Here is a 112,650-nt window from a genome sequence, read left to right as displayed (position 1 = left end):
ATGTATCTGCATCTGGGCCAGAGCGTGGTGGTCCCCTACCGGGATGTGGTGGGGATCTTCGATCTGGACAACACCAGCTCCTCCCACCTGACCCGCGCCTTTCTGGAGCGGGCGGAGAAGGAGGGACGGGTGGTCAACGTGTCCGACGATCTGCCCCGGTCCTTTGTCCTGTGCACCCAGGAGCGGGGAAACAGCACCGTTTATCTGTCTCAGCTCTCGGCGGCCACTCTGCTGCGGCGGGCGGAGAGCAACAGTTTCGAATAAATTTAGAGGACGGGCCGCCGGAGGCGGCTCCTGCAAGAGCTGCAGGATCGGCCCCTGGCTGCCCGAAGGATCCCAATGGAGGTTTTCAAATGTCTGAAGAACTGAACAGCACCACCCAGGTGGAGCACGAATACGGCGGCTCCGAAATCCAGGTCCTGGAGGGCCTGGAGGCTGTCCGGAAGCGCCCGGGCATGTATATCGGCTCCACCAGTGAGTCCGGTCTCCACCATCTGGTCTATGAGATCGTGGACAACTCCATCGACGAGGCCCTGGCGGGCTACTGCGACGAGATCACCGTCCGCATCGACGAGGGGGATACTATCACCGTCATCGACAACGGCCGCGGCATCCCGGTGGATATCCAGCCCCAGACCGGCCTGCCCGCCCTGGAAGTGGTCTTTACCATCCTCCACGCCGGCGGCAAGTTCGGCGGCGGCGGCTACAAGGTGTCCGGCGGCCTCCACGGCGTGGGCGCTTCGGTAGTTAACGCCCTCAGTGAGTGGCTCACGGTTCGTGTCCATAAAGAGGGCAAGATCTACGAGATGAAGTTCTCCCGGGGCAAGGTGACCCAGCCCATGCAGATCGTGGGCGATACCGACCGCCACGGCACCGAGGTCACCTTCAAGCCAGACCCCGAGATGTTCGAGGTCACGGAGTATAACTACGACACCCTCCACACCCGCATGCGGGAGGAGGCCTTCCTCAATGCCGGCCTGCGCATCCACACCATCGATGCCCGGCCCGGCAGGGAGCAGGAAGACACCATGCACTACGCCGGCGGCATCCGGGAGTTCGTGTCCTACATCAACCGCTCCAAGGATGTGATCCATACCGACGTGGTGTACATGTCCGGCATGAAGGACGACTCCATGGCGGAGGTGGCCTTCCAGTACAACGACGGATATAACGAGACCATCGTCTCCTTTGCCAACAACGTCCACACCCCTGAGGGCGGCATGCATGAGGAGGGCTTCAAGCGGGCTCTCACCACCGTGCTCAACAACTACGGCAAGAAGATGAAGATCCTCAAGGACGAGGACAAGGTGTCCGGCGAGGACTGCCGGGAGGGCATCGCCTGCGTTATCTCCGTCAAGCTCACCGAGGCCCAGTTCGAGGGCCAGACCAAGGCCAAGCTGGGCAACGCCTCCATCCGCACCCTGGTGAACAACATCGTCACCGAAAAGCTCACCGAATACCTGGAGGAGAACCCCGCCGTGGGCAAGGCCATCCTGGACAAGGCCCTCATGGCCAACCGGGCCCGTGAGGCTGCCCGGAAAGCCCGGGAATCCATCCGCCGCAAGACCGCTCTGGGCGGCGCCGCCATGCCCGACAAGCTGCGGGACTGCAACGAGGTCAACCCCGAGCTCACCGAGCTCTACATCGTGGAGGGCGACTCCGCAGGCGGCTCCGCCACCCAGGGCCGGGACAGCCGGTTCCAGGCCATCCTGCCGCTGTGGGGCAAGATGCTCAACGTGGAGAAGGCCCGTGCCGACAAGGTATACGGCAACGACAAGCTGACCCCCGTCATCACCGCCCTGGGCGCCGGCATCGGTGACGACTTCGACCTGGAAAAGCTGCGCTATCACAAAATCATCATCATGGCCGATGCCGATGTGGACGGCTCCCACATCCGTACTCTGCTGCTGACCTTCTTTTTCCGGTTTATGCGGCCCCTCATTGAACACGGCTACGTCTACGCCGCCGTGCCTCCCCTGTACAAGCTGACCCGGGGCAAGACCACCCGGGTGGCCTTTGACGATATTGAGCGTGAGAAGATCGCCGCCGAGCTCCGGGGAGACAACCCCAACGCCAAGGTGGATATCTCCCGGTATAAGGGCCTGGGCGAGATGAACCCCCACGAGCTGTGGGAGACCACCATGGACCCGGAGCGGCGCACCCTCAAGCGCATCGAGCTGGACGACGCGGTGGCTGCCGACCAGACCTTCACCGTCCTCATGGGCGAGAAGGTGGAGCCCCGGAAGGAGTTCATCGAGCGCAACGCCAAGTACGCGGTGAATCTGGATTACTAAGGGGGCGGCGTCTCCGACGCCCCGCCTTTGACCCTATCATAAAGATTGAGAGGCATCAGCATGAGCAAAAAGCCACAGTATGATCCGGAGGAGATCCGGTACCCGGACCAGACCATCGTCACCGCGCCCCTGGTGCATGAGATGGAGCAGTCCTATATCGAGTACGCCATGAGCGTCATCAAGGGCCGCGCCCTGCCCGACGTGCGGGACGGCCTGAAGCCCGTACACCGCCGCATCCTGTACGCCATGTACGAGGATAACCTGACGGCGGACAAGCCCTTCAAGAAATCGGCCACCTGCGTGGGCGACGTGCTGGGCCGGTATCACCCCCACGGCGACGCCAGCGTGTACGACGCCCTGGTCCGTCTGGCCCAGGACTTCTCCATGCGCTATCCCCTGGTGGACGGCCACGGCAACTTCGGCTCCATCGACGGCGATCCCCCGGCCGCCTACCGTTACACCGAGGCCCGCATGTCCCGCATTTCCGACGAGATGCTCCGGGACATCGAAAAGGACACGGTGGACTGGGACCCCAACTTTGACGAGACCCGGAAGGAGCCCCGTGTGCTCCCCAGCCGGTTCCCCAACCTGCTGGTGAACGGCTCGGCGGGTATCGCCGTAGGCATGGCCACCAACATCCCGCCCCACAACCTGCGGGAGGTCATTGACGCCGCCATCTGCGTGCTGGACGATCCCAACGCCACCCTGGGCGACCTGATGGAGCATGTGAAGGGCCCCGATTTCCCAACCAAGGGCATCATCATGGGCCGCTCCGGCATTAGGGCCGCCTACGCCACCGGCCGCGGCCGTGTGTGCGTCCGGGCCCGCACCGAGTTTGAGGAGTTCGGCCAGAACCGCACCCGCATCATTGTGACCGAGATCCCCTACCAGGTCAACAAGCGCATGCTCATTAAGAACATGGCCGACCAGGTGGAGGACAAGCGTCTGGAGGGTATCTCCGACATCCGGGACGAATCCGACCGCAACGGCATGCGGGTGGTCATTGAGCTGAAGCGGGACGCCAATCCCCAGGTGGTGCTCAACCGCCTGTTTGCCCAGACCCAGCTCCAGACCACCTTCGCCATCAATATGCTGGCTCTGGTGGACGACCAGTCCCAGCCCAAGATCCTCTCCCTGCGGCACATTCTGGACGAGTACATCGCCTTCCAGGAGGAGATCATCGTCCGCCGTACCAAGTACGACCTGAAGAAGGCTCAGGAGCGGGCCCACCTGCTGGAAGGCCTGCTCATCGCCGAGGAGAATATCGACGCGGTCATCAAGACCATCCGGGAGAGCTACGACAACGCCAAGGAAAACCTGATGGCCCGGTTCGGGCTGGACGACGTCCAGGCCCAGGCCATTCTGGACATGCAGCTCAAGCGCCTCCAGGGCCTGGAAAAGGAGAAGCTGGAGAACGAGTACAAGGAGCTGGAGGAGCGCATCGCCTACTACAATGAGCTGCTTGCCAGCGAAGAGATGATCCGTGGCGTGCTGAAGGACGAGCTCACCGCCATCCGGGACAAGTACGGCGACGACCGGGTCACCGAGATCCAGGACGTGGAGGACGAGATCGACATCGAGGACCTCATTGAGGAGGAGGAGTGCGTCTTTACCCTCACCGACGGAGGCTACATCAAGCGCACCGCCGCCAGCGAGTATGCCGCCCAGGGCAAGGGCGGCCAGGGCAGAAAGGGTATGGCCACCAAGGAGGAGGACTACGTGAACACCGTGTTCACCGCCTCCACCCACGACTATATCCTCTTCTTCACCGACCGGGGCCGTGTGTTCCGCAAGAAGGGCTATCAGATCCCCGAGTCCGGCCGCACCGCCCGGGGCACCAACCTGATCAATATCCTCCAGGTGGAGCAGGGCGAGAAGGTGTCCGCCATGATCCACACCCGGGATATCGAGAGCGAGGACCGCTATCTGGTGATGGTGACCCGCAACGGCACGGTAAAGCGCCTGTCCGTGTCGGCGCTGAAGAACCTGCGCAACAACGGCCTGCGGGTGCTCACCCTGGAGGAGGGCGACGAGCTCATTACCGTCCGGGAGACCGACGGCACCAAGAAAATTCTGATTGCCACCCACGACGGCCAGGCCGTCTGCTTTGACGAGAACGACGTGCGGCCCATGGGCCGTACCGCCGTGGGCGTCCGGGGCATCCGCCTGCGGGACGGCGACTATGTGGTGGGCGCCGCCCGTGCCACCGCCGGCCGCTGCGTGCTGTCCATTACGGAGAACGGTTACGGCAAGCGCACCCCGGTGGAGGACTACCGTATCACCAACCGCGGCGGCCTGGGTATCCGCAACTACATGGTCACCGAGAAGACCGGTGCCGTGGTAGGCATCAAGGTGGTGGACGGCAGCGAGGACCTGCTGCTGGTCACCCAGAGCGGTACGCTGATCCGCACCCATGTGGACAACATCCGCATTGCGGGCCGCTCCACCCAGGGCGTTATCGTCATGCGCTTCAAGGAGGAGGGTGACCGGGTGATCTCCCTGGCCCTCACCGATCGGGACGACGAGGAGGAATCCACACCGGAGACGGTTGATGTGGAAAACAAGGAGGGATAAGCCATGCGGAAAAGACGGGTGACTTACCGCCCCAGCAAGCCCGCCGCTATTTTGGGCGGCGTGATGGGCTGTATCTTTGTTGGTATCGGTGTTTTTGTAGTGATCCCGACCTTCGGGCCCTTCGGCATCCTGTGGACCCTTATTGCCGTGGGCATCACCGGCGTCAATCTCTACCAGGCCTTCGGCAAGGGCTATGTGGGCCCCGAAATCCACATTGAGGACGAGAATGGGGAAAACCCTTCCGCTGCCGGGGCCAGTCCCGAGGAGCGCCTGCGCCAGCTCCAGTCCCTGTACGACCAGCGGCTGATCACCACTGAGGAGTATGAGCAGAAGCGGCAGGAGATCCTGAAGGAGCTGTAAGAGGAGAAGCATGAAAACAGTCACCATTTATACCGACGGGGCCTGTTCCGGCAATCCCGGCCCCGGCGGGTGGGGGGCCATTTTGCAATACGGGGAGTTCAAAAAGGAGCTCTCCGGCGGGGAGGCCCACACCACCAACAACCGCATGGAACTGACCGGAGTGATCACCGCCCTGTCGGCGCTGAAGGAGCCTTGCATCGTGGAGCTCTACTCCGACTCCAAGTACGTCATTGACGCCCTGGAGAAGGGCTGGGCCAAGGGCTGGAAAGCCCGTGGCTGGGTGAAGGGGGACAAGAAGCCTGCCCTGAACCCCGACCTGTGGGACAAGCTGCTGACCCTGTGCGAGTATCACACCGTCCGCCTCCACTGGGTCAAGGGCCACGCGGATAATCCGTATAATAACCGCTGTGACGAGCTGGCGGTGGCGGAGAGCCGCAAATACAAATGAGGAGAATCCTATGAGAATCGCAATTGTTTTTTCCAGCGCTACCGGTAACACCGCCCAGGTGGCTGAGGCCATCAAGGAAGCCTGCGGGGGACACGAGATCGTAGCATACGGCCAGCCGCCCCAGAACGTGGACAAGGCGGAGCTGGTGTTTGCCGGGTCCTGGACGGACAAGGGCACCTGCACGGCGGAGATGAAGGAGTTTTTACAGGGGCTCCACGGCAAGCGGGTGGCTCTGTTCGGCACCGCCGGCTTCGGCATCTCTGAGCTGTACTTCGCCTCCCTGGCGGAGCGGTTCAAGGCGGAGGTGCCCCAGGGCAACCAGGTGGTGAGCACCTTCTTCTGCACCGGCAAGATGCCCCAGGCTGTCCGTACCCGGTATGAGGCACAGCTGAAGGAGAAGCCCGGCGACGGAAAGCTGGAATCCATGATTAAGGCCTTTGACCTGGCCCTGACCCACCCGGACCAGGCCGACCTGGCCCAGGCGGCGGACTTCGCCCGGGAGGCCATGAGCGTATAAAGCAAAAGAAAAAGCGGTCTGTTCTCATAGAACAGACCGCTTTTTTTGATACACACGGTAGGCAATGATACACAGGATGATCTGCACCACTGAGGAGGTGGGGGTGGCGAGACCAATCTGAAACAAGGTGGCTCCCTCCAGATGGCTGATCAGCCACACCACCGGGATACGGACACAGAAGGCACCCACAATGCCCTGGAACATGACGAACATGGTCCGGCCGCAGCCGTTAAAGTAGCCCAGAAAGCAGAAGAGCACGGCGGTAAGGATGCAGTCGATGCCGTAGGCCTTCAGGTACTGGTGGGCGGCTTGGATAACGGCTGGGTCGCTGGAGAAAACAGCGGACAGGGCGGAGCCGCCGAAGAAGGCCAGGGCGCTCATGGCCAGACCGGCCATCAGGGCGGTGCGGATGCCGTAAAACAGGGCCTTGCGGGAGCGGTCCGCCCGTCCCGCGCCGTTGTTCTGTGCCACAAAGGCGGAGATGGACTGCATGTAGGCCGAGGAGACCAGCATCAGAAAGACACAGACCTTTTCCGCCACCCCCACGGCGGCGGACTCGGTCACGCCCATGCCGTTGACGATGACCTGGATGAAGAGAAAGGAGAACTGTACCAGCAGCTCCTGGAGGGCGATGGGAGTGCCCACCCGCAGGATGCCTTTGACGCAGACGCCGTCAGGCCGGAGGCAGGACAGGGAGAAGGAAAAGGGGAGGGGCCTCCTGCGGATGAGGAGCAGGGAGCATAAAACGCTGACGGCCTGAGCTCCCACAGTGGCAATGGCGGCGCCCGCTGCCCCCATATCGAAGCCGGCTACCAGAACCAGATCTCCCACGATGTTGATGACGCAGGCAATAGCCACAGTGAGCAGAGGCGTGCGGGAGTCCCCGATGCCCCGGAAAACCGCGCCGATGACGTTGTAGGCCACGATGAATACGGTACCCATGCCGCAGATGCGGATGTAGTCGCTGGTTTGAGAAAAGGCCTCCTCCGGCGCGTGGAGCATGGACGCCAGGACCCGGCTGCTGGGTGCGGTAAAGGCGGTGACCAGTATCGCCACCACGGCAAAGATCACGATGCCGGTGCCGATGGCCTTTCCCGCCAGGGTCCGCTTGCCCGCGCCGATGGCGTTGCCCACAAAGACGGTGACGCCCATGGTGAGGCCGGTGATGACCATGGTGACGGTATTGAACAGCTGGCTGCCTGAGGCCACGCCCGACTGCTCCAGGGTACCGGCGAACCGTCCTACGATGATCAGGTCGGCGGCGCCGTAGGCGGCCTGAAGAAGGAGGGCCAGCAGTACAGGGACAGCGAAGGAGATCAGAGCGGTCAGAATGTTGCCTCGGGTGAGGCTTTGGGTCCTCATAGGCTCACTTCCGCTCCTCTGCCGGCTTGATGGGCCGGCAGGGATTGCCCACCGCCACCATGCCGGCGGGGATGTCCCGGGTCACCACGCTGCCCGCGCCGATGACACAGCCGTCCCTGATGGTCACACCCGGCAGCACCGTCACGCTGCCGCCGAACCACACATCGTTTCCCACGGTGATGGGCTTGGCAAACTCCAGGCCGCTGCTGCGGGTGGCGGCGTCCAGGGGATGTCCGGCGGCATAGAAGCTGCAGTTGGGCCCGATCAGCACATTATCCCCAAAAGTCACCGGGGCGCAGTCCAGTATGACGCAGTTGTAGTTGGCGTAAAAGTTGTCGCCTACGGTGATGTTGCTGCCGTAGTCGCAGCGGAAGCCGGGATTGACGGTGAGGGAACCCTTCACAGACCCCAGCAGCTCCCGCAGCAGGGCGATCCGCGTCTCCTCCTCAGCGGGGGAGAGCTGTTCCAGCTGATGGCACAGCAGAGCCGCCCGCAGGCGCAGCTCCCGCAGCTGGGGCACCTCGGCGTTGTATAGTTGCCCGGAGATCATTTTTTCAAATTCTGACATGAAAATACTCCTTCTCGCCTCTGGGGCGAAGCACATTCTCATTGTATTTTAATTGAAAATGCGGTAAGATACAATCCGAATCTTTAGAAGGAAAGGTGGATGGACTGTGGCGCTCTATCCGATGCTCTGGCTGTTCTTCTGCTACGGCCTGCTGGGCTGGGTGCTGGAGACCGCCTTTGCCGCCCTGCGGCAGAGGCGGTACGTGGACCGCAGCGTACTGTTCGGCCCCCTGTGTATCTCCTACGGCCTGACAGGAGCGGTACTTACCTGGGGCCTGTGGGAACTGCGGGGCCAATATTTCTTCCTCTTCCTGGGCTGCGCCGTGGGCGCCACCGTGGTGGAGTGGGTGGCCGGACACCTGCTGGAGCGGGCTACTCATACCCGCTGGTGGGATTACAGCCGTTACCGCTTTAATCTGGACGGATACATCTGTGCCGGGGCCTCCGCCGTGTGGGGCCTGCTGGGCCTGGTGGCCGTGGAGTGGATCAGTCCGCTGCTGGTCTCCTTGTACCGGCTGCTGCCGCCGCTGCTGAGCCATATCCTGCTGCTGGTGCTGGTGGTGGTGCTGCTGGTGGACGGCCTGGGTACCATCCTCACCCTGATGGGCATCCGGGACGCCCTGCCTCAGGTGGAGGCGGTGAATAACCGCCTGGCTGCTCTGTCTGTCCGCATGGGAGAGTGGATCCTCCGCCGCACCGAGGGCCGGATCCAGCGGTCCTACCCCAAGGCACAGTTTATTCGCCGGCGGGAAAAGGACAGAACCAGCCCCTTCCTCCGGGGCAATAGCTTTTACAGCATCATGCTCCTCTTCCTGGTGGGCGGCGTGTGCGGCGATTTGGCCGAGACCATTTTCTGCCGGGTGCGGCTGGGCTGGTGGATGAGCCGCAGCAGTGTGGTGTGGGGCCCCTTCAGCATCGTGTGGGGCCTGGCTCTGGCGGCGGCCACCCTAATGCTCTACCGCTACCGGGACCGGACAGCCAGCTTCTTTTTCGTGGCGGGCACCCTGCTGGGCGGCCTATATGAGTACCTGTGCAGCGTATTTACCGAGCTGGTGTTCGGCACCGTGTTCTGGGACTACAGCGCCATTCCCTTCAACCTGGGTGGCCGCATCAACCTGCTGTACTGCTTCTTCTGGGGCTTTGCCGCTGTGGCCTGGTTCAAGGGGCTCTATCCCGTCCTGGCCCGGTGGATGGCAAAGATCCCGCCCAGGGCGGGAAAGATCGCCGTATGGGTCCTGATTCTCTTCATGGCAGTGAATATGTCGGTCAGCGCCCTGGCCCTGGCCCGGTACAGCAGCCGGGCCGCCGGAGAGCCCGCCGACCAGGCCTGGGAGGTCTATATGGATACACACTACGACGACAGCGTGATGCACCGCATCTACCCCTATGCCAAAATGACAGACTGAATAGAAAAAACGGGCGGCCGAATGGCCGCCCGTTTGCTTATGCTTCGGGTGTCTGGGGCTTGTCTCCCCGGGGCTTGCGGTGATACCGCCGGCGGGGACGCTTCTTTTCTCCAGCAGGCGCGGCCTGCTGCTGCTCCCCCTGGGGTGCGGGAGTGGGCTTGGCCTGCTGCTCAGGTGCGGGCTTGGGCTTGTCCGCCTTAGGGGCCTTCTGCCTGGGCTGGGGCGCGGGCTGCTGTTTGGCCGGCTCCTGCTTGGGCTGACCCTCACCGCCCGCGGGCTTGCTGCCGCCCCGGCGGCCCCGGCTGCGCCGGCGCTTGGGGGCGGTTTCGCCGCCGGTCTCCTCAGGTACTTCAGGAGCGGCGGCAACACCTATGTCAGTGAGGGCATTGTCCAGGCTGCCCAGCAGGCTCTTGGGCTCCTCTGCCGGGGTGACCTTCCGCAGCTTGGCCAGCTCCTCCGGCGGCGGGGCTACGTAGCCCTCCGGACGTTTGCCCTTGCCGTTGCGCACCACGCAGATCTCGCAGTTGTGGAAGCACTTGGGGGTCTCGGGCTGGTCCTCCAGCCGGACGGTCACCGTCTCCTTCAGCAGGTTCACCTGGGACACGGTGCCCACACCCTCCGGGGTCTCCACAAAGGACTCGTTCTTGGGCATCCGCTTGACCGCGTCCTCATAGGCGTCCTGCTCATATTTCAGGCAGCACATCAGCCGCCCGCAGGTGCCCGAGATCTTGGTGGGGTTGAGGGAGAGGTTCTGAGTCTTGGCCATCTTGATGGACACCGGCTGGAACTCGTCCAGAAAACCGGAGCAGCAGAAGGGCCGGCCGCAGATGCCCAGGCCGCCCAGCATTTTCGCCTCGTCTCGGACGCCGATCTGCCGCAGCTCGATACGGGCGTGGAACACGCTGGCCAGATCCTTCACCAGAGCACGGAAGTCCACCCGGCCTTCGCTGGTGAAGAAGAAGAGGATCTTGTTCCCCTCAAAATTGTACTCCACCTCCACCAGCTTCATGTCCAGCCCGTGGGCGGCGATCTTGTCCTGGCAGATGGTGAAGGCTTTCTTTTCCTTCTCCCGGTTCTTGGCTACCGTATCCAGGTCCTTCTGGGTGGCGATGCGCACCAGGGGGCGCAGGGGCTGCACCACCGCCTCGTCCTCCACCATGGTGTTGCTCTGGACGCACTCGCCGTACTCCAGGCCCCGGGAGGTCTCGATGATGACGCCCTGGCCCTCAGCCACCTGCTGGCCCTGGGGGTCAAAATAATACTGTTTGCCTCCGCTCTTGAAGCGGACGCCGATGATCTCGGTCATGTTGTCCTCCAAATCTAATGGTAGGGTGCTCACTTCAGCTCCGCCAGACCTGCCGCCAGCCAGCCAGCCAGGTGGCCGGCGCCCAGATTGAAGTCCAGGGCCTCCCGCAGCCTGCGGGTCAGCTCCATGGCGGACATAAGCTGCCTGGGCTTGAGGATGGACGCGGCGCGCTCCGCCGCAGCCCAGCGCTGGGGATCGGTCTCCAGGCAGGCGCCGCAGGAGGCGGTAAGTGCGTCCCGCAGCAGCAGGGCAAACTCCTCCAGCAGCTTGTCCAGCCCGTCCCGGTCCCATTTGTCCCGCTCCAGACCGGTGCAGAACTCCACAAGGGCGGTCTCATTTCCGGCAGAGAACTTCTCCAGCAGCTCGCCTGCCGCCTGGACCTCCCGCCGGTCCTCTCCGGCGGTCCCTTCCAGCTCAGCGACCGCCCGGCCCAGCAGACCCTCACAGTGCTCCGCGGCGGCCTGACGCTGTCCGTGGGTACACTGGGGATAATGGGCGTCTATCCAGGCCCGTGCCTCCTGCGGGGTCACCGGAGACAGGGTGAGCACCTGGCACCGGGAGCGGACAGTGGGCAGCAGGGAGGCGGCGTTCTCCGCCAGCAGCAGAAAGGCGGCGTAGGGAGGTCCCTCCTCCAGCAGCTTGAGCATGGCGTTCTGGGCGCTCTGGTTCATGCTCTGGGCCCGGTGGATCACATAGACCTTCCGCCCGGCCTCGTTGGGCTTGATATAGGCGTCGGAGCGCAGGGCGCGGACCTGGGCCACGGTGACGTCCTTCCCGTCGGTGCCGATGGCGGAGATATCGGGATGGATGCCCGCCATGGCCTTTTTGCAGCCGGAGCACTTGCCGCAGGGTACGTCTCCATTACCGGAGCACACCAGGGCAGCGGACAGCAGGCCCGCCAGGGTCCGCTTGCCGGAGCCCGCCGGGCCGCTGATGATGTATGCGTGGGACAGGCCCCGGCGGGCGCACTCGCCCTCCAGCTGCCGCTTCAGCGGGCCGTTGCCCGCCAGTGGGGTCAGATTCATCTGGCCTTACACCCGCTCAAACCGCTCGATGTCCACCACGAAGATGGTGGCACCGCCCACGACCACTTCCACCGGCATAGAGGGGTAATACCCATAGCTCATTTCGGTGGTGGTGGGGATCATCTGCTTGCGGGAATGGGAGTGCTCCTTGATGATGTCAATGACGGTCTGCACCTTCTCCTCATCCACGCCTACCAGAATGGTCACGTTGCCTGCCATCAGGAAGCCGCCAGTGGTGGCCAGCTTGGTGGAAGAGAAACCTTTCTTGGTCAGAGCCTGGGTGACGGTGTTGGCGTCGTCATGATTGATGATCGCAAGGATCAGTTTCATATCTATCCCTCCTGCCTTGGGTTCACACACAGTTGTCAAACACAAATTCGACAGTCACTATTATAACCTATTTCACCCAAATATGCGATAGTTTTTTTCCCAATCCGCTCTCCCGGAGCCACTACCGGCACGCCGGGGGGATAGGGGGCGATGGGGGAAGCGGCGATCTCCCCCTCCGACCGGTCCAGAGGCCAGTCTTTTCCCGGGGAAAAGAGGGCCTGACGGGGGGTGAGGACCCCCTCCGGCAGCTCCGGCGGCCGGGGGAAGAAGGGGCAGGGACCCAGCGCCACCTGGCTGAGGGCCTGCCGCAGCCGGGCAAAGTCCTCCGCCGTGTCGGCGCAGGTGGGGATAAGCACCACATGGCCCCGGTCGGCCATCTCGGGCCACACTCCCAGCCCTTCCAGCCTCTCCTGAGCGGAAAAGCCGTCGGGGGAGAGGAGGGTGAGCCGGGTGGGGTCCAGAGGAGCGTCCTGGTCGGTGAGGGCGGGGAAATCCCGCCGCAGGGCGGCTACCTCCTCCGCTGTTTTTTGGTAGGCTGCCGCCCCCTCCTCCAGCATATGCGCCCGACAGAGGTCCAGCGCCGCCATCATGGGGTAGGAGGGGCTGGAGGAGCCGTAGATGGAGCCCGCCCGCCGCAGCGCGTCGTGGGAGAAGGACCCGCAGGAGAAGAGCAGGGCGGATTGTCCCGGGGCGGGGAGGGTCTTGTGGGCGGACACCACCACCAGATCGGCGGCGGAATAGTGGTCCATCCTCAGGAAGGGGAGATGGGCACCATGGGCACCGTCCACCACCAGAATGCCGCCGTGCTGGTGCATAACTTCCGCCAGGGCGGGAATATCCGACAACACACCGTAATATGTAGGGGAAGTAATACAGAACGCTTTTATATTTGGGTGGGTTTTCAGCAAGTTTTCCACATCCGTGGGGGAAATGGGGCCGGTGACGGCGCCCTCGTCCAGCCAGGGCCGTGGGACGTACACCGGCCTCAGGTCCAGCAGAGCCATGGCGTGGAAGGCGGAGCGGTGGCACCCCCGGTCCAGCAGCAGCTCCGAGCCGGGCGGACAGGCCAGGGTGAGGGCGGTCAGCACCCCCTGGGTGGACCCGCCGGTGAGGAACAGGCAGTGCTCCATGCCGAAGAGGGACGCCCACAGCTTCTCCGCCTCTCCAATGGCGCCGCCGCCGTCAAACAGGTTGCCGGTAGGGGGCAGCTCGGTGAAGTCAATGGAGGAGTACCCGGCCAGCTCGGGGCCGGGGAGGGCTTTGCCCTTGTGACCGGGCATGTGCATACGCAGGGGATTTTGGGCGGCAAAATCCCGCAGAGCGGTATAGAGCGGGGTGTTTTCCACAAAACGCGCCTCCCTTGGGGAAAGTTTCTATGAGTATAGCAGAACGGTGTAAAAGAAACAAGAGCCCCGGCCATTGGCCGGGGCTCTTTTGCACAGAGGATCAGAACTTCACGCGCTCGGCGATATAGTTCTTGACCTGATCCATGGGGATGCGCACCTGCTCCATGGTGTCGCGCTCCCGGATGGTGACGCAGTTATCGGCGGGAGTGTTCTCGTCGCCCACGGTCTGGAAGTCCAGGGTGATGCAGAAGGGGGTGCCGATCTCGTCCTGACGGCGGTAACGCTTGCCGATGGAGCCGGCGTCGTCGTAGTCCACCATGAACTCCTTGGCCAGCTCGTCACGCAGCTGCTGAGCGGGGCCGGAGAGGACCTCCTTCTTGCTCAGGGGCAGCACGGCGCACTTGAAGGGAGCCAGCGCGGGGTGGAAGCGCATGACGGTGCGCACATCGTCGTTGCCCTTCTTGTCCTGGCCCACAACCTCCTGGTCGAAGGCGTCCACCAGGAAGGCCAGGGTGACGCGGTCGGCGCCCAGGGAGGGCTCCACCACGTAGGGGATATAGTGCTCGCCGGTCTCCTGGTCGAAGTAGGTCATGTCCTTGCCGGAGACGGTCTGGTGCTGGGTCAGGTCGTAGTCGGTACGGTCGGCCACGCCCCACAGCTCGCCCCAGCCGAAGGGGAAGAGGAACTCGAAGTCAGTGGTGCCCTTGGAGTAGAAGCACAGCTCCTCGGGGCTGTGGTCCCGGAGCCGCAGGTGCTCCTCCTTCATGCCCAGGCTCAGCAGCCACTCCTTGCAGAAGGAACGCCAGTACTGGAACCACTCCAGGTCGGTGCCCGGCTTGCAGAAGAACTCCAGCTCCATCTGCTCGAACTCGCGGGTGCGGAAGGTGAAGTTGCCGGGGGTGATCTCGTTGCGGAAGCTCTTGCCGATCTGGCACACGCCGAAGGGCAGCTTCTTGCGGGTGGTACGCTGGACGTTCTGGAAGTTGACAAAGATGCCCTGGGCGGTCTCAGGCCGCAGGTACACGGTGTTCTTGGCGTCCTCGGTCACGCCCTGAAAGGTCTTAAACATCAGGTTGAACTGCCGGATGTCGGTAAAGTTGTGCTTGCCGCAGGTGGGGCAGGGGATGTTGTGATCCTCGATGAAGGCCTTCATCTCGTCCTGGGAGAAGGCGTCGATGGGCTTCTCCAGCTCCACGCCGTTCTCGCCGCACCAGTCCTCAATGAGCTTGTCGGCGCGGAAGCGCTCCTTGCACTCCTTGCAGTCCATCAGAGGATCGGAGAAGCCGCCCAGATGGCCGGAGGCCACCCAGGTCTGGGGGTTCATCAGGATGGCGGCGTCCAGACCCACGTTGTAGGGGTTCTCCTGGACGAACTTCTTCCACCAGGCCTTCTTGACGTTGTTTTTCAGCTCCACGCCCAGAGGGCCGTAGTCCCAGGTGTTGGCCAGGCCGCCGTAGATCTCGCTGCCGGAGAAGATGAAGCCCCGGCCTTTGCACAGGGTAACGATCTGGTCCATGGTCTTGTCGGTGTTCTTCATGGTTTCATGCTCCTTTTCTGTCAATTTGGCTTGGCCCAGAGCAAAAAAACGCCCTGAGCCGTTTATCGGCTCAGGGCGAACAAAATGTCCGTGGTTCCACCTGAATTCGTACCTGGCTGGTACGCACTTCATTCCCGGTAACGGCGGGGACCGGCGGGGCATTTCCTCCCCACGGCTCACGGGCGCCTTCCCCACCCCTCCGCCGAAGCCTTGCACCGACCGGCTCCTCTCTGCATGCGGAAAACAGGGGGTACTGTTCCCATTCATTGCCTTATCGTGGGCCATTCTATCATCTTTTTCCCACCCCGTCAAGGTGAAATGGGGAAAAGTCAGGACAAAAACAGGTCGATATCCGCGATAGTCAGGCCGGGCTGGAGGGCCAGATTGATGCCATACCCAATGACCTTGGCCAGGTCGGCCACCCGGGCGTCGATGTCCCGGGGGGTGACCAGCAGGCCGTCTCCCGCTCCCCGGAGGGCCTCCGGGTCCAGATCGTCCCGTCCAGCCTGGGCCAGCACGTCGGCGGCCAGGGTGGCGGCGTCCACCACCGTGGGCACGCCCACCGCGATGACGGGTACCCCCAATGTCTCCTGATTGAGAGCGAAGCGGGCGTTGCCCACCCCGGAGCCGGGGACGATGCCGGTGTCGGCCAGCTGGACGGTGGTACACACCCGGCTCAGGCTGCGGGAGGCCAGGGCATCCACCACCACCACGCAGGCGGGCTGGATCTTCTCCACCACCGCCCGCACCAGCTCGCCGCTCTCCACGCCGGTGGTGCCCAGCACCCCGGCGGCCAGTGCGGCTACCGGCCGGAAGGAGCCGAAATGCTCCGGCACCTGCTCCACCAGGTGGCGGGTGACCATGGTGTGGTCGGCGGCCTTGGGTCCGATGTCATCGGGGGTGATGGCCCGGTTGCCCAGGCCTACTACCAGGGCGGGAGCCCCCTTGGACAGCTTCAGCAAGGGAGTGAGCTCCGCCGCCACCGCCCGGGCTGCCCGGCCAAAGGCGTCGCTTTCCCGCCGGGCCAGCCCCTCCAGGGTCAGGGTGACGTAGGTGCCCGCCGGCTTGCCCAGGGCCTCCTCGCCCCGGCAGTCCAGGATCTTTACCGTGGTCACCGGGTAGCCCTCCCGCTTGGTCTCCTTGCTCTCCACACCGGGCAGCTTGCCCGCGCCCCCACGCTCCCGCCAGAGCTGGGCGGCCTCCACCGCCAGATCCGTCCGCCGCTTTTCCATCCTTCTGCCTCCTGTGATACCCCAAGATATGGTGCTGCTTTTTATTTGTGGAACTATTTTTTGCGGATGGGCCCCTCCTATGCAAAAAAAACAAAAAAATTTGAAAAAAACAGTTGCAATTTCCGGCGACGGCTGTTAAAATAGGATTCTGCACGGGCAAACTGTGTAAAAAATGATATCGTCATCGGAGGAGGTGTTTGGTTTGCCGAATATTAAGTCTGCCAAGAAGCGTGTCCTGGTGAACAAGACCAAGGCCATGCAGAACAAGGCCGCTAAGTCCGAGCTCAAGACCGACATCAAGAAGTTCGAGGCCGCGGTGGTCGAAGGCAACCGCAGCGAGGCCGAGGGCGCTTACAAGGTGGCCGTCAAGGCGGTCGACAAGGCTGTGGTCAAGGGTCTGCTGCACAAGAACAATGCCGCTCACAAGAAGAGCGCCATGACCATCAAGCTGAACAAGCTGGCCTGAGCGTAGGCAACGTAAGGACCGTCTGCTCCATGCAGACGGTCTTTTTGTTTTTTCGCAAGGAAAACGGGGTATGCTGTAAGGCGGAAAGGGGGGCGGCAGATGGAGCGGCTGTGGAACAGCGCGGGCGTGCGCTTCGTGCGGGAGATGGTGCGCATCTACTTTGCCAAGCGGGTGTCCCGGTCAGCGGCTGAGCTGGCCTACTTCCTGGTGCTCACCTTTTTCCCGGTACTGATCTGCATCAACGCCTTTGTGGGCCTGCTGGATCTGAACATCCAGGAGGTGCTGGACGCGGCGGCTCCCTTCTTTCCAAAGGAGACCCTGGGTATCCTGGGGGACTATGTGGGTTACATCACCACCAATCAGTCCACCGCCCTGCTGATTGCCGGGGCGGGCATGACCCTGTTCTCCGCCTCCGCCGCTTTCCGGGCCCTGATGAACATTATGGAGGAGCTATACGGCCGCAAGAGCTATCACGGTGTGCGGCGGATCATTGCCAGTTTGGTGTTTTCGGTGCTCTTCCTGCTGACCATCTACCTGTCCTTCGTGGTGCTCCTCACCGGGGACTGGTTGTTTAAGCTGCTGGAAAACTTCTTCCATCTGGAGACTGCCACTTTGCCCTGGGATTGGCAGTGGTTCCGGTTCCTGCTGCTCTTTTTGCTGGTGCTCCTCTTCGTGCTGCTGGTCTACCGCATGGCGGCACCCAGGGGCAGACCCAGGCCCCCCATCCTAACCGGCGCTTTCCTGGCGGCGGCGGCCCTGGTGGCGGCCTCGGCGCTGTTCTCCTGGTTCATCGGTCTGTCCTCCCGGTATTCCCTGGTGTACGGGTCCCTGGCCTCGGTCATCATCCTGCTGGTGTGGCTCTACCTGTGCGGCAACATCCTGATTCTGGGCAATGTATTTAACTGCGTGTGGTACCGGAAGAAAAAGATACGGGTCCTGCGGCAGAAGCGGGAATGGAAATAATGAAATACGCCTTTGACCAACAGGTCAAAGGCGTTTTTTTCAAAAGTTCTGCCGCAGCCACAACTCCCGCAGGCCCAGGAAGGTGAGGTTGGGCTCCCAGGCGGTGGGGATGCGGAGCAGGGGACGCACGTAGGCGCTGTTGCCTCCGGTGAGTACCACCGTCAGGGGCCCCAGCTGTTCCTCCAGCCGGGCCACAATGCCCTCGATGGCTCCGGCGGCCCCGTACAGGGCACCGTAGCGCATGCAGGTCTCGGTATTGGTCCCGATCAGCCCCTCCGGCGGGGAGAGGGTGATGGGGGGCAGCTGAGCGGCTTTGGCGCTGAGGGCGTTTACCGACAGGGACAGGCCGGGGAGGATCATGCCGCCCTGGAAAATACCGTCGGCTCCCACCACCGAAAGGGTGGTGGCGGTACCCATATCAAATACCGCCACAGGGGGTGCGAAACGGCTCAGGGCGGCCACGCAGTCCACGATCCGGTCCATGCCCAGGTTGCTGGCGTCATAGGTTCCAAGTGGAAGGCCGGTGGGGGTGCTTTTATCCACCGTCAGCACCGGCTTTCCCGTCAGGGCGGCCAGGGCGTCGGCCACTTTGCCGGTCAGGTCGGGCACCACCGAGGCCAGGACGGAGCCCTCTGCCGGCAGCTCCCGGGCCAGCAGCTCCTCCAGGGCTTTCCGCCAGCCGGGGCCGTCCAGGTCCCGGTCGCTGGGCAGGCGGCGGAGAAACCGCAGATGCTCCCCCTCAAAGCCCGCCGCGGCAACGGTGGTGTTGCCGATGTCAACGGTGAACAGCATGGCTCAGGCGGGCTGCCCGGCGGCAGCAGCGGCGGGGGCTTTCTTCTCCAGCTTGAGGGCGTGGATCAGGGGGACGCACACAGCGGGGGTGACCACGGCGGCCACAATGGCCTCGGGAATGCCGTTGGCGGCCACGATGCCCAGGATAAAGCCGGTGATGGCGTCGGCGGGGATGCCCTGGGCGGCGGCATAGGCCTCGGTGAAGATGACACCGATGGAGCCCATCACCAGGGCGGTATTGGTGAGGGCGCCCACCACGGCGGCGATCACCAGGGAGACGGTCTGAACGCCGGCGTTGCGCTTACCGGGCAGGTGCTTGAACAGGGCATACACCAGCCAGGGGGAGACGCCCACCAGGATGCGGGGCACAAAGCAAATAAACAGCGCCCAGGGGCTGCCCCGGTCCAGACCAGGGACGGGGATAAAGGGAGAAAAAACAAAGGAGGACAGACCGGGGACCAGCGTGTTTTTGATCATGCTGGACAGGCCGAACATGCCTCCAAGGAAGGCGCCCTTCTTGGGACCCAGCAGGATAGAGCCAATGATCACCGGCACGTGGAGCACGGTGGCCTTGATGACAGGCAGATCGATCAGCCCCAGGGGGGTGAAGGTGAGCAGGAAAATGATAGCGGTGAACATGGCCAGAATGGCCAGGCTCTGCACCTGCTTGGTGCGCTGAGCGCGGGTCTGGGCGGTTTTCATATTCAATTACCTCCTGCTGCCGTTCCCGTTCTTCGGGATACAGCGCAAAATATGATGGGCGGTCGGGGACAGAAGGCGGACCTGCCGTCTCCCTGGGGAGTACAGCGGCCCATCGTCCAAGACAGCCGAAGCCATTATACTGGGTTTATGCTCAAATTGCAATCCCATTGTGGAAAACAGAATCGGGGTTTGGTATAATTGGGTGACAACCTGCAAAGGAGAGAACCATATGCTGAAGGGAAAAACCGTGCTGCTGTGTGTTACCGGCGGCATCGCCTGCTATAAATCCGCCTCTCTGGCCTCCGCCCTGGTGAAGAAGGGGGCCAACGTTCAGGTGCTGATGACCAAAAACGCCACGGAATTCATCGGCCCTCACACCTTTGAATCCCTGACGGGCAACCGGGTGAGTGTGGACACCTTTGACCGAAACTACCAGTTCCAGGTGGAGCACATCGCCCTGGCCGACCAGGCCGACGTGGTGCTGGTGGCTCCCGCCACCGCAAACGTGCTGGCCAAGCTGGCCCACGGCCTGGCGGACGACATGCTCACCACCACTGTGCTGGCCTGCAACTGCCCCAAGCTGGCCGCCCCGGCCATGAACACCAAGATGTACGAAAACCCGGTGACTCAGGACAACCTGGACATTCTGCGCAAGTATGGCTGGGAGATCATTGAGCCCGCCAGCGGCCGCCTGGCCTGCGGCGCGGTGGGGAAGGGGAAGATGCCCGAGCCGGAGGACCTGCTGGAGTACGTGGAGCACGCCGTGGGCCATGAAAAGGACATGACCGGTCTGCGGGTGCTGGTCACCGCCGGGCCCACCCAGGAGGCCCTGGACCCGGTGCGCTACCTGACCAACCACTCCACCGGCAAGATGGGCTACGCCATCGCCAGGGCCGCCGCCGCCCGGGGGGCTCAGGTTACCCTGGTGTCCGGCCCCACCGACCTGAAAAAACCCCTGTGTGTGGATACGGTGGATATTGTGTCTGCCCAGGACATGTTTGAGGCAGTCACCGGCCGGGCTCCCGAGCAGGACATCATCATCAAAGCCGCCGCCGTGGCCGACTACCGGCCTGCCGCTGTGGCGGAGGACAAGATCAAAAAGAGCGGTACCGACGCCGACCTGTCTCTCCCTCTGGCCCGCACCAGGGATATCCTGGCCTGGCTGGGCGAGCACAAAGTTTCAGGCCAGTTCCTGTGCGGCTTTTCCATGGAGACCCGGGACATGGTGGAAAACTCCCGCAAAAAGCTGGAGAAAAAGCACCTGGATCTGATTGCCGCCAACAACCTGAAGGACCCGGGAGCGGGCTTTGGGGTGTCTACCAACCTGCTCACCCTGATCAGTCCCGACGACATGGTGGAGCTCCCCCTTATGAGCAAGGAGGAGGCCGCCCACGCCCTGCTGGACCACATCCTGTCCCGCCGGGGATAAGGCGAAAAAAACCGCGGAAGCGATTGCTTCCGCGGTTTTTGTTTTTGTTCAGCTCAGGTAAGACCGGGGATTGACCGGGGTACCGTTGATCTGCATCTCGAAGTGGCAGTGGTTGCCGCTGGACCGGCCGGTGGAGCCCACCTTGGCAATGGCCTGTCCCTGATACACATGGTCGCCGGTGGAGACCAGCACGCTGGAGCAGTGGGCGTAGATGGTGCGCACGCCGTTGCCGTGGTCGATCATTACGTAGTTGCCAAAGCTCCAGTAGCCGCCGGTGCCGGTGCCCGCAAACACCACGGTGCCGCCGTCAGAGGCCTTAATGGTGGTGCCGTAGGGAGCGGCGATATCCAGACCGTCATGGTAGCTGTAAGAGCCAAAGACGGAGCGGTAGCCGAAGGAAGAAGTGATAGTACCGTATACCGGCCAGATATAGGTGCCGGTGGGGTACCAGCTGGGCCGCACCTTGGTGCCCACGGCGATGACCTTGTTGGTGGCCTCCCGGGTCACTTCGGTGGAAAGAATGGTACGCTCCTGCTCCACGCCGTTGAGGTAGGCGATGTCGGCGTTGACCACCTGCTCGCCGGGGGTACCGGCGTCCAGCACCTTGGTCTGGCCCTGGAACATGGTGTCGTCCTCCACCTCTACCACCGGGCAGTCAATGGACTCGGTGTAGGTCACGTTGTCCACGGTCTTGACGGAGAGGAAGGGGATCTCCTCTTTCACGTTGAGGAGCTGGCCGATGTAGATCTTGTTGATATCCACGTCGGGGTTGAGAGCTTCCATCTCGGACACGGTCATGCCGTTGTCCAGAGCGATCTGCATAAAGGTGTCGCCCTTCTGCACCTCATATACCGTCTGGCCGTTGGTGTTGGCCGTCAGGGCGGAGAGCATGGCCGCCGCGTCCTGATTGACGTCGGAGGCGGTGTACTTGTGGGAGATGGACACGGTGCCCACAAACTCGGAGGAGACGGTGTTCTCTGTGACGTAGGCGGACTTTACCTGCTCCAGCACGCCGTCCAGCACAGCCCGGTCCTGAGCCGCGCCGATGAACTCTCCGTTCACCGTGAGCACGTAGTTCTTCATGACCTCGCCGATCTGATCGAAGAGGTAGGTCTCAAACTGGGCGGTGGGGGTGATGTTCTCAGGCTCCGTCAGAGCAAAATCGTAAGTAACCTCTCCGTCCAGTGTGTACTCGTAGCCCAGGATCTCGCTGGCCCGGTCTTCCACCCGGTCCACCACGTCTTCAAAGACCTGGGGGTCGGACACGGTGCCCAGCACCACGCCGTTCTGTGTCACCACATAGGCGGGGGTGTACACGGTAGCCACGATGGCGGCCACACCGATCACAGCGGCAGCCGCAAAGAAGTTCAGCGGACTGATCAGCCGCCGTTCGCCCGCGGTGGCGGTGTCCAGGCGGCGCTGCAGAAGCTCCAGCCGCTGCTGGAGCTGCCCCAGCCTGGCCTGGACGTTGGACCCGTCCCAACGGGGCAGATGAAGGATCGATTCCATGTGGGGGATACCCTCCCGTTCTAGTAAAATGTATCATATGGTTACAGCCAAATGGCTGATTGTAACAGTTCCGTAAGAATGGTTACAAATTGTTACAAGCCGTATCATACACGCTTTTTGCGAAAAAGTCAAGTGTAAGACGGAAAAAATACAGCTTTTGGAATTTTTGGGGGCGATGAAATGAGAAAATACGATATCTTGTGGGTGCTGCTCCTGTGCTTTGGGCATAAAAAAACAGGAGCACCCGCGGAAGGTGCTCCTGTTTTGCGTAATCTTTTAGGCCAGCGCAGCAGTGATAATGGCCATGGAGTAGTTCCCCACAGGCTTACAGCCTGCGGGGGCCCCCAAGGGATTGAATCTGCTCGGGGCAAGTGAATTGCCCCGGCATCAAGGTTTTGCGCCTGCGGCACAAAACGCTTGGCGGCGCGGAGCGCCGTGCCCCCGATGGGGGCGGAGGTCTATTCCATGGCCATAAAAAACTGGAGCACCTATAAAAGGTGCTCCAGTCTTTCAGATATTGCTTAGGCCAGGGCCGCGGTGATGATAGCCATGGAGTAGACCTCCTGGGCGTTGCAGCCGCGGGACAGGTCGTTGATGGGGGCGTTCAGGCCCAGCAGGATGGGGCCGTAAGCGGCAAAGTTGCCCAGACGCTGAGCGATCTTGTAGCCGATGTTGCCGGCGTTGATGTTGGGGAAGATGAAGGTGTTGGCATAGCCGGCCACGGGAGAGCCGGGGAACTTCAGCTGGCCCACGGTGGGGGAGACGGCAGCGTCAAACTGCATCTCGCCGTCGATGGCCAGCTCGGGAGCGGCAGCCTTGGCCTTGGCGCAGGCGTTGCGCATCTTGTCTACGGTGTCGCCCTTGCCGGAGCCCTTGGTGGAGTAGCTCAGGTAAGCCACCTTGGGGTCGATACCGAAGGTCCGGGCACACTTGGCGCACTCCAGGCCGATCTCCACCAGCTCGTCCTCGGTGGGGTCAATGTTGATGGCGCAGTCGCCCATAGCGAGCACGGTGTTGTCGCCCACGCCCTCACGAACCATGATGAAGCAGGAGGAGACGATCTTGTTGCCCGGCTTGGTCTTGATCAGCTGCAGGGCAGGACGGACAGTGTCGGCGGTGGAGTAGGTGGCGCCGCCCAGCAGGCAGTCGGCCACGCCCATCTTCACCAGCATGGTGCCGAAGTAGTTGCCGTGCTTCAGAGCGGCGCGGCACTCGTCAGCGGTCATCTTGCCCTTGCGCAGCTCCACCATGGCCTCCACCATCTTGTCCATGTCGGGGTAGGTCTCGGGATCGATGATCTCAGCGCCCCGGATGTTGAAGCCGGCCTCTTCGGCGGCGGCCTTAACCTCGGACTCCTTGCCGATCAGGATAGGAGCCAGCCAGGTACCGGCCAGCAGGCGAGCACTGGCCTCCAGGATGCGGGCGTCGGTGCCCTCGGTGAACACGATGCGCTTGGGGCTCTTCTTCAGACTGTCGATGAGCTGCTGGAACATATGAATGGCCATTGGTATCATCCTCCGTTATCATGCTTACAGATCAGATTTGCCGTCTATGCGGCGGTACAAATATTATACACCCATCAGTCTACAAACTACAATGCTGAAAAGGCATAAGATTGTGAAAAAATGCACTTTACTTTTTGTATTCACCCATATATACTATACCTACTGTTTTTAAATGAGGTGTACTATGAGTTCTGATTTTTCCCGCTGTCTGTCTCTGCTGCGGCAGGAGAAAGGCATTTCTCAGAGAGCGGCGGCCAAGGACCTGGGCATCAGCCAGGCCCTGCTGTCCCACTACGAAAACGGCGTGCGTGAGCCCGGTCTGGCCTTTGTCATCAAGGCCTGCAACTATTATAATGTATCGGCGGACTTCCTGCTGGGCCGCACATTGAGCCGTGACGGCACCACCATCGCCGCCGAGGAGCTGTATGATTACTCTGCGGAGAAGGACAACGTGCTCCACGGCTCCATCCTGGCTACCCTGAACAAGAAGCTGCTGGTGAACTCCATCGGCGTGCTCTTCGACTTGCTGGGCAAGACCGGGAAGAAGGAGGCCATCAACGCCGCTGCCGACTACCTGGGTACCGCTGTTTATAAGATGTTCCGCCACCTGTACCGGGCGGACGGCACCCAGAACGAGGACTTTTTCTCCGTGCCTGCCCGGCAGTTTATGGCTGGCATCCCCTCGGCGGATATGATCTGCACCGAGGCGGAGTATGTGGAGGCTCTGGCCTGCCACGTCAAGGAGAAGGGGAATTTCCCGCCCATGAACAACGACGCGCTGATGGAGAACTACCCCGGACTGTATCAGTCCCTGCTCCAGATCATCCACACAACCGGGGAGCGGGTGAACTGCCGGGGAAGAGCCCGGAAGGAAAAGAACTGATACCCGAGCAGCCACGGAGGTTTTTTATCTATGACTGATCAAAGTAAGATTCGTAATTTCAGCATCATTGCCCATATCGACCACGGAAAGTCCACCCTGTCCGACCGGCTGATTGAGCAGTGCAACGCCGTTACCGCCCGGGAGATGGAGTCCCAGCTGCTGGACAACATGGATCTGGAGCGGGAGCGCGGCATCACCATCAAGGCCCGGGCCGTCCGTCTGAACTACCAGGCGGAGGATGGGGAGACCTACGAGCTCAACCTCATTGACACTCCGGGCCATGTGGACTTCAACTATGAGGTGAGCCGGTCCCTGGCCGCCTGCGAGGGCGCCATCCTTGTGGTGGACGCCGCCCAGGGCATCGAGGCCCAGACCCTGGCCAACACCTACCTGGCCATGGAGCACGACCTGGAGATCCTGCCGGTGGTGAACAAGATCGACCTGCCCGCCGCCGACCCAAAGCGGGTAAAGGACGAGATCGAGAACATCATCGGTATCCCCGCCCAGGACGCGCCGGAGATCTCCGCCAAGGTGGGCATCAACATCCCCGCCGTGCTTGAGGACATCGTGAAAAATGTCCCCGCCCCCAAGGGTGACCCCAAGGCACCCCTGAAGGCCCTGATCTTTGACAGCCAGTACGATCCCTACCGGGGTGTTATCGTCTACTTCCGGGTGATGGAGGGTACCATCAAAACCGGTATGAACGTAAAGCTGATGGCCTCCGGCGCCTCCTATCAGGTGCTGGAGTGCGGCCACCTGCTGCCTCTGGGCATGGAGCCCTGCCAGGAGCTCATCGCCGGAGAGGTGGGCTACTTTACCGCCTCCATCAAGAACGTGAAGGACACCCAGGTGGGCGACACCATCACGGGAGCGGAAGCTCCGGCGGCGGAACCCCTGCCCGGATACCGGCCCGCCCGGCCCATGGTGTACTGCGGTATCTACACCGAGGACGGCTCCAAGTATCCCGACCTGCGGGATGCTCTGGAGAAGCTGCAGCTCAACGACGCCTCTCTGTCCTTTGAGCCGGAATCCTCCGTAGCCCTGGGCTTCGGCTTCCGCTGCGGCTTCCTTGGCATGCTCCACATGGAGATTATCCAGGAGCGGCTGGAGCGGGAATTTGACTTGGACCTGATCACCACCCTGCCCTCGGTCATTTACCGCATCACCAAGACCGACGGCACCGTGGTCATGGTGGATAACCCCCACAATTACCCCGACCCGGCGGTGATCGCCACGGCGGAGGAGCCCTACGCCAAGGTGTCTATCGTAACGCCCCCCGACTATGTGGGCAACATCATGCCCATGTGCCAGGAGCGCCGGGGCGAGTACAAGGATATGCAGTATCTGGACACCAATCTGGTGGAGCTCCACTACTCCATGCCTCTGGGCGAGATCATCTACGATTTCTTCGACACCCTGAAGGCCCGCACCAAGGGCTACGCCTCCCTGGACTATGAGATGGACCGATACGAGGTGTCCGAGCTGGTGAAGGTGGATATGCTGCTCAACGGCGACCAGGTGGACGCTCTGAGCTTCATTGCCCACAAGGACAAGGCCTATCCCAGGGCCCGGCGTCTGTGTGAGAAGCTGAAGGAGAACATCCCCCGTCAGCTCTTCGAGGTGCCGGTCCAGGCGGCCATCGGCGGCAAGATCATTGCCCGGGAAACCGTCAAGGCCATGCGCAAGGACGTGCTTGCCAAGTGCTACGGCGGCGATATCACCCGAAAGAAGAAGCTGCTGGAAAAGCAGAAAGAGGGCAAGAAGAAGATGCGCTCTCTGGGTACAGTACAGATCCCCACGGAAGCGTTCATGGCCGTGCTCAAGCTGGACGAGGAATAACAGAAAAAAAGACCTGCCGCGATATGCGGCAGGTCTTTTTGTTTTGTTACTGTGCGTCCTCTTCTTCCTTCTTGGTGCACACGATGTTCAGCTCGTCCAGCTGAGCCTGAGTGACGAAAGAGGGAGCGCCCATCATCAGGTCCTGTGCGTTCTTGTTCATGGGGAAGGGGATGATCTCACGGATGGAGTCCTCGCCGGCCAGCAGCATGACCATACGGTCCACGCCGGGGGCGATGCCCGCATGAGGGGGCGCGCCGTAGGTGAAGGCGTTGTACATGGCGGGGAACTTGGCCTTCACGTCGTCCTCGCCCAGCCGCACCAGCTGGAAGGCCTCGATCATGATCTCAGGGTCGTGGTTCCGCACGGCGCCGGAGGACAGCTCCACGCCGTTGCACACCAGGTCGTACTGGAAGGCGGTGATGGACAGGGGGTCCACCTCGCCGGCGGCGGCCTTCTTCAGGATCTCCAGGCCGCCGTTGGGCATGGAGAAGGGATTGTGGCAGAACTCCAGCTCGCCGGACTCCTCGCCGATCTCGTACATGGGGAAGTCCACGATCCAGCAGAACTCGTAGCGCTCCTTGTCCATGTGGTTGGGGCAGAAGGCGCCCAGCTTGGAGCGGAGCACGCCGGCGGTCTTCTGGGCGGAGAGCAGCTTGCCGGCGGTCAGGCCCACGAAGCAGCCCTTCTCCAGGCCCAGGGCCTCCACAACGGCGTCCTTGATGGGCTGGACGAACTTGGCGATGCCGCCCACGATCTCGCCGTTCTCGTCGTAGCGGAACCAGTAGGCCTTGTTGCCGGACTGGACCTCCACCTCGTTGCAGATGCCGTCGATCTGCTTGCGGGTGCCCTCGAAGCCGGTGACCACCACGGCCTTGACGGTGTTGCCCTCGAAGGGGCCGAAGCCGCAGGAGCCCAGCACCTGGGTGGCGTCGGTGACGGTCAGGTCGATGCGCAGGTCGGGCTTGTCGGAGCCGTACTTGTCCATGGCCTCCAGGTAGGAGATGCGGCGGAAGGGAGCCTCAGAGGCCACATTGTAGGTGCCGAACTTGGCGAAGATGGGAGGCAGCACGTCCTCCAGCACGGCGAACACGTCTTCCTGACCGGCAAAGGCCATCTCCATGTCCAGCTGGTAGAACTCGCCGGGGGAGCGGTCGCCGCGGGCGTCCTCGTCCCGGAAGCAGGGGGCGATCTGGAAGTACTTGTCGAAGCCGGAGGCCATCAGCAGCTGCTTGAACTGCTGGGGCGCCTGAGGCAGGGCGTAGAACTTGCCGGGGTGCTTCCGGCTGGGCACCAGATAGTCACGGGCGCCCTCGGGAGAGGAGGCGGTCAGAATGGGAGTGGTGATCTCCATAAAGCCGTGGTCGATCATGGACGCGCGCAGCGCCGCCACCACCTGGGAGCGGAGGATGATGTTGTTCTTGACCTCCGGATTGCGCAGATCCAGGTAGCGGTACTTCAGCCGCTGGGTCTCGTCAGCCTCCCGGCTGCGGTTGACCTGGAAGGGCAGCTCGTTGTGGCGGCAGCGGCCCAGCACCTCGATGGTCTGGGGCACAACCTCAATGTCGCCGGTGGGCAGCTTGGGGTTCTTGCTGTCCCGCTCCCGCACCACGCCGGTGACGGCGATGGTGGACTCCTTGTTCAGGGCCTTGATGGTCTTGACCATCTCCTCGGTCTCAGCCACCACCTGGGTGGTGCCGTAGAAGTCACGCAGCACCAGGAAGCCCAGGTTGGCGCCCACCTCACGGAAGTTCTCCAGGAAGCCCGCCAGGGTGACGGTCTGGCCCACATGCTCCATCCGGAGCTCCCCACAGGAGTGGGTGCGATAGTGGGTACGCACGTTATCCATGAAAAATCAACTCCAAATCGTAATTAAGGGATTCGATATAACAAATAGAAATCAGATATTGCCCTTCAGATCCAGGTAACGGCTGTAATACACCTGCACATCAAAGTTCTTGTACAGGTCAGTGCCGTCCTTGGCGGTGACCCCGAAGTGGGTCAGGGCGGTGTTCTTCACGTAGTCCAGAAACTCCACGCCGTCCACGGTGTTGAACCAGTTGAACTCCATACCGGCAGCGGCGCAGTCGGCCTCCAGGCCGTCGATGAGCTCCTGCACGTAGGGCAGGTACTGCCCGGCGGTGGTGCCGTTGGTGAACAGCACGTCGGAGGGCTTCAGGTTCGCGGCGATGAACATGGTGTAGTCAGCGGGGGTGAAGGTCTCCCGCAGCTCGGGCCGGGCCACACGGGCCACCAGAGCGGCGGTCTCGGCACGGGTCAGGCTCTTGTCGGGAGCGAAGGTGCCCCAGCCGTCCACGCCGGTGAGGATGCCCGCGTTGTAGAAGCGGAGCACGGTGGCGTCATCGGTGTCGGGCAGGGTGTTGATGCTGTTGATGGGGGAGAGCATGTCCTCGGGGATCACGCCGCCCATGAGGGTGAGCAGTTCCAGACGGGTGGCCTGCTTCTCCGGGTCGGGCACGTCAATGCCCAGTTTTTCCAGATAGGTCACATAGGAGAAGTACCAGGGCAGGGTCTCGCCGGGCTTGGGAGTGGCCATGGGGATAGCCTCTCCGGTAATGGCCTCGTTCATGCGGGCGGCAATGGCGGCCACCTCGCCCACGGTGAGGATCTTGTCGGGGGCGAAGCCGGCGTCAGTGCCGGTAATCAGGCCCACCTCGTAGCACACCTTGGCAGCGTCGGCGTACCAGGCGCCGTCAGCCACGTCGGAGTAGCCGGGATAGGTGTTCTTGCTGGGAAAGGCCTCCTCGGGGGTAATGGCGGCGGCGGAGCCAACCGTCAGGGCGGCGGCCAGCATGAGGGCAATGAGTTTTTTCATGGAACGTTCCTCCTAAGCAATGATAGTGGTATTTAGACGGCAGGGGAGGGGGAAAGTTCCATTAAGTTTCCGGCTCGGTGATGGGGGTGCCGGAAGCCCGGTCGGCCAGCCCGGCCTGCACCAGAGCAACCGCTTCGGCGGGAGTGAGGGTGTTCTGCTCTCCAGTGGTCAGATCCTTTACCGTGACCTTGCCCTGAGCGATCTCGTCCTCACCCAGGAAGGCGGCGTAGGGGATGGCCAGCTTGTCGGCGTAGGACAGCTTCTGCTTGAACTTCTTCTTCTCGCAGTGGAGCTGAGCCCGCACCCCGGCCTCCCGCAGGGCGGTGGCGAAGGAGATGGCGGGGGCCAGATCCTCGGTCATGGGCAGGATCAGCACGTCCGCAGGGGCGGTGACCAGAGAATCGTTCAGGTAGCCCTGAGCCTCCAGAACGGAGAACAGACGGGTCAGACCGATGGAAATACCGACTCCGGGGAGTTGTTTATCGGTGTAATATTCCGCCAAGTTATCATACCGGCCGCCGGAGCAGATGGAACCCACCTCGGGATGGTCCAGCATGACGGTCTCGTACACGGTGCCGGTGTAGTAGTCCAGGCCGCGGGCGATGGTAAGATCCACCATGAAGTGATCCTCGGGCACGCCGAAGGCGGACAGGTAATTCACCACGGTGGTCAGCTCGCTGACGCCCTGGTCGAACAGCTCGTTCTTGCCCTTGAAAGGCTCCAGAGCGGTCATGGGGTCGGACGCGGCCAGCAGGGCCAGCAGGGAGTCGGCGGCCTCAGCGGACACGTTGAAGTCGTCCACCAGGATGGCCTTGACCTTCTCAGCGCCGATCTTCTCTAGCTTGTCGATGGTGCGCATCACGTCGCCGGACTGCTCCTCCAGGCCCAGGATGGCAAACAGGCCGTTGAGGACTTTCCGGTTGTTTACCCGGATCTTGAACCGGTTCAGACCCAGGGCGGTGAAGGTCTTGTAGATGATGGCGGGAATCTCCGCCTCGTTGACGATGTCCAGGGCGCCGTCGCCGATGACGTCGATGTCCGCCTGATAGAACTCCCGGTAGCGGCCCTTCTGGGCGCGCTCGCCCCGGTAGACCTTGGCGATCTGGAACCGGCGGAAGGGGAAGGTGAGCTCGTTCTGGTGGAGGGCCACATACTTGGCCAGCGGCACCGTCAGGTCAAACCGCAGGGCCAGGTCGGTGTCGCCCTTCTGGAAGCGGTAGATCTGCTTCTCGGTCTCGCCGCCGCCCTTGGCCAGCAGCACCTCGGCCGCCTCCACCGCGGGGGTATCCAGGGGAGTAAAGCCGTAGAGGGAATAGCTTTTGCGCAGAATGTCCACCATCCGGTCGAACTGTACCTGCCGGGCGGGCAGCAGCTCCATGAAGCCGGAGAGGGTGCGGGGTTTTACCTGAGCCATAGTAACGCTCCTTTATAAAGAAAGTAAAAAAGGCGCTCCCGTCCCTTGTCACGGGACGAAAGCGCCTGCTTTCGCTGTGTGGGCGGTAGTCCGCATGCAATCGTATGCCAAAAACGGCCAAATGTCAATGAATTTCCGAAAAATCAGGCGGTAAACGGCTTGGTTTTCGGATTGACGATATCGCGCCAGTCCAAGTCGCCCCGCTCCAGGCCGTGGATCAGAATTTCAGCGGTAGCCACGTTGGTGGCGTAGGGCACGTTGTTCTGGTCACACAGGCGGGTGATGTACTGGAGATCGGCGTCCAGGTCGTTGGACTGAGGGTCGGAGAAAAACAGCACCATGTCGATCTCATTATAGGCGATGCGGGCGCCGATTTGCTGGCTGCCGCCGTGCTCGTGGGAGAGGAAGAGCTGTACCGGTAGACCGGTGGCCTCCGCCACCAGCCGCCCCGTCGTGTTGGTGGCACAGATCGTGTGCTTGGATAAAATGCCGCAGTAGGCGATGCAGAACTGGACCATCAGTTCCTTCTTTCGATCATGGCTCATCAACGCGATATTCATAAATCAATCCTCTCTTTTCCTTATCAAGAATGGTTATCGGATCCGCATGAGGGGCGTCTTTTGCCCCAGCAGACGCTTGGCAATATTTAAGTAGGCTGTGGCGGCGCCCCGGTTGGCGTACAGGATCAGGGGCTGCTCCCGGTTTGCGCACAGCATCACCTGGGGGTCCTCCGGCACGATGCCCAGCAGGGGCAGGCCGGCGGCATCCATGGCGTCGTCAATGGTGGTGTGGAGCCGGCGGAGCAGCTTGGGCTGCACCCGGTTGACCACCAGATGGATTCTGGGGATAGCGCCCCGCAGCAGGGTCACCGTCCGCTGTGCGTCCCGCAGGGCGGAGGCGTCGGTGGTGGAGACCACCACGGCCCGGTCGGCCCCGCAGCAGGCCAGCCGGAAGCCCTCTCCCAGTCCCGCTGGGGAATCCATCAGAATGAAGTCGTACTGTACCTTGGCCTGTCGGATCAGGTCCCGCATGGCGTGCTCGCTCAGGGGTTCCGACGGCAGAGTCACCGGCGCGGTAATGAGGCTCAGGCCCTGGATCACCGGGTGGGCAACGGCCGCCTTTTCCAGTGAGCACCGGCCGCTGAGCACGTCGGTAAAGTCCATCAGCGCCCGGTCGCTGAGTCCCAGGCTCAGGTCCAGGTTCCGCAGGCCAATATCCATATCAATGCACAGCACTCGCTTCCCCAGGGCCGCCAGGCAGGAGCCCAGACCGGCAGTGAGGGAGGTTTTGCCTGTGCCGCCCTTACCGGACGTGATGACGATTGCAGTGGACATAGGCACACTCCGTTTCAACTATCAATACCATATCATGGTTTCACAATAGAATCAATGATTTTTTGTGCAAAGTGCGAGAAAAATTCCCATTATAGGGGCGCTTTCTGCATTTTCGCCCAGCGGCGAGGGAAGCCTTTGGGGGTGGGGGCAATCTTTTCCACCACCACCACCCGGTGGACCACCTCTGTGCCGGGAATGGTGTAGTCCACCCGGGGGAGCAGACGGCCGCCCAGCTTGGCAATGGCCCGGGCTGCGCCCTCGGTCTCCGCGCCGCTGTCCACGCTTTTCATAGCCAAAAACTTGCCGCCTACCTTAACATAGGGCAAGCACAGCTCGCTGAGCAGCTCCAGAGAGGCCACCGCCCGGGACACGGCAAAGTCGAAGCTGTCCCGGAAGCCCTGTTCCAGGGCCTGCTCCTCCGCCCGGGCGTGGAGACAGGTCACGCCGTCAAGGGAAAGAGCTTCACAGACGGAACTCAGCCAGGTCACCCGCTTACCCAGGCTGTCCAGCAGAGTAAGGTCCAGGGAGGGCTCCAGAATTTTCAGGGGCAGGCCGGGGAAGCCCGCGCCGGTGCCCACGTCAATCATGGTCTTGTTCTGAAAATCCTCCCCAATGGTGAGCAGGGCGGCGCTGTCCAGGAAGTGGAGGTCCACCACCTGGTCAGGGTCGGTAATGGCCGTCAGGTTCATTACCTGGTTCTGTTCCAGCAAGTGATGCCCATATTTTGCCAGCTGCTCAGCGCCGTTCCGGCTCTGGATACCCAGGGCCTTCAGCCCATTCTGGAGCCGGGGAAGCTGAGCCAGAAAGTCGGTCGTTTTTTCGTCGGGCATGGATGTGACTCCTTTTCAGAGACTTTTGGAAAGCGGTCAGGGAAGTGCAGGTGCAGCGGAGGTAACGCTTTGGCGCAGCTCCGGCCGGATCAGCCGGGCCGCCATGGTGGCCAGTTCCGCCCGGCTCAGGGTACCGTTGGGATTAAAGTTGCCGGAATCGTCGATGCCTGTGAGAATACCTGCCTGATAGAAGGGAAGGACTGCCGTTTCCGCCTCACCCTCGCAGTCGGGCACGTCGGTTATGTCATTGATGGGCTCCAGCAGGCCGTCGGAAGCCAGCGCCAGCAGCTGGACAAAGTCCAGCCGGCTAGCTGTCTGGCCCATGCCGCCCATCTGGTAAAGGTCGGCTCCAAGGACGGTCTCCAGGTACCAGGTGGTATCCCGATACCACAGATCGGAGGAAGGCCGCCGGGTAGCTGTCCACAGGTCCTCATAGTAGGCGTCGTCGTACTGATTGGGATCGCTGAGCTGGAAGCGGAGGGAGGGGGTGCTGTTCCAGATCATCCAGGTGGTGGTGCCGGTGTAGTCGGTACCGTTGAGGTTCAGGGTGATGGGCTGGCCGTCAAAGGCCTGCCAGCTCTGGTCGGCGTTGAAATAGGGGTACTGAATGTTGCGGGCGTCCACCCAGTAGCCGGTGGAGATGTTGTTGTCAAAGGCGAAGGAGGTTCCGTCAGCCCGGGTGAGGGTGATTTGTCCCCACTCTGTCGGGGCGTGCGGCAGATCGCCGGTGCCGCCGCTGCGGATGTTGTGGATGCGGGCGGCCAGTGCGGCGGCTTGTGCAATGGTAACGGTGGCATCGGGGGAGAACTTGCCCTCGCCGGTGCCGTTGAGCAGGCCAACCTCATAGCACAGGGCGGCGGAATCGGCGTACCAGCTGCCGTCGGCCACATCAGAAAAGGCGGCGGGTTCCCGTACGGCGGGGAAGAGGTCTGTCTGCTCCGTCCCGGCAGCCAGTGCAGGCGTCAGGAGCAGGGAGCCGGTTACGAGCCATGCAAGCAGTCGTTTCATTGTGTTACCTCCCTTTCTCAGTCAGGTAAACAGAGCCTTTGCCGCTGGTATCGTGTTTCAGTTGAAGTTAGCCAGCAGGCCGGGGATGCCCAGCACCAGACTGACTACCAGGCCCACTGCACATACCAGGGCCAGTACCACCATAGAGGCTTTTTTGGAATAGGTCTCGTCGGGCTGGCGCAGCGTCCAAATGGCGATGACCAACAGTCCGACAATACCGGGACAGGCAAATAAAGGTGCTACGCCGGTCAGATAGGACCCGCCGTTGAAAAAGGGGTAGAGGTTGAGGAAAATCAGGCAGACCATATAGACGATGCCCACCCAGGCAATAATGCGCTTGATAGGGGAGGCAGGGATATAGGGCTCCTGTTCCTCCTGGGGCTTGTTGTCCTCAGGCCGGTCACTCATGGCGGCCCTCCTTCAGCAGGTCGCGGATCTCGGTGAGCAGCACTTCCTCAGCGGAGGGCTTGGGCGGCTGAGCCGCCTTAGGTGCTTCCTCTTTCTTGCGGTGGAAGGAGTTGATGCCTTTCACCAGCAGGAAGATGACAAAGGCCATGATGAGGAAGTTGATGACGGCGTTGATAAAGCTGCCCAGCATCAGCTGGCCGCCGCCGGGGAGCTGGAAGGTGAGGGAGGTGGCCAGGGACTCGCTGTCCCCGGCAAACACCCCCAGGATGGGATTGATCACATCATTGACCAGGGAATTGACGATGGACTGGAAGGCGCCGCCGATGATGACGCCTACCGCCAGGTCGATCACGTTGCCCCGGGCAATGAATTTGCGGAACTCGGCCATAAAGCCTTTGGTTTTCTCTTTTGCGGACATAAATTCTCCTTACGCTTTGGGTACCAGCACTTCCTTGCCGCCCATGTAGGGACGCAGGGGAGCGGGAATCTTGACGGAGCCGTCGGCCTGGAGGTTGTTTTCCAGGAAGGCAATGAGCATACGGGGAGGCGCCACCACGGTGTTGTTCAGGGTGTGGGGCAGGTACATGCCCTTCTCGCCCTTGACGCGCATTTTCAGGCGGCGGGCCTGGGCGTCGCCCAGGTTGGAGCAGGAGCACACCTCGAAGTACTTCTGCTGACGGGGAGACCAGGCCTCGATGTCGCAGGACTTGACCTTCAGGTCGGCCAGGTCGCCGGAGCAGCACTCCAGCTGACGGACGGGGATGTCCAGGGAGCGGAAGAGCTCCACGGAGTAGCGCCACATCTGCTCATACCACTTCATGGAGTCCTCGGGCTTGCAGACCACTACCATCTCCTGCTTCTCAAACTGGTGGATGCGGTAGACGCCCCGTTCCTCGATGCCGTGGGCGCCCTTCTCCTTGCGGAAGCAGGGGGAGTAGGAGGTGAGGGTCTGGGGCAGCTTGTCCTCGGGGATGATCTGGTCGATGAACTTGCCGATCATGGAGTGCTCGGAGGTACCGATGAGGTACAGGTCCTCGCCCTCGATCTTGTACATCATGGCGTCCATCTCGGTCTGGGACATGACGCCCTCCACCACGTTGCCGTGGATCATGAAGGGGGGCACGCAGAAGGTGAAGCCCTTGTCGATCATAAAGTCACGGGCGTAGGCCAGCACCGCCTCGTGGAGGCGGGCAATGTCGCCCATCAGGTAGTAGAAGCCGTTGCCGGACACCCGGCCGGCGGCGTCCATGTCGATGCCGTCAAAGGACTCCATGATCTGAGTGTGATAGGGGATCTCAAAGTCGGGGGTGACAGGCTCACCGAAGCGCTGGACCTCCACGTTGCAGGAGTCGTCGGGGCCGATGGGCACGGAAGGGTCAATGATGTTGGGGATCTGGAGCATGATGTGGCGGATCTGCTCGGCCAGCTCGGTCTCCCGGCCCTCCAGATAGGCCAGACGGTCGGCGTCGGCCTTAACCTCGGCCTTCAGAGCCTCGGCCTCCTCCAGCTTGGAGGGGTCCTTCTTGGCCTGGCCCATCAGCATGCCGACCTGCTTGCTCTTGGCATTGCGGGCGGTGCGCAGGTCCTGGGCCTCCTGGATGGTGCGGCGGTTCTCGGCGTCCAGCTCAATAACCTGATCCACCAGGGGAAGCTTGGCCTCCTGGAACTTCTTCTTGATGTTTTCCTTAACGATCTCGGGATTCTCCCGGACAAAACGAATATCCAGCATGGTTGATTCACCTCATAAATATTGATCGGGGAAGGCCCGCAGTCCGCTGCGCGGACTGCCGTTTCACGTGAAACATTTCTTTCTGTTCAGCCCAGCCAGGACACCAGCTGCTGCCAGGCCTCCAGGGGGTTGTAGATCTCCAGGTTCGCCGGATCGGCGTACTTTTCGTTGTAAAGCGCCAGGTTTTCCTCAGTGACATAGGTGTTGTCAGCAGTAAGCTCCTGGTGGGCCAGGAAATCCCGGGCATCGCTGTACCGGCCCTGATTATACAGCCCACGGAGGGTATTTAGGTCGGACAGGGCCTGAAGAATGGCTTCCTGTTCACTCTGCTCCTGCTGGCCCTGGGCGGTATAGCTCTCCAGCTGCTGGGTGAGCTGCTGATTCTCCTCCTCCAGCTGATCCACCTGGGCTTTCAGCTCTTCGTTTTCTTTCAGCTTGTTTTCCAGGGACTCCACCGCGGAATTAGAGGTTTCCTGCAGGTTGTTCATAGCCTCCTGATTGGCCCGGTGCTGCATCAGGAAGGACATAAGCAGCAGCAGGAAGGCGGCGGCAAAGAGGATCATCAGATAAAACAGCACCGGATTGCGCTTGGTGGGCTTTTCATGCTCAGCCGCGTGCTGGAGGCTCTCCTCGTGTTTGTGTTGGGAACGGTCGCTCAAAGGGTTTGACCTCCTTTCCCGGGGAGCTGCTCCAACAGCTCCAGCAAGGTATTGAGGTCGTCGGGATCGTAGTACTCCAACTCGATCTTACCCTTCTTTTTTCCGTTGATGATGTGGACCTTGCGGCCAAACCGGGCGGCCAGGGATTTTTCCGCTTCCTTAAAATAGATGGACAGGTCGGGCCCGGCGGCAGTGGGGGAGGGGGGAGCCTCCTTTTCTCCGGCGGCCAGCCGCTTGGCCAAGGCCTCGGTCTGGCGGACGCTGAGACCGTCCTCCACTACCTTTTTGGCCAGCTGCATCTGCAGGCCGCCGTTGGGGACGGACAGGATGGCCCGGGCATGTCCGGCGGACAGCTTGCCTTCCTCCAGCAGCTGACAGACCGGATCAGGGAGGGCCAGCAGCCGCAGGGCGTTGGCCACGGCGGGACGGGACTTGCCCACCCGCTGGGAGACCTCCTCCTGGGTAAGACCGTATTCCTCCATCAGCACCTTATAGCCGTTGGCTTCTTCGATGGGATTCAGGTCCTCCCGCTGGAGGTTTTCGATAAGGCCCAGCTCCATGACCTTCCGGTCGTCGGCCTCGATGATGACGGCGGGCACCTCAGTGAGGCCTGCCAGCTTGGCGGCCCGCCACCGGCGCTCCCCGGCGATGATCTGATAGTAGCCGGAGGCCAGCCGCCGCACCGTCAGGGGCTGAATGATGCCGTGGGTGCGGATGGAGTCCGCCAGATCCTGAAGAGCCTCCTCTTCAAAGCGCTTCCGGGGCTGCTTCAGGCCCGGTTCCACTTTGGAGATGGGGAGGGAGAGGGAGCCTCCTTCCTGTGACTGGAGGGCGGCGTCCCCCAGCAGAGCGCCCAGGCCACGGCCCAGGCCGCGTTCAACAGCCATGTCATTCGCTCCTTTCCATGCGGGTCACGGCGTATTGGTTCTGTTCCAGCACTTCGGCAGCCAGGGCAGCGTAGGCCTCGGAACCCCTGGACAGAGGATCATAGGCGGACACCGGCTTGCCGTAGCTGGGAGCCTCGGACAGCCGCACGTTCCGGGGAATCACCGTGGCGTACACCTGGCCGGGGAAGTGGCGCTTGACCTCTTCCGCCACCTGCATGGACAGGTTGGTGCGCCCGTCGTACATGGTGAGTACCACGCCCTCCAGGGCGATGGACGGGTTGAGGGAGCGCTTGACGATACGAATGGTGGACAGCAGATCGCTGAGTCCCTCCAGAGCGTAGTACTCACACTGTACCGGCACCAGCACCGTATCGGCGGCGCACAGGGCATTGAGAGTAAGCAGCTCCAGGGAAGGGGGACAGTCGATCAGGATGTAGTCGTAATCCGACCGCACCAGGGACAGGGCGTCCTTCAGACGGTATTCCCGGCGGTCCAGGCCGATCATCTCCACGATGGCTCCGGTGAGGGCCTTGTTGGAGGGGATCACGTCGGCGTAGGGAGTGGAGACGATGGCTTTCGCCGTCTCCGAGCCGTTGAGCAGAACGTCATATACATTGGGGGCGATGGTTTTGTCCACCCCCAGGCCGGAGGTGGTGTTGGCCTGCGGATCGAAGTCGCACACCAGCACTCGCTGTTCCAGCTTTTTCAGGGCGGCGGCCAGATTCACACAGGTGGTAGTCTTTCCCACACCGCCCTTTTGATTCACGATCGCGATGGTCTTTGCCATAACACACCTGCCTTTTTCTTGTGTAACCAGCATGCTTATCTATTATATCTTCTCTTTCCTGCTAATTCAACCGAAAAAAGCACAAGAACCATGTTTCACGTGAAACATGGTTCTTGTATGATTTTGTGTGGGCACCGACGATGTTTCACGTGAAACATTATGCCTTGGGTATGGTAATGGTCAGCAAAATGGAGTCCTCCGTCTCCTTCCGCTGGCAGTTGGCATTGACCCCGGCGTTCTTCATCAGGGACAGACCCCGGCTGACGGTGTTTAAAAACAGCCGCACGTCCTTGATGACAAAGGTCGGCTTCTTCTTGGGCTTGTCCCCCTGCCGCAGCAGGTCTTCCACATACTGCTCGGTGCGGGCCACGGTAAAACCCTGCTCCGCCACATGCCGGGCGGCCTCCAGCTGAGCCTGAGGCCCCTCCAGCCGCAGCAGAGCCCGGGCGTGGCGCTCGGTACAGCCGTGCTCCCGCAGCAGAGCCAAAGCCTCCGGGGGCAGCTTCAGCAGCCGCAGCTTGTTGGCCACCGCCGACTGGGATTTGCCGATCCGCCGGGCGGCCTCTTCCTGGGACAGGTGGTAGGTCTCAATGAGCCGGGCTAGGGCGGAGGCCTCCTCTACAAAATCCAGATCCCTCCGCTGAAGGTTTTCCACCAGGGCCAGCAGGGAGGACTCCTTACTGTCCACACTGACCACGATACAGGGCACTTCGGTAAGCCCCGCCATCCGGGAGGCCCGCAGACGGCGCTCACCGGAGATCAGCTCGTAGCCCTGACTGCTCCGCCGCACCGACAGGGGCTGGAGTACCCCGTGCTCCTTGATGCTGGCGGCCAGCTCCTCCAGCCCTTCCCGGGAAAAGTGGCGGCGTGGCTGGTCGGGATTGGGTGCGATGACTGCCGCAGGTAAGTACAGCACCTTGTTGCTTTCAAATAAGCCTTTTCGGCGTAATAACGGCATAAAAAGCCCTCCTTCACGGCAAAACAGGTATTGGATAACCATATATTACCATATTTTGCCGCGAAGGAGGGAGAACTACGTCGATTGGGAAATATTTTCCAGGTAATGGAATTACGCCCGCAGGAAACCTTTGCCGAAGATCTCGCTGGAGTTGGCCACGATCAGGAAAGCGTGGGGGTCCATGGCCTTCAGCTGGCGGCGGAGGACCACTGCCTGACCCCGGGAGAGAACGGTGAGCACCACATGGTGGACCTCATGGGTGTAGGCGCCCTGGGCCTGCCACAGGGTGGCGCCGCGCTCCAGCACGTCGGTGACATAGCTGCACACCGCCTCCGGGTTGGAGGTAATGATGAAGAAGGCTTTCCGACGATTGAAGGACTCGATGGCGGAATCCACCAGTACCGACTTAAGAGCCAGGCCCAGCAGGGAGCACAGACCGGACTGCACGTCGAAGACCACCAGAGCCGCGGCGGCGATGGCCACGTCGGAGACCAGCAGGGCCCGTCCCACGTCCATGCCGGAGTACTTTTTCAAAATCATGGCGGCAATATCGGTGCCGCCGGAGGAGGCGCCGATGTTGAACAGGGTAGCCGAGCCGATGGCGGGCAGGATGACGGCAAAGAGCAGCTCCAGCATCAGCTGGTCGGTAAGGGGGCCGGAGAGGGGACAGATGACCTCAAACAGCTGCACCAGACCGGCGTACAGAATGGAGCAGTACACCGTCCGGAAGCCGAAGCCCTTGTCCAGCAGCAGAAAGCCCAGCACCAGAAACAGCAGGTTGATGATGGAGTTGAAGGTGGAAGGGGAGAGCTGGGGAATCAGCTTGCCCAGCAGCACCGCCATACCGGATACGCCGCCCATGGAGAAGTTGTTGGGGAATTTAAAGAAGTATACGCCTACCGAAACCAGAGCGGTGCCCACGCTCATGAGGAAAAAGTCGTGGGCCAGCTCCTTAGGGGTTTGCTTCATCGTTCCTTGCCTCCTCAAAGGGTGCCCTGCACCGCGGTCCAGACATCATAGCCGGAGTAATTGGGGATGGTCCCCAGCCGCCACAGGGACACGCCGGTAATACCGAACATCCGGGCCAGCTGCAGCTTGTCCAGCACGCTCTGTTCATTTTCGTACCATACCTTATAATGTCCGCCGTCCTCGGTGGTATACAGGGCGTAGGGGTTGCGGTACTTTTCCGAATAGGTCACCACCGTGTCGGGCTGTGCCAGCCGCTGGGCCAGGGTAGTGGGAGCGGGATGGTAGATGGTGGTTTCAAGGATCCTGCCGTTTTCATCCACGTGGAACCCGGCGGTGCCAAAGGAAATGGCCAGGGCGATCTTGCTCACGTCCTGCACGCCGGTGTCCTTGTCGGTGATGTCCCGCAGAGCCTCGTACACGCTGGCAAAGGGGGTGACGGGGGAGTCGGTGTTGGCGGTGCCCACATAGGAGTCGGGGATGGAAGTCCACTGGTAGTCGTGGGCCATCAGGATCACCTTGTCGCACACCTCGCCCAGTCCCCGGTAATCATAGCCGGTGTACCAGGTGTCGGGCTGGACGCAGACGTAAAGGGTCTTGTCGTCGGGCAGGGCCTCCCGCAGGTCCTTCATAAAGGTAACATAATTCTTCTTTATGGTATCTCCCTTCAGGGCCTCAAAGTCTATGGTCAGACCGGCGTAGTCCGCCGCCGCTGTTACCAGAGCGTCGATGGCCTGAGCACGGGCCTCAGGGGTGCCGGTGACCGCCGCCACAGTGGAGGTGGTGGTGCCGTCGGCCAGGGTAATGCTGTCGCCGGCAGAGGCAAAGACGCTCAGATTATAGGGCACATGATTGCTCTCAAAATAAGAGGTGGCGGGGGTCACATCGTCCGGTTTCACCCAGTCGTTGCCGTTGGCCGAGGTGGAGTTGAGGGTGGGGCCGTTCTCACCGTACTCCATCCGGGCCCAGCCCACGCTGACGCCGTCCATGTCGGCAGTGAGGTTGATCTGGGAGTAGGAGGAGAAGGCGTAAAAGCCGTGGAGCCATTCCGTCTTGGAGATGTACCGCTCATACACCCGCACCAGCATGGCCGCCGCTTCCTCCCGGGTGGCGGAGTGGGTGGGCAGGAACTTCAGGGAGCCGTCGGGGCCCTCCACGCCGTTGATCATACCGATGTCGTAGGCGATGGCCATGTAGCCCACATCCTCCTTTACATCGTCGAAGGGGAGGTCCAGACCGGACAGGTCCTGGGCCAGGGTGTCATATCCCAAAGCCCGCACCAGCATAACGGCCATCTCGCCCCGGCTGATGTAGTCCTCGGGCCGGAAGGCGCCGGAGGGGTCCATCACATCGTGGGCCCGGGCGGTCTCCACCGCGGAGTAGTACCAGGCGGAGGAAGGGCAGTCGATGTAGGAGGGAGAGGCGGGGGACACCATGTCCCAGCCGAACATGCGGCACAGGACGGTGACGAACTGGCTGCGGGTGATCTCTTCCCCCACGCCGAAGGTGCCGTCCGGCTTGCCCTCCACCAGGCCGTAAGCCTCCGCTTTTTCCACCACCTCCTGGGCCCAGTGGCCCTGGGCGTCAGTGAAGGACGCCGCGGCGGAGATGGGCGCGGCGGAAAGCACCAGCAGAGCGGCCAGCGCTCCGGTGCAGATTCGTTTGAGCATACAGAAAGGACCTCCTTTATATACAGGCAGGGGTAATACACCTGCATTGTACCAAATTCCACGGCGAAGTACAAATGAAAAAGAGAACGGATCAGGAAGCACGGAGAAAAAGTCGCCGGTTCTTTCCACAAAATTTCTAAAAACAGGTGACGAACCGTGTGGTTTTTGATAGAATATAGTCGTTGCAGGAACCTTCCCCATTGGGCTACAATAGAAGTAAATTTTCTTGTGAGGAGAAGATGGTATGAAGCAGTTGGAGGAGCGCATTCGCGCTGACGGTAAGATCCGCGAGGGCGGCGTGCTGAAGGTGGACAGCTTTCTGAACCACCAGATGGATGTTAAACTGTTTCAGGATATGGGCAAAGAATTTTTGCGCTTGTTTGGCGACTGCGGAGTGACCAAGATTTTGACCATCGAAGCATCGGGGATCGGGATCGCGTGTGTGGCTGCGCAGTTTTTTGATTGCCCTGTGATCTTTGCAAAGAAGAACAAGACCAAGAACATTGCCGGTGATGTGTACACCTCCAAGGTGGAGTCCTTCACCCACGGCAAGGTTTACGATATCATCGTGTCCAAGGAGTTCCTGCGTCCCGAGGACCGGGTGCTCATTATCGACGACTTCCTGGCCAACGGCAGCGCCCTGCAAGGTCTGATCAAGCTGGTGCAGGACGCCGGCGCCACCCTGGTGGGCGCGGGCATCGCCGTGGAGAAGGCTTTCCAGCCCGGCGGCGACATGATCCGGAACATGGGTGTCCGGGTGGAATCTTTGGCTCGTGTAAAGAGTATGAGTGTGGAGAACGGCGTGGAGTTCTGCGACTGAGCGCCTTCCCAAGTTGACATAGCAAGACCGGCTGCCGCAGGCGGAGCGCAATGCTCCGTGATGAGCGGATGATCAAGGCAATGCGCCCAATGGCGCCCGTCTGTGAGCAAGGGGGGAGACCCCCTTACCCAGGCAGCCGTTTTGAATAGAGGTACCTTACTGTAACATCATGATTATGATACAAGGAGGAACTGAAATGAAGAAAAGACTGCTTGCAATGCTCCTGGCGGGCGCCATGATTTTTGGTCTGGCTGCCTGCGGCAACAACGAGGGCTCCACCGAGACCCCCAACGCCGGTGAGACCACTCCCGCCGGCACCGAGGAGACCGGCGGCGAGGCCAAGACCGTGAAGGTTGGCATGATCTGCATCGGCGACGAGAACGATCAGGGCTATACCTACAACTTCATCCGCGGCATGGAGGACACCAAGGCCAAGCTGGCCGAGCTGGGCATCGAGACCGGCGACTGGGTGGTCAAGTACAACATCGGCGAGGATTCCACCTGTGAGGATGCCAACATCGAGCTGGCCGAGGCCGGCTGCGACATCATCTTCAACACCTCCTACGGCTTTGAGGACTACATGCTGAAGGTGGCTGCCGACTATCCTGAGATCCAGTTCGTGGGCTGCACCAACCAGCAGTCCGCCGTGGACGACCTGGACAACACCCACAACGCCTTTGCCAACATCTACGAGGGCCGTTACCTGGCCGGCGTGGTGGGCGGCATGAAGCTGCAGCAGATGATCGACGAGGGCACCATCACTGAGGACCAGGCCATCATCGGCTATGTGGGCGCCTACCCCTACGCCGAGGTTATCTCCGGCTTTACCGCCTTCTACCTGGGCGCCAAGAGCGTGTGCCCCAGCGCTACCATGAAGGTCAAGTACGTCAACTCCTGGTCTGACGCCACCGAGGAGGCCAACGCCGCCAAGGCTCTGTGCGACGAGGGCTGCGTGCTCATTTCCCAGCACTCCGACAACACCACTCCCGCCACCGCCGCCCAGGAAGCCGGCGCTTTCCACTGCGGCTACAACAACGACATGACCGGCGTGGCTCCTGACGCCTCCCTGATCTCCACCCGCATCGACTGGTCCGTGTACATGACCTACGCCATCTCCGCTGTGGCCAACGGCGAGAACTTCGATCAGGACTGGACCGACAACATGGCCGACGGCGCCGTGGTGCTCACCGAGCTGAACGAGGCCATTGCCGCTCCCGGCACCACTGAGGCCATTGAGAAGGCCGAGGCCGATCTGGCCGGCGGCATGCACGTCTTTGCCGGCCCCCTGTCCGGCCACGACCACTGGGATACCAGCCTGACCTGGAGCATCGGCGAGGGCGAGTACTTTGCCGAGTCCGACCTGAGCCAGGACGGCGGCCTGTCCGCACCTCAGTTCACCTGGATCATCGACGGCATCACTGAGGAATAATCACATGCATACCGGGAGGAGGGCCACCGGCTCTCCTCCCGATCCCTGCCCATAGAGAGAAGAAAACAAGAAAGAGGAGATTCCAATGAACAAGAAGCTGCTGAGCCTGCTGCTGGCGGGCGCCATGACCCTGAGCCTGGCCGCCTGCGGCAATGGTGGAGACACCACCGAGACCCCCGCCGCCGGCGGAGAGAGCACCCCCGCCCAGACCGAGAGCGGCGCCCCCGAGGGCACCACCGTGAAGGTCGGCCTGATCTGCAACGGCGACGAGAACGACCAGGGCTATACCTACAACTTCATCCGCTCCACCGAGCTGGCCAGCGAGAAGCTGGCCGAGCAGGGCATCAACGTGGACTGGGTCATCAAGTACAACATTGCCGAAGACTCCACCTGTGAGGACGCCAACATCGAGCTGGCCGACGCCGGCTGCCAGCTGGTCATCAACAACTCCTACGGTTTTGAGGACTTCATGCTGAAGGTGGCTCCCGACTATCCCGAGGTGCAGTTCGTCTCCTGCACCAACCAGCAGTCCGCCGTGGACGATCTGGACAACACCCACAACGCCTTTGCCAAGCTGCATCAGGGCAGCTACGTGGACGGCGTGGTGGCCGGCATGAAGCTCAACCAGCTCATTGAGGAGGGCACCATCACCGAGGATAACGCCTTCCTGGGCTATGTGGGCTCCTTCCCCTATCCCGAACCCCTGTCCATGCTGACCTCCCTGTACCTGGGCGCCAAGAGCGTTTGCCCCTCCGTGCAGGTCAAGACCAAGTTCATCAACTCCTGGGGCAACCTGACCGAGGAGGCCAACGCCGCCCAGGCTCTGTGCGATGAGGGCTGCATGGTCATCACCAACTACACCGACGGCTCCGCCGCCACCACCACCGCTCAGTCCAACGGCGCTTACTACGTGGGCTACACCGCCGACGTCACCTCCGTGGCTCCCGAGGCTGCTCTGATCTCCACCCGCGTTGACTGGTCCATCTACATGGAGTACGCCATTGCCGCCATCGCCAACGGCGAGGAGATCGCTCAGGACTGGTCCGGCGACATCGGCTCCGGCGCCGCCACCATGACCACCCTGAACGAGGCTATTGCCGCTCCCGGCACTCAGGGGGCCATTGACAAGGCCGTGGCCGATCTGGCCGGCGGCATGGCCGTCTTTACCGGCCCCCTGTCTGGCAAGAACACCTTCGACGGCAGCGAGTGGAGCCTGGCCGAGGGTGAGACCTATCTGGAGTCCGACGTGGCCAGCGGCGGCCTGTCCGCTCCTCAGTTCTGCTGGGTCATCGACGAGATCACCGTGGAGTAATCCCGTCTGCCTGAGTAAAAGATGCCCGTCCGTCCGGACGGGCATCTTGCCTTGGGCGGGCCCCGCCCCGTTTTTCCCGGGAAAGGGGGGAGGGCCCGCAGCTGCGCGGTTTTTTTCCATGTTTTTTCCGGGGCGCGATTTACGCGGCAGAGAAAGTTTGCTATAATTTTTTCAGAGAGCGTGTGCATTCGGCGCGCCAGGCGCGCGAGAGAGAAAGGATGAGTGGCTTGGAACAGGTAAGCGCCATTCGGCTCCAGGGCATCACCAAGCGATTCGGGCCCGTGGTGGCCAACGACGGCATCAACCTGGAGGTGGAACGGGGCCAGATCCTCTCCCTGCTGGGAGAGAACGGCAGCGGCAAGACCACCCTGATGAACATGATCTCCGGCATCTATTTTCCCGATGACGGAGAGATCTTTGTGGGCGGACGGAAGGTGACCATCCGCTCCCCCAAGGACGCCTTTGACCTGGGCATCGGCATGATCCACCAGCACTTCAAGCTGGTGGACGTGTTCACCGCGGCGGAGAACATCGTGCTGGGCCTGGACGGAAAGGGCAAGTTTGACAAGAAGGCGGTTGCCGCCAAGGTGCGGGAGATCAGCGAGCGCTATGGCTTCGATATTGACCCCGACAAGAAGATCTACGACATGTCGGTGTCGGAGAAGCAGACGGTGGAGATCGTCAAGGTGCTCTACCGGGGCGCCGACATCCTGATCCTGGACGAGCCCACCGCCGTGCTTACCCCTCAGGAGACCGACAAGCTGTTTGCCGTGCTGCGGAACATGAAGGCCGACGGCAAGGCCATCGTCATCATTACCCACAAGCTCCACGAGGTGATGGCCATCTCCGACAAGGTGGCAGTGCTCCGCAAGGGCAAGTACATCGGCACCGTCAACACCGCTGAGACCAATCCCCAGGCCCTTACCGAGATGATGGTGGGCCGTGCGGTGAGCCTGAACATCGACCGGCCCGAGGCCAAGTACCGGGACCTGCGGCTGGAGGTCAAGGGCCTGACCTGCCGCAGCCTGGAGGGCGTCAAGACCTTGGACGATGTGGGCTTCCAGGCCTTCGGCGGAGAGATCCTGGGTATCGCCGGTATCGCCGGCTCCGGCCAGAAGGAGCTGCTGGAGGCCATTGCCGGGCTCCAGAAGGCGGAGGCGGGCAGCGTGCTCTACTATCCCCCCCATCCCAACAGTGAGATCGCCGGCTACCACGTGCCGGTGGACCGCAACGGGGAGGAGCTGCTGGGCAAGACCCCCAGCCAGATTCAAAAGATCGGCGTCAATCTGTCCTTCGTGCCTGAGGACCGGCTGGGCATGGGCCTGGTGGGCAGCATGGGCATGGTGGACAACATGATGCTCAAGACCTATAAAGATCACAAGGGCCCCATGGTGGACCGCAAGCCCCCCAAGGCCCTGGCCCAGCGCCTGATTCAGGAGCTGGAGATCGTCACCCCCGGGGTAAGTACCCCGGTGCGCCGTCTGTCCGGCGGCAACGTGCAGAAGGTGCTGGTGGGACGGGAGATCGACTCCAACCCCACCGTGCTGATGACCGCTTACCCCGTCCGCGGCCTGGACATTAACTCCTCCTACACCATTTACCACCTGCTCAATGAGCAGAAGATGAAGGGTGTGGCCGTGGTGCTGGTGGGCGAGGACCTGGACGTGCTGCTGGAGCTGTGCGACCGCATCCTGGTGCTGTGCGGCGGCAAGGTGTCCGGCATCGTGGACGGCCGGACGGCCACCAAGGAAGAAGTGGGCCTCTACATGACCCATGTAGGCGGCGGAAAGGAGGAGGCGTGATGCATACATCCGAACATAAGACGCCCCTGATCCGGCTGGCCAAGCGGGAGCAGATGAATCCCGCCACCCAGTGGATCATCCGCATCGTCGCCATCCTGCTGGCTCTGGTGGTGGGCGGTCTGGTGATCGCCATTTCGGGCAGCAACCCCATCGCCGGATACAAGACCATCATCGTGGGCTCTCTGGGCAAGACCAGCGCCTTCCGGCAGACGGTGAAGAACTTCATTCCCCTGCTGGGCACCGCCCTGGCCATCGCCCCCTGCTTTAAGATGCGCTTCTGGAACATCGGCGCTGAGGGTCAGATCACAGCCGGCGCCATGTGTGCCACCTTCTTTGCCCTCCACTGTGCCGAGTCCCTGCCCAAGGTGCCTTTGCTGCTGGTCATGTTTGTGGCCGGCGCTATTGGCGGCGGCATCTGGGCGCTGATCCCCGCCTTCTTCAAGGCCAAGTGGGGCACCAACGAGACCCTGTTCACTCTGATGATGAACTACATCATCATCGGCTTCGTCAAATACCTTCAGGGCGGCCCCTGGGAGAAGATGCCCCGAGGCAGCCAGCAGATTGCTCAGTTCGACTCCAACGCCTGCCTGCCTAAGGTGGGCGGCGTGTACTGCGGCTGGATCATCGTGCTGATTCTGGTGTTCCTCATGTTCTGGTACATGAAGTACACCAAGCAGGGTTATGAGATCGCCGTGGTGGGCGAGAGCGAGAACACCGCCCGGTACGCCGGTATGAACGTGCCCTTCATCATCATGCGCACCATGTTCATCTCCGGCGCCATCTCCGGCGTGGTGGGCTTCATGCTGGCCTCCGGCGCCAACAACACCCTGTATGACGGAGTGGCCGCCGGCGTGGGCTTTACCGCCATCACCGTGGCCTGGCTGGCCCAACTCAATCCCTTCGCCATGGTGGGTATCTCCGCCATCCTGGCCATCCTGGAGAAGGGCGCCGACAGCCTCCAGACTGAGATGCAGGTGCCCGCTTCCATTTCCGACATCATCACCGGCGTGCTGCTCTTCTTCATGCTGGGCTGTGAATTCTTCATCAATTACCGCCTGATCTTTGCCGGCAGCGGCAAGAAGCAGGAGAACAAAAAGGAGGTAGGGGCATGAGCTGGCTGATCGCACTGATTACCGCGGCCGTCGTTACCGGCGCGCCCCTGCTCTTCGGCACCGCCGGCGAGATCCTGTCCGAGAAGTCGGGCAACCTGAACCTGGGCGTGGAAGGCATGATGTTCATGGGAGGCGCCATCGGCCTGGGCGCGGCCTTCTACTATGAGAAGGCCGCCGGAGCGGCGGTGTCCGGCCCTCTGGCGGTGGTGCTGGCCATCCTGGCCTCCTTTGCCGCCGGCGCTCTGGGCGCCCTGATCTACGCCTTCCTCACCATCACCCTCCGGGCCAACCAGAACGTTACCGGCCTGGCCCTGGCCATCTTCGGTACCGGCGTGGGCCAGTATATCGGCGAGCTGATGCGGGTGAAGGAAGGCGGCTTCGTGGCCGTCAGCAACGAGCTGAAGGGCTATTTCCAGAACTCTCCCTTCCCTCAGGCGCTCCGGGACATCCCGGTGGTGGGCGGACTGATCTTTGATTACAATATCTTTGTCTACCTGGGTGTGGTGATGGCCGTGCTTATGGGCCTCTACCTCAACCGCACCCGCTCCGGCCTCTACCTGCGGGCGGTGGGCGAGTCTCCCGCCACCGCAGACGCCGCCGGCATCAACGTGGGCCGGTATAAGTATCTGTCCACTGTGATCGGCGGCGGTATCTCCGCCATCGGCGGCATGGTGTACATCATGACCACCGCCGGCTGTGTGTGGAACCACGAGGGCCTGTCCGGCGAGGGCTGGCTGGCTGTGGCGCTGGTCATCTTCTGCCTGTGGAGTCCCTACCGCGCCCTGTGGGGTTCGGTGCTCTTTGGCGGCCTGATGATCCTCTACCTCCGCCTGGTGCTCCCGTTCTTCCCCACTCAGCTCTACAAGATCCTGCCCTATGTGGTCACCGTTATCGTGCTGATCCTGACCTCCATGCGCAACAACCGGGAGAAGCAGCCTCCTGCCAGCTTGGGCCTGGCGTACTTCAGAGAAGAGCGGTAAGAGAAAAAAACTCCGGCGGACGGCATTTGCCGTCCGCCGGAGTTTTTTATTATAACGGGATCACCTGCTGCCGCTCCGTGATGGGGATACAGGCGGGGTGACAGTGTCCCTCCGCCTGATAATACCGGCAGAACTCCGCCGGAGCGGTGTGGGCGTCGGTACACAAAAAGCCGCAGCCGGTGGGGGAGAAGCCGTCCAGAACTTCTTTGCCCACCGCCCGGCGGCGGTAGCCGCCGTTGGAGATGATGTACTGCTCTGCCTGAGGCAGGGCAGGGGAGAAGTAGCGCCCGGTACCGTGGTGGGGCAGCTTGACGATCTGGTAGCGGTCCCTGAACCGGCCCTGCTCTCTCAGAAAGGAGATCACCGCCGGGGGCGCATCCCCGGGAAAAAGCACCTTGTCCTTCCACTGAAAAATGATGCCGCAGGCGTTGAGCCCGTTTATCAGCACGTGGTACTGCTGCCGGGCGAAGTCGGCCAGAGCCTGAAGGTGCGGGGGATAAGGGGGCCGCAGGCCGTCCGCCTCGTCTCCCCACAGATCCCGGCGCAGCCGGTCGGCCTGGGTCCGGGCCTGCTCCAGCTCAGCCAGGGCATTCCGCCGGGCTCCCTCGGCCAGAGGTCCGTCGTGAAGGAGGAGCAGATAGCGCTCCAGGGCACTGGTCAGTCGGGGCCCGTCCTCCAGCAGCCTCCCGCTGACCTCACTGCCCAGAGCGGAGAAGGCCCCTTCCAAAGGCCCGTCGGCCTCCAGGAAGCATTTTTTCCCGCATACCGGCAGCATTTTCAAAGCGGGTTCCACCTGGGGCCACAGGACCTCCAGCTTGCCGCCCTCCAGGGGGACCACGTCTCCCGCCTGGAGCATCTGCCGGTGCGCCGCCTCCCGCTCCAGAATGGGCAGCAGGTCCAGCAGCCCCCGAGCCAGTTCGTGGGCCAGGGTGCGGGGCGGCGCGGCCAGATACAGCCGGGCAAAGGGGGCGGCCAGCACCGCCCGTCCCCCCAGGATGATCCAGGGCAGGAAGGCGGTATCCACCGGTGGGGCAGCGCGGAACAGGGGCGGAGCGTCCTTGCCCAGGTTGAGAAAGCCCCGGTAGTGATCAGTATGGAGGTGGGAAATGAGGATGTGGGTGGGCATCAGGTCATTGACCTGGGCGGCAATGGCGGCGTAGGCAAAATCCCGGGCGGTGAGACTGCCGTCGGCGGCCTGATTGTCACTGCCGCAGTCCACAATAAGCCGTGCCCGGCGCCCCTCCAGCACCGCGCAGTCGCCGCACCGCATCCGCTTGATCTGCAGTTTCAAGGGCATCCCTCCCTCCGTTGTTATCAGCATAACACAGGCGGAAAAAAACGGCAAGGGCCGGACGCCTGCTCCTGACGTCCGGCCCTTGTCGAAGGAAAGAGGATACAATGAAATGAAAAGAAACTGTCTCTTGCAGATATTAAGATACAGGAGAATTGTTAAGGAAGAAATGCACAATGTGTTACAGAAGTTTTAAATCCCCGCTTTTTTCTGTAAACTTCCTGTAAGGTTGGAAAATCCCTCCCAAAACGTGGAAACAGGCAGCGGTGCGCTCCGCTGCCTGCCCCTATGATTGGAGGATAGAATGAAAAGAAGCTTTGTCTCTTGCAGGTATTATGGTAACAAGGGTTTGTTACAAAAACTAGGGGTGTTTTGTTACAAAATCATTAAATTACCGCAGATCCTCAAAAAAATCCTGGAGGATCTTTCCACACTCCGCTTCCAGCACGCCGCCGTAGATCCGGGGCTTGTGGTTGAACCGCTCCTCAAACAGGTTGAGCACCGATCCGCAGCAGCCCGCCTTGTCGTCCTTGGCCCCGTAGCACACCACCGGGATGCGGGCGTTAACGATAGCACCGGCGCACATGGGGCAGGGCTCCAGAGTGACGTACAGGGTGCAGTCCTTCAGCCGCCAGCCCCCCAGCGTCTGACAGGCCATGGCAATGGCCTCGATCTCCGCATGGCCCAGAGCGGTGTGGCAGGTCTCCCGCCGGTTGCGGCCCTTGCCCACCACCACGCCGTCCTTCACGATGACGCAGCCCACCGGGACCTCACCCTCGGCCATAGCCTCCCGGGCCAGCTCCAGGGCCTGGGTCATATACTGTTCCCGTTCCGTCACGGCGTACCCTCCTTCCAAGTATCTATCTTGTTATAGCATATTTGGGGCCCGTGTGCTATAATATTTTTTAAGTGCAGCTAACTTTTCGTTTGCGCAGGTGATTGTGTGTGGTAGAAATCTTCCTCATCGCGGTGAGTCTGGCCCTGGACGCCTTCGCCGTGTCGGTGTCCAGCGGTATCGCCATCCCCGGCTTTGGCTGGAAGCAGGCGGTGAAGATGGGATTGTGGTTCGGCACCTTCCAGTTTGCCATGCCCCTGGCAGGCTGGCTGCTGGGCAGCAGCGTCAGCGCTTACATAGAGGCGGTGGATCACTGGGTGGCCTTCGGCCTGCTGGCCCTCATCGGCGGGCGCATGGCCTGGGGCGCCATCCGGGGCGGTGACGAGGAGGAGGCTCCCTCCGACCTGAGTGCCAAGCGGCTGTGCCTGCTGGCTATCGCCACCAGTATTGACGCCCTGGCGGTGGGCGTGTCCATGGCCTTTATGAAGGTGGACGTTCTGTTTTCCTCCATCATCATCGGTATCGTGGCCTTTGTGCTGTCCGTGGTGGGCGGCCTGGCGGGCCGGCGGCTGGGCTCCCTGTTTCAGCAGCGGGCGGAGCTGGTGGGCGGCCTGGTACTGATTGGAATCGGAATTAAAATTCTGGTGGAGCACACCCTGGGGGGCTGAGAATGGGCATCTGGGAAAAGCTGAAGCTGGATATGAACACCCACCGGCTGGTGGCCCTGGTGGGGGCGGGAGGCAAGACCTCCACCCTCTACGCCCTGACCAAGGAGGGCGTAGAGGCGGGCAAGCGGGTGGTGGTCACCACCACCACCCACATCATGCCCCACCCCAAGCTTCCACTCATCGACCACATGGAGGAGCTGCCCGCCCTGCTGGAGCGGCATCCGGCGGTGACTTTGGGGAAATTCTTTCAGCCGGACAAGCTGTCCGAGGCCGGGCGGCCGGAGGCCTGTCTCCAATGGGCCGACCTGGTGCTGGTGGAGGCGGACGGAGCCCGGCTGCGGCCTCTGAAAGCTCCGGCGGACCATGAGCCGGTAATCCCAACCGGGGCGGCGGCGGTAATTGCCGCGGCAGGCCTGGACTGCCTGGGCAAGCCGGTGGGGGAGATCTGCCACCGGCCCCAGCGGGTGTGCGCCCTGCTGGGAGTGGAAGAAGACCATATCCTCACCCCAGCCGACGTGGCGGCGGTATTGTCCAGCCCACTGGGGAGCCGGAAGGGAGTCACAGAGGACATGGCGTTCCGCTGCCTGCTGAACAAGGCGGATACCCCGGAGCGCCAAGCCTGGGGAAAGGAAATTCAGGACATTCTGGCCAAACAGGGTATTTACAGTATCGTGACCCACTACGAAGAAAAGGAGCGGGGCGGAGCATGCTTGTTTTGATTAAAGGGGCGGGAGATCTGGCCACCGGTACGGCAGTGCGGCTGTATCGGGCGGGATTCCAGATCGTGATGACGGATATCGACCAGCCCACGGCGGTGCGGCGGACGGTGGCCTTCTGCCAGTGCATGTACGACGGCGTGACGGAGGTAGAGGGCATCACCGCCCGGCGGGCCGCCGATGGGGCGGAGGCCCAGGCCATCCTGGCGGCGGGGGAGATCCCCGTGCTGTGTGACCCGGAGGCCGTGATCCTGAAAGAACTGCATTTTGACGCGGTGGTGGACGCCATCCTGGCCAAGCGCAACCTGGGGACAAGCCTGACCGACGCCCCCATCGTCCTGGCCCTGGGCCCCGGCTTTACCGCCGGCGTGGACTGCCACGGCGTCATCGAGACCAAGCGAGGCCACGACCTGGGCCGGCTGATCCTGGCGGGCTCCGCCATCCCCAACACCGGCGTGCCCGGTGACGTGGGGGGCTATACCAAGGAGCGGATCATCCGCGCCCCCGCCGACGGTCCCTTTGAGCCGGTAGCGGACATCGGCCAGCAGGTGGAGCTGGGAGATGTGGTGGCCAAAGTCAACGGTGTCCCCGTCACCGCCCAGCTCACCGGTGTGGTGCGGGGGATGCTCCCCGCCGGGATCCCGGTGACGGAGGGTATGAAGGCGGGAGACATCGACCCCCGGTGTGAGGTGCGCCACTGCTTCACCGTCTCCGACAAGGCCCGTGCCATCGGCGGCGGCGTGCTGGAGGGGCTTTTGTACTTCGGAAGGAGGAGCGGCCTGTGGAACGACTGATTTTGTGCGGCGGCGGCCATGTATCCCTGGAGCTGGCCCACATTGCCGCCCGGCTGGAATTTGAGCTCATTGTTATTGACGACCGGGAGGAATTTGCCAACCAGGAGCGCTTCCCCATGGCCAGCCAGGTGCTGTGCATGCCCTTCCTGAAGGCTTTGGATCAGTTGGGCAGCCGGGAGGATGACTTTTATGCCATTCTCACCCGGGGCCACGCCTTTGACAAGGATTGCCTGGAGCATATCCTTCGGGGCAAATACGCCTATGTGGGCATGATCGGCAGTAAGACCAAGGTGGCCGCTGTGCGGAAGGCCCTGGAGGACGAGGGCTTTTCCCGGGAAACCCTGGACGGGGTGTACGCCCCCATCGGCCTGAAGATCGGGGGCCAGACCCCGGCGGAGATCGCCGTGTCCATCGCCGCCCAGCTGGTGGATCAGCGGGCCAAGCGTGGCCCCGACGCGGTCAAGCCCCCGGAGGGGCCGGGGGTGCTGTGCACCATCGTGGAGAAGCACGGCTCCGCCCCCCGTGGCGTGGGCACCTGGATGCTGGTGCGGCCCGACGGCACCTGCGCCGGTACCATCGGCGGCGGCGCGGTGGAGTACCAGGCCAGGCAGGACGCCCTGTCCCTGTGGCAGGCCGGAGTGGAGCACGCCCAGCAGGAGTATGACCTGTCCCACGCAGCCGCGGAGCTGGGTATGGTGTGCGGCGGCCGGGTGAAAGTGGAATTCAAACTGCGGAAAGCATAAAACGGAAGGCCGCCGGGCATTGCCCGGCGGCCCCTTTTTCTTTTTTGAAACCTTTTCCCCACTTTGACCGTGTATAAGGCAGAAAGGAGGGAGCGTCCGTGGAGCCATGGAAAGAGCCGGACTGGCTGGCCCGGCAGTACGGCCCGGCGGTGTATCACCTGGCCTTCGCCCGGACGGGGAGCCGGGCCGACGCGGAGGACGTGATGCAGGAGGTCTTTGTCCGCCTGCTGAAGGTAAGGCCGGACTTTGCCGACCGGGAGCACGCCAAGGCCTGGCTGTTGCGGGTGGTGGCCAACTGCGCCAACGACCTGTTCCGCGCGCCCTGGCGGCGGAGAGAGGAGCCGCTTTCTGAAACGCTGTCCGCCCCAGAGGGGCCGGAGCCGGGTGGCGTGGTGGAGGCGGTGCTGGCCTTACCCCCAAAGTACCGTACGGCGGTGCATCTGTACTATTATGAGGACCTGAGTGTGGCGGAGATTGCCGCCATCCTGGGCAAGAGTGAGGGCGCGGTAAAGTCCCGGCTGTTCCGGGCACGTGCCCTGCTACGGGAATGGATGAAGGAGGACGAAGATGTTTCGCACGGAGTATAAGCGGGAGATGGACGCCCTGGAGCCCAGCCGGGAGGCCATGGCCCGGCTGGAAGCGCTGACCAGGGAAGAGGCTGGAGGAAAGCCTGGAAAGCGTTTTGGCCGTCGAGCCATAGTGGCTCTGGCCCTGTGTGCGGCCCTGGCGGTGACGGCAGTGGCGGCGGGACCGTCGGTGTGGAGCGCCCTGACCCAGCACATGGGGCCTTTCGGAGCCTGGCTGGTTCCCCTCACCGGCAGCAGCGCCAGCGCCGGAGTGGAGCTGGAGGTGGTGGGAGTGTTGTCCGACGGAGCCTCCGCCCGGTTCTACCTCACCGCCCACGACCGGGTGGGGGGGCGGCTGGACGGGCACACCTCGGTAACCTTTGACCTGGAGGGTGCCGGGAGCTGGGGCGGGTCGGCGGTGGCCTTCGACGGGGAGACCGACACCCTGCTGCTGGAGCTGGAGACCATGAATCTGACGGGGGAGAAGCTCACCCTGTCCGACGGCACCCTCACGCCTAACTCCTATCAGGTCTCCGTGGAGCCGGAGCTGGAGGATAGACTGGAAACCTTCCAAACCTATGAGGAACTGCCCGGCTTTTCCACCAGCATGGGCTTTGATGGGGAAAACAATTTCCACCTGCGGGTAAAGCTGGCGGAGGGATACGGACTGTCCGCCCAATCCGCCGTCTTTGTAACCTTCTCCGACGGTTCCACCTGGTTCAACGAGGCGGAGCAGGTGTCCTATCTGTCCGACGGTCAGGACCTGCGGCTGGAGGGGATCACCCGGGAGAACTGGGACCAGGTGGAGAAGATTTGGCTGATCACCAGCTATACCGGCCCCCTGGAGCCTATCCAGGGGGCCTGGACCCTTACTCTGGACCCCGTTGCCGCCGGGACACGGAGCACCGGGACGGACTTCTCCTTAAAACGCTTCGGCGTGACCGTGACCCAGGTGCAGCTCTCCGCCCTGGGGGCGGTGGTCACCTACACCGGAGGGGAGGACGCCCTTTCCGTCGAAGATCTCCGGGTGGAGACGGCATCGGGGGAGGTCTCCGCCTGGGACTCCTTCTCCGGCTGGAACTGGGGCGGGGAGGGGACGGCCATCTGGCGCTATGAGACGCCGGTGGAGCTGGAGGACATCGCCTCCGTTACCCTCCTGGGAGAAGCTGTTCCCCTTGCCCGTTGACCTTCCGGCGTCCTGTGGTATCATAGGAGCAGAAGGGCAGGTGACGGCTTTGCTGTTCCATCGAAAGAAGACGTACGGAGACTATCTGGCGGAGTATATCGGACATGTGCAGGCAGGAGAGCTGGCCTTTGTGCCCTGGGTGTACTGCGCCCTAGCCCAGGGCACGGACAGGCAGAAGGCGGCCGCCGCCCAGACGCTGGCACAGATATTGGCGGGGCTGAAAGCCGACGGTCTGGTGGCCATGGACCTACGGATGCGGGAGACCACCTCCATGGAGTGGAGCATCGACTGGCGCGCCCTGCGCTTGGAGGATCTGTTTGCCCGAAACCTGTCCCCGGAGGCCTGTCGGGCAGTGCTGGTGTTTTCCACCTTCCACCCCAACGGCTACATCCGGGAACAGGCGGTGGCTGCCCTGGGAACCGATCCTGAGGCTCTGCCCGCCGTGCTGCTGCGGTGCAACGACTGGGTGGCCCAGGTGCGGCAGGCGGCACTGGAGAGCCTGACACACCTGCTGGACATTGCCAATGGGGCGGAGATTGCCGCCGCCCTGCCCATTCTGGAAAAGCTGCGGCGGAGCAGCCGATGTCAGATAGACAATATATTGCCCCTCTTTTTCCAGGCGTTCCAACGGGATCCCGACCTGCCCCCGCTGGGACTGGAGAACGAAGACGTGCGGGCCCGGCGGCTGTGCATCTCTCTGCTGCCAGACCTTGGAACGGTAGATTTGCCATATCTGACCGAGCGGGTAAAAAAAGAGCCCGACCCCTTCCTGCGCAAGCTGCTCTATCAGACCCTGCTGGATCTGGGGGCCGATGGGATGGAGCTAAGCCGGCGTTTCCTGGGGGATAAGTACCCGCCCAACCGGGTGCTGGCTCTGGAATACCTGGCGGAGCACGGAGCGGAGGATCTATTCCGGCAGGCTGTTGTCCTGCTGATGGACAAGAGCGGCCGGGTACGGGCGGCGGCCGGTGAGGTGGTGGTTCAGACTGACAAGGAATTTCCCTTGCGCCAATTCTATCTGGATCGTCTGTCTGTCCGGCCCGCCGTAGCCATTTTGGGCCTTGGAGAGACGGGAAACCCGGAGGATTGCCAGGTAATTGGGAACTTTTTAACCCATCCACAGCCCGCTGTGGTGCGGGCGGCCATGACGGCCCTCATGGGGCTGGACCCGGAGCGTTGGACCGGGGCTGTCACCGAACAGCTGGCCACCGACCAGCCGGGGGTGGTCAAAACGGCGGCCCTGCTGCTGAGCAAGCACAGGGACTTCGACCAGGACCGGGTATTTGCCATCCTGCAGGCATCCCAGGTGGAAAACACCAGGCTGAAGTGTGCTGTCCTATTGTTCCGTACTGGAAAGTGGGATCGGCTGACCTATGCCCTGACCCTGCTGGGGGGCGGGTACGAAAAGCTGGATCAGGCCTGCCGCCTGGAGCTGGTGGCCTGGATTTATACCTATAACCGCAGCTATACTCCCCTGGGGGAGGAGCAGCGGCGGCGCATCCTGGCCCTGCTGGACGAGAAGAGAGCGTACCTGCACCCCGCCGTAGTCAACCAGCTCCGCTTTTTAAGTAAGTAGGAAAAAATTCCGCCGTATTTCGGCGGAATTTTTTTGCCCGAGGTGAAACAAAGAGCACCGCTGCGTGGTGTAATAGACAGAGAAAGGAGGGAGGCCCATGGCCTATACCAGACAGGAGCTGGAGGAGCTGGTGAACCGCCACGCTCCGGCGGTGTACCGCCTGGCCTATGCCCGGACGGGCAGCCCGGAGGACGCGGAGGACGTGATGCAGGAGGTTTTTCTCCGCCTGCTCCGCCGCGCGCCCGAGCTGAATGGAGAGGACCATCTGCGGGCCTGGCTCCTCCACGCGGCGGCCAACTGCGCCAACAGCCTGCACCGCCGCCCCTGGCGGCGGCGGGAGCTGCCTCTGGAGGAGGGCGCCGCCCAGGCCGCCCCGCCGGAGCACAATGAAGCCCTGGAGGCGGTGCTGGCCCTGCCGGAAAAATACCGGGTGCCGGTGTGCCTCCACTATTGTGAGGGGTACACCACGGCGGAGGTGGCGGACATTTTGGGAAAGAAGGAGGCCACCGTCCGCACCTGGCTCTTTCGGGCCAGAGGATTGCTGCGGGACATGCTGACTGAGGAGGGAACCTATGAGTTTTAACGGAACAGACATCCGCCGGGCCCTGGAGGCCGTTGGCCCCACCCCGGCCCAGCTGAAGGACTTGACCGACAAACTGGAGGCGGCCCAGGAGGCTCCCGCCCGCCGCCGGCCCGGCCGCCGGGCCGTGGTAGCCCTGGCCCTGTGCGCCGCCCTGATGGTGACAGCGGTAGCGGCGGGGCCGTCCATGTGGAACATCCTGGCGGAGTACCTGGGGCCCTACGCCCCCTTTGCTCAGGAAATGGAGGGCACCGCCAGCGATCAGGGCGTCCGGCTGGAGCTGGTGAGCGCCGTCAGCGACGGCTATACCGCCCAGATCTTCTATACCATCACCGACGAGGAAGGGGGCCGTTTCAACGCCGACCACACCACGGTGACAGCCAGTCTGGAAGGGACCAACCTGGGTGGGATGAGCACAGGCAGCCGGATTGTCTCCTATGACGCCGACAGCAATACTCTGCTGATGGAGGTCAGCGCCACGGGCATCGACACCAGCCAGCCTCTGGAACTGGTGGTGGAAAAAATCGACCCGTCCTCCTACATGCTCTGGGACAGCCGCTTTCCGGCGGAAGTGCCGGAGAAACCCCTGGAGACCGAGACCACGGAGGACGGGGACGTGGTGCTGAAGGCGGAACAGAACCCCCAGACCAGTCCGGATACCGACGTGGTGCGCATCTCCTCCGTGGGCTTTGATGAAGAAGGAAACTTCCACATCCGCCTGGCATTTGCCGAGGGCATTACCGGCATGCTCTTGGCCAGACCCTGCGGCGCTGACGGGACGCCTCTGGCCAATATCCAGGCCGCTGAGGTGGAGGGCGGCATGGACTGCCTGGTGGTGGAGGACTTCGACCCGGCCGACCTGGCGTATATCCAGGTGTACGGCCCCTATCGGGGTCCGGAGCAGGCCATCGAAGGGGAGTGGACCCTGCCTCTGGAGATCGAGGCGGCGGAACAGAAGGTGGTCCAGGTGGACCGCACCCTGGAGGACGGGGTGTATGTGGACCGGGTAGAGGTCTCCGGAATGAACATCGCCGTCTTTTTCCAAAGCGAGGACGTGGACTGGTTTACCCTCTGGATCACCGACCGGTCGGGAGAGACCATCGGCGTGCCCCTGAATTACATGAACCGGCGTGTCAATGGGACGGACACGAGCTGCGGCCTGTGGAGCTTTGAGACTCCCATGGACCTGGAGGACATCGCCTCCGTCACCTTCCTTGGCGAGACCTTCCCCCTGACATAGTGGAAACCCCCGGGCGGCCCAATGGCCGCCCGGGGGTTTGTTCATGGTAAATCCTCAGGTTTATCCACATCGGACAGCTCCCATGTGGAAAACGCCTCCACCAAAAGCAGTCTGTCCGGATGGCGGCGAATCACCGCACCGCCTCCCACGTCCCCCGTGAGGGCGGCCAACTCCCCGAACAGATCCCGGGGAAAAATCACCGGATTGCCTCGCTGACCCTGCCAGGACAAGGCGCAGATGGCGGTTTTTAATTCCTGAAAGGAATTTATCAGATTTATAATACTTTCTGTGGTCAGATAGGGCTGGTCGCACACGGCAAACAGCACTCCGTCCAGGTCCTCCATGGCGGACAGACCCAGCCGGACGGAGGCGGATATGCCTTCCGCGGCATGCTCGTTGCGCAGAGGGAGAAAGCCGGAGTTTTCCCCAGCCGCCAGGATCTCGGGGTAGGGGGAGCACACCGCCAGCCGGTGCAGCCCCGCACCCGCCAGGGTGTCCATGGCCCGGCGGTAGAGGGGAATGCCTTCCACTTCCGCCAGCAGCTTGTTGGAGCCAAACCGCCTGCCCTGGCCGGAGGCCAGCAGAACCCCGCCGACCCTCAACGCCAGAACTGGCTGGGTCCCCGGTGGACGTATCGGCCCAGGCCCTCGGCCACCACCTTGCCGCCCTCCACGGCCACCTGGCCGTCCAGCAGCACGGTGTCGGTGCGGCCTGCCATCTCCATGCCCTCATAGGGGGTATAGTCCACCCGCTGATACTGGTTCTCAGCGGTAATACGCCAGGTATAAACGGGATCAAAAATTACGATATCGGCGTCGCTGCCCACCTGCAAAGCGCCCTTCTGGGGGAACATGCCGAAGAGCTGGGCGGGGTGCTGGGCCAGAGCCAGCATCATCTGATGGGGAGTGATGCGGCCGGAGCGGACGCCATAGGTGTACATCAGGGCGGGCCGATGCTCGGTGCCCGGGATGCCGCCGGGGATGGCGGAGAAGTCGTCCTTGCCCAGCATCTTGGTGGGCTCATAGTTAAAGGAGCAGTGGTCGGTGCCGATGGTGTCGATCTCGCCGTTCTCCAGGGCCTCCCACAGGGCGTCCACGTCGGACTGGGGCCGCAGGGGAGGGGCGCAGACGTACTTGGCGCTCTCAAACCCGGGCAGATGATACTTCTCCTCGGTCATGGTGAAGTACTGGGGGCAGGACTCCAGATAGACCTTCTGGCCCCGGGCCCGGGCCTGCCGGGCGGCCTCCAGGCCGCGCTGAGTGGACAGGTGTACCACATTCACTGGGTAGCCCGCCTGCTCGGCCAGGGCCAGCCAGCGGGAGACCGCCTCCGCCTCCATGACGGCGGTGTGAGACAGGGGATGGCTGGCAGGGGTCAGCTTGCCGGCGGCTTTCAGCTCGGCGATGGCGGCGTCGATCAGGTCGCCGTTCTCGCAGTGGCAGCCCACAATGCCCCCCTCTTTGCCCACGGCCTTGATGACCTCATAGGCCACGCCGTCGGGCACCCGGATGTTGGCGTAGGCCAGGTAGACCTTGTAGGAGGTGACGCCCTGGGCGGTCATCTGGGGGATCTCGGCCAAAATCCGGGGATCCCAGTCCTTGATGGTCATGTGGAAGCCGTAGTGGCAGGAGGCGTGGCCGTCGGCCCGGCTGTGCCACTCCTCCAGGGCCGACTGGAGGGAGGCCCCCCGCTGGGTCTCGGCAAAGTCCAGCACGCAGGTGGTGCCGCCGGCCAGAGCGGCTTTGGTGCCGCTCTCCCAGTTGTCGGCGGTCTCCCGAATGGTGCCCTTGTTCATCTCAAAGTGGGTGTGGGTGTCGATAAAGCCGGGGAAAACCAGCTTGCCGGCGGCGTCGATGACCTGACTGTCCCCCACGGGGAGGTTGGGGCCGATCTCCGCAATGCGCTCCCCATCCACCCGCAGGTCGGCCTTTACCGGCCCCTCGGGGCAGAGCAGGGTGCCATTTTGAATGAGGATAGACATAGAAACTGCCTCCTTATCTGCTCAGAACTGAACCAGGATCACAGGCACCGCCAGCTTGATGGCGCCCACCGCCATGGTCATGAAGAACAGCAGCAGCAGGGCTTTGCCCCGGCTCTCAAAGGCGTCCTCCCACCGATCCAGCATCCGGGTAAAGTTGGCAACCCGCTGCTGGGGACCGATGAGGTCGGCAATGCTCTTGATGACCGAAAACACGGTATAGGCCATCCACAGGGGCAGACCGGCGATGGCAATGGTTCCCATACCGGTGGTGGAGATGTAGAAAATGATGGTAGTGACGAAGCTGGCCAGCGTAAACAGCATGTAGAACCAGACGCCTACCTTGGCGGCGCGTACGTTCATGGTGTCAATTCCTTTCCGTTGGTGTAATATGATGGGCGGCAAAGGCCTCCAGCAGGGCGTCCATGTCCGGCTTTACCAACATGGGCTCTCCGGCGGCCTTGATGCCGTTGGCCACGTCCTTCAGGCCGTTGCCGGTGACGATGCTCACCACCGTAGAGTCGGGCGAAATCAGCCCCAGCTCCAGGGCCTTTTTTACTCCGGCGGTGCCGGTGACTCCGGCAGGCTCCCCAAACACGCCCTGAGTGCGGCCCAGCAGCCGCATGGCGGCCAGAATCTCGTCGTCAGACACGTTTACCGCCACGCCGTTGGACTCCCGGATGGCGTTGAGGGCCTTGTCCGGGTTCCGGGGCACCCCCACGGCGATAGAATCGGCCAGGGTGTTCTCCTCCATGGGCTCCCAGGGCTTGCCGGTCTGGATAGCCCGGTTCAGGGGGCAGCAGCCCTCCGCCTGGACGGCGATAAGCCGGGGCAGGCGGTCGATGAATCCGGCGGAGTGGAGATCCTTCAGCCCCTTCCAGGCTCCGGCGATAGTGCAGCCGTCTCCAACCGACAGAGCAATGAAGTCGGGTACCTGCCAGTGGAGCTGCTCCATAATCTCCAGGGTCACCGTCTTTTTGCCCTCCGACAGGTAGGGGTTGATGGCGGCGTTGCGGTTGTACCAGCCCCAGCGGTCGATGGCGGCCTTGCTCAGCTCAAAGGTGTCCTCATAGGAGCCGTCCACGCTGATAACGGTAGCCCCGAAGATGCGCAGCTGCGCCACCTTACCCTTGGGTGCCCGGCTGGGGACGAAGATGTAGGTCTCAAATCCCGCGGCGGCGGCGTTGCCCGCCAGGGAGGAGGCGGCGTTGCCGGTGGAGGAGCAGGCGATGGTGCGTGCCCCTGCCTCCTTTGCCTTGGCCACCGCCATGGCAGACGCCCGGTCTTTGAGAGAGGCGGTGGGGTTCAGTCCGTCATCCTTGACATACAGCTTTTTCAGCCCCAGCTCCTTGGCCAGCCGGCTGGCCTCATAGAGAGGAGACCAACCCACCCGCAGAGGAGGCGGTGCGGTGGTCTCTTCCACGGGCAGGAAGGGCCGGTACCGCCACATGGACCAGTCGGTGTTCTGTTCCAGCTCCCGGGGAGAGAAGTCCCGGCGAATGGCGGCGTAGTCGTATTGGATGTCCAGAATGCCCCCACAGGCGCAGGTGGTGAGGTTGGGGACGGCGGGATATTCCTTCCCGCATTTGACGCACTTGGCGCCCAGGACATATTTCATGGAGGAACCTCCTTTTACAGGCTCTTGAGTACGCCCGTCTCCTCGTTGAAGGCGTTGATCAGTTCGTCCAGATCGGCGGCCTGGCCGTGGATGCCCTTCCAGGTCTTGTCCTCGTCGTACCACAGGTCGTTCAGGTCGTGCATGTCCTTGCCCTGCTGCTCCACCCAGGTGTAGTACTTCAGGTTATGGATGCGCTTGCGGTCGTAGTAGTTCAGCTCCGCCATGGAGTCGGTGCGCAGGCCCAGCAGGTGGAGGGCGTGATCCACCGCGGCGGCCTTGTCGGAGTAAGCGCCGTGCTCCTCCTCCAGCTCGGCAATGCGGGAGCGGTACATGTCGGCGGAGTCGGTAAGGACGGTGAACACCACATCCCGCTCGGTGAGCTCATAGTACTTGGCCAGCTTCACGCAGCACAGCACGTTGGCGATGCCGGAAATGCCCAGCAGGGAGAGCTGCTCCAAAGTCTCCTCCGGTACGCCCGCCTCCTTCAGATAGGCCAGGCCGGCGGGATCGTTGAACAGCCGCAGCAGCCGCTGAGAGTCCTCGTCGTCAATGGCGATGACCATATCGGTGTTCTTTACATTGTGGATCCAGGGGATATGCTTGTCGCCGATGCCCTCGATCCGGTGGTCGCCGAAGCCGTTCTCCAGGATGGTGGGGCACTGGAGCGCCTCGCCAACCGCCAGCTTCATCTGGGGATATACCTCCTTCAGGTAGTCCCCGCAGCCAATGGTGCCGGCGGAGCCGGAGGTAAAGCAGGCGCCCGCCAGCTTGTCGCCGGGGCGTTTGATGGCCTCAAAGGTCTCGGCAATGGCGGAGCCGGTGACCTGATAGTGCCACAGGTGGTTGCCCATCTCCTCAAACTGATTGAAGATCATGCAGTCGGGCTCCTGCCGCAGCTCCCAGGTCTTATCAAAGATCTCCTTCACGTTGGACTCGCAGCCCGGGGTGGCGATGACCTCCCCGGCGATCTGGCTGAGCCACTCAAACCGCTCCCGGCTCATGCCGGCGGGCAGAATGGCCACGGATTTTACCCCCAGCAGCTTGGAGTTGAAGGCGCCGCCCCGGCAGTAGTTGCCGGTGGAGGGCCACACCGCCCGGTGGTAGGTGGCGTCAAACTGGCCGGTGACCAGCCGGGGCAGCAGGCAACCGATGGAGGCGCCCACCTTGTGGCAGCCGGTGGGGAACCACTTGCCCACCAGAGCCACGATGCGGGCGGGCACGCCGGTGAGGGCGGGAGGCAGCTCGATGTAGTTGGGCACCGCCTGGTACAGGCCGCCGGACAGGGTGGGCTGGTTCTTCCAGGTGATGCGGAACAGGTTGGCCGGATCCACGTCCCACAGGCCTACGCCCTTGAGCCGCTCCTTCATCTTCTCCGGCACGGTCTCCGGATGCTTCATGTTTTCAAAGGTGGGGAGCACCACCTTATTTTCTCTGGCCTTCTGGATGTTGCGCGCCAGCGCCTCCCGGTTCATGGTCAGATCGATCATGGAAACGACCTCCTTTTACAGCGAAATACTTACCTTCATGATATCACAAGAGCGGCGGAAATCAAGAAAAACCCGCTCTTTCCTTTTTGCCGCCGGTAGGTTATACTGAAAGTATATAAAGGAGGTGCGTTTTATGGAAGTCGGGAGAAGCATCCCCCGTGTGGACGCCGCCGACAAAGTGAGCGGCCGCGCCAAATACACCGACGACCTGTGCCCCCGGCCTGTGCTGGAGGCCAAGATCTTACACAGCACCATTGCCAACGGCTGGGTCAAATCCATGGACATCTCCGCCGCCCAGGCTCTGCCCGGAGTGGTGAAGGTGCTGACCTGCTTTGACGTGCCGGACATCCAGTATCCCACCCCCGGCCACCCCTGGAGCGTGGAGAAGGGCCACCAGGATGTGGCCGACCGGAAGCTGCTCAGCCAGCGGGTGCGCATCTACGGAGAGGATATCGCCGCCGTTGTGGCGGAGGACGAGATTACCGCCCAGCGGGCTCTGGAACTCATTAAGGTGGAGTACGAGGAGTACCCCGTCATGCTGGAGCCGGAGCAGGCCATGGCCGAGGGCGCCGTGGCCATCCACGCCGAGCGGCCGGACAATGTTTTGGCCAAAATGGATCTGCGCACCCCTATTGCCGACGACCGGTATGAAAATGTGGAGCAGGTGCTGGCCGACCCCCAGTTTCATCAGTTCCGGGGTCACTATGCTACCCAGCAGGTGCAGCACTGCCACATCGAGAACCCCGTCTCCTTCGCCTGGATGGAGGCTGGACGCATCCATGTGGTGACTTCCACCCAGATCCCCCACATCGTCCGCCGGGTCATCGGTCAGGCCCTGGGCATCGGCTGGGGCAATATCCAGGTCATCAAGCCCTACATTGGCGGCGGCTTCGGCAATAAGCAGGAGGTGCTGTACGAGCCCCTCAACGCCTGGCTCACCACCCAGGTGGGCGGCCGCTGTGTCCGGCTGGACGTGAGCCGGGAGGAGACCTTCCAGAATACCCGCTCCCGCCACCCCATCTCCTTTGACGTGGCGGCGGCGGTGGACAAGGACGGGAACATGATGGCCCGCTCCTGCACCGCCATCTCCAACCAGGGCGGCTACGCCTCCCACGGCAACGCCATCGTGGCCAATGCCATCACCGGCTTCCGGCAGCTCTATCCCGACCGGATCGGCCACCACTCCACCGCCTACACCGTGTACACCAACCGGCCCGCTCCCGGCGCCATGCGGGGCTACGGCATTCCCCAGTGCAACTTCGCCGTGGAGTGCATGATGGAGGACATCGCCCTCCAATTCGGCTTTGACCCCATTGAGCTGCGGCTGAAGAACATCATGCCTCTGGGATATGTGGATCCCTTCAACGGCATTACCTGCCACTCCACCGGCCTGAAGGAGTGCATCCAGAAAGGCAGAGAGGCCATCGGCTGGGACGAACTGCGGGAGAAATACAAGGATCAGACCGGCCCGGTGCGCCGGGGCGTGGGCATGGCCTGCTTCTCCTACAAGACCGGCGTGTACCCCATTTCCCTGGAAACCTCCTCCGCCCGGATGGTGCTCAACCAGGACGGCACCATTCAGCTCCACCTGGGCGCCACCGAGATCGGACAGGGCGGCGACACCGTCTTCTCCCAGATGGCCGCTGAGGCCGTGGGTATCCCCACCGAGGACGTACATATCGTCTCCTTCCAGGACACCGACACCGCCCCCTTCGACACCGGAGCCTACGCCTCCCGGCAGACCTACGTCACCGGCAAGGCCATCAAGAAGGTGGGCCTGGAGTTTAGGGAGAAGCTGCTCTCCTACGCCGCCGAGCTCTTCCCCGAGGCCAAGGACCTCACCATTTCCCAGCGGTTTATTGTCGACGGGGCAGGGGAGAAGCTTATCTCTCTGGAGGAGCTGGCCACTACCGCTTTTTACTCCCTGGAGCACTCCGTCCACATCACCGCCGAGGGTACCAACCACTGCAAGGAGAATACCTTCGCCTTCGGTTGCTGCTTTGCCGAGGTGGAGGTGGATATCCCCCTGGGCAAGGTAAAGGTGCTGCGGCTGATCAACGTCCACGACTCTGGCAAGCTTATAAACCCCGCTCTGGCGGCGGCCCAGGTGCATGGCGGCATGTCCATGGGCATGGGCTACGCCCTCAGCGAGGACATGAAGTTCGACCCCAAGACCGGCAGGCTGCTCAACGGCAATCTGCTGGACTACAAGATGCCCACCTCCATGGATCACCCCGACCTCACCGCCCTGTTCGTGGAGACGGATGACCCTTCCGGGCCCTTTGGCAACAAGGCTCTGGGCGAGCCTCCGGCCATCCCGGTGGCTCCCGCCATCCGCAACGCGGTGCTCAACGCCACCGGCGTGGCGGTGAATACCCTGCCTCTGTCTCCCCAGAAGCTGGTGGAGGAATTTACGAAAGGAGGGCTCATCGGTCATGTATGATATCGGTTCCATCTATCAGGCCACCTCGGTGGCTGACGCCATCCGGGCCCTTCAGGCTGACCCCGCCGCCCTGGTCATCGCCGGCGGCACCGACGTTCTGATCAAGATCCGGGAGGGCAAGCTGGCCGGCTGCTCCCTGGTCTCCATCCACGAGCTGAAGGACGAACTGAGCGGCATCACCCTGGCCGACAACGGCGATGTGGAGATCGGCCCTCTGTCCACCTTCCGGGACGTGACCTTCAGCGATGTGATTCGGGCAAAAATCCCCGTGCTGGGTGAGGCCACCGACATGGCCGGTGGGCCTCAGCTGCGGGCGGCGGGCACCATCGGCGGCAACGTGTGCAACGGCATCACCTCCGCCGACTCCGCCTCCACCCTGACCGCCCTGGACGCCGTGATGGTGGTTCGAGGCCCGATAGGGGAGCGGAAAGTGCCCATCTCCCAGTGGTACAAGGGCGTGGGTAAGGTGGATCTGGCCCACGACGAACTGCTGGTGAAGATCGTCATTCCCCGGGAACACTATGAGGGCTTTACCGGCCACTACATCAAGTACGCCATGCGTAACGCCATGGATATTGCCACCCTGGGGGTGAGCTGCCTGGTGAAGTTGAGCGCCGACAAACAGACCGCCGAGACCGTCAAGCTGGCCTTTGGCGTGGCCGGGCCGGTGCCTATGCGGGCGCCTGCCGCCGAAGCGGCGGTATCTGGACTGCCCATCGGCGAGGCCATTGAGAAAATCGGCAAGGCCGCCCTGGGCGACGTGAACCCCCGCACCAGCTGGCGGGCGTCCAAGGAATTCCGCCTCCAGCTGGTGGAGGAGCTGTCCGGCCGGGCGCTCCGGGAGGCGGCACGGAAGGGAGGCGCCGCGGTATGATGGAGATTCTGCACTGTACCGTGAACAATAAGCCGGTAGAGGTGGGCATCGACCCCCGGGAATCCCTGGCGGACACCCTGCGGCAGCGGTTGGGCCTCACCAGCGTAAAGAAGGGCTGCGAGGTAGGGGAGTGCGGAGCTTGTACCGTCCTGGTGGATGGGGTGGCCATCGACTCCTGCATCTACCTGTCCGTCTGGGCAGAGGGCAAGACCATCCTCACTGTGGAGGGGCTCCAGAACGAGAACGGGGAGCTGACCCCGCTGCAGAAGGCCTTTGTGGAGGAGGCCGCCGTCCAGTGCGGCTTCTGCACCCCCGGCATCATCATGTCGGCGGTGGAGATCGTGGGTTCCGGCAAGCTGTACACCCGGGACGAGCTGCGCAAGCTCATTTCCGGGCACCTGTGCCGCTGCACCGGCTACGAGAACATCCTCAACGCCGTGGAGCGGGCGGTGAATGAGGCCCACAAGTTCGTGGGCAAAGAGGAATAAAAGCAAATGAGGGAGGCGCCGGTCAGGCGCCTCCCTCGGTTTTACAGGTGGGAATTGGTTCCCAATATGCACATACCTGATCAGGCGTGCGAATTTTCCGGCGTGGACAATGGCAGTGCCCATACCAGAGGGCCAAATAGCTGCCATCCCGGTAGACATAGTGCTGTCGGTAGTGAACACAAGTGCCGCACGCCTGTCCGTCCACGATTTCATATTTGTACATCATCATCACCCTAAACTATTTTATGCAATTTCTGCATAAAATGCAATATGCAGTTTTTGCATGATGTATGCTAGTATGGGTGATGCCTATGTATCCGCGATTGGCGGAACTGCGGGAGGACCACGACTTGTCCCAGGCGCAAATGGCAAACATACTGGGAGTCAGTCAGGCCACCTATTCCCGCTATGAGACCGGACGTTTGGATATTCCCAGTCAGACGCTGATAGCCCTGGCTCAATATTATGGGGTCAGTGTGGATTATTTGTTGGGGTTGGATGAGAGGAAACAGAAATAAAAAAAGACCTGCGGCATTAGCGGGGTGTTCGTAAGACAGTTAAATAGGCAAAAGGCGTGACGAAAGTGATCACGCCTTTTTTCATGTAAGGATAGCCGCATAGCGGCGCAAGGGATGGATCCCCTTGTACGGAACGCAGTGACGCACCCCAGATATTCAGGGGGCCGAGCTGTTCGGTCTCGCAGAGCGCACATACGGGTTTAACCCGTATAGAAGTGCGCCCTTAGTATCAGTTCGACAAATCTTAATTTGACTTACTTCTTCACTCTTTTTGATAAATGAAGTTCATTATCATCTACATATCCAAGTTTATTATATACAGTTTGTGCAACAAGATTTTCTTGTCCTGTTAGAAGTTCATATTTGTCAAGTGGATAATTCTTACTGCAATAAGCCTCTGCAAAAGTAATCATCTCACTCGCTAAGCCTCTTTTTCTGTATGCTGGTTTAACATACACTTCTGTAATTTCAGGCATATATTCATCATAGCAGAACGATTTTTTAAGCTGAACACAAACAAATCCAACTAACATATCATCTTCATCAGCAACGATAACAACTTCCTGTTTATTATTCATAAGGGAATTTCTAATATTGTCTATGCTTGTATCGCCCTCACCATTAAATTCGTTGTTTAAGATGTTTAATTGCTCCGCATCATTTACAGTTGCTATTCTTACCATTACAACCTCCATAAATTATTATCTATTCGACCTATTCAAGTTTATCGGTCTGTTTAATCATATCATACGGCTTCAATTTATACAAGAACAGTCCCGGCAGACATTACTGCCGGGACTGAAACTGTTTTACGAATGCTCCCGATTGCCGCAGGTCTTTTTGATTATTAGCACATGGGCTTCAGGTCGGGAGAGACGATCAGGGTGGCCTCGGTAGCGGCCTGCACCTGCTCGACGGTGAACTCGGGGTTGATCTCCACCAGCTCCAGGCCCTTGTCAGTCACGTTGATCACGCACATCTCGGTGATGATCTTGGTGATGCAGTGCACGGCGGTGTAGGGCAGACGGCACTTCTTCAGGATCTTGGGGTTGCCCTTGGCGGTGTGCTCCATGGCAACGATAACTTCCTTAGCGCCCACCAGCAGGTCCATAGCGCCGCCCATGCCGGGCATCTTCTTGCCGGGGATGATCCAGTTGGACAGGGAGCCCTCCTCGTCCACTTCCAGGCCGCCCAGGATGGTGGCGTTGACGTGGCCGCCGCGGATGAAGCCGAAGGAGGTGGCGGAGTCGATGTAGCAGCCGAAGGTGTCGGCGCAGGCGGGAGAGCCGCCGGCATCGATCTTGTACTTGGGCTCAGCGTTCTCGGCGGAGGGCTTGGGGCCGGTGCCGATGATGCCGTTCTCGGACTGGAGGATCACGTGAACCCCCTCAGGCAGATAGGCGGGAACCAGGGTGGGCAGGCCGATACCCAGGTTGACAACGTCGCCGTCCTTCAGCTCCTGGGCGACACGCTTGGCAATAAAGCCCTTGATCTCAGACTTATCCATTACAGCTTCCCTCCATCCACGATGTAGTTAATAAAGGCACCGGAGGTGACCACGTTCTCGGGCTCGATGTCGCCGACCTCAACCAGGTTGTCGGCCTCAGCGATAACCACGTCAGCGGCGGTGGCCATCACGATGTTGAAGTTACGGGTGGTGCCCTTGTACCAGATGTTGCCGAACTTGTCGATCATGTGACCGCCGATCAGGGCGAAGTCAGCATGCAGGGGCTTCATCAGCAGATACTCCTTGCCGTCGATGGTCTGCTTGCCCAGGCAGTAGGGAGAATCCTCCACGATGGTGCCCACGCCGGTGGGAGTGAGCACGCCGCCCAGACCGGCGCCGCCGGCACGGATCATCTCAGCCAGGGAGCCCTGGGGGATCAGATCCACGGTCAGGGTCTTGTCCACCATGTTCTGAGTGCCGACCTCGGGGGTCATGCCCACGTGAGTGGCGATGACATGCTTGACCTGATGGTTGTGGATCAGCTTGGCTACGCCGTAGAACTCCTCACCATTGGGGCCGGTGGCCATGCCGCAGTCGTTGCCGATGATGGTCAGGTCCTTGGTGCCCTTCTGGGCCAGAGCCTCGATGATGTGGTGGGCGCTGCCGCAGCCCAGGAAGCCGCCATACATAATGGTGGCGCCATCGGGGATCATGTTCACCGCTTCCTCTACGGAAATTACTTTATTGCGCACGATTGTTACCCTCCTATAAGTAAAATAAGGGATTCAGATAAGGTGTGCCGGGCAGTGCCCGGCACGCCTTGTTATTATTTTAACACTTTTCAAAGATGGTGGCAACACCCATGCCGCCGCCGATGCACAGAGTGGCCAGGCCCTTCTTGGCGTCGTCACGCTTGAGCATCTCGTGCAGCAGGGTGACGATGATGCGGGCGCCGGAAGCGCCTACGGGGTGGCCGATGGAGATGGCGCCGCCGTTGACGTTGACCTTAGCCATGTCGAAGCCCAGCTCACGGGCCACGGCGATGGACTGAGCGGCAAAGGCCTCGTTGGCCTCCACCAGGTCGATGTCCTCGATCTTCAGGCCGGCCTTGGCCATAGCCTGACGGGAAGCGGGCACGGGGCCCACGCCCATGATCTTGGGATCCACGCCGCCCTGGCCCCAGCTTACCAGCTTGGCCATGGGCTTCAGGCCGTACTTCTCAACAGCCTCACCGGAGGCCAGCAGGATGGCGGCGGCACCGTCGTTGATGCCGGAGGCATTGGCGGCGGTGACGCGCTGGACATGCTGCTTGGCGTCGGCCTCATGGACCTGAGTCACCTCAAAGGTATGGACGATCTCGTCCTCCACGCCCTCGGGACCCACGGGGAAGGCGCCGCGGAGCTTGGACACGCTCTCCATGGTCACGCCGGCCTTGGGGAACTCGTCCACCTTGAACTCCACCATTTCCTTCTTCTTCTTCACCATCACGGGGACGATCTCGTCCACGAACTTGCCGGCGGCCTGAGCGGCCTCGGTCTTGTTCTGGGAGGACACGGCAAAGGCGTCCATCTCCTCGCGGGTGATGCCCCACACGTCGGCGATGTTCTCGGCGGTGGTGCCCATGTGATAGTTGTTATAAGCGTCCCACAGGCCGTCCTTGATCATGGTATCGACGACCTTCTTGTCGCCCATGCGGGCGCCCCAGCGCTCATTGGGCAGGGCAAAGGGAGCAGCGGACATATTCTCAGTACCGCCGGCCACGATGATATCGGCGTCGCCGGCCAGGATGGCGCGGGCGCCCTCGATGACGCTCTTCATGCCGGAGCCGCACACCATGCCCACGGTGTAGGCGGGGACGGAGTAGGGCAGACCGGCCTTCACACCCACCTGACGGGCGGGGTTCTGACCCTGAGCAGCGGTGAGAATGCAGCCGAACATCAGCTCGTCCACCTGCTCGGGCTTCACGCCGGCGCGGTTCAGGACTTCCTTCACCACGGTGGCGCCCAGGTCGGTGGCGGGCACGTCCTTCAGGCTGCCGCCGAAGGAGCCAACAGCAGTACGACAGCAGTTGACGACATAGACTTCTTTCATGTACATAGACCTCCAGATGATTTTTTGGATTTTCCCATGCAAAAACACCCTTCAAGCAAGATTATACCTCTGCGTTTAAAAAAAAGCAACTGCATGACCGGGGGATTTTTGGCTATTCTTTTCATATTTCCCGCAATTGTTTTCATAATTTTGACGAGTATTATCAAAAGGCAACACGGGGCGCCCAAAACCCCTCGGTTTCGGGAGCCCCGTGCATGCGGTCACTGCTGCGTAAAGGCGCAATTTTCCATTTGAGGCGCCAGGTCTTCATCTACAAGGAAGATCTTCAGCGTGACGGCGCCGCCATATTCCTCGAAGCTCAGGCTGGTGGTGCAGCCGCTTTCCGTAAAGGTCACCGGTACCTGCACAAAGTCAAGCAAAATGCCCTTTTCATCATAGAGAGCGCCCAGCAGCTCGTGCTGCTCACCGGTGGGCTGACCTACCAGGGTCACCCGCACCGGATCGCCGGCCTTTACGCCGCCCAGAATAGCCTCGTCCGAGCTGCCGGAGGGGGTGTACACCGCCGTGGCGCCGGTCTGGGGGGCGGAGGAACCGCCCACGGCCTCCACCTTTTCCACAGCGAAGCCGAACTTGTTAGCAGAGTAGGTAAACGCAGCCAGCTCTACCCTCAGAGTATCGCCATCCACCTCCAGGGTCTGTCCGGCCTGGGACTGGTAGTACCAGGCCTCTCCGTTTACCGTCAGATTCATGTCCGTGCGGGCAGAGAAGGTCACCCGCAGCTTTTCCACGGTGGGGTCGGGATAGGTATAGGTATAGACGGCGGTCTGAGGCAGGCTGCTGATGCCGTGCTCACTTTGCAGCACATAGCTCTCGCTGCCTGCGCTCCACAGAATGGGGGTGAAGTCCAGGGTGCTGGACCCCGAAGCGGGAACGGTGTATACCGTGGCGTCCTTCTCGGCACTGACGGCAGAGCCATCTTCATTGATGTAATGCCAGTTGGTGTCTATGAGATTACTGGTATCATTGGAGTAGTATCCCAGCCGGTAGCTGTCGCCCGGCTCCAGCCCGGACAGAGAGTAGGTGCTGTACCAGCGGCCATCCTCGTCCTGCTGGCCGTAGTTGGGTCCCACCATGACCTCCACCGCCGTGGGAGACATTTCAAGGGTGGAGAGCTCGTTCGCAGGCCGATAGTCCACCACGAAGATCATCGTCCTGTCCAGCTCCTCCGGGCAGTAGATCCTGCCGGTGACAAAGGGCTGCTGGGTCAGGGGGGTAAATTCGTGGGTCGTGGGCTGATCCAGAGAGAACGTGCCCGCCTGGCTGAAGTCAGTGGTCAGGCTGCCGTCCTGGTCCAGGTAGATGTTGCGGCCGGTAAGGACGCCGGAGACGGAATTATCGATATAATAGGAGAGCTGATACGCTCTGGCGGTCTCTGATTCGGGGACAGCGATGGTGAATTGGGCGATGTCCTGATACCTCGTAATGCAGGGATGTGCGCTGTAGGACACCACAGAGGATTCCCGCTGCATATGGGCGTTTACCGTCAGATTGAGTGCGCCCTCGAAGCCCTCCGGCCGGTAGACGATACCGGTGATCAGAGCCCCGGCCTTGACCAGGGTAAAGTCCAGCCCGGAGGTATTGCCGGTAATGAGAACGGGGTCCAGAGTCAGGTTGTCCGCCCAATAGATGTTGCTGGATACCCCGGCGGGAAGGGAAGCCATGGGCTGGAGCACTACACGGTAGGTGGCCTCCTCCTTGGGTACCGTGATAAAATAGCTGCCGCCGTCCGGCCCAACGGTACCGGACCCGTTGGAACCCACATAGTGGCCGTCTTCGTCCTGCAGGGAAATGTTGACATTTACCTCTCCGTCTTCGATATAGCCGCCTTCGGGCAGATGGATCTGGCCGGTCAAAAGCCAGCCGGTATCCACATAAAGATCCAGACCGGAGATGTCCCCGCCATTCAGGGTGATGGGCGTGGCTTCCCCTGATGTGGTGACCGTGTGTTCGCTGGTGCTGTAATAATAGCTGGAGTTGGGCAGGATATTGGTCTGCACATCCTAGTAGATGTAAATGCTGAGCTTGACCTGCTCATGATAGTCGGGGTCCACCAAGGCAGACCAGTTTCCCTGGGCATCCACCGTCATCTCAACAGCCCTGGTGTCGCCCTTGTCGGCGGCCTGCAGGTTAAGGTAGGGCGTATAGTCCGGGTCCCAGATCACCGGATCGCCGTCAGAGGAAACCAATCTGCCGCTGATGACTTGGGGCTTGGGGATGGTGAGATCGACGGAGAGCGTCCCCGTACCGTCCAGGGTAAAGGGCGTGGCTTTCTTTCGGTCGGTAGTGGCAGTACCACCCTCCACATAATAATAGGGCCAGTTGCAGATGACGCCGGAACCATCATGGACGGTGAAGGAGAGGTAGAAAGTACCTGTGACCTCCTGGTACGAGGAAATTTCATAGCTGCAGGAGGTGCCGGTGAAGTTGAACCGTGTTGAGAAAGCTTCACCATCCGTCATAGGCTCCAGCATAATAATACCGGAGTAATCGCCGCCGGCCAGTCCGCCGGCCAGCGAAATGGTACCGGAGGCCAGGACCTTGTCCTGGCCTGATGCCAGAGCGGTGCCGGGGAGGAGGGAAAACAGGAGAACAAAAGACAAAAGCAGACTAAAGCATCGTTTCATATGGATCTTCCTCTCTTTGCAGAAGACGACCTCTATAGGAGGCCTATAACTATGTAACAATATAACATAGCAGACAGGAAGTGTAATGAACGTGGGTTAATTTTTTCCAAAAAAACGGCCGCCAAAGGGCAGGTGTTCGTAAAACAGTGTTAGCCAAATAACACGAAATGAGCATCTGTCAGACGGGATTGGTCAACGAAAAAACACGCCATATTCAGCTTCAAAGGCTGAGTATGGCGTGTTTTTCTGTTTATTTGCGTTTCCGTTTCCCTTTTCCATGCGGCTGGTATGGCAGTGCCTTGCCACGCTGGTTAGTTGGGCTTTTCATGTGTTTGGACAACTTTAACACTTCGATGAGATTGATGAATTGCTCCTTGGTAATGGCGTCGTAGTCAATGCCGAATGTCGTAAGGAATATCCTTGCCTGTTTCTCAGCGTCACTGCACTCAAAGTTCATGGCATCCTGCAACTGGCTCTGAACTTCCTCTGCAATAGAGGGTGTGTCTGCCGTTGTGGTATCGTTGCTGTGTTCCTCCCGAATGTTACGGAGGATCGCCTTCAGATCGTCGGCAAGCACATGACCGAAATAGTCATCCTCCCGCACCTGGGCCAGCTCCAATGTCCGGGTGGCAAGATCGTCCTGTCCGTCCTGCTTCATCAGGGCCATCTTCCGTACTGCTTCCAGCATGGCGTTCATATCGTTGATCCGCATATCAGCGATCCTGTCCACATAGATTTCTGCGTCCAGCATCATACGCTGAAAATCTTTGTGGCAAAGCATTTCAGACAGCAGCCGGTGATTGAACTGTCCCGCCTTTAATACTTCTATGGCATCATCACTCAGATGCAGAGCGTCCAGCTCTGTGTCTGGGTGATTTTTCGTTTCTGTCATACCCAGCAGATAGTCCGTGGACACGCCGTAGAACTTCGCCAGCGTGACAATGCTGAATGGGCTGATGTCCTTGAAATCGTCTGCCTCATATTTGCCGAGGGCGGACTTGGAAAGCCCGGTCTGCTCCGCAAGCTGTTCCAGCGTCAGGCCCCGTTCCACTCGCAAATCCTTCAATCGCTCCTGTATGGTGAGTTTCACCTGCATGGCATGTCCCTCCTTCTTTCTGTCTCTAAGCGTGGAAATCCAGCCTGTTTTGCGCTCTTTTCCAACCTCTTGGATATACGGGAAAGAGCGTATTTTTTCGTTAAACTGTACCTGTAACAACACCTGAACCTTGAAAATCGAATGACTGTCCGAATGGGATATGTCCCCCGGCGAAGTATTTGCCATGACCGCAAAAGCGCGAGCATACCAATGGGGACGGGAACGCCGGGAGCGATCCTCCGGGCAGGAACGAGTTCGGGAAAAGCGGCAAAAAACCACAGCTATTTTCAAACCATGTGAAAACAGCGAAGAACCCGCTGTTTTTGTGCCGTTGCCCATATCAATCAGCGATGCACCGGGCAGCGAACACAGCACGCCGTTCCGTGTGCGTTTTCACCGAACTACAAAAAGGCAAGCAGAACAGCAAAAACGATAGGTGTCCCTTGTGAACAGGGATATACGGGCGGCAATTCCAGCGGATGGCCGTCCACAACAAAACAACGCTCTGCGGCAAATGGCTGTTGCCATCCAGCACATCCATTCTACCACAGAGCGAATCCAAAAAGGAGAAGGGATTACAAATATGAGCAGAAACAAAGCAAAAAACTGCCGCAACGAAGTGAAATCCTACATTACCCGGGAGGGCATGACCATGACGGAGGTGGTGGAGCTGCTGGCCGACGAACACGGCTGGAGCAGCAGCGTCCCCAACCTGTCCGGCAAGCTGCGGCGCGGCTCCCTGCGGTACACTGAGGCCGTGGAGCTGGCCGATGTGCTGGGCTATGATTTAGTCTGGCAGAAGCGCCGGGAGGTGAGGTAATATCGCAGGACCTGCTTACGGCTATATCCGTGTATCAAGCAAAGATCAGAACGAGGACAGGCAGCTTGTGGCTATGCGGAATAAAGTATATCGATAGCTAATATGACCCGCTTTTGTCTCAAGATAGCATAAAATAATTAACGATAAACATTAAAAATCTCTTGACAAAGCATATGTATCGGTATATACTGCAAACATAACGATAAACGTTAAATAATTTATGTTTTGCGTAGGAGGCGTTCTTATGAATTCTAAAACTCTTTCAAACTTCCACAAGTTCGGCAAAGTGGGCAAGATTGCAATGACAGTCTTAATGGTCATAGCAATCTTAGCGGCTGCAGCGAGCTGTGTAGCTACAATTTTTGTGTCTACGCTTCCAAAGAATGCGCTAACAGTTCGCGTTACCAATCATGCCGAATTCAGGATCAACGAAAAGAATTTCGATTCCCTGTGGGACATTCTTGCAGATGGTTTTTCTTGTGCGGGGGACGTAAGCCCCGAGGCAATGCTGAGCGGTGGAAATAATAAGATTATTCCTCCTGAAGATCAGGATTTCAATATGGAACTCTCATTTTTCAACCAGTCATTTTCTTCCGCCAAAATTCATTCCGAAGAAAACACAAAAGTGATCGAAGCCACGTCATCGCCTGCTGAGTACCGTTCGGCGAATTTGGTGTCAGTCCTTATCTTCGCGACTTTGTTTGCTGCTTCTGCTGCCGCAGCTCTGTTTATGCTGAAAAGACTGTTTGCGGTGCTTGCAAAGTGTGAATCTCCGTTCTGCGAAGAACTTGTGACAAAGATGAGAGCATTCGGTTTTTCTCTTCTTCCCGTTGCGCTGTTTGCCACCATTGGTGAAACGCTGTCTACCGCTTTCCTGTCTGCCGGAAGAGACACCGGGATCAGCATTCAGTGGGGCGTCTTAATTGCTTTCGCCGTAACAATGTGTTTGGTGACTGTATTCAAGTACGGGATTCAGCTCCAAAAAGAATCGGATGAAACGCTGTAAGGGGGCGGACAATGGGACATATTGTTTTAAGGCTGGACCGCGTAATGGCGGACCGGAAAATGAGCCTGAATGAGTTGTCGGAGAAAGTCGGCGTTGCAAATGTGAACCTTTCCAAGATGAAGAACGGGCATATCAGCGCCATCCGGTTTTCTACATTGGCTGCGATATGTGACGTGCTGCAATGTCAGCCGGGTGACATATTGGAATACAGCCCTGAAGAATAAAATGAACGTGGATGAAGCTTATGCCGATGAAAAGGGCAAACGATGACCATGGTGCCAGAGCAAATTCTCAAGGATCTCTTTGTAAGAACCGAAACATAACAAGCGGAAAAACGATAAAGCGGAAATTTCCTGTAAGGTGCCCGCCTTACAGGAAATTTATTCTGATCATCTATAATCTTACATTAAACTTGGAATAGCCCAAAAATATTCCACTTGACTTCTGAAACGAAAACGGATATGGTGCCGTCTAATAGGATGAAGCCGCTTCAAGTACCGGGGGAAACACTATGGAACAAATCGAAACAAAGAAAGCTCAACTTTCAGCCACCATGGGAGACCAGCAGATCATTCAGTTGTTCTTTCAGCGGTGTGAGGAAGCCATTACCCAGACCCAGAAGAAATATGGTGCGCTGTGCCGCAGTGTGGCCCAGCGGCTCCTGACTGACCCCAGGGACACGGAAGAGTGTGTCAGTGACACCTACCTTCGTGTCTGGAATGCCATCCCGCCGGAACGCCCCCGCTCTCTGCGGGCCTATCTGGCCCGCATCACCCGGAATCTGGCATTGGACCGTTATAACTACAATACTGCTGCCCAACGCAGTACAGCCCTCACCGACGCTTTTGAGGAATTGGAACCTTGGATCGCTACCGGGCAGGGCGATCCGGACACAGAACTGGATGCATCAGAGCTGCGCCGGGTGCTGAACGGCTTCCTGCGCCGTCAGAGCGCTGAGGCCCGCGTGTTCTTTTTGCGCCGCTACTGGTATGGAGAGAGCATCCGGGAGATCGCGGAAGAATGCTGTGTCAGCGAAGCAAAGGTTAAGACATCCTTGTTCCGCACGCGGGAACGGCTGCGCACGGAACTGGAACAAGAAAGGATCAGCCTATGAATCAAACTCGTTTTCAAAAATGGATGAACGCCGTGGACGATGATCTGCTGGAGGAAGCTCAGCAGCCTATGAAAAAGAGACGGTCCTGGCTGTACAGAGCCGGGGCGATTGCCGCCTGTCTTGCAGTAGCTGTAACTGCCATCACCCTATCCCACCGAGGCACCGACCAACTGGGCATGATCGCAAACCCCATGCACGAATCCAGCGCAGCTGAGTTTCAGCAGCTTGGATACTCCATCCCCCTGCCGGACAGTGCCTCCGGCACCTCCTACTACCTGATCGACACAGGGGCAAGCGACAAGCAAATGGCCGAAGTCAATTTTGAACAGGGCGGACAGTCGTACTACTGTCGTGCCTTAAAGGCAGAGCAGCCCCAGGACATCTCCGGTATTTATGCTGACTGGACGGAGAGCCTGGACTGGAGCGGCGAAGATGTTTCCGTCCAGCTGCGCAAGTCCGAGGATGCGGCCTGGGTGGGCTGGTATGCTCCGGAGGCCGAGACGCAGTGGTGTGTTGTCGGTGGCAGCGATGCCCAGATGCTGCTGGACACTGCCCAAACCATTGTGGAGAAGCTGGGGTACGTCATGCCGCTGTATCCGATGGAAAGTGTGGAGGACGCCTTTGCCGACGGCGGATACTCTGCGGACTTCACGGCAGCGGACCTTGTCAAAACCGGGGATGGGTATTCCCTAACCGCGGAGATCTATGACTATGACCGCTATGAACTGGAAGATATTCAGGGTTTGAAAGAAGGCGACCAGATCCAGGTCTGTCAGAAGCCGGTGACCGTTGAGAGCATCCGGCGGGATAACGGCACTGTCATCATCAACGGCGGCATCGAAAGCGGCGGCGTAGAGCTGATTGAGGATGACGGTCTGTACCGCACCTACGCAATGGATGACCATCCGATCTACTATGATCTGGGAACGATCACCCTGCCCCTATCTACCGACTGCACCTTTGAAGATCACGCCGACCTGGAACAGGAGCCTGACGGCTTGGTTCATGAGTATGAGGACGTCCCTGCGGCTATTCAGGCCAGTGAAACGCCCTTCAACTGCTATAACACGGTCATCACTGTCCGGCAGGAGCAGGTGGTGCAGATCATCCGCTATTGGATTCCCTGATGGATCGACATATAGAATCGAGGTAACATGATATGATTCAGAAAGAAAAATACAACGCAAAAAAGATACTTGCCCTGATCCTGTCTCTCGCCTGCGTGACAGGGCTGCTGGCAGGGTGCGGCCGACAGAACACCAGTGAAGGAAAAGCTGACGGAAGCTCCTTGGAAGAACAAACATCCGACACCTGGTATGAAATTGATCAGGAAGCAGGCATTCTGACCATCCGCCTTCCCGCCGAAAAGGAAGGATTCATTTGGAACTTTACCATCGACGACACCACCCTGTTGGAACTGCTCACGCAGGAGGACAATGACGGCACCTTTGTTGCCAGCTTCCGGGCGCTGGGAGACGGCGAGACAGTTGTGTCTTTCACCTATGCCAGGGATGATGCGCTGGAGGAAATCCGGGCGCTGAATGTTACCTGCAAGGATGGAAAAGTAGCCGACGTCTCCAACGCTTCCGTTATGCCCATCAGTGGACAGGATGATCCGGAGATCACAGACCTTCGAAACAGCAACAGCATCCCCATGATTATGAAGGAACACAGCGCGGTGACCTGCGTCTCCGAGACCTGGGACGGGGAGAACAACTGGCAGAATAAGACTGTCAGTCAATTCGTCAGTTCCGATGGCCGCCTGTGGTATGACTACGAACAGTACGATGATGCTGACCAGGTCGTATACTGCGAGGCGGGATACATCAACGATGACGTTCCCGGTGCCCTGTATACCTGCGAAAAAGACGGTCTGAAAACGATGACGCTGTGCTCGGCGTCTGAGTATGAAGCCATGGTGTCTGACCGCTGGCTGGCGCGTCAGCTATATGACTATGAGACCGTGGCGGACAAGGCTGACAGCACGGAGTATGGAACCACCACCCTGACCGCCGCCAGGCAGAATGGTCTGACAGGAATCAACAGCGAGGTCATTTACTTTATCGACGATGCGACCGGCCTCATCACCGGCATGGAGGTGACGGAGCATAGTGCAGAGGACGGCAGCGTAGTCTCCGTGACCCGCAGCAATATTCTCTACGATGAACCCCGGCTCATGGAGGAGCAGGCGGCTATGAATATTCTGTTCCCGGAGGACGCCTGCTATCTGAACGTGATCATCAATCCCGGAAAAGAGAATTCCGAGGAACAGGCTTTCCATGTGGATAAGTCCACGGAGGTGGAATTTGACGCCATGGAGGGCTATCAGCTGTACTACGATTATGATTGTACCCAGCCCATGGATTGGATCGATGTGGGGCAGAATAAGCTGACTGTCTATGTCACGATAGATCCTGCGAAATAAGCATTTAAGAGATTCTTCTGTGATTGAACACAAACAGATTTCGAAAATCTAACGCCGTAAACGGCATAGGAAGATCACTATAAATCAAACACACGAGCAGTGGAATAGATGGACAATTCTTGTCACTTCGGATATTAAGCCCGCATCGGTGCAGACGACGATAAGTAGCGGTCGATTTCTCCATTGCTAATGGCGCACTTCTATACAGGGTAAACCCTGTATTGTGCGTCCTGCGGAGCGAACAGCCCGGACAATTGAAGTCTGGGCTGTTTTGCGTCACTTCGTTCCGAACAAGGGAGTGCCTCCCTTGCGCTGCTTACGCAGCTATCCCAGCGCACTTTGCAGCGGGAACAATCTGCTTTCAGCAGACAGTTCCCACCGCAAAGTCTGAAAATCTCATACTGTCAGTCAGACCGTCTACCGAAAATGTAGGCGGTCTTTTTCATCCCATCCATCCCATCAAAAAGGAGGTCATGCACTATGACAAAACAGAAAACCGTCCCCGAACTGAAAGCCGAGATTGCCGCCAATGAGCGCCAGCTTGCCCAGCTCCGGCACAAACAGCAGCAGCTTGAAAACCGTGCCGTCTACTATGAAAAGGGTGACCGCCGAAAACGGGCGCACAGGTTGATTACTCGTGGAGCCGCTGTGGAGAGTGTAGTCCCGTTGGCGAAGGTGTTGAGCGAAACCGAATTTTACGCCTTTGCGGAAAAAGCCCTCGCCTTGCCAGAGGTCAAGGGTTTGCTCATGGAGGCCGTCAACGAGCACAACAAAAATGAGTTTGGGGGTGATTGGCCATCGCATTATTCCATTTTCACGTAACCCAGATCAAGCGCAGCGCCGGACAGTCTGCCGTGGCTGCTGCCGCCTATCGCTCCGGCGAAAAGCTGCACAGCGAGTATTACGGCGAGGACAGCGACTACACCCGCAAGGGCGGCGTGATCTGTTCGGAAATCCTGCTGCCGCCCCAAGCCCCGCCCTCTTTCTCTGACCGGGAAACACTCTGGAACGCCGTGGAGAAAGTGGAACGTGGAAAGAGAGCCCAGCTTGCATATAGTTTTGACATTGCCTTGCAGAACGAGTTTTCCATGCAGGAGAACATTGAGCTTGCAAGGCATTTTTTGTTGGAGCAGTGTGTGAGCCGGGGCATGGTGGCGGACTATGCCATTCATCAACCGGATAAGAAGGACGGCGGCATCCAGAACCCGCATTTTCATGTCATGTGTCCCATCCGTCCTATCGAGCCGGACGGAAAATGGGGCAACAAGCAGCGGCGGGAATATGTGCTGGACGAACAGGGTGAGCGTATCCGGGATGAGGCCGGGAACTATGTGTTCAACGCCGTCCCCACCACCGATTGGGGCAAGCCGGAGACATTGGAGTTTTGGCGTGAACAATGGGCGCAACTCTGCAATACCAGATTTGCTGAGAAAGGTTTGGATTGCCGCATCGACCACCGCAGCTATGAGCGTCAGGGTGTGGAGCAAATACCCACCCAGCACGAGGGGCCGACTGTCCGGGCGATGGAGGCCAAGGGTATCCGTACCAACAAGGGCGATCTCAACCGCTGGATCAGGAAAACCAACGCCATGTTCCGGGAGGCAAAACAGAAAATTGTCGCTCTGATCGACTGGCTGAAAGAAATAAAAGCTGAGCTGTCCAAGCCCCAGCCGCCTACACTGGTGGAGCTGCTGTCCGCCTACTATGACAACCGCAACAAGGGCGCATACAGCAGCAAGGCCAGAATCGCCAATCTGAAAAGGCTGTCTGAGGCAGTCAGCTATCTGGAAACCAAAGGCCTCTACACTGCTGACGATCTGGACGCAGCTCTGCATACCATGCAGGACAAAATCGACACGCTGAAAAAGTCGGCATCCGGGAAGCAGGCCCGCATCAAGGAACTGGACGAGCTGCTTCGCATGGCGGACTACTACGAGGACGGAAAACCCGTTGCGGACAAGCTGAAAACCATCCGCTTTGAGAAATCCCGCCAGAAGTACAAGGCAGAACACGACGATACGCTTCGCCTGTTCTACATGGCTGAGCGCAAGTTGAAAAGACAAGTGGTGGACGATAAGCTGCCTGCTACCGCATGGCGTGAGGAAAAGGCCCGTCTGGAAACAGAGTACAGGGATTTGCAGACGGAGCTTACACCGTTGTATGCGGACGTGAAAAAGCTCTGGGGCATCCATTACAACATCTATGAAGTGCAACATGAGCAGGAGCGCCAGAACGCCGCTGTGCGGCAGAAAAAGCAGGAAATCGAACACTAATTCTTACAGAAAATCAGGAGGTACTTATGGAAGAGAAATCGAAATTTGAACACCAACTCGACCCGGAGGGATATTATTTCTCCGAGCCGGAGTCTCTGCCGTCTGAAAAAACCGAGCGCAGATTCTTCTGGGGCGAGGACGGCCATATCCATGTGAAGAATCTCTCCGCTTTCTGGATTCCCGAATTGACCGTCACCGAGGTCATCCACGGCACCACCTACGTTGTGACAGGAAGCTATGAGGGGACGGAAAACTTTGTCCGCAAGCTGGAACGCATCACATCCAGAAAGTTTGCTGAAAAGATGGAGGATTCAGAATGACAAACAACCAGAATCTTGGTACAATAGAGCCAACCAATCCTGTACTGACAGTTGCTCCACCAAAGGAGGATACAGAAATGTACGGAGCAACAGATAAAATGACCGCCCTTTATTGCCGACTGTCTCAGGAGGATGACCGGGCTGGCGAATCCCTGTCCATCGAAAATCAGAAGGCCATGCTTTTGCAATACGCCAGGGAGCATCACTTCCCCAACCCAACCTTTTTCGTGGATGACGGTGTAAGCGGCGTGACCTACGACCGTCCCGGCTTTCAGGCCATGCTGGCCGAAATCGAGGCGGGGCGGGTGGCCGTGGCGATCACCAAGGACCTCTCACGGCTGGGCCGCAACTCAGCACTGACAGGGCTTTACACCAACTTCACCTTTCCACAGAACGGCGTCCGCTTCATCGCCATCAACGACAACTACGACACCATTGACCCGAACCGGGTGGACAACGATTTTGCGGGCATCAAGAACTGGTTCAACGAGTTCTATGCCCGGGATACCAGCCGCAAGATCAGAGCCGTCCAAAAAGCCAAAGGTGAGCGTGGCGTACCCCTGACCACCAATGTGCCCTATGGCTATGTGAAAGACCCGGAGAATCCCCGCCGCTGGGTGGTTGACCCGGTAGCCGCTGATGTGGTGAAGCGTATCTTCTCTATGTGCATGGAGGGCCGTGGCCCCATGCAGATCGCCAACCAACTGAAATCGGACAAGGTGCTGACACCCACCGCATACAGGGCCTTGCAGGGAATCAAGACCCCGAACAAGAAACCGGAGGACCCCTGCGACTGGCACAGCAGTACCATTGTGGCGATTCTGGAACGGCGGGAGTACACGGGCTGTACGGTGAACTTCAAGACCTATACCAACTCCATCTGGGACAAGAAACAGCGGGACAATCCCCTTGAGAAGCAGGCCATCTTCCCCAATACACATGAGGCCATCATCGAGGAAGCCGTGTTTGAGAAGGTACAGCAGGTTCGCCAGCAGCGGCACCGCAAGACCCGCACAGGCCGCAGCAGTATCTTTTCCGGGCTGGTGTACTGCGCCGACTGCGGCGAGAAGCTGTATTACGGGGCGACCAACAATTACCGACCGGAGGGCGCGTTCTTCGACTGTTCTCTCCATTGGAAGCACAAAGACAAGTGCGGTACTCATTACATCCGGGAAACCGTACTCAGCCATCTGGTCCTGAAACACATTCAGGCTGTGACGGGTTACATTCTGCGGCATGAGGCACATTTCCGTGCAGTGATGGAGGAACAACTCCGGCTGGAAAGCAGTGAGCAGATCCGCATCCGCAAAAAACGGTTGGAACGGAACGAAAACCGCATTGCCGAGCTGAAACGGCTGTTTATCAGGATTTACGAGGACAACGCTAGCGGGCGGCTGAGCGATGACCGATTCGATATGCTGAGCCTGACCTATGAAACGGAGCAGAAGCAGTTGGAGGCCGAGTGCATCACCTTGCGGCAGGAAATTGAAGTACAGGAACGACAGAACGAAAACATTGAGAAGTTCATTCAGACGGCGCACAAGTATGTGGGCATCGACGAGCTGGACGGCTACGCTCTGCGGGAGCTGGTGTCAGCTATCTATGTGGATGCACCGGACAAATCCAGCGGAAAGCGTGTGCAGCACATCCACATCAAGTATGACGGGCTGGGTTTCATCCCGCTGAATGAGCTGATGAAAGAGGAAACGGCGTGACCGAAGTCACGCCGCACCCCTTGAAAACTCAAGGTTTTCACCATTTTTTGAGTTTACTGTTTTACGACCACCCGGCTAAAGGCGGCCGTTTTTTATTCAGGGGTAAGGAAATCAGGAGGCAGACTCCAGCTGGCGCTGGGCCTGGGAGAGAAGCATGGTATCCGGGTCGAATCCGTATTTCTCCAGCACTGCCATGGTGTTGGTGGCGCTCTTCTGCAGGGTAATGGTAATGGTATAGGTGCTGGCCTGCTGGGCAGTGCCGGCGGGGGCGGTGCTTGGATTCTTGCTGCTGGTGCTTCCCTTGATGGTGTCCGCCACCCGGTAGGTGAGCTGCAGGTCGCAGTAGCAGCAGTTTTCCAGCCGTTCCCGGTCCTCCAGCAGATAGCGCCGGCCCAGGTTTCCGGCGGCCAGGTCGGCCCTGACTGCCTCCTCCAGCTCGGTCAGAGCCTCGGCGGGCAGATACTCCTCGGTATAGTAGCCCTGGGATGTGCCAGCCTGCCACACGTTGGTGAGCACCGCGTCCACCAGACGGTCGCTTTCCTCTACGCCGCCCAGGTACATTTCCTCCGACAGGCCGGGCGTGTTGAGCAGGGCCTGGAGCATGGCGTCGGGGGAGTTGGGATCGGTCAGAGTCTCCTCTGTCACCGGCAGGTAGTAGTACCGCTCCATCACCGAGCCGTCGTTGAGGACATACTTGAGCCGCAGATCGGTACCGCCCTCGGTCTGGAGATCCAGACCGTCGCTCTCAGCGGAAACCCAGCTGCTGGTCCGGGTATCGGCGGTCTCCTCCAGCCAGCCCTTTTCCTCCACGATCCGCTGGTGAAGTTCCGTCACGGCCTCGATAAGTTCAGGGTCGCTGATACCGTAAGTGGTCCAGTGCAGGTTGTCGTCCGGGTGGGTCTCTATATCGGAAATAAAGACCGACTTGACCTGGGCGGTGTCGGGTACCCGGGTCTCAAAGCCAAAGCCGTCCAGCTCCATTAGGCACATGGCGGCGGTGAGGCAGGCCAGGAATACGGCGCAGCCCTTCCAGCAGGGCTTGAACACCCAGAAGCTCTTGCGCAGCAGCATGGCGGCCACGAAGCAGCCGAAGGCGCCCCAGACCAGCATCCACACCAGCAGAACCCAGGCGCTGCTGGGCAGCATAGAAGAGAAAATATTGTCAAACATGGTGCCCAGGGCGATGGCGCAGCAGAAGGCCACGCCGTACTGGAACACGGGGCGCACCCAGCCAACGCTCACCACGTCCCCGGCGCTCTCCAGCTGACGGCGGCGGTAGACCGCCAGAGCCAGGCCGGCAAAGACCAGCCCCGCCAGGGCCAGCAGGAACACGTAGCCCAGGCCCACAAAGCAGGCCTCGGTATTTTCGTTGCCGTAGTCGATGGTGGTGTGATAGCCCAGGTACAGGATGGGGGTGAGCCAGGTGGCTACGTCCTCCATCCAGGCGGCACTGGTAAAGCCGAAGAGGAAGCGGCTGGCCATGTTCTGGAGCAGGTAGCACAGCCCGGCGGCCAGCACGTTCAGGATGCCGTAAAAAGCGGGCAGGGCCAGAATGTGGCCGGTAAACATGCCGCAGAATACGGCGAAGGAGTAGAAAAACAGGTTGAGTATGCTGACCACCACCAGCCAGGTGAACAGGCTGCTGAACACCAGGATGCCGAAGGCAGTTTCCACTACTACCGCCGCCAGGAAGACCACCACATTGGGCACGATCAGAAAGGCCAGGCCCGACAGGTAGTTGGTGAGAAACAGGCCCTCCCGCCGCATGGGCAGCGAGTGGAGGAAGGCGGCGGAGCGGCTGGAATAGAGGTAGGAGAACACCGCCATAGCGGTGAGGATGCCGAAAAAGAAAGAGAGAGCGGCAGCCGTACTGAGATAGCCAGTCAGGAAGCTCAGGGGGATGACGCGGGTATCCACCCGGCTCATATATTCCCCGTTTACCAGGATGTTCACCGGCAGCAGCATCAGCCACAGCAGCCCATACAGCCCCCAGATGGGCCAGAAGCGGGACAGGTTTTTCCAGAACAGGGTAAAATTAAAGTACGATGTCGCGGACCGCATAGTCCTCACCTCCCAGCTCGTAAATGAAAATCTCCTCCAGGGTCAGAGGCAGAGCCTCCATCAGAATGGGGGCGAAGGCGGCCAGCCGGTTAGTGACCTCGGTGGCGTTGCCCCGGACGATCAGGGTGTGGATGCGGCCCACCTGGGACACATGGAGCACCTCCAGGTCCTCCGGCAGCTTGGGCATCTCCCGCTCCTGGAAGACCACCTGCATTTTTACCACGTTCTCCTGCAGGTCGGAGAGGGAGCGCTCAATGAGTACCTTGCCGTGGGACAGAATTCCCACATGGTCGCACACGTCCTCCAGCTCCCGCAGGTTGTGGGAGGACACCAGTACCGTGGTGCCGTGCTCCGCCACGTCCCCCATGAGAAGGCTCCACACCTGCCGGCGCATCACCGGGTCCAGGCCGTCCACCGGCTCATCCAGCACCAGCACCTCCGGCCGGCAGCACAGAGCCAGCCAGAAAGCCGCCTGCTTCTGCATGCCCTTGGACAGGCGGCGGATAGCCTGCTTCTCATTTACGGTGGAGAATACGTCCTTCAGCGCCTCGTACCGAGCCTGGTCGAACCGGGGGTAGAAGCCCTTATAAAAGCGCATCATATCCCGGGTGGAGGCCGACAGGAAGTAGTAGAGCTCGTCAGGGATGTTGGCAATGCGGGCTTTGGCCGCCGGGTTTTCATAGATGGGGTTGCCCTCCAGCAGCACTGAGCCGGAGTCCTGCCGGTATACGCCGGTGACGTGACGCAGCAGGGTGGACTTGCCTGCGCCGTTGGGTCCCACCAGTCCGTAGATGGACCCCTTGGGCACCGTCATGGTCAGCCCGTCCAGGGCCCGGAATCCGTCAAAGATTTTGACCAGATTCTTGGCTTCGATCATAGTCCTCTCTCCTCTCTGGCCTTCCTGCGGCCGGCGGCCTCCTCCAGCCGCGTGGCCAGCTCCTCCGGCGTCATGCCTAAAAACAGCAGCTCCGCCGCCGATGCGTCAAACTGCTTCAGAAGCCCCTCCCGCCGTGCGGCGTTCACATCCGCCTGGGGAGCGGCAAAGGAGCCCTTTCCCGCCACGGTGTAGAGGTAGCCCTCCTGCTCCAGGGATTCGTAGGCCCGCTGGATGGTGTTGGGGTTGATGGCCAGGGAGGAGGCCAGCGCCCGCACTGAGGGCAGCTTGTCTCCCGCCTGGAGGGCTCCCGTTACCACCAGATGCCGCAGGCCGTCCTTCACCTGTTCATAGATGGGCCGGGCGTCCCGGTAATTGAGTTGGATCATGGTTCCGTCTCCTTTCGGAAACTGTATGATGTGGAATAGTACAGTCAGTATACCCGGGAGGCGGAGAAAAGTCTTTAATTATTTCTGACGTTTTCCTTTCACTTTTGGTTTCCCCTAAAACGCCAAATTTCCAGTGACAAGGCGGAAGGGAGGGGTTATAATAAAAAGACCGACAAAGGGACAAGGGGGAGCGTAAGATGCGGGAAGAAGGCTGGCAGGCCTATTTGACCTGTGTGGAGGAGCTGCTGCGGTCCCCTCAGGTTCAAGCGATGCGGGAGATCCGACACCATCCCGGGGTGAGCTGCTACGAACACAGCGTGTTCGTCTCCTACACCGCCTTCCGCCTGGCGGAAAAATGGGGGGCGGACAGCCGCGCCGCCGCCCGAGCGGGTCTGCTCCATGATCTGTACCTGTACGACCCCAAGAGCCTGCCCTCCTACAAACAGTGCTTTGCCCACCCGGTGGCCGCCCTGCGCAACGCCTGGCAGCTGTGCGGGGAGCTGACGCCGGCGGAAGCCGACGGCATTTTGTGCCATATGTGGCCTATGGCCCGCCACATTCCCCGCTGCCGGGAGGCGGCGGCGGTCTGCCTGGCCGACAAGCTGTGCGCCACGGCGGAAGTGCTGCAGATCTGGCGGCGCAGTACGCTGCGGGTAAAGTGCGTACACTTTATGTAAAGAATCAGGCAAAATTTCAACAGAAATTGTATAAGCACACGAAGAGGAAAAAACAGCCGGATTTTTTTGAAAAATCCGATGCTTTTTTCGGCGCTGTTTGCTATAATCGTAACAGAAGACTATACTTTGATCTGAGGTGATCCCGAATATGAGCGTAACTGGAGCGGTGGTATTCCTGCCCAGAGAGGGGAACGGCGTTTCACGGATGCTGGAGGAGCTGCTGTTCGACCCCGCCGCCCGCTGGCTGGCTGAGTCGCTGCGCGCCGCCGGAGTGGAACGCTTTTTTGTGGTCTGCCACAGTGACGATCAGGAAAAGGCGGCCCTCTGCTTCCCGGAGGACACCGAGTTCGTCACCGGCGTCAGCCAGGACGCGGTGGAGCAGCTGGTGACTTTCCTGGGCAGCCTTTCGGGCAAGGCGGTGGTCATTACCAAGCCGGTGCTGCTGAGCTGGCAAGCTGCCCGCACCCTGACCGACGAGAGTGCCGCCGGACCGCTGGACAACAAAGACACGGGCGTGTACCGGATGGACGCTGCCCTGCTGGCCTCCCTGCTGGGCGGAGGGGCCGGCCTGGAGGAGGCCCTGAAGGAGAACGGCGACAAGGTGGGCGGCCGCAGCCCCTGGTTCCAGGACGTCTACTCCATCCGGAGCGGCGGAGAGGCCCGGGCGGAAGCCGAGCTCACCGCCCGCAACTACGGCGCATGCCGCCTGCTGGAGCAGGGTGTGCGCATGATGGACCCCAACACCTGCTATGCGGGACCCCGGGTCCAGGTGGGTGAGGGCACGGTGCTGCTGCCCGGCACGATCCTCCGGGGAGAGACCGTCATCGGCAAGAATTGTGAGATCGGCCCCAATTCCATGATCCGGGACTGCACGGTGGGTGAGGGCGTGACAGTGAACGCCTCCCAGCTCAACGAGAGCACCGTGGACGACGGCACTACCGTGGGGCCCTTTGCCTACATCCGGCCCAACTGCCATGTGGGTCCCCATGTGAAGGTGGGCGACTTTGTGGAGCTGAAGAACTCCAACATCGGCGAGGGCACCAAGATTTCCCACCTGACCTATGTGGGAGATTCCGACGTGGGCGGCCACGTCAACTTCGGCTGCGGTACCGTGACGGTGAACTACGACGGTACCCAGAAGTACCGCACCACCATCGGGGACAACGCCTTTATCGGCTGCAACACCAACCTGGTGGCCCCGGTGCGGGTGGGTGAGGGCGCTTACACCGCCGCCGGCTCCACCATTACCGACGAGGTGCCCGCCGACTCCCTGGCCATTGCCCGGGCCCGTCAGACGGTGAAAAAGCAGTGGGCGGCCAAACGCCGCGCCCGCAGAAGGTAAACTCATCCCGCTGGGATGGAAATATAGAGATTTACGTGAGAGGATGTTTGAAGAATGATTGCACACGGTAAGGACATCAAGATCTTTTCCGGCAATTCCAACCGCGCTCTGGCCGAGGCCATCTGTAAGGAGATGGGCATGGAGCTGGGCAACGCCGAGGTGGGCGCCTTCTCTGATGGCGAGAACTTTGTCTCCATCTATGAGACCGTCCGCGGCTCCGACGTGTTCGTAGTCCAGTCCACCAGCTCCCCGGTTAACGACAACCTGATGGAGCTGCTCATCATGATCGATGCCCTGAAGCGGGCCTCCGCCGGCCGGATCACCGCCGTGATCCCCTACTTCGGCTATGCCCGTCAGGACCGCAAGACCAAGCCCCGCGATCCCATTTCCGCCAAGCTGGTGGCCAACCTCATCACCCGCGCCGGCGCCGACCGGGTGCTGACCATGGACCTGCACGCCAACCAGATCCAGGGCTTCTTCGATATCCCCGTGGATAACCTGCTGGGCAACCCCATCTTCACCAACTACCTCCACGACCGCTTTGCCGGTCAGGAGGACGACGTGATCGTGGTTTCTCCCGACGTGGGCTCCGTGGCCCGCGCCCGCGCCTTCGCCCAGAAGCTGGGCATGGGCCTGGCCATCGTGGATAAGCGCCGCCAGAAGGCCAACTCCTCCGAGGTCATGAACATCATCGGCGACGTCCGGGGCAAGAAGGTCATCCTCTTTGACGACATGGTGGATACCGCCGGCTCCCTGTGCGGTGCGGCTCAGGCTCTGGTGGAGCTGGGCGGCGCTACCGACGTCATCGCCTGCGCCAGCCACGGCGTGCTCTCCGGCCCCGCCGTGGAGCGCATCGAGAAGAGCGTCATCAAGGAGCTCTACTTCCTGGATACCGTGCCTGCCAAGCAGGGCGCTTCCTGCGACAAGATCAAGTATCTCTCCGTGGCCCACATGTTTGCCGAGGCCATCGAGCGCATCTACGAAGAGGTCTCCGTGTCCAAGCTCTTCGTGTAAAAAACAGACTATATTGGTAGGGCGGGGGCTTGCCCCCGCCCTTGCCTGTTGTTAAGGAGCATCTATGTTTTTCAACAAAAACCGAACCTCCGGGGTGGAATGGCTGCTGGTGGGCCTGGGCAACCCGGGGGATAAGTACGACAATACCCGCCACAACGTGGGCTTTGCCGCCATCGATCAACTGGCTGAAGAGCTGAAGGTGCCGGTGCAGAAGCTGAAGTACCGGGCTCTCACCCAGACCGTGGAGCTGGGCGGCGCCAAGGTGCTGCTCATGAAGCCCATCACCTATATGAACCTGTCCGGCGAGGCGGTAGGGGAGGCGGCCCGGTTCTTCAAGATCCCTGCCGACCACGTGCTGGTGCTCTCCGACGATGTGTCCCTCCCCGTGGGCAAGCTGCGCATCCGCAAGGGGGGCTCTGCCGGAGGCCACAACGGCCTGAAGAGCATCATCCATCACCTGGGCACCGATCAGTTTCCCCGGGTGAAGATCGGCGTAGGGGAGAAGCCCCACCCGGACTACGATATGGCCGACTGGGTGCTGGGGAAGTTTACGGGCGAGGACCTGAAGACCATTACCCAGGCGATCCAGCGGGCGGGAAAAGCCGCCGAGTGCTATATCCAGGACGGCCCGGACAAGGCCATGAACAAGTTCAACGGCTGAGGGGCTGTTGCCAAATCGTAACTTGCTTTTTTCCATTGCCCCGGTTAGCATAGGGAAAGCGGGGCCTGTGTCCCGCTTTCTTTTGTTGTATCCAGGCGGGAGGGAAAACCATGGCCAAACGCAGACAGTTTTACCAGCTGAGTCCGGTGTGCTACCGGATCTCTCTGTGGAAGGAGGGGCTGCGCAAGTCTCTGGCCGACCGGCGGTCCGGGTTTCGGGCCGCGGAACTGCGGCAGGAGGAATCCCTGCCCGTCATCGTGAAGAGCCACCGCTCCCCGGTGCTGCGGCGGCTGGAGGGGGTGGACATGGCCCTCCAGCGGAGTAAGCGGGCCAACCTGGTCCTGGCCGCCGGGTGCATCGACGGCATCGTGATCCGGCCGGGAGAGAGCTTCTCTTTCTGGCGGCTGGTGGGGAACCCCACCGCCAGGCGGGGATTTGGGCCCGGCCTGACCATCGCCAGCGGCCGGTTGGGCACCGGTGTGGGGGGCGGACTGTGCCAGGCGGCCAACCTGATCCACTACCTGGTGCTCCACAGTCCCCTGACGGTGACCGAGCTCCACCACCATTCCGACGCCCTCTTTCCCGACGACCGGCGGCGGGTGCCCTTCGGCACCGGCACCTCCATCTTTTATCCCCACATCGACTACCGCTTCCGCAACGACACCGGCCAGCCGGTCCAGCTGCGGCTGTGGCTGGAGGAGGACGACTTGTGCGGCGAGCTGCGCAGCCAGACTCCCTTCCCCCTGCGCTACCGCCTGCGGGAGGAGGACAGCCACTATGTAAAGGAGGGGGCGGACTACTACCGGGTCAGCCGGGTGTACCGCCTGAGCCTGAACGGCGCCGGGGAACAGGTGAACAGGGAGCTGCTGCTGGACAACCACTCCAAGGTGCTCTTTGACCCCGCCCTCATTCCACCGGACCAGCTGTGGGAGGCCGACCCATGACCGCCCCTCTGCTGGAGCGGGTGCGGGCCAACAGCCTGACCTTGGGAGACCGTCCCGCCCTGATAGCGGGTGCGCATACCATCCTCTGGCGTGACCTGTGGCCCATGGCCCAGGGCCTGGCCGCCCGTCTCCGGGCGGCGGGGGGAGGGGCCGGTAGCCCTGTCCGGCAGCCCGGATCGGGTGTGGCTCCCGGCGGCCTTTCTGGCCTGCCTCATTGCCGGGCGGCCCTACTTGCCTCTTGACCCCAGCCTGCCCCTCCAGCGGCAGCGGGAGCTGGCAGCGGGGCTGGGTGCCCAGTGGCTGGAGGAGGGAGGGGCTCTGGAAGGTTTCGCCTCCGGACTGAGCTGTTCCCCGGCGGAGGACGAGGAGCGGCTGGCATACCTGCTGTTTACCTCCGGCACCACCGGTGCCCCAAAGCCGGTGGGCATCAGTGTGCGCAACCTGGAGTCCTTCCTCCGCTGGGCGGTCACCCTGCCTGGCCTGGCAGACAGCGCCGGAGAGACGGCGGTGGGCCAGGCGGCCTGGTCCTTTGACCTGTCGGTGGCCGACCTGTACCTGTCCCTGACCCGGGGAGGCACCCATGTGGCCCTGACGGAGGAGGAAAAGGGGGACTATCCCGCGCTGCTCCGCCGGTTGGAAGACTGCGGCGCCGCCCTGCTGGTGACCACCCCCACCTTCCTGCGGCTGTGCCTGGCCGAGCCCGGCTTTTCCCCCAAACGGCTGCCCGGCCTGCGGACGGTGTTCTCCTGCGGGGAGACCCTGCCTCCCGCTGCCGCCCGGCGGCTGTTGGACCGCTTCCCCGGCTGTACCCTGCTCAACGCCTACGGCCCTACCGAGGCCGCCTGCGCCGTCACCGCCGTCCCCATTTCCCGGGACATGTGCGGCGGGCCTCTGCCCATTGGCCGGGCGGGGGAAGGGGCAGTGTCGGTGACCCTGGAGGAGGGGGAGCTGATCCTCACCGGGGAGAGCGTGGCCCCCGCCTTTGGAGGCCGCTATGCCACCGGCGACCTGGGCTATGTGAAAGAGGGGCTGCTGTACTGGGCGGGCCGGAAGGACCACCAGCTGAAGTATAAGGGCTACCGCATCGAGCCCGCCGAGATCGAGGGGGTCCTGGAGTCCCTGCCCGGCGTAGAGCGGGCGGCGGTGCTCCCCCGCCGGGGTCCCGGCGGGGAGGTGCGAGGCCTGACGGCCGTAGTGGAGGGCTCTGCCCACACGGAGACCCTGCGGACGGAACTGGCCCGGCTGCTGGCCCCCTGCAAATGCCCCGGACAGTGGGTGCGCCTGGACCGCATTCCCCTGACCCCCAACGGAAAATGCGACCGGAAACGGCTGGAGGAGATGATACAATGAACCTGGAGGACTCTGTCCGGGCCCTGCTGGTCCAAGCCTGCGGGACCCAGCGGGCGTTGCTGCCCGGCACCGACCTGCTGGCGGAGGAACTGCTGGACTCCCTGGCCTTCATCGAGCTGCTGGAGGGCCTGGAGGATCTGGGAATCATTCTCCAGCCCACCCGCATTCCCAAAGACCGATTCCGTACCGTGGACAGCATCCTGGCCCTGGTGCGGGAGTACGCCGGGTAGTCCTCGGGCCCACCGCCCTGGGGCCCGTGCGCCCATGACTTCCAAATTTTGCTATATCGTGCGAGGTGTACCATGAAACAACTGCTCTCCGCCCTGGGCGACATTCCTGAATACCGTGCCCTGACGGCGACCATCGACAACGGAGCCTGCCCGGTGGCCTTTTCCGGCCTGTCAGCGGTCCATCGGGCCCACTTTGCTGCCGGGCTCCACCAGGAGCTGGAGCGGCCGGTAGTGGTGGTGTGCGCCGACGAGGGCGAGGCCCAGCGGATGGAGAAGGACCTGGCCGCCCTGTCAGGGGAAAAGGTGGCCGCCCTGTCCGCCCGGGAGTTTACCTTCCACAACGCCGCCGTGGTGTCCCGGCAGTATGAGCACCGGCGGCTTTCGGTGCTCCGGGCTCTGGCGGCGGGGGAGTGCCCCCTGCTGGTGTGCACTGTGGAAGCCATCCTCCAGCGCACCATCCCCAAGACCCTGCTGACCCAGGCGGCCCAGGTGGTACGGATGGGGGAGAGCCACGACCTCAATGAGCTTACGGAAACTCTGTCTGCCGCCGGATATACCCGGTGCGAGCAGGTGGAGGGCGTGGGCCAGTTTGCACTTCGGGGCGGCATCCTGGACCTTTTCTCCCCCGCCCACCTGAAGCCTGTCCGGGTGGAGTTCTTTGGAGACGAGATCGACGCCATGGGCCTGTTCGACCCGGACACCCAGCGGCGGATTGAAAATATCTCTGAGGCGGAGATCCTCCCCGCCGCCGAGGTGCTGCCCCAGTTTGCCCCTGGGGGCTACGGCGGTCTGCTGGAGCTGCTGGACGGCCTCATTTCCCGGGTAAGGAAACGCAAGGGGAGCGATAAGCTGCTCACCACCCTGGAGGAGGACCGGGAGAAGCTGGCTCAGGGGATCGGCTTCCCCGCCATGGACCGCTATCTGGAGCTCATTTATCCGCAAATGAGCACGGCTGCGGACTACTTCCCCGAGGACGCCATTGTGGTGCTCAGCGAGAGCCCCCGGGTGGCCGAGCGGGGCCAGAACTACCTGTGGCAGCTGGAGGAGGACACCAAGACCCTGATGGAGCGGGGTGAGCTGGCCGGCGAGCTGGCCCGGCTGGCCCGCACCCCGGAGGAGCTGTGGGGGACCCTGGACCAGTGGCCGGTGTGCTTCCTGGACTCCTTTACTTCCTCCAAGTATCCCATGCGGCCCCGGACGGTGCTCAATCTGCTGGCCAAGCAGCTGCCCTCCTACGGTGCCAGTCTGGAGACTGCCGTCTCCGACCTGGCCCACTATGTCTCCGAGGGCTTCCGCACCGTGGTGCTGGTGAGCAGCGAACAGCGGGCCTTAAATCTTCAATCCTTGCTCCGTGAGCAGAAAATGACCACCGCTGTGGACTTCCAGCTCCACGACCTGCCCGCCTACGGCAAGGCAGTCATCGCCGTGGGCGGTGTCTCCGCCGGTATGGAGTACCCGGTGGTCCGCCTGGCGGTGCTCACCGAGGGGCAGTCCGCCCTGGGCAAGAAGCGCAAGAGCAAGCCGGTGACCAACCGGCAGAAGCTGGGCTCCTACGCCGATCTGTCTCCCGGCGACCTGGTGGTCCATGAGCACCACGGTGTGGGCCGGTTCCTGGAGATGACCAAGATGACGGTGGACGGGGTGGAGAAGGACTTTGTCAAAATCGCCTACGCCGGCACCGACGTGCTCTATGTCCCCGCCACCCAGCTGGACCTGGTGAGCAAGTATATCGGCTCCGGGGAGGACGCCCAGGAGACCAAAAAGCTGTCCCGGCTGGGCGGCACCGACTGGGAGAAGGCCAAGACCCGGGCCAAGAAGGCGGTCAAGGATCTGGCCAAGGGCCTCATTCAGCTCTACGCCCAGCGGCAACGGCAGCCCGGTTTCGCCTTCTCTCCCGACTCCCCCTGGATGAAGGAGTTTGAGGACCAGTTCGAGTACGCCGAGACCGACGACCAGCTGCGCTGCATTGCCGAGATCAAGCAGGACATGGAGCAGGCCCGGCCCATGGACCGCCTGCTGTGCGGCGACGTGGGCTACGGCAAGACCGAGGTGGCCTTCCGGGCCATCATGAAGTGCGTGCTGGACGGTAAGCAGGCCGCCATCCTGGTGCCCACCACCGTACTGGCCCGGCAGCACTACCTGTCGGCCAAGCAGCGCTTTGCCAAGTACCCGGTAGAGATCGACGTGGTGAGCCGCTTCCGTACCGCGGCCCAGATGAAGGATACCCTCCGGCGTCTGGAGGCGGGTCAGATCGACCTCTTGATCGGCACCCACCGGCTGTTCCAGAAGGACGTGAAGTTCAAGGACCTGGGCCTGCTGGTCATCGACGAGGAGCAGCGCTTCGGCGTCCAGCACAAGGAAAAGCTCAAAGAGCTCTCCCGCCAGGTGGATGTGCTCACCCTCTCCGCCACCCCCATTCCCCGCACCCTGAACATGGCCCTGTCCGGCATCCGGGACATGAGTACCCTGGAAGAGCCGCCTCTGGACCGGCAGCCGGTGCAGACCTACGTGCTGGAACACGACTGGGGTGTGCTGATGGACGCAGCCCGCCGTGAACTGGAAAGAGGGGGGCAGGTATATTACCTTCACAACCGGGTGGAGACTATCACCCGCACCGCCGCCCGCATCAAGGAGATGTTGGGAGAGGACGTAGAGGTGGCGGTGGCCCACGGCAAGATGAGCCAGGAGGAGCTTAACGAGGTTATGACTCGTATGAGCGAGGGCGAGGTGGACGTGCTGGTGTGTACCACCATCATCGAGACCGGCATCGACATTGCCAACGCCAACACCCTCATTATCGAGGACGCGGATAAGATGGGCCTGGCCCAGCTTCACCAGATCCGGGGCCGGGTGGGTCGGTCCACCAGAAGGGCCTACGCCTATCTGACCTACCGCCGGGGCAAGGTGCTGACTGAGGTGGCCTCCAAGCGGCTGGGGGCCATCCGGGAGTTTGCGGAATTTGGCTCCGGCTTCAAAATCGCCATGCGGGACCTGGAGATCCGGGGCGCCGGCAACGTGCTGGGCCCGGAGCAGAGCGGTTTCCTCCTCAGTGTGGGCTACGACATGTATCTGAAGCTGCTGGAGGAGGCGGTACTGGAGGAGCGGGGCGAAAAGCCCCAGCGGTCCACCGAGTGCGCCGCCGACCTGTCCGTGGCCGCTTCCATTCCCGACCGGTACGTGCCCTCCCCGGAGCAGCGGATGGACCTGTACCGCCGCATTGCCGCCATCCGCTCCGAGGCCGACGCCGACGACGTGATGGATGAGCTGATCGACCGCTACGGCGACCCGCCCCGGACGGTGAACAACCTGATCTCGGTGGCGCTGCTGCGGGCCGACGCCGCCCAGAACGGCATCTCCCAGATCGACCAGAAGGGTACAAACCTGAATTTCTACCTGGAGGAATTCGACCTCCAGCGGGTATCCGCCCTGTGCGGCATGGAGAAATACCGCTCCCGCCTGCTGTTCTCCGCCGGGGAGAAGCCCTATCTGTCCCTCCGGCTGAAGAAGGGGGAGGACGCCCTGAAATTCGGCCGCAAGCTGGTGGAGGACTACGCCAAGACAGCCCCCGCTCCCGCGGAGTGAAATATGAATTTTTGATGAACGTACACCGCTTTTCTTGCCTGATCCCGCGAAATGGTGTACACTGTATCCTGCTTGATGCAAATAAGGAGGATTTGGAACGATGAATTGGAAGAAGCTCCTGTGCGCCGGCCTGTCCGGAGCGCTGCTGTTGGGCGCCCTGACCGGCTGCTCCGATAAGCCTGCCGATCCCACCCCCGCCGGTACTCCCGCCGCTGACGACGTGGCCTATCAGACTGCCGGTATCACCCGGGATACCGTGCTCTTTACCGCTGACGGCGAGGAGGCGGTGGCAGACGAGTATCTGTACTGGCTGCTCAACGCCATCGCCGTGGCCAAGAACAGCGGCTACCTGAGCGATGATACCGCCTGGGAGGAGGAGATCGAGGGCACTCCCACCGCCGACTATCTGAAGGAGATGGCCCTGGAGAACACCAAGCTCTACACCGTAGCCATGGCCAAGATCAACGAGGCCGGCCTTACCCTCAGCGAAGAGGATATGACCAGCATCCAGAGCCAGATGGACTCCATGGCCACCATGCTGGAGATGTACTACGGAGTCACCCTCCAGGAGTACCTGGACCAGCAGTGCATTTCCCAGGCGGCCTATCAGAAGATGGCCTATGAGGTGCCTATGCTGGTTACCAACCTCCAGGAGCAGTATACCGAGGCCGGTGACTTCACTCCCACCGACGAGGACATCCAGAACATGATCGAGAGCGAGGGCATTTACAGCTGCAAGCACATCCTGCTGACCTTCCCGGAGAACGAGGACGGCAGCGAAGTCACTGACGAGCAGAAGGCAGAGGTAAAGGCCCAGGCCGACGCTCTGCTGGCCGAGATCCAGGGGGCGGAGGACCCCATCGCTGCCTTTGACACCGCCATGAATGAAAAGAGCGGAGACGGCCGCGATCCGGAGACCAATGAGCTCTATAAGCCCCAGGGCTACACCTTCCTGTCCGACGGCTCCCTGGTGGACGGCAGCGGCAGCCTGGTGAGCTCCTTCGTCCAGACGGGTATCGCCCTGGCCGAGGGCGAGATCAGCCAGCCGGTGGAGACCGATTACGGCTACCACATCCTGCTGGGCCAGAATCCCGACAATGAGGAGACCCGGGCGGTGTACCCCAACTACGCCATGAACCAGCTGGTGGATCAGTGGATGGCCGACGCCAAGGTGGAGACCACCGCCGCCTATGACGCTCTGGACCCCAAGGCGTTTTATGACAATCTCATTGAGCTGTCCAAGCAGTGGCAGGCGGAGAAGGAGGCCGAGGCGGCCGCCCAGGCCAGCGCCAGCCCCGCAGCCGAGACAGAATCTCCCGCCGCCAGTGAGGCTCCCGTGGAGAGCCCCGCCGCCTGAGCAAGACCAACCCCAACAGACACAGCCCGCCGAAAAAGACCGGACGCTTTTTTGGCGGGCTGCTTTTTATATAAAATTATGGTTTTGAATAAAACAACTATCGTTTCTAGTAAAAATCCAAAGTTGTGTCAATCTATATCTATAGTTTCATCAGCGGGAACGGAGGCACAATGGAGGAGCAGAAGAAAAAAGAATGGCTGCGCCAGGTGGGCCGGCGGGTGTGGAACTGCCGCAACGAGCTGGATCTGAGCAGGGAGAAGCTGGCTGAGCGGCTGGATATTACCCCCCAATATGTCAGCGACATTGAGCAGGGGAAAAAGTGCATGTCCATGGCCATCTTTGTGGAACTGAGCCAGGTGCTGGAGGTCAGCATGGATTACCTGGCCCACGGTACCCAGCCGAAGGATCCGGCGGTGGACCGGCTGGAGCGCCACCTGAGCCAGACTACGCCCCTGGACCGGGAGCTGGCCGCCCGTATGCTGTTGATGGCCCTGAAAGCTGCCGAAGCCCTGGGGCCGGAGGAATAGCAATGGCCGGGCCCATCCGCGTACTGGTTGTGGAGGACGATCCCGCCGCCCGGGCGCTGCTGTGCGCCGTGCTGGAGGATCTGGAGGGTGTGGCGCTGTGCGGTGCGGCTGCTGACGGCCTGGAGGGGCTGGAGCTGGTGGAAAAGCTGCGGCCTGACGCGGTGCTGCTGGACCTTATCATGCCCGGCCTGGATGGCCTGGGCTTTCTCCAGGCGCTGCCCCGGAAGGAACGTCCGGCGGTAGTCGTTACCTCCCAGGCGGCCAGTCCCGGACTGATTCACCATGTCCTGAGCCGGGGAGCCAGCTACTATCTGGTCAAGCCCCTGAATCTCCAGGTCCTGCCCGCCCTATTGGAGGGGCTGTGCCTCCAGCCTCTGGTCCAGCGGGCGGCTGATCTGCTGGAGGAGATGGGAGCTCAGGGCAGGGGCGTGCCCGCCGCCGCCCGGGCAGCTGCCGTGCTGGCACGGGACAGGGATGCCCTGCTCAAGCAGGCCTACGCCCCTACCATCGCCGCTGAACAGACCAACTATGCCGGGGTGGAGAAAAACATCCGCTCCATGGTGGACAAGCTCCACCAGGTTGCATCCCCTGGCTACCGGGTCCTGCTGGGAGGCCTGCCGGACACCCGACCCAGTAATCTGGTGTTCCTTCGGGCCCTGGCCCGGGCTTTGCTGGAGCCCAACTGAACATTCTTTTTGCCCCCTGCCGGATTTCCCCTGTATCCGGCAGGGGGTTTTGCTATACTTGTCCACAGGAAAAAACTGGATGGACAAGGAGGGAGGACCCATGGCCAACTGGCATGGGCAGAGCGCCGCACAGGTGCTGACGGAGCTGGAGAGCAGCCGGGAGCGGGGACTGAGCCGGGGGGAGGCAGAGGCCCGTCTGACCCGGTATGGACCCAACCGGCTGGAGCAGACCCGGAAAAAGAGCCTGCCCCTGCGGCTGCTGGGGCAGCTGAAGGACCCCATGATCCTGGTGCTGTTGGCGGCGGCGGGGCTGTCATTGTGGGCCGGCGGCGGGGAGGACTGGCTGGATGCGGCCATTATTCTGGGCATCGTGGCGGTAAACGCCTGTATCTCTCTGTCCCAGGAGGACAGCGCCCAGCGGGCCCTGGAGGCCCTGCGGCAGATGTCCGCTCCCCAGGCACGGGCGATCCGGGACGGCAGGGAGGTGCGGCTGGACGCCCAGGCGCTGGTGCCTGGAGACATTATCCGCCTGGAGGCGGGAGACCTGGTGCCCGCTGACGGCCGCATCCTGGAGGCCGCGGGGCTGGAGACCGACGAGAGCGCCCTCACCGGCGAATCCGCCCCGGTAAGCAAGGAGGCCGCCGGGCCTCTGCCTCAGGACACCCCCCTGGCCGAGCGGGTCAATATGGTGGCTGCCTCCACCGTAGTTACCCGTGGCCGCTGTCTGTGCGTGGTCACCGCCACCGGCATGGACACCGAAGTGGGCCGGATCGCCGGTCTCCTGCTGGAAAAAGGGGAAAGCAAGACGCCTTTACAGAAAAAGATGGGGGAAATTTCTGCCACCCTGTCCTTTGTCTGCCTGTGCGTGTGCGCGGTTATGTTCGGAGTGGGAGCTCTCCAGGGCCGGGACCTGCTGGGCATGTTTCTGACGGCGGTGAGCCTGGCGGTGGCCGCCATCCCCGAGGGCCTGCCCGCCATCGTCACCATCGTGCTGGCCATGGGAGTGGGCCGGATGGCCAAGCGCCGGGCAATTGTAAAAAAGCTTCCGGCGGTGGAGACCTTGGGGTGTGCGGGGGTGGTGTGCTCTGACAAGACAGGCACCCTGACCCAGAACAAGATGACGGTCACCGAGGTGTGGACCCCCCAGGGAAAGGGACGGCAGGAGGCCCTGACCATCGCCGCCCTGTGCTCCGACGCCGTGCTCACCTGGCGGGGCAAGACCCCGGTGTGTACCGGCGACCCCACCGAGGCGGCTCTGGTGGAGGCGGCTGCCCGGGACGGGCTGGACAAGGCCCAGCTGGAGGCCCAATATCCCCGAAAAGGGGAGCTGCCCTTTGACTCCCAGCGCAAGCTGATGACCACCATCCACGCCCGGCCCGGCGGCGGCTTTCGGGTGCTGGTAAAGGGTGCACCCGACGTGCTGGCCGCCCGGTGCAGGCTCTCTCCCGAGCTGTTCCGTTGGGTGAATGCCCGGAATGAGGCCATGGCCGACCGGGCTCTGCGGGTGCTGGGGGTGGCCTGCCGGGAGTTGGAGTTCCTGCCTCGGGAGCTGAACAGCCGCACTTTGGAGCAGGAGCTCACCTTCGTGGGGCTCATCGGTATGATGGACCCGCCCCGGCCCGAGGCCAAACGGGCGGTGGAGCAGTGTTTTGCTGCCGGCATCCGACCGGTCATGATCACCGGCGACCATAAGCTCACCGCTGTGGCGGTAGCCAGGGAGCTGGGCATTTACCGGCCGGGGGACCTGGCCGTCACCGGAGAGGACCTGGACTTCCTGCCCCAGAGCGCCCTGGAGGAGGAAGTGGAGCGCTTCTCGGTCTACGCCCGGGTGTCGCCGGAGCACAAGATGCGCATCGTCAAGGCCTGGCAGGCCAACGAAAAGGTGGTGGCCATGACGGGTGACGGGGTGAATGACGCCCCTGCCCTGAAAACCGCCGACATCGGCTGCGCCATGGGCCGCAGCGGTACTGACGTGGCCAAGGGAGCGGCGGACATGATCCTCACCGACGACAACTTTGCCACCATCGTAGCCGCCGTGGAGGAGGGGCGGAGCATCTACGCCAACATCAAGAAGGCCATCCACTACTTACTCTCCTGCAACATCGGGGAGATTTTGACCATTTTCTGCGCCACCGCCCTCCGGTTCCCCCAGATGCCCCTGACCCCGGTACAGCTGCTGTGGCTTAACCTGGTCACCGATTCCCTTCCCGCTCTGGCTCTGGGGGTGGAGAACGCCGAGGAGGGGATTATGGAGCAGCCGCCCCGGGACGCCTCCGCCTCCCTCTTTGCCGGGGGCTTTGCCTTCCGGCTGGCCTGGCAGGGGGTGATGGTAGGAGCCCTCACCCTGGCAGCCTGGTTCCTGGGCTGGGCGGTGCTGCCCCAGGGCGGACCGGGGGCGGCCAATACCATGGCCTTTGCCACCCTTACCCTGTCCCAGCTGTTCCACGCCTTTGACGTGCGCAGCGAAAAGGCGTCCCTCTTCCACATCGGCCTGTGGTCCAACCCCTCCATGAACAAGGCCTTCCTCATCGGTCTTGCCATGCAGCTGGCGGTGCTCTGCCTGCCGCCCCTCCAGCTGGTATTCGGCACCGTGGTCCTCACCCTGCCTCAGTGGGGGATGGTGCTGGGCCTGGCCCTGACGCCGGTAGCAGTGTGTGAGATCGTCAAAGCGGTGGGCCGGAGCAAAAAGAGAATTGGGAGCAAAGAGCCTGCCCGGGTATAAGAAAAACCGGCGGACGCCTTTGGGCGTCCGCCGGTTTGAATTTTGTTTACTTCTGCTGCTGGGTCTTGCGCCACTCGTTGAGCACCGCGCAGAACACCAGGGACAGGAAGCTCTCCTCCGCCTTAGCGGAGCGGGAGGTGAGGGCGATAGGCACCTTGGCGCCTACCACCGCGCCGCAGGTGACGGCGTGGGCGTGGATCAGCCAGCTCTTGACCAGGGTGTTGCCGGCGATCAGGTCCTGGGCAATGATGCCGTCGAAGCCGCCGCCGGACCAGGGGCACTCGTAGTGCTTCAGCCGGCAGGCCTCCTTGGAGATGATCAGGTCGTAAGCGATGGGGCCCCACAGCTCGCAGTCGGCGAAGGGGTGCTGCTTCTGCTCGGTCACCAGGCGCTGGGCCTCGATGGTGTCGGGCATATGGAAGTTGACGTTCTCCACCAGAGCCATCAGAGCCAGCTTGGGATTCTCATAGCCGAAAGCCTTCAGAGCGTCGGCGGTGTTCTTGATGATGGCCTTCTTCTGGGTGGGGTTGGGATTGACAATGATGGTCATGTCAGACAGGGCCAGCAGCTTGGGATACTCGGGGATGGAGACCAGAGACACATGGCTCATCAGCCGCTCGGTACGCAGGCCGTTCTTCTTGTCCAGCACAGGCATCAGGAAGTCCCGGGTAGGAAGGTTGCCGCGCATCAGGATGTCGCCGTCGCCGCAGTGGATGATGTCGATGGCGGCCTGGGTCACGTTATGTCCCGGAGGGGTGTCCACCATGGTGTAAGGCTCCTTGTCCAGCCCCAGCTTCTCCAGCTGGACCATGGTGCGGGCACGGTCGCCCACCAGTACGGGCTGCACAAAGCCCTCCTTCTGAGCCTGGAACAGGCCCTGGAGCATGTTCTCACCGTCGGAGCCCGCCAGTACAACCCGCAGGGGGGAATCAAGCTTGGGGACCCGGCTGATAATATTGTCGAAATTTTTCAGTTCCATGGGAAACACCCCTTCATCTTTCATTCGGCCCCCGGCATACCGGGGCATCTTCCATTATACTGGAAGGTTCAGCGGAATACAAGGACATTTTGACTGGGAAAACACAAAACGCCCGCTTTTCAGCGGACGTTTTGTAAAATTCGCTTAATCCACCGGGCGGATCAGGATGAAGGGAGTCAACTCCCGGGACTGACCGGCGGGGTTATCCCGAATCAGACCCTTCAGGGTCTCGTCGTCCAGGGTGATGGAGGAGGCCTTGCCCAGGATCTCCACGTTCAGGTCGTTGGCATCCACGATCATGGCCTGCACGCCAGTGGCGGCCTCGATCTCGTCGCACACCTTACCGGGATTCTCCGGGATGCGGATGCCGAACTCGCCGTACTCCTGGAACTCGTGGTCGTAGAAGCCGTCCAGACCGGACACCTCCTGGCCCACCATCTCGTAGAACACGCCCCGCTTGCCGAACAGCTTGCCGATGCCGGCACAGAAGGCGGCCCAGATCACGAACAGGGCGCCCCGCTCGTTGATGGCGAACTGCATCTTGTAGGGGCTGTCTACACCGATACCGGCGGAGGAGTGGGAGGCGAACCGGGACAGGAACTTGGCCAGACGGCCCACCTTCATGTCCTTCTTGTACACCACCCGCTTCTGGCACAGACCGATGATCTTCTCGCTGGAGCTCAGCAGGTCGCCGGGCTGCCACAGGGGCTTGACGTACTTCTCCACCAGATCCACATAGCTCTCGCCCACCTGGACAAAATGGGTCTGGATGGCGTGGCGGGCGTAGGTCTTGCCGTTTACCTCTATGTTGACGCTTTTTCCCTCGTTGGCGCGGAATTCCATGATAAAAACCTTCTTTATCGTTATAGTCCCCATTATTATAGCCACCAAAGAGAGAATGTGCAACAAAAAGTTTCCTTTTTTCAGATGCCCTTGTTCTGGGGGATGTCGGGCAGGGAATCGAAGCCCTTCTGCAGGTCCTCGTCGGTGGGGATATAGTCGGTCATCTTGCCGCTGAGATAGTTCTCATAGGCCACCATATCAAAGAAGCCGGTGCCGGTCAGGCCGAAGAGGATGGTCTTTTCCTCGCCGGTCTCCTTGCACTTCAGCGCCTCGTCAATGGCGCCCTTGATGGCGTGGGCGGACTCGGGAGCGGGGAGGATGGTCTCATGCTTGGCGAAGAACACCGCCGCCTCAAAGACCTTGGTTTGCTCGTAGGATACCGCCTCCATATATCCGTCGTGGTACAGTTTGGACAGCACAGGGCTCATGCCGTGATACCGCAGGCCGCCGGCATGGTTGGGGGCGGGGATGAAGCCGCTGCCCAGGGTGTACATCCGGGCCAGGGGAGTGACCTTGCCGGTGTCGCAGTAGTCGTAGGCGTACTTGCCCCGGGTGAGGGAGGGGCAGGAGGCGGGTTCCACCGCCACGATGCGGGGATTCTTTACGCCCCGGATCTTGTCGGCCGCGAAGGGGGCGATCAGGCCGCCCAGGTTGGAGCCGCCGCCGGCGCAGCCCACCACGATGTCGGGGTACTCGCCCAGCATCTCCATGGCCAGCTTGCTCTCCAGACCGATGATGGACTGGTGGAGGAGCACCTGGTTGAGTACGCTGCCCAGCACATACCGCTTGCTGCCGCTGCTGCCCACGGCGGCCTCCACCGCCTCGGAGATGGCGCAGCCCAGGCTTCCGGTGGTACCGGGGTTTTCCGTCAAAATCTTCCGGCCCACTTCAGTGAGGGTGGAGGGAGAGGGCACTACAGAGGAGCCGAACACATTCATCATGGCCTTGCGGAAGGGCTTCTGCTCATAGGAGCACTTCACCATATACACGTCGCAGGACAGATCAAAATAGGCGCAGGCCACGCTGAGCGCGGTGCCCCACTGGCCGGCTCCCGTCTCGGTGGTGACGCCGGACAGGCCCTGTGCCTTGGCGTAGTACGCCTGAGGTACGGCGGAGTTGAGCTTGTGGGAGCCGGAGGTGTTGTTGCCCTCGTACTTGAAATAGATCTTGGCCGGGGTGCCCAGGGCCTTTTCCAGGTCGTAGGCACGGATCAGGGAGGAGGGGCGGTACATCTTGTAGATCTCCAGCACCTGCTCTGGAATGTCGATATATTCATGGGTGCAGTCCAGCTCCTGCCGGGCCAGCTCCTCACAAAAGATAGGGGCCAGGTCGGCCTCGGTCACAGGCTGGAGAGTGCCGGGATGGAGCATGGGGTCAGGCTGCTCCTTCATCACCGCCCGGAGGTTGAACCACTTCTGAGGCATCTGGTCTTCGGTCAAAAACAGCTTGTGGGGGATCTTTGTCATGTTCATACACTCCTTTTGATGGGGGAGAAGGGCAGCAAAAAAGCCCCTGTCCCCGAAGATTTCTTCTCTGGGACAAAGGCCAAAACCTCTGCGGTGCCACCCGGATTGACGCGATACGCGCCCGCTCACTTTCGCACGCCGGTCAGCATGCGCTCCCCTGATAACGGGCGGAGTCCCCGTCGCGCTACTCGGTTGCCCTTTCGCTGTGCCCTCCAAAGTCCATTCACCCGGACGCCGCCTGCCGCGCTCCCACCACCCGCAGCTCTCTGTGAGGCCTTGATACCGGACTACTCCTCTTCTTCACTGGTTTAACTATTTAGTTTGGTACAGTATATGCGGAAAGACAGGATTTGTCAATCCCTTTTTTCAAAAGCGCATAAACAGCCGGCAGGCCGCAATACTACAACAACGAGATAAAAACAGGGGAGGGAAGGACTTTGCGCGACCAACAGGAGAAGACGGTGCCCCATCCCAGGAAGGAACCCCGGTACGACGGCCCCCTGACCATAGAGGGGCTGGAGCGGATCTTTTCCGACTGTGTGGACTTTACCCGCCGCCCGGTAGCGTTAGAAGGGGAGAGCGCCTGCACCCTCACCATGTGCTATATCAGCGGCATGGTGCGGATGGAGCGGGTGAGCGACTATGTACTCAAGCCCCTGGCGGAGGACGACGGCCTGCGCCGATGCGCCACAGTGGGGGAGGCCATGAAGCGGATGGAGGCGGGCGCTCTCTATAACCTGAGTGTGGCCCGGCGTTCCACTCTGGATCAGGGGGCCTTCGACCTGGTAGCCGGGTGGTGCCTGCTGTTTTTTCCCGGGGAAAGGGAGGCCCTGTCCTTCTTTGTGGGCACGGAGGAGAAACGTTCGGTGTCCGCCCCCGACAACGAGACAGTGCTCAAGGGCGCCCGGGATGCCTTTGTGGAGAGCCTGCGCACCAACACCAGCATCGTCCGCCGTCACCTAAAGGCCCCGGAGCTGCGGATTAGAGAGCAGATCGTAGGCCGCCAGTCGGCCACCCTGGTGGACATCTTATATATAGATGGCATCACTGACCCGGCCCTGGTGGACGCCCTGGAGGAGCAGCTCCGGGACATCGACATCGACGGGGTGTTTGCCACCGGCAACATTGAGGAGTATATCGTCCCCGCCCAGCGCACCCCTTTCCCCCTGGTGCAGTACACGGAGCGGTCCGACCGCTTCTGCGCCGGACTGTCCGAGGGGCGGGTGGGTATGCTCATTGACGGCATCCCCCTGGGCTACCTCACCCCGGCGGTGCTGGGCAACTTCCTTCAGGCACCCCAGGACAAGTCCTCCAGCTGGCTGCTGGCCACCACCCTCACCCTGCTGCGGTACGCCTGCATGCTCATCACCCTGTTTTTGCCCGCCCTCTATGTGGCCATGGTCACCTTTCATCAGGAGATGATCCCCACAAAACTGGCCCTATCGATTATTGCAGCCAAGCAGGATGTGCCCTTCCGCTCCGGCTTTGAGGTCATCGTCCTGCTGCTGGCTTTTGAGATCCTCCAGGAGGCAGGTCTGCGGCTGCCCCAGTCCATCGGCCAGACTGTGTCCATCATTGGCGGCCTGGTGGTGGGCTCGGCGGCGGTGGAGGCCAAGATTGTCTCGCCCGCCGTGCTTATCGTGGTGGCCATTGCTGGCATTGCCGGGTATGCCATGCCCTCCCAGGAGCTGTCCGGCGCCCTGCGGATCTGGCGGTTCCTGCTGGCCCTGCTGGCCAGCGTGGCGGGGCTGTTCGGGGCCATCATCGCCACGGCGGCGCTGGTAATCCATCTGGCGGGGCTGGAGAGCTTCGGCGTGCCCTATCTCACTCCCTTCGCCGTCAGCGCCGGGAAGGAGGCCAGGGAGCACGTCTTCCTCCGCCGGCCTCTGCCCCAGATCAAGGACAGGCCTCCGGCCCTCCATCCTTTGAACCGGAGGAAACAGCGATGAAGCGGTTGATTGCAGTTCTGCTGGCGGCTGCCATGCTCCTTCTGTCGGGCTGCGCTCCCTTGTCCCTTACCGGTATGCTGCCCTATGCCCGGGAAATCGAGGACATGGAGCTGGTGCGTACCCTGGGGGTGGACGGAGACGGGGAGGGAGTGACCGTCACCGGCTCCGGCGGCACCCAGGAAGGGGAGAAAGCCAATCTGGTGACCGGTCAGGCGTCCACCATCAGTGCCGCCGTCCTTACCATGCAGTCCCAGGGCTCCTCCTATCTCTACTTCGGACATGTGGGCCAGTTGCTGCTGGGGGAGGAGCTGGCCCGCCGGGGGGTAGAGGACTCGCTGGACTATGTGCTCCGGGATGTGGAGATGCGCCTGGAAATGGCCCTCTATCTGGTGCGGGATGGGACGGCGGGGGAGGCCATGGAGGCCGCCGCCCAGGAGGGCTCGGCCACCGACCGGCTGGAGGCGTTGGCGGAGGATGTGGGTCTCACCGCTGACACCATGACCCGCTCCGTCAAGGACGTACTGGCCGACCTGGAGGACCGAAACGCCTCCTTCGCCCCGGCCATTTCCGCGGACGATACCCTCACCGCCGCCGGGTACGGCATTTTGAAGGATGGTGTTTTAGCTGGCTGGGCCGATCGGGATGCCGCCAAGGGGGTCAATCTCATTCTCAGCCGGGTGGATGCCGATGTGGTGGAGGTGGCCCCGGCGGGCCAGGCTTCCGCCGCCCTCCGGGTGGTGGGCGCACGCAGCGTCATCCGCCCGGTATTTGAGGGGGACACCCTTACCGGTCTGCGGGTGGAGTGCCGGGTGGAGGCCAATCTGGCGGAGGGCCCGCCGGCGGAGGACGACCAGCGGCGGCAGACCCTGTGTGATGCGTTGGCGGAGATCGAGCGGGAGCGCATCCAGGCCGCTCTGGACCTGGCCGTAAAATATAATGCCGACTACCTGGGGCTGTGCCGTGCCGCGGCTCTGCTGGCGCCCTGGCACAAGCAAGATCTGCTGGACGGGGTGGAGATGAAGAATCTGACCCTGACTGCTCAGGTGGAGGCGGTGATCCAGCGCAGCTACCACGCCGACGGATAGACTCTGTATTTCTACTATTATAAAAGAGAGGAGGCCCACCATGACCAATGACCGGATCTCTCTGCGTCAATTGCTTACCCTTACCTTTGCCGCCCTGCTGTCTCCTGCCATCCGCATCCTGCCCGGCCGCACCGCCCGCATCGCCGGGGAGGGCGGCTGGCTGGCGGCCCTGGCCGCTCTGCCGGTGCTGTTGGCGCTGTGCTGGGTAGTGTTCGCCCTGCTCCGGAAGAGCAACGGCGGCCTGGGCGAGGCGGCTCTGACGACATTGGGGCCTGTCCTGGGCCGGGTGGTGGTGGGCTTCTATCTGCTCTGGGGCCTGTTCCTGCTGGCTGCCAACGCCCGCCTGGTGGCCCTGCGCTTTCTCACCGTCAGCTACCGCAATGCCCCACTGCCCCTGTTCCTAGCGGCTCTGCTGGCCCTGACCCTCTGGCTGGGGGTCAAGCATGTCCGGGTGCTGGCCAGGGCGGGAGAGGTATTCTATCTTGCCTTAGCCATCGGCCTGGGCCTCTCCCTGGCTATGGGAGCCTTTCAGATGGACCCCGGCCGCATCCTGCCCCTGTGGGGCGAGGATCTGCCCCAGATTGGCGCCGCGGCGCTGCCGGTGCTGGGCCTGTTGGGTTACGGCATCTTTGCCGCCTTCCTGGGGGGCAGTGTGGAGCGGCGACCGGGAGGGCGGCGGAAGACCATGCGATGGGCGGCAGGTTTCTGCCTGACCCTCACCGCCCTCCAGGCGGTGTGCCTGGGCAACTTTGGCCCCGGCCTGTCCGTGCGGATGAATACGCCTTTCTTTATGATGGTCAAGGGAATCGGCATTGAGGGCACGTTCCAGCGGGTGGAGTCGGTGATCCTGGCTCTATGGGTACTATCCGATCTGGCCCTGCTGGGACTGCTCACCCGAGCCTGCACGAAAATGGCGGGACAGATCCTACCGGTTAAACGGGAGAAGTGGGTGGTACTGACCCTTGTTTTGCTGGCTCTTTTGGGGGCGCTGTGTCTTTTCCCTGATTCCTTTTTCCTTGGGCATACTATGGAGCGGCTGGCTCTCTGGGGCAATCTGATCGCCGGGTTCGGCCTGCCTGTGCTGATCCTCCTTGTAAAAAAGATAAGAAGACAGGAATAGGGTGGCTATATCTTGTGCATCCTAAAGGGTGGAAACCAGCCTATTTTGTTGGTTCCAGCCTCCGGCAAAAAAACTGAGAAAAAAGTGAAAAAAGCTGTTGACAAATCGACCTGCCGGTGGTATTCTATCTGAGCGCCTTGCGAGAGGGCACTGAAAACTGAAGAATTTGGAAGAAACCGAGGTAGGACCTGGACGGACTTCTGAAAGAAATCAGAAAAAAGTGCTTGACAAACTCGAGAGTGCGTGGTAAACTAAATGAGTTCGCGTCGGAAGACACGAACGAGCTTGAAAAAGAACCAAATCAAGCGGTTCGGAGCTAAAAAGCTCCGAAAAAACTTGAAAAAAGTTCTTGACAAGCGAAAGCGAAAGTGCTAAAATAAATAGCACGTCAGCCCGAACGGCTGGCAAGAGCGTGTACCTTGTAAATTAAACAACGTGAGAGAAACACGAAGCACCAGAAAGGACGAGAAGTCCTTCTGACAAGCGCAAGCTTGAAGAAGGCTCTTGATTTAATTTCTTTGAAGCTATGAATTAGGCTTCAATAAGATGATTTGAGGAACGAAAGTTCTTTAGATACCATTTTATTGAGAGTTTGATCCTGGCTCAGGATGAACGCTGGCGGCGTGCTTAACACATGCAAGTCGAACGGAGTGCTCATGACGGAGGATTCGTCCAACGGATTGAGTTACTTAGTGGCGGACGGGTGAGTAACGCGTGAGGAACCTGCCTCGGAGTGGGGAATAACAGACCGAAAGGCCTGCTAATACCGCATGATGCAGTTGGGTCGCATGACTCTGACTGCCAAAGATTTATCGCTCTGAGATGGCCTCGCGTCTGATTAGCTAGTTGGCGGGGTAACGGCCCACCAAGGCGACGATCAGTAGCCGGACTGAGAGGTTGACCGGCCAC

Annotated in this window: 105 protein-coding genes, 1 rRNA gene and 1 other annotated feature; of the genes, 58 read left to right on the top strand and 48 right to left on the bottom strand. The window is 61.2% G+C overall.

All coding sequences use genetic code 11. The features are described 5' to 3' along the window. The 6 genes from remB (at position 1) to bilS (ending at position 6,193) form a co-directional block, all read left to right on the top strand. Positions 1 to 264 (top strand): extracellular matrix regulator RemB, encoded by a 264-nt coding sequence (remB, locus tag ACTNB1_RS08465; RefSeq protein WP_441168815.1) that lies wholly within the window; start codon positions 1 to 3, stop codon positions 262 to 264. A gap of 89 nt (positions 265 to 353) precedes the next feature. Continuing rightward, positions 354 to 2,294 (top strand): DNA topoisomerase (ATP-hydrolyzing) subunit B, encoded by a 1,941-nt coding sequence (gene gyrB, locus ACTNB1_RS08460; RefSeq protein WP_441168814.1) that lies wholly within the window; start codon positions 354 to 356, stop codon positions 2,292 to 2,294. 60 nt (positions 2,295 to 2,354) lie between these two features. Further along, entirely contained in the window at positions 2,355 to 4,868 is a 2,514-nt protein-coding gene (gene gyrA / locus ACTNB1_RS08455; protein ID WP_441168813.1) for a DNA gyrase subunit A, read from the top strand. Positions 4,869 to 4,871: 3 nt separating this feature from the next. After that, positions 4,872 to 5,228, top strand: a complete 357-nt coding sequence (locus ACTNB1_RS08450) for an SHOCT domain-containing protein (RefSeq protein WP_441168811.1) — start codon at positions 4,872 to 4,874, stop codon at positions 5,226 to 5,228. A 10-nt stretch (positions 5,229 to 5,238) separates the two neighbouring features. After that, the gene (gene rnhA, locus ACTNB1_RS08445) at positions 5,239 to 5,676 is read left to right on the top strand and encodes a ribonuclease HI (protein ID WP_441168810.1); all 438 of its coding nucleotides are present in this window, start codon (positions 5,239 to 5,241) and stop codon (positions 5,674 to 5,676) included. 10 nt (positions 5,677 to 5,686) lie between these two features. After that, positions 5,687 to 6,193 (top strand): flavodoxin family protein BilS, encoded by a 507-nt coding sequence (bilS, locus tag ACTNB1_RS08440; protein WP_441168809.1) that lies wholly within the window; start codon positions 5,687 to 5,689, stop codon positions 6,191 to 6,193. Positions 6,194 to 6,217: 24 nt separating this feature from the next. Here bilS and ACTNB1_RS08435 read toward each other — a convergent pair whose 3' ends face one another. Together ACTNB1_RS08435 and ACTNB1_RS08430 are read right to left on the bottom strand one after the other, a co-directional pair. Further along, entirely contained in the window at positions 6,218 to 7,555 is a 1,338-nt protein-coding gene (locus tag ACTNB1_RS08435) for an MATE family efflux transporter (RefSeq protein WP_441168808.1), read from the bottom strand. A gap of 4 nt (positions 7,556 to 7,559) precedes the next feature. Beyond that, entirely contained in the window at positions 7,560 to 8,123 is a 564-nt protein-coding gene (locus ACTNB1_RS08430) for a sugar O-acetyltransferase (protein ID WP_441168807.1), read from the bottom strand. A gap of 106 nt (positions 8,124 to 8,229) precedes the next feature. Here ACTNB1_RS08430 and ACTNB1_RS08425 point away from each other — a divergent pair, with 106 nt between their 5' ends. Then, complete coding sequence (locus ACTNB1_RS08425; protein WP_441168806.1) at positions 8,230 to 9,528, top strand: putative ABC transporter permease; 1,299 nt, start codon at positions 8,230 to 8,232, stop codon at positions 9,526 to 9,528. 37 nt (positions 9,529 to 9,565) lie between these two features. Here the strand turns inward: ACTNB1_RS08425 and ricT are convergent, their stop codons facing one another. The 6 genes from ricT to gpr all read right to left on the bottom strand — a co-directional run bounded on the left by ricT (position 9,566) and on the right by gpr (position 16,304). Further along, a complete protein-coding gene (gene ricT / locus ACTNB1_RS08420) occupies positions 9,566 to 10,834 on the bottom strand; it encodes a regulatory iron-sulfur-containing complex subunit RicT (RefSeq protein ID WP_441168804.1) in 1,269 nt (422 codons plus the stop codon). 29 nt (positions 10,835 to 10,863) lie between these two features. Further along, positions 10,864 to 11,859 (bottom strand): DNA polymerase III subunit, encoded by a 996-nt coding sequence (locus ACTNB1_RS08415; RefSeq protein ID WP_441168802.1) that lies wholly within the window; start codon positions 11,857 to 11,859, stop codon positions 10,864 to 10,866. 6 nt (positions 11,860 to 11,865) lie between these two features. Further along, positions 11,866 to 12,189: a cyclic-di-AMP receptor gene (locus tag ACTNB1_RS08410; protein WP_441168801.1), complete on the bottom strand. Its 324-nt coding sequence runs from the start codon at positions 12,187 to 12,189 to the stop codon at positions 11,866 to 11,868. A 35-nt stretch (positions 12,190 to 12,224) separates the two neighbouring features. Next, entirely contained in the window at positions 12,225 to 13,535 is a 1,311-nt protein-coding gene (locus ACTNB1_RS08405; protein WP_441168800.1) for an aminotransferase class I/II-fold pyridoxal phosphate-dependent enzyme, read from the bottom strand. A 100-nt stretch (positions 13,536 to 13,635) separates the two neighbouring features. Next, a complete protein-coding gene (locus ACTNB1_RS08400; RefSeq protein ID WP_441168799.1) occupies positions 13,636 to 15,072 on the bottom strand; it encodes a glycine--tRNA ligase in 1,437 nt (478 codons plus the stop codon). A gap of 68 nt (positions 15,073 to 15,140) precedes the next feature. Then, positions 15,141 to 15,348 (bottom strand) — a binding site (T-box leader). Positions 15,349 to 15,401: 53 nt separating this feature from the next. After that, complete coding sequence (gpr, locus tag ACTNB1_RS08395) at positions 15,402 to 16,304, bottom strand: GPR endopeptidase (protein WP_441168798.1); 903 nt, start codon at positions 16,302 to 16,304, stop codon at positions 15,402 to 15,404. Positions 16,305 to 16,506: 202 nt separating this feature from the next. Between gpr and rpsT the strand changes: the two genes are divergently transcribed. Next, entirely contained in the window at positions 16,507 to 16,770 is a 264-nt protein-coding gene (gene rpsT / locus ACTNB1_RS08390; RefSeq protein ID WP_441168797.1) for a 30S ribosomal protein S20, read from the top strand. A 99-nt stretch (positions 16,771 to 16,869) separates the two neighbouring features. Continuing rightward, complete coding sequence (locus ACTNB1_RS08385) at positions 16,870 to 17,733, top strand: YihY/virulence factor BrkB family protein (protein ID WP_441168796.1); 864 nt, start codon at positions 16,870 to 16,872, stop codon at positions 17,731 to 17,733. 39 nt (positions 17,734 to 17,772) lie between these two features. Here ACTNB1_RS08385 and ACTNB1_RS08380 read toward each other — a convergent pair whose 3' ends face one another. Both ACTNB1_RS08380 and ACTNB1_RS08375 read right to left on the bottom strand, forming a co-directional pair. Beyond that, a complete protein-coding gene (locus ACTNB1_RS08380; RefSeq protein WP_441168795.1) occupies positions 17,773 to 18,525 on the bottom strand; it encodes a type III pantothenate kinase in 753 nt (250 codons plus the stop codon). Between the two features lie 3 nt (positions 18,526 to 18,528). Then, positions 18,529 to 19,227: an ECF transporter S component gene (locus ACTNB1_RS08375; RefSeq protein ID WP_441168794.1), complete on the bottom strand. Its 699-nt coding sequence runs from the start codon at positions 19,225 to 19,227 to the stop codon at positions 18,529 to 18,531. A gap of 229 nt (positions 19,228 to 19,456) precedes the next feature. On the opposite strand from ACTNB1_RS08375, the gene coaBC reads away from it, so the two are divergent. Next, positions 19,457 to 20,656 (top strand): bifunctional phosphopantothenoylcysteine decarboxylase/phosphopantothenate--cysteine ligase CoaBC, encoded by a 1,200-nt coding sequence (gene coaBC, locus ACTNB1_RS08370; RefSeq protein WP_441168793.1) that lies wholly within the window; start codon positions 19,457 to 19,459, stop codon positions 20,654 to 20,656. Positions 20,657 to 20,704: 48 nt separating this feature from the next. Here the strand turns inward: coaBC and ACTNB1_RS08365 are convergent, their stop codons facing one another. Together ACTNB1_RS08365 and pta are read right to left on the bottom strand one after the other, a co-directional pair. Further along, positions 20,705 to 22,165, bottom strand: a complete 1,461-nt coding sequence (locus ACTNB1_RS08365) for a peptidoglycan DD-metalloendopeptidase family protein (RefSeq protein ID WP_441168792.1) — start codon at positions 22,163 to 22,165, stop codon at positions 20,705 to 20,707. Between the two features lie 521 nt (positions 22,166 to 22,686). Beyond that, positions 22,687 to 23,670 (bottom strand): phosphate acetyltransferase, encoded by a 984-nt coding sequence (gene pta, locus ACTNB1_RS08360; protein ID WP_441168791.1) that lies wholly within the window; start codon positions 23,668 to 23,670, stop codon positions 22,687 to 22,689. A 184-nt stretch (positions 23,671 to 23,854) separates the two neighbouring features. On the opposite strand from pta, the gene ACTNB1_RS08355 reads away from it, so the two are divergent. Continuing rightward, positions 23,855 to 24,553 carry a helix-turn-helix domain-containing protein gene (locus tag ACTNB1_RS08355; protein ID WP_441168790.1) on the top strand — a complete coding sequence of 233 codons (699 nt, stop codon included), beginning with the start codon at positions 23,855 to 23,857 and terminating at the stop codon, positions 24,551 to 24,553. Positions 24,554 to 24,583: 30 nt separating this feature from the next. Next, positions 24,584 to 26,392, top strand: a complete 1,809-nt coding sequence (gene lepA / locus ACTNB1_RS08350) for a translation elongation factor 4 (protein WP_441168789.1) — start codon at positions 24,584 to 24,586, stop codon at positions 26,390 to 26,392. Between the two features lie 46 nt (positions 26,393 to 26,438). Here lepA and aspS read toward each other — a convergent pair whose 3' ends face one another. From aspS to ACTNB1_RS08270, 16 genes are all read right to left on the bottom strand, one after another. After that, positions 26,439 to 28,238, bottom strand: coding sequence for an aspartate--tRNA ligase (aspS, locus tag ACTNB1_RS08345; protein WP_441168788.1), 1,800 nt, complete (start codon positions 28,236 to 28,238; stop codon positions 26,439 to 26,441). Between the two features lie 51 nt (positions 28,239 to 28,289). Further along, entirely contained in the window at positions 28,290 to 29,225 is a 936-nt protein-coding gene (locus tag ACTNB1_RS08340; protein WP_441168787.1) for an S-layer homology domain-containing protein, read from the bottom strand. Between the two features lie 61 nt (positions 29,226 to 29,286). Then, positions 29,287 to 30,639, bottom strand: a complete 1,353-nt coding sequence (gene hisS, locus ACTNB1_RS08335; protein WP_441168786.1) for a histidine--tRNA ligase — start codon at positions 30,637 to 30,639, stop codon at positions 29,287 to 29,289. 143 nt (positions 30,640 to 30,782) lie between these two features. After that, positions 30,783 to 31,199 carry a methylglyoxal synthase gene (locus ACTNB1_RS08330; protein WP_087341273.1) on the bottom strand — a complete coding sequence of 139 codons (417 nt, stop codon included), beginning with the start codon at positions 31,197 to 31,199 and terminating at the stop codon, positions 30,783 to 30,785. A gap of 33 nt (positions 31,200 to 31,232) precedes the next feature. Beyond that, positions 31,233 to 31,973, bottom strand: coding sequence for a septum site-determining protein MinD (minD, locus tag ACTNB1_RS08325; protein ID WP_441168785.1), 741 nt, complete (start codon positions 31,971 to 31,973; stop codon positions 31,233 to 31,235). Positions 31,974 to 32,062: 89 nt separating this feature from the next. Then, the gene (rsmG, locus tag ACTNB1_RS08320; RefSeq protein WP_441168784.1) at positions 32,063 to 32,803 is read right to left on the bottom strand and encodes a 16S rRNA (guanine(527)-N(7))-methyltransferase RsmG; all 741 of its coding nucleotides are present in this window, start codon (positions 32,801 to 32,803) and stop codon (positions 32,063 to 32,065) included. Between the two features lie 36 nt (positions 32,804 to 32,839). Further along, complete coding sequence (locus ACTNB1_RS08315) at positions 32,840 to 33,811, bottom strand: S-layer homology domain-containing protein (RefSeq protein ID WP_441168783.1); 972 nt, start codon at positions 33,809 to 33,811, stop codon at positions 32,840 to 32,842. Positions 33,812 to 33,868: 57 nt separating this feature from the next. Continuing rightward, positions 33,869 to 34,219, bottom strand: coding sequence for a hypothetical protein (locus tag ACTNB1_RS08310; RefSeq protein WP_441168782.1), 351 nt, complete (start codon positions 34,217 to 34,219; stop codon positions 33,869 to 33,871). Then, positions 34,212 to 34,637, bottom strand: a complete 426-nt coding sequence (gene mscL, locus ACTNB1_RS08305; protein ID WP_441168781.1) for a large-conductance mechanosensitive channel protein MscL — start codon at positions 34,635 to 34,637, stop codon at positions 34,212 to 34,214. Before mscL ends, ACTNB1_RS08310 begins: the two co-directional genes overlap by 8 nt. A gap of 9 nt (positions 34,638 to 34,646) precedes the next feature. Continuing rightward, positions 34,647 to 35,948 carry a serine--tRNA ligase gene (gene serS / locus ACTNB1_RS08300; RefSeq protein WP_441168780.1) on the bottom strand — a complete coding sequence of 434 codons (1,302 nt, stop codon included), beginning with the start codon at positions 35,946 to 35,948 and terminating at the stop codon, positions 34,647 to 34,649. A gap of 86 nt (positions 35,949 to 36,034) precedes the next feature. Beyond that, positions 36,035 to 36,607: a hypothetical protein gene (locus ACTNB1_RS08295; RefSeq protein ID WP_441168779.1), complete on the bottom strand. Its 573-nt coding sequence runs from the start codon at positions 36,605 to 36,607 to the stop codon at positions 36,035 to 36,037. Continuing rightward, positions 36,604 to 37,494, bottom strand: coding sequence for a ParB/RepB/Spo0J family partition protein (locus ACTNB1_RS08290; RefSeq protein ID WP_441168778.1), 891 nt, complete (start codon positions 37,492 to 37,494; stop codon positions 36,604 to 36,606). The genes ACTNB1_RS08295 and ACTNB1_RS08290 overlap by 4 nt, the downstream gene beginning before the upstream one ends. A 1-nt stretch (position 37,495) precedes the next feature. Then, positions 37,496 to 38,281 (bottom strand): ParA family protein, encoded by a 786-nt coding sequence (locus ACTNB1_RS08285; protein WP_441168777.1) that lies wholly within the window; start codon positions 38,279 to 38,281, stop codon positions 37,496 to 37,498. Positions 38,282 to 38,438: 157 nt separating this feature from the next. Continuing rightward, positions 38,439 to 39,239, bottom strand: coding sequence for a ParB/RepB/Spo0J family partition protein (locus ACTNB1_RS08280; protein WP_441168776.1), 801 nt, complete (start codon positions 39,237 to 39,239; stop codon positions 38,439 to 38,441). A 111-nt stretch (positions 39,240 to 39,350) separates the two neighbouring features. Further along, positions 39,351 to 40,208, bottom strand: a complete 858-nt coding sequence (locus ACTNB1_RS08275; RefSeq protein WP_441168775.1) for a YitT family protein — start codon at positions 40,206 to 40,208, stop codon at positions 39,351 to 39,353. Between the two features lie 14 nt (positions 40,209 to 40,222). Next, positions 40,223 to 41,875, bottom strand: a complete 1,653-nt coding sequence (locus ACTNB1_RS08270) for an S-layer homology domain-containing protein (protein WP_441168774.1) — start codon at positions 41,873 to 41,875, stop codon at positions 40,223 to 40,225. 244 nt (positions 41,876 to 42,119) lie between these two features. On the opposite strand from ACTNB1_RS08270, the gene ACTNB1_RS08265 reads away from it, so the two are divergent. From ACTNB1_RS08265 to ACTNB1_RS08240, 6 genes are all read left to right on the top strand, one after another. Beyond that, positions 42,120 to 42,695: a xanthine phosphoribosyltransferase gene (locus ACTNB1_RS08265; RefSeq protein ID WP_441168773.1), complete on the top strand. Its 576-nt coding sequence runs from the start codon at positions 42,120 to 42,122 to the stop codon at positions 42,693 to 42,695. Positions 42,696 to 42,891: 196 nt separating this feature from the next. After that, complete coding sequence (locus tag ACTNB1_RS08260; RefSeq protein ID WP_441168772.1) at positions 42,892 to 44,124, top strand: BMP family ABC transporter substrate-binding protein; 1,233 nt, start codon at positions 42,892 to 42,894, stop codon at positions 44,122 to 44,124. Positions 44,125 to 44,209: 85 nt separating this feature from the next. Continuing rightward, entirely contained in the window at positions 44,210 to 45,436 is a 1,227-nt protein-coding gene (locus ACTNB1_RS08255; RefSeq protein ID WP_441168771.1) for a BMP family ABC transporter substrate-binding protein, read from the top strand. Between the two features lie 218 nt (positions 45,437 to 45,654). After that, the gene (locus ACTNB1_RS08250; RefSeq protein ID WP_441168770.1) at positions 45,655 to 47,238 is read left to right on the top strand and encodes an ABC transporter ATP-binding protein; all 1,584 of its coding nucleotides are present in this window, start codon (positions 45,655 to 45,657) and stop codon (positions 47,236 to 47,238) included. Then, on the top strand, positions 47,238 to 48,350 hold the full coding sequence (locus tag ACTNB1_RS08245; RefSeq protein ID WP_441168769.1) for an ABC transporter permease: 1,113 nt from the start codon (positions 47,238 to 47,240) through the stop codon (positions 48,348 to 48,350). Before ACTNB1_RS08250 ends, ACTNB1_RS08245 begins: the two co-directional genes overlap by 1 nt. Continuing rightward, the gene (locus ACTNB1_RS08240) at positions 48,347 to 49,330 is read left to right on the top strand and encodes an ABC transporter permease (protein WP_441168768.1); all 984 of its coding nucleotides are present in this window, start codon (positions 48,347 to 48,349) and stop codon (positions 49,328 to 49,330) included. The genes ACTNB1_RS08245 and ACTNB1_RS08240 overlap by 4 nt, the downstream gene beginning before the upstream one ends. Positions 49,331 to 49,379: 49 nt before the next feature. Here ACTNB1_RS08240 and ACTNB1_RS08235 read toward each other — a convergent pair whose 3' ends face one another. Both ACTNB1_RS08235 and ACTNB1_RS08230 read right to left on the bottom strand, forming a co-directional pair. Beyond that, a complete protein-coding gene (locus ACTNB1_RS08235; protein ID WP_441168767.1) occupies positions 49,380 to 50,621 on the bottom strand; it encodes an MBL fold metallo-hydrolase in 1,242 nt (413 codons plus the stop codon). A gap of 391 nt (positions 50,622 to 51,012) precedes the next feature. Then, positions 51,013 to 51,459 (bottom strand): nucleoside deaminase, encoded by a 447-nt coding sequence (locus tag ACTNB1_RS08230; RefSeq protein ID WP_441168766.1) that lies wholly within the window; start codon positions 51,457 to 51,459, stop codon positions 51,013 to 51,015. A 101-nt stretch (positions 51,460 to 51,560) separates the two neighbouring features. On the opposite strand from ACTNB1_RS08230, the gene ACTNB1_RS08225 reads away from it, so the two are divergent. From ACTNB1_RS08225 to ACTNB1_RS08185, 9 genes are all read left to right on the top strand, one after another. Then, positions 51,561 to 52,124, top strand: a complete 564-nt coding sequence (locus tag ACTNB1_RS08225; RefSeq protein WP_441168765.1) for a manganese efflux pump MntP — start codon at positions 51,561 to 51,563, stop codon at positions 52,122 to 52,124. A gap of 2 nt (positions 52,125 to 52,126) precedes the next feature. Beyond that, positions 52,127 to 52,843 (top strand): selenium cofactor biosynthesis protein YqeC, encoded by a 717-nt coding sequence (yqeC, locus tag ACTNB1_RS08220; protein ID WP_441168764.1) that lies wholly within the window; start codon positions 52,127 to 52,129, stop codon positions 52,841 to 52,843. After that, a complete protein-coding gene (gene yqeB / locus ACTNB1_RS08215) occupies positions 52,831 to 53,634 on the top strand; it encodes a selenium-dependent molybdenum cofactor biosynthesis protein YqeB (RefSeq protein WP_441168763.1) in 804 nt (267 codons plus the stop codon). Before yqeC ends, yqeB begins: the two co-directional genes overlap by 13 nt. Further along, positions 53,622 to 54,377: an XdhC family protein gene (locus tag ACTNB1_RS08210; RefSeq protein ID WP_441168762.1), complete on the top strand. Its 756-nt coding sequence runs from the start codon at positions 53,622 to 53,624 to the stop codon at positions 54,375 to 54,377. Before yqeB ends, ACTNB1_RS08210 begins: the two co-directional genes overlap by 13 nt. A 98-nt stretch (positions 54,378 to 54,475) precedes the next feature. Further along, the gene (locus ACTNB1_RS08205; protein ID WP_441168761.1) at positions 54,476 to 54,964 is read left to right on the top strand and encodes an RNA polymerase sigma factor; all 489 of its coding nucleotides are present in this window, start codon (positions 54,476 to 54,478) and stop codon (positions 54,962 to 54,964) included. Continuing rightward, on the top strand, positions 54,945 to 56,129 hold the full coding sequence (locus tag ACTNB1_RS08200) for a hypothetical protein (protein ID WP_441168760.1): 1,185 nt from the start codon (positions 54,945 to 54,947) through the stop codon (positions 56,127 to 56,129). The genes ACTNB1_RS08205 and ACTNB1_RS08200 overlap by 20 nt, the downstream gene beginning before the upstream one ends. A gap of 49 nt (positions 56,130 to 56,178) precedes the next feature. Continuing rightward, entirely contained in the window at positions 56,179 to 57,705 is a 1,527-nt protein-coding gene (locus ACTNB1_RS08195) for a hypothetical protein (RefSeq protein ID WP_441168759.1), read from the top strand. Between the two features lie 97 nt (positions 57,706 to 57,802). Next, the gene (locus ACTNB1_RS08190) at positions 57,803 to 58,288 is read left to right on the top strand and encodes an RNA polymerase sigma factor (protein WP_441168758.1); all 486 of its coding nucleotides are present in this window, start codon (positions 57,803 to 57,805) and stop codon (positions 58,286 to 58,288) included. After that, positions 58,278 to 59,525: a DUF4179 domain-containing protein gene (locus tag ACTNB1_RS08185; protein ID WP_441168757.1), complete on the top strand. Its 1,248-nt coding sequence runs from the start codon at positions 58,278 to 58,280 to the stop codon at positions 59,523 to 59,525. The genes ACTNB1_RS08190 and ACTNB1_RS08185 overlap by 11 nt, the downstream gene beginning before the upstream one ends. Positions 59,526 to 59,566: 41 nt before the next feature. On the opposite strand, the gene ACTNB1_RS08180 is transcribed toward ACTNB1_RS08185, so the two are convergent. From ACTNB1_RS08180 to ACTNB1_RS08160, 5 genes are read right to left on the bottom strand one after another with little or no spacing between them, the layout of a single operon-like run. Beyond that, positions 59,567 to 60,127 (bottom strand): nucleotidyltransferase family protein, encoded by a 561-nt coding sequence (locus tag ACTNB1_RS08180; protein WP_441168756.1) that lies wholly within the window; start codon positions 60,125 to 60,127, stop codon positions 59,567 to 59,569. Beyond that, a complete protein-coding gene (gene hydA, locus ACTNB1_RS08175) occupies positions 60,124 to 61,506 on the bottom strand; it encodes a dihydropyrimidinase (protein WP_441168755.1) in 1,383 nt (460 codons plus the stop codon). The genes ACTNB1_RS08180 and hydA overlap by 4 nt, the downstream gene beginning before the upstream one ends. A gap of 21 nt (positions 61,507 to 61,527) precedes the next feature. Continuing rightward, complete coding sequence (locus tag ACTNB1_RS08170) at positions 61,528 to 61,866, bottom strand: hypothetical protein (RefSeq protein WP_441168754.1); 339 nt, start codon at positions 61,864 to 61,866, stop codon at positions 61,528 to 61,530. A gap of 4 nt (positions 61,867 to 61,870) precedes the next feature. Next, positions 61,871 to 63,121 carry a threonine synthase gene (locus ACTNB1_RS08165; protein ID WP_441168753.1) on the bottom strand — a complete coding sequence of 417 codons (1,251 nt, stop codon included), beginning with the start codon at positions 63,119 to 63,121 and terminating at the stop codon, positions 61,871 to 61,873. Positions 63,122 to 63,135: 14 nt separating this feature from the next. Beyond that, on the bottom strand, positions 63,136 to 64,608 hold the full coding sequence (locus tag ACTNB1_RS08160) for a pyridoxal-phosphate dependent enzyme (protein WP_441168752.1): 1,473 nt from the start codon (positions 64,606 to 64,608) through the stop codon (positions 63,136 to 63,138). 133 nt (positions 64,609 to 64,741) lie between these two features. Here ACTNB1_RS08160 and xdhA point away from each other — a divergent pair, with 133 nt between their 5' ends. The 4 genes from xdhA to ACTNB1_RS08140 all read left to right on the top strand — a co-directional run bounded on the left by xdhA (position 64,742) and on the right by ACTNB1_RS08140 (position 68,931). Continuing rightward, positions 64,742 to 67,051 (top strand): xanthine dehydrogenase subunit XdhA, encoded by a 2,310-nt coding sequence (gene xdhA / locus ACTNB1_RS08155; RefSeq protein WP_441168751.1) that lies wholly within the window; start codon positions 64,742 to 64,744, stop codon positions 67,049 to 67,051. Next, entirely contained in the window at positions 67,044 to 67,925 is an 882-nt protein-coding gene (gene xdhB, locus ACTNB1_RS08150) for a xanthine dehydrogenase subunit XdhB (protein WP_441168750.1), read from the top strand. The genes xdhA and xdhB overlap by 8 nt, the downstream gene beginning before the upstream one ends. Then, positions 67,922 to 68,413, top strand: coding sequence for a xanthine dehydrogenase subunit XdhC (gene xdhC / locus ACTNB1_RS08145; protein ID WP_441168749.1), 492 nt, complete (start codon positions 67,922 to 67,924; stop codon positions 68,411 to 68,413). Before xdhB ends, xdhC begins: the two co-directional genes overlap by 4 nt. Positions 68,414 to 68,724: 311 nt before the next feature. Further along, positions 68,725 to 68,931, top strand: coding sequence for a helix-turn-helix domain-containing protein (locus ACTNB1_RS08140; RefSeq protein WP_441168748.1), 207 nt, complete (start codon positions 68,725 to 68,727; stop codon positions 68,929 to 68,931). A gap of 254 nt (positions 68,932 to 69,185) precedes the next feature. Here ACTNB1_RS08140 and ACTNB1_RS08135 read toward each other — a convergent pair whose 3' ends face one another. From ACTNB1_RS08135 to ACTNB1_RS08105, 7 genes are all read right to left on the bottom strand, one after another. Further along, positions 69,186 to 69,614 carry a GNAT family N-acetyltransferase gene (locus ACTNB1_RS08135; protein WP_029172350.1) on the bottom strand — a complete coding sequence of 143 codons (429 nt, stop codon included), beginning with the start codon at positions 69,612 to 69,614 and terminating at the stop codon, positions 69,186 to 69,188. Positions 69,615 to 69,778: 164 nt separating this feature from the next. Further along, positions 69,779 to 70,438, bottom strand: coding sequence for a 3-oxoacid CoA-transferase subunit B (locus ACTNB1_RS08130; RefSeq protein WP_441168747.1), 660 nt, complete (start codon positions 70,436 to 70,438; stop codon positions 69,779 to 69,781). Next, on the bottom strand, positions 70,438 to 71,130 hold the full coding sequence (locus ACTNB1_RS08125; RefSeq protein WP_441168746.1) for a CoA transferase subunit A: 693 nt from the start codon (positions 71,128 to 71,130) through the stop codon (positions 70,438 to 70,440). Before ACTNB1_RS08125 ends, ACTNB1_RS08130 begins: the two co-directional genes overlap by 1 nt. A 79-nt stretch (positions 71,131 to 71,209) precedes the next feature. Then, on the bottom strand, positions 71,210 to 72,469 hold the full coding sequence (locus ACTNB1_RS08120) for an acetyl-CoA C-acetyltransferase (protein WP_441168745.1): 1,260 nt from the start codon (positions 72,467 to 72,469) through the stop codon (positions 71,210 to 71,212). A gap of 221 nt (positions 72,470 to 72,690) precedes the next feature. Continuing rightward, positions 72,691 to 74,487 (bottom strand): hypothetical protein, encoded by a 1,797-nt coding sequence (locus ACTNB1_RS08115; RefSeq protein WP_441168744.1) that lies wholly within the window; start codon positions 74,485 to 74,487, stop codon positions 72,691 to 72,693. 3 nt (positions 74,488 to 74,490) lie between these two features. Further along, a complete protein-coding gene (locus ACTNB1_RS08110) occupies positions 74,491 to 75,114 on the bottom strand; it encodes a hypothetical protein (RefSeq protein ID WP_441168743.1) in 624 nt (207 codons plus the stop codon). 250 nt (positions 75,115 to 75,364) lie between these two features. Beyond that, positions 75,365 to 76,585 (bottom strand): helix-turn-helix domain-containing protein, encoded by a 1,221-nt coding sequence (locus ACTNB1_RS08105; protein ID WP_441168742.1) that lies wholly within the window; start codon positions 76,583 to 76,585, stop codon positions 75,365 to 75,367. 208 nt (positions 76,586 to 76,793) lie between these two features. Between ACTNB1_RS08105 and ACTNB1_RS08100 the strand changes: the two genes are divergently transcribed. The 10 genes from ACTNB1_RS08100 to ACTNB1_RS08055 all read left to right on the top strand — a co-directional run bounded on the left by ACTNB1_RS08100 (position 76,794) and on the right by ACTNB1_RS08055 (position 85,883). Beyond that, entirely contained in the window at positions 76,794 to 77,030 is a 237-nt protein-coding gene (locus ACTNB1_RS08100) for a hypothetical protein (protein ID WP_033120706.1), read from the top strand. 244 nt (positions 77,031 to 77,274) lie between these two features. Further along, positions 77,275 to 78,036 carry a hypothetical protein gene (locus tag ACTNB1_RS08095; RefSeq protein WP_441168741.1) on the top strand — a complete coding sequence of 254 codons (762 nt, stop codon included), beginning with the start codon at positions 77,275 to 77,277 and terminating at the stop codon, positions 78,034 to 78,036. A gap of 11 nt (positions 78,037 to 78,047) precedes the next feature. Beyond that, entirely contained in the window at positions 78,048 to 78,260 is a 213-nt protein-coding gene (locus ACTNB1_RS08090; protein ID WP_033120704.1) for a helix-turn-helix domain-containing protein, read from the top strand. A 287-nt stretch (positions 78,261 to 78,547) separates the two neighbouring features. Further along, complete coding sequence (locus ACTNB1_RS08085; RefSeq protein ID WP_052084494.1) at positions 78,548 to 79,150, top strand: RNA polymerase sigma factor; 603 nt, start codon at positions 78,548 to 78,550, stop codon at positions 79,148 to 79,150. After that, complete coding sequence (locus ACTNB1_RS08080) at positions 79,147 to 80,277, top strand: hypothetical protein (protein ID WP_441168740.1); 1,131 nt, start codon at positions 79,147 to 79,149, stop codon at positions 80,275 to 80,277. Before ACTNB1_RS08085 ends, ACTNB1_RS08080 begins: the two co-directional genes overlap by 4 nt. Positions 80,278 to 80,309: 32 nt before the next feature. Beyond that, positions 80,310 to 81,575: a hypothetical protein gene (locus ACTNB1_RS08075; RefSeq protein ID WP_441168739.1), complete on the top strand. Its 1,266-nt coding sequence runs from the start codon at positions 80,310 to 80,312 to the stop codon at positions 81,573 to 81,575. A 480-nt stretch (positions 81,576 to 82,055) separates the two neighbouring features. Then, a complete protein-coding gene (locus ACTNB1_RS08070) occupies positions 82,056 to 82,397 on the top strand; it encodes a DUF3847 domain-containing protein (RefSeq protein ID WP_325208225.1) in 342 nt (113 codons plus the stop codon). Beyond that, the gene (gene mobQ / locus ACTNB1_RS08065) at positions 82,373 to 83,848 is read left to right on the top strand and encodes a MobQ family relaxase (protein ID WP_441168869.1); all 1,476 of its coding nucleotides are present in this window, start codon (positions 82,373 to 82,375) and stop codon (positions 83,846 to 83,848) included. Before ACTNB1_RS08070 ends, mobQ begins: the two co-directional genes overlap by 25 nt. Before the next feature lie 26 nt (positions 83,849 to 83,874). Then, positions 83,875 to 84,168, top strand: coding sequence for a hypothetical protein (locus ACTNB1_RS08060; RefSeq protein WP_302667444.1), 294 nt, complete (start codon positions 83,875 to 83,877; stop codon positions 84,166 to 84,168). A gap of 77 nt (positions 84,169 to 84,245) precedes the next feature. Beyond that, positions 84,246 to 85,883 (top strand): recombinase family protein, encoded by a 1,638-nt coding sequence (locus ACTNB1_RS08055; RefSeq protein WP_441168738.1) that lies wholly within the window; start codon positions 84,246 to 84,248, stop codon positions 85,881 to 85,883. Between the two features lie 111 nt (positions 85,884 to 85,994). On the opposite strand, the gene ACTNB1_RS08050 is transcribed toward ACTNB1_RS08055, so the two are convergent. Genes ACTNB1_RS08050 through ACTNB1_RS08040 form a run of 3 tightly spaced genes read right to left on the bottom strand, consistent with a single transcriptional unit; the run spans position 85,995 to position 89,207 of the window. Next, positions 85,995 to 87,944 carry an ABC-2 transporter permease gene (locus tag ACTNB1_RS08050; protein WP_441168737.1) on the bottom strand — a complete coding sequence of 650 codons (1,950 nt, stop codon included), beginning with the start codon at positions 87,942 to 87,944 and terminating at the stop codon, positions 85,995 to 85,997. Next, entirely contained in the window at positions 87,919 to 88,821 is a 903-nt protein-coding gene (locus ACTNB1_RS08045; RefSeq protein WP_441168736.1) for an ABC transporter ATP-binding protein, read from the bottom strand. The genes ACTNB1_RS08050 and ACTNB1_RS08045 overlap by 26 nt, the downstream gene beginning before the upstream one ends. Further along, entirely contained in the window at positions 88,818 to 89,207 is a 390-nt protein-coding gene (locus tag ACTNB1_RS08040) for a GntR family transcriptional regulator (RefSeq protein WP_441168735.1), read from the bottom strand. Before ACTNB1_RS08040 ends, ACTNB1_RS08045 begins: the two co-directional genes overlap by 4 nt. 197 nt (positions 89,208 to 89,404) lie before the next feature. Here ACTNB1_RS08040 and ACTNB1_RS08035 point away from each other — a divergent pair, with 197 nt between their 5' ends. The 13 genes from ACTNB1_RS08035 (at position 89,405) to ACTNB1_RS07975 (ending at position 104,299) form a co-directional block, all read left to right on the top strand. Beyond that, the gene (locus tag ACTNB1_RS08035) at positions 89,405 to 89,884 is read left to right on the top strand and encodes an HD domain-containing protein (RefSeq protein WP_441168734.1); all 480 of its coding nucleotides are present in this window, start codon (positions 89,405 to 89,407) and stop codon (positions 89,882 to 89,884) included. A gap of 148 nt (positions 89,885 to 90,032) precedes the next feature. Continuing rightward, positions 90,033 to 91,226 carry a DapH/DapD/GlmU-related protein gene (locus ACTNB1_RS08030; protein ID WP_441168733.1) on the top strand — a complete coding sequence of 398 codons (1,194 nt, stop codon included), beginning with the start codon at positions 90,033 to 90,035 and terminating at the stop codon, positions 91,224 to 91,226. A 54-nt stretch (positions 91,227 to 91,280) separates the two neighbouring features. Next, positions 91,281 to 92,240, top strand: coding sequence for a ribose-phosphate pyrophosphokinase (locus tag ACTNB1_RS08025; RefSeq protein ID WP_441168732.1), 960 nt, complete (start codon positions 91,281 to 91,283; stop codon positions 92,238 to 92,240). A gap of 64 nt (positions 92,241 to 92,304) precedes the next feature. Beyond that, complete coding sequence (gene pth / locus ACTNB1_RS08020; protein ID WP_441168731.1) at positions 92,305 to 92,901, top strand: aminoacyl-tRNA hydrolase; 597 nt, start codon at positions 92,305 to 92,307, stop codon at positions 92,899 to 92,901. Between the two features lie 110 nt (positions 92,902 to 93,011). Further along, complete coding sequence (locus ACTNB1_RS08015; RefSeq protein ID WP_441168730.1) at positions 93,012 to 93,845, top strand: VanW family protein; 834 nt, start codon at positions 93,012 to 93,014, stop codon at positions 93,843 to 93,845. After that, a complete protein-coding gene (locus ACTNB1_RS08010) occupies positions 93,842 to 94,087 on the top strand; it encodes a hypothetical protein (RefSeq protein WP_441168729.1) in 246 nt (81 codons plus the stop codon). The genes ACTNB1_RS08015 and ACTNB1_RS08010 overlap by 4 nt, the downstream gene beginning before the upstream one ends. Then, positions 94,077 to 95,195 carry an AMP-binding protein gene (locus ACTNB1_RS08005; protein ID WP_441168728.1) on the top strand — a complete coding sequence of 373 codons (1,119 nt, stop codon included), beginning with the start codon at positions 94,077 to 94,079 and terminating at the stop codon, positions 95,193 to 95,195. Before ACTNB1_RS08010 ends, ACTNB1_RS08005 begins: the two co-directional genes overlap by 11 nt. Beyond that, positions 95,192 to 95,425: a hypothetical protein gene (locus ACTNB1_RS08000; RefSeq protein WP_441168727.1), complete on the top strand. Its 234-nt coding sequence runs from the start codon at positions 95,192 to 95,194 to the stop codon at positions 95,423 to 95,425. Before ACTNB1_RS08005 ends, ACTNB1_RS08000 begins: the two co-directional genes overlap by 4 nt. Positions 95,426 to 95,497: 72 nt before the next feature. Next, positions 95,498 to 99,007, top strand: a complete 3,510-nt coding sequence (gene mfd, locus ACTNB1_RS07995; RefSeq protein WP_441168726.1) for a transcription-repair coupling factor — start codon at positions 95,498 to 95,500, stop codon at positions 99,005 to 99,007. 100 nt (positions 99,008 to 99,107) lie between these two features. Further along, entirely contained in the window at positions 99,108 to 100,364 is a 1,257-nt protein-coding gene (locus ACTNB1_RS07990; protein WP_441168725.1) for a peptidylprolyl isomerase, read from the top strand. Between the two features lie 170 nt (positions 100,365 to 100,534). Continuing rightward, positions 100,535 to 100,891, top strand: a complete 357-nt coding sequence (locus tag ACTNB1_RS07985; RefSeq protein ID WP_441168724.1) for a helix-turn-helix domain-containing protein — start codon at positions 100,535 to 100,537, stop codon at positions 100,889 to 100,891. 2 nt (positions 100,892 to 100,893) lie between these two features. Then, the gene (locus ACTNB1_RS07980) at positions 100,894 to 101,577 is read left to right on the top strand and encodes a response regulator (protein WP_441168723.1); all 684 of its coding nucleotides are present in this window, start codon (positions 100,894 to 100,896) and stop codon (positions 101,575 to 101,577) included. Positions 101,578 to 101,677: 100 nt separating this feature from the next. Further along, the gene (locus ACTNB1_RS07975) at positions 101,678 to 104,299 is read left to right on the top strand and encodes a cation-translocating P-type ATPase (RefSeq protein WP_441168722.1); all 2,622 of its coding nucleotides are present in this window, start codon (positions 101,678 to 101,680) and stop codon (positions 104,297 to 104,299) included. A 46-nt stretch (positions 104,300 to 104,345) separates the two neighbouring features. Here the strand turns inward: ACTNB1_RS07975 and ACTNB1_RS07970 are convergent, their stop codons facing one another. From ACTNB1_RS07970 to ACTNB1_RS07960, 3 genes are all read right to left on the bottom strand, one after another. After that, positions 104,346 to 105,278: a phosphate acyltransferase gene (locus ACTNB1_RS07970; RefSeq protein ID WP_441168721.1), complete on the bottom strand. Its 933-nt coding sequence runs from the start codon at positions 105,276 to 105,278 to the stop codon at positions 104,346 to 104,348. Between the two features lie 144 nt (positions 105,279 to 105,422). Further along, positions 105,423 to 106,121 (bottom strand): F420-0--gamma-glutamyl ligase, encoded by a 699-nt coding sequence (locus tag ACTNB1_RS07965; protein ID WP_441168720.1) that lies wholly within the window; start codon positions 106,119 to 106,121, stop codon positions 105,423 to 105,425. An 80-nt stretch (positions 106,122 to 106,201) separates the two neighbouring features. Continuing rightward, positions 106,202 to 107,587 carry a TrpB-like pyridoxal phosphate-dependent enzyme gene (locus ACTNB1_RS07960; RefSeq protein ID WP_441168719.1) on the bottom strand — a complete coding sequence of 462 codons (1,386 nt, stop codon included), beginning with the start codon at positions 107,585 to 107,587 and terminating at the stop codon, positions 106,202 to 106,204. A 437-nt stretch (positions 107,588 to 108,024) separates the two neighbouring features. Between ACTNB1_RS07960 and ACTNB1_RS07955 the strand changes: the two genes are divergently transcribed. The 4 genes from ACTNB1_RS07955 to ACTNB1_RS07940 all read left to right on the top strand — a co-directional run. Next, a complete protein-coding gene (locus tag ACTNB1_RS07955; RefSeq protein WP_441168718.1) occupies positions 108,025 to 109,536 on the top strand; it encodes a spore germination protein in 1,512 nt (503 codons plus the stop codon). Further along, positions 109,533 to 110,621, top strand: coding sequence for a Ger(x)C family spore germination protein (locus tag ACTNB1_RS07950; RefSeq protein ID WP_441168717.1), 1,089 nt, complete (start codon positions 109,533 to 109,535; stop codon positions 110,619 to 110,621). Before ACTNB1_RS07955 ends, ACTNB1_RS07950 begins: the two co-directional genes overlap by 4 nt. A 40-nt stretch (positions 110,622 to 110,661) precedes the next feature. Then, the gene (locus tag ACTNB1_RS07945) at positions 110,662 to 111,741 is read left to right on the top strand and encodes a GerAB/ArcD/ProY family transporter (protein WP_441168716.1); all 1,080 of its coding nucleotides are present in this window, start codon (positions 110,662 to 110,664) and stop codon (positions 111,739 to 111,741) included. 580 nt (positions 111,742 to 112,321) lie between these two features. Further along, positions 112,322 to 112,650: ribosomal RNA gene (locus ACTNB1_RS07940) — 16S ribosomal RNA — on the top strand; the annotation flags it as partial.

Origin of the sequence: Flavonifractor sp. HCP28S3_F3, from assembly GCF_052065355.1 — a bacterium.
GTDB lineage: Bacteria > Bacillota > Clostridia > Oscillospirales > Oscillospiraceae > Flavonifractor.
This window is presented reverse-complemented; position numbering and strand designations above follow the sequence as displayed.

What these genes read in the sequence shown, in the direction of transcription:
- ACTNB1_RS08410 (WP_441168801.1), bottom strand. Translation starts at nt 12,189, where the DNA reads ATGAAACTGATCCTTGCGATCATCAATCATGACGACGCCAACACCGTC.
- ACTNB1_RS08130 (WP_441168747.1), bottom strand. Translation starts at nt 70,438, where the DNA reads ATGGATAAGTCTGAGATCAAGGGCTTTATTGCCAAGCGTGTCGCCCAG.
- ACTNB1_RS08050 (WP_441168737.1), bottom strand. Translation starts at nt 87,944, where the DNA reads ATGCGGTCCGCGACATCGTACTTTAATTTTACCCTGTTCTGGAAAAAC.
- coaBC (WP_441168793.1), top strand. Translation starts at nt 19,457, where the DNA reads ATGCTGAAGGGAAAAACCGTGCTGCTGTGTGTTACCGGCGGCATCGCC.
- ACTNB1_RS08045 (WP_441168736.1), bottom strand. Translation starts at nt 88,821, where the DNA reads ATGATCGAAGCCAAGAATCTGGTCAAAATCTTTGACGGATTCCGGGCC.
- ACTNB1_RS08010 (WP_441168729.1), top strand. Translation starts at nt 93,842, where the DNA reads ATGACCGCCCCTCTGCTGGAGCGGGTGCGGGCCAACAGCCTGACCTTG.
- xdhA (WP_441168751.1), top strand. Translation starts at nt 64,742, where the DNA reads ATGGAAGTCGGGAGAAGCATCCCCCGTGTGGACGCCGCCGACAAAGTG.
- ACTNB1_RS08090 (WP_033120704.1), top strand. Translation starts at nt 78,048, where the DNA reads ATGGGACATATTGTTTTAAGGCTGGACCGCGTAATGGCGGACCGGAAA.
- mscL (WP_441168781.1), bottom strand. Translation starts at nt 34,637, where the DNA reads ATGTCCGCAAAAGAGAAAACCAAAGGCTTTATGGCCGAGTTCCGCAAA.
- ACTNB1_RS08385 (WP_441168796.1), top strand. Translation starts at nt 16,870, where the DNA reads ATGGAGCGGCTGTGGAACAGCGCGGGCGTGCGCTTCGTGCGGGAGATG.
- ACTNB1_RS08355 (WP_441168790.1), top strand. Translation starts at nt 23,855, where the DNA reads ATGAGTTCTGATTTTTCCCGCTGTCTGTCTCTGCTGCGGCAGGAGAAA.
- ACTNB1_RS07990 (WP_441168725.1), top strand. Translation starts at nt 99,108, where the DNA reads ATGAATTGGAAGAAGCTCCTGTGCGCCGGCCTGTCCGGAGCGCTGCTG.
- ACTNB1_RS07960 (WP_441168719.1), bottom strand. Translation starts at nt 107,587, where the DNA reads ATGACAAAGATCCCCCACAAGCTGTTTTTGACCGAAGACCAGATGCCT.
- minD (WP_441168785.1), bottom strand. Translation starts at nt 31,973, where the DNA reads ATGTCCACTGCAATCGTCATCACGTCCGGTAAGGGCGGCACAGGCAAA.
- ACTNB1_RS07965 (WP_441168720.1), bottom strand. Translation starts at nt 106,121, where the DNA reads ATGGAATTCCGCGCCAACGAGGGAAAAAGCGTCAACATAGAGGTAAAC.
- serS (WP_441168780.1), bottom strand. Translation starts at nt 35,948, where the DNA reads ATGCTGGATATTCGTTTTGTCCGGGAGAATCCCGAGATCGTTAAGGAA.
- ACTNB1_RS08365 (WP_441168792.1), bottom strand. Translation starts at nt 22,165, where the DNA reads ATGGAATCGATCCTTCATCTGCCCCGTTGGGACGGGTCCAACGTCCAG.
- ACTNB1_RS08165 (WP_441168753.1), bottom strand. Translation starts at nt 63,121, where the DNA reads ATGAAATATGTCCTGGGCGCCAAGTGCGTCAAATGCGGGAAGGAATAT.
- ACTNB1_RS08060 (WP_302667444.1), top strand. Translation starts at nt 83,875, where the DNA reads ATGGAAGAGAAATCGAAATTTGAACACCAACTCGACCCGGAGGGATAT.
- ricT (WP_441168804.1), bottom strand. Translation starts at nt 10,834, where the DNA reads ATGACCGAGATCATCGGCGTCCGCTTCAAGAGCGGAGGCAAACAGTAT.
- ACTNB1_RS08075 (WP_441168739.1), top strand. Translation starts at nt 80,310, where the DNA reads ATGATTCAGAAAGAAAAATACAACGCAAAAAAGATACTTGCCCTGATC.
- ACTNB1_RS08250 (WP_441168770.1), top strand. Translation starts at nt 45,655, where the DNA reads ATGAGTGGCTTGGAACAGGTAAGCGCCATTCGGCTCCAGGGCATCACC.
- ACTNB1_RS08120 (WP_441168745.1), bottom strand. Translation starts at nt 72,469, where the DNA reads ATGAAAGAAGTCTATGTCGTCAACTGCTGTCGTACTGCTGTTGGCTCC.
- ACTNB1_RS08270 (WP_441168774.1), bottom strand. Translation starts at nt 41,875, where the DNA reads ATGCTCAAACGAATCTGCACCGGAGCGCTGGCCGCTCTGCTGGTGCTT.
- ACTNB1_RS08290 (WP_441168778.1), bottom strand. Translation starts at nt 37,494, where the DNA reads ATGGCTGTTGAACGCGGCCTGGGCCGTGGCCTGGGCGCTCTGCTGGGG.
- ACTNB1_RS08190 (WP_441168758.1), top strand. Translation starts at nt 57,803, where the DNA reads ATGGCCTATACCAGACAGGAGCTGGAGGAGCTGGTGAACCGCCACGCT.
- ACTNB1_RS08240 (WP_441168768.1), top strand. Translation starts at nt 48,347, where the DNA reads ATGAGCTGGCTGATCGCACTGATTACCGCGGCCGTCGTTACCGGCGCG.
- rnhA (WP_441168810.1), top strand. Translation starts at nt 5,239, where the DNA reads ATGAAAACAGTCACCATTTATACCGACGGGGCCTGTTCCGGCAATCCC.
- ACTNB1_RS08185 (WP_441168757.1), top strand. Translation starts at nt 58,278, where the DNA reads ATGAGTTTTAACGGAACAGACATCCGCCGGGCCCTGGAGGCCGTTGGC.
- ACTNB1_RS07980 (WP_441168723.1), top strand. Translation starts at nt 100,894, where the DNA reads ATGGCCGGGCCCATCCGCGTACTGGTTGTGGAGGACGATCCCGCCGCC.
- ACTNB1_RS08245 (WP_441168769.1), top strand. Translation starts at nt 47,238, where the DNA reads ATGCATACATCCGAACATAAGACGCCCCTGATCCGGCTGGCCAAGCGG.
- ACTNB1_RS08040 (WP_441168735.1), bottom strand. Translation starts at nt 89,207, where the DNA reads ATGATCCAACTCAATTACCGGGACGCCCGGCCCATCTATGAACAGGTG.
- pth (WP_441168731.1), top strand. Translation starts at nt 92,305, where the DNA reads ATGTTTTTCAACAAAAACCGAACCTCCGGGGTGGAATGGCTGCTGGTG.
- rsmG (WP_441168784.1), bottom strand. Translation starts at nt 32,803, where the DNA reads ATGCCCGACGAAAAAACGACCGACTTTCTGGCTCAGCTTCCCCGGCTC.
- ACTNB1_RS08400 (WP_441168799.1), bottom strand. Translation starts at nt 15,072, where the DNA reads ATGAAGAACACCGACAAGACCATGGACCAGATCGTTACCCTGTGCAAA.
- ACTNB1_RS08035 (WP_441168734.1), top strand. Translation starts at nt 89,405, where the DNA reads ATGCGGGAAGAAGGCTGGCAGGCCTATTTGACCTGTGTGGAGGAGCTG.
- ACTNB1_RS08430 (WP_441168807.1), bottom strand. Translation starts at nt 8,123, where the DNA reads ATGTCAGAATTTGAAAAAATGATCTCCGGGCAACTATACAACGCCGAG.
- ACTNB1_RS08135 (WP_029172350.1), bottom strand. Translation starts at nt 69,614, where the DNA reads ATGGTAAGAATAGCAACTGTAAATGATGCGGAGCAATTAAACATCTTA.
- hydA (WP_441168755.1), bottom strand. Translation starts at nt 61,506, where the DNA reads ATGTCTATCCTCATTCAAAATGGCACCCTGCTCTGCCCCGAGGGGCCG.
- ACTNB1_RS07985 (WP_441168724.1), top strand. Translation starts at nt 100,535, where the DNA reads ATGGAGGAGCAGAAGAAAAAAGAATGGCTGCGCCAGGTGGGCCGGCGG.
- ACTNB1_RS07975 (WP_441168722.1), top strand. Translation starts at nt 101,678, where the DNA reads ATGGCCAACTGGCATGGGCAGAGCGCCGCACAGGTGCTGACGGAGCTG.
- ACTNB1_RS07970 (WP_441168721.1), bottom strand. Translation starts at nt 105,278, where the DNA reads ATGGAACTGAAAAATTTCGACAATATTATCAGCCGGGTCCCCAAGCTT.
- ACTNB1_RS08340 (WP_441168787.1), bottom strand. Translation starts at nt 29,225, where the DNA reads ATGAAAAAACTCATTGCCCTCATGCTGGCCGCCGCCCTGACGGTTGGC.
- ACTNB1_RS08160 (WP_441168752.1), bottom strand. Translation starts at nt 64,608, where the DNA reads ATGATCGATCTGACCATGAACCGGGAGGCGCTGGCGCGCAACATCCAG.
- ACTNB1_RS08380 (WP_441168795.1), bottom strand. Translation starts at nt 18,525, where the DNA reads ATGCTGTTCACCGTTGACATCGGCAACACCACCGTTGCCGCGGCGGGC.
- ACTNB1_RS08450 (WP_441168811.1), top strand. Translation starts at nt 4,872, where the DNA reads ATGCGGAAAAGACGGGTGACTTACCGCCCCAGCAAGCCCGCCGCTATT.
- ACTNB1_RS08080 (WP_441168740.1), top strand. Translation starts at nt 79,147, where the DNA reads ATGAATCAAACTCGTTTTCAAAAATGGATGAACGCCGTGGACGATGAT.
- ACTNB1_RS08415 (WP_441168802.1), bottom strand. Translation starts at nt 11,859, where the DNA reads ATGAATCTGACCCCACTGGCGGGCAACGGCCCGCTGAAGCGGCAGCTG.
- ACTNB1_RS08170 (WP_441168754.1), bottom strand. Translation starts at nt 61,866, where the DNA reads ATGAACGTACGCGCCGCCAAGGTAGGCGTCTGGTTCTACATGCTGTTT.
- remB (WP_441168815.1), top strand. Translation starts at nt 1, where the DNA reads ATGTATCTGCATCTGGGCCAGAGCGTGGTGGTCCCCTACCGGGATGTG.
- ACTNB1_RS08260 (WP_441168772.1), top strand. Translation starts at nt 42,892, where the DNA reads ATGAAGAAAAGACTGCTTGCAATGCTCCTGGCGGGCGCCATGATTTTT.
- ACTNB1_RS08255 (WP_441168771.1), top strand. Translation starts at nt 44,210, where the DNA reads ATGAACAAGAAGCTGCTGAGCCTGCTGCTGGCGGGCGCCATGACCCTG.
- ACTNB1_RS08095 (WP_441168741.1), top strand. Translation starts at nt 77,275, where the DNA reads ATGAATTCTAAAACTCTTTCAAACTTCCACAAGTTCGGCAAAGTGGGC.
- gpr (WP_441168798.1), bottom strand. Translation starts at nt 16,304, where the DNA reads ATGGAAAAGCGGCGGACGGATCTGGCGGTGGAGGCCGCCCAGCTCTGG.
- ACTNB1_RS08375 (WP_441168794.1), bottom strand. Translation starts at nt 19,227, where the DNA reads ATGAAAACCGCCCAGACCCGCGCTCAGCGCACCAAGCAGGTGCAGAGC.
- ACTNB1_RS08025 (WP_441168732.1), top strand. Translation starts at nt 91,281, where the DNA reads ATGATTGCACACGGTAAGGACATCAAGATCTTTTCCGGCAATTCCAAC.
- ACTNB1_RS08275 (WP_441168775.1), bottom strand. Translation starts at nt 40,208, where the DNA reads ATGAAGCAAACCCCTAAGGAGCTGGCCCACGACTTTTTCCTCATGAGC.
- ACTNB1_RS08285 (WP_441168777.1), bottom strand. Translation starts at nt 38,281, where the DNA reads ATGGCAAAGACCATCGCGATCGTGAATCAAAAGGGCGGTGTGGGAAAG.
- ACTNB1_RS07950 (WP_441168717.1), top strand. Translation starts at nt 109,533, where the DNA reads ATGAAGCGGTTGATTGCAGTTCTGCTGGCGGCTGCCATGCTCCTTCTG.
- ACTNB1_RS08110 (WP_441168743.1), bottom strand. Translation starts at nt 75,114, where the DNA reads ATGAAACGATGCTTTAGTCTGCTTTTGTCTTTTGTTCTCCTGTTTTCC.
- ACTNB1_RS08265 (WP_441168773.1), top strand. Translation starts at nt 42,120, where the DNA reads ATGAAGCAGTTGGAGGAGCGCATTCGCGCTGACGGTAAGATCCGCGAG.
- ACTNB1_RS08085 (WP_052084494.1), top strand. Translation starts at nt 78,548, where the DNA reads ATGGAACAAATCGAAACAAAGAAAGCTCAACTTTCAGCCACCATGGGA.
- aspS (WP_441168788.1), bottom strand. Translation starts at nt 28,238, where the DNA reads ATGGATAACGTGCGTACCCACTATCGCACCCACTCCTGTGGGGAGCTC.
- ACTNB1_RS07945 (WP_441168716.1), top strand. Translation starts at nt 110,662, where the DNA reads ATGACCAATGACCGGATCTCTCTGCGTCAATTGCTTACCCTTACCTTT.
- ACTNB1_RS08015 (WP_441168730.1), top strand. Translation starts at nt 93,012, where the DNA reads ATGGCCAAACGCAGACAGTTTTACCAGCTGAGTCCGGTGTGCTACCGG.
- ACTNB1_RS08055 (WP_441168738.1), top strand. Translation starts at nt 84,246, where the DNA reads ATGTACGGAGCAACAGATAAAATGACCGCCCTTTATTGCCGACTGTCT.
- ACTNB1_RS08000 (WP_441168727.1), top strand. Translation starts at nt 95,192, where the DNA reads ATGAACCTGGAGGACTCTGTCCGGGCCCTGCTGGTCCAAGCCTGCGGG.
- ACTNB1_RS08315 (WP_441168783.1), bottom strand. Translation starts at nt 33,811, where the DNA reads ATGAAACGACTGCTTGCATGGCTCGTAACCGGCTCCCTGCTCCTGACG.
- hisS (WP_441168786.1), bottom strand. Translation starts at nt 30,639, where the DNA reads ATGGCTCAGGTAAAACCCCGCACCCTCTCCGGCTTCATGGAGCTGCTG.
- gyrB (WP_441168814.1), top strand. Translation starts at nt 354, where the DNA reads ATGTCTGAAGAACTGAACAGCACCACCCAGGTGGAGCACGAATACGGC.
- ACTNB1_RS08140 (WP_441168748.1), top strand. Translation starts at nt 68,725, where the DNA reads ATGTATCCGCGATTGGCGGAACTGCGGGAGGACCACGACTTGTCCCAG.
- mfd (WP_441168726.1), top strand. Translation starts at nt 95,498, where the DNA reads ATGAAACAACTGCTCTCCGCCCTGGGCGACATTCCTGAATACCGTGCC.
- ACTNB1_RS08100 (WP_033120706.1), top strand. Translation starts at nt 76,794, where the DNA reads ATGAGCAGAAACAAAGCAAAAAACTGCCGCAACGAAGTGAAATCCTAC.
- ACTNB1_RS08310 (WP_441168782.1), bottom strand. Translation starts at nt 34,219, where the DNA reads ATGAGTGACCGGCCTGAGGACAACAAGCCCCAGGAGGAACAGGAGCCC.
- ACTNB1_RS08070 (WP_325208225.1), top strand. Translation starts at nt 82,056, where the DNA reads ATGACAAAACAGAAAACCGTCCCCGAACTGAAAGCCGAGATTGCCGCC.
- bilS (WP_441168809.1), top strand. Translation starts at nt 5,687, where the DNA reads ATGAGAATCGCAATTGTTTTTTCCAGCGCTACCGGTAACACCGCCCAG.
- ACTNB1_RS08030 (WP_441168733.1), top strand. Translation starts at nt 90,033, where the DNA reads ATGAGCGTAACTGGAGCGGTGGTATTCCTGCCCAGAGAGGGGAACGGC.
- lepA (WP_441168789.1), top strand. Translation starts at nt 24,584, where the DNA reads ATGACTGATCAAAGTAAGATTCGTAATTTCAGCATCATTGCCCATATC.
- pta (WP_441168791.1), bottom strand. Translation starts at nt 23,670, where the DNA reads ATGGCCATTCATATGTTCCAGCAGCTCATCGACAGTCTGAAGAAGAGC.
- xdhB (WP_441168750.1), top strand. Translation starts at nt 67,044, where the DNA reads ATGTATGATATCGGTTCCATCTATCAGGCCACCTCGGTGGCTGACGCC.
- xdhC (WP_441168749.1), top strand. Translation starts at nt 67,922, where the DNA reads ATGATGGAGATTCTGCACTGTACCGTGAACAATAAGCCGGTAGAGGTG.
- ACTNB1_RS08280 (WP_441168776.1), bottom strand. Translation starts at nt 39,239, where the DNA reads ATGCCGTTATTACGCCGAAAAGGCTTATTTGAAAGCAACAAGGTGCTG.
- ACTNB1_RS08200 (WP_441168760.1), top strand. Translation starts at nt 54,945, where the DNA reads ATGTTTCGCACGGAGTATAAGCGGGAGATGGACGCCCTGGAGCCCAGC.
- gyrA (WP_441168813.1), top strand. Translation starts at nt 2,355, where the DNA reads ATGAGCAAAAAGCCACAGTATGATCCGGAGGAGATCCGGTACCCGGAC.
- ACTNB1_RS08330 (WP_087341273.1), bottom strand. Translation starts at nt 31,199, where the DNA reads ATGAATATCGCGTTGATGAGCCATGATCGAAAGAAGGAACTGATGGTC.
- ACTNB1_RS08435 (WP_441168808.1), bottom strand. Translation starts at nt 7,555, where the DNA reads ATGAGGACCCAAAGCCTCACCCGAGGCAACATTCTGACCGCTCTGATC.
- yqeC (WP_441168764.1), top strand. Translation starts at nt 52,127, where the DNA reads ATGGGCATCTGGGAAAAGCTGAAGCTGGATATGAACACCCACCGGCTG.
- yqeB (WP_441168763.1), top strand. Translation starts at nt 52,831, where the DNA reads ATGCTTGTTTTGATTAAAGGGGCGGGAGATCTGGCCACCGGTACGGCA.